Origin of the sequence: Plantactinospora veratri, assembly GCF_036421995.1 — a bacterium.
In the GTDB taxonomy this organism is placed as follows: Bacteria; Actinomycetota; Actinomycetes; order Mycobacteriales; family Micromonosporaceae; genus Plantactinospora; species Plantactinospora veratri.
Genome location: NZ_JAZGQL010000007.1, coordinates 230,686 through 334,692, shown reverse-complemented (window position 1 = coordinate 334,692; position 104,007 = coordinate 230,686). Strand labels below are relative to the sequence as shown.

Genomic DNA, 104,007 nt, shown 5'->3' with positions numbered 1-104,007 from the left:
GGGGGGGGGCGGGCGCGCCGGGGCCCCCCCCCCGCCCCGATCGTTTTCCACCGGACCTTCCGCCGGGGTCGCGGTGCCGGGCGACTCCGGCGGGCGCCGATCAGGTCACGGCGGAGCCGAGCGGCATCGGTGCCCGAACCCGGCCGGTCAGAGCCGGCCCGCGCCCGCACCCGCCGTGACGGATGCCTTGACCGTGCCGACGTTGTCGGCGGTGTAGCCGTACGGGACCGCGGCCACCGAGCCGTTGACCTCGCACGGGCCGGAGTTGGTCAGCGAGTTGTTCCGGGCCACCAGCCGTCCGGGATCGGAGTCGGCGTACCCGCTCGCCGACCAGCACGCCTGCTGCACGTTCTCGAAGACGTTCGCCTCGACGAGTACGCCGGCGTTCATGGTGGACGCGATCGCGTAGGAGTCGGCGTTGTTGTTGACGTTGGAGTAGTAGTTGTTGAAGACGTGCACCGTCTCGCCGAAGCGCACCCGGGGGCTGCGCTCGAAGGTCCGGTCGAACCAGTTGTGGTGGTACGTGACCCGCAGGTGACCCACGTCCTCGCCGGAGTTGCCGTCGGAGTGGCCGACCAGCGAGGTCTTCCAGTGGTTGCGGACGACGTTCCAGGACACCGTGATGTAGTCACCGGCGTGGGTGATGTCGAGCATGCCGTCGTAGAAGTCGGGATCGTCCTCGATCGTGCTGGACATCGTGTTGTGGTCGATCCAGATGTGGGTGGCGTTCTCGATCTGGATCGCGTCCCCGCCGGTCACCCCACGGATGTTCATGTTCTGGATGATCACGTTGGCCGGTTGCATGTCCTCGATGTTGAGGGTCGTACCGGAGATGCCGGAGTTCGCGCCGACGCCCCGGATCGTCTTGTTGGCCGTGATCTCCACGGTCCCCGAGCCGCTGAGCATGCCGTTGACCAGGATGGTCCTGGCTCCCGAGGACTGCGCCTGGGTCCGGAAGTCGGCGAAGCTGCTCACCGTCACCGTGGAACCGCCGGCACCGCCGGTGGTGCCACCGGCCTGGGCGGCCCAACCGACCAGACCGGTCTGCGGCGGGCCGCTGGTCGGCGGCGGCGTCGTGGCTGCCGGCGTGGTCGGCGCGGGCGTGGTGGGCGCGGGCGTCGTCGGGTTGGTCGTCGGACCGCCGGGCAGCCCGACCCGGCCCACGCCGGCCTGGGCGGAGACCACGGCCTTCATGTCGCAGGCGGTCTGCACCGTGTACGGGTACGGCGGGTTGCTGACGCTGCCGCCGGTCTGGCCGGAACCTGAGTTGATCAGACAGTTGTTCCGGGCCACCAGCCGGCCGTCCCCGGAGTCTCCCTCGCCGAGGTGGTACGGGTCGTCGACGTTCTCGAAGTAGTTGCCCTCGACGATCACGCCGGCGTTCTCCGTCGACGCGACACCGTAGTTCCCGGTGTTCAGGTAGTAGTTGTTGTAGACGTGCACCTGGTCGCCGAAGCGGACCCGGGGGTTGCGCTGGTTGGTGTTGTCGAAGAAGTTGTGGTGGTAGCTGACCTTCAGATAGCCGACGTCCTGGGCGGCGTTGCCGTCGTCGTGCCCGAGCAGCATGTTCTTGTCGGTGCCGTCCGCGTGGTTGTACGAGATCGTCACGTACGACGAGCCGCGCTTGACGTCGACGCCGCCGTCGGCCCCGGTGGTCCAGGTGTTGTGGTCGATCCAGATGTGGTGCGAGAACATCTGCACGTTGACCGCGTCGTCGTCCCAGTTGCGGAAGTTGAGGTTCCGCAGGATGACGTTGTGCACCGCGTTCGACGGCGGCGAGGTGATGTCGTCGTCGATCGGCAGCCCGATGTTGAGGCCGCCGCCGGTGAAGCCGGAGTTGGCGCCGAGGCCGACGATCGTCTTGTCCGAGCTGACCTCGTGCATCGGACCGGGCAGGTCGATCATGCCGCTGACCTGGATGATCTTCGGTCCGGCCGAGGCCGCCTCGGTGACGAACTGCGCCGCCGAGTTGACGGTGACGGTCGGGCCGCCCGCCCCTCCGGTGGTGCCGTTCTGGCCGAGCGCGCTGACTCCGGCCCAGCCGTCGGCCACGTTCGGGCCGGGGTTGCCGGTCGGCGGCGGGGTGGTGGTCGGGCCACCGGTCGGCGGGGTGGTCGGGGTACTCACGCTGTCGCTGACCAGTACGTCGTCGAAGTTGGCGGTGGCGTTGAAGGTCGCCACCCCGATCCGGCCGGTGCCGTAGGAGCTGTCGGTGCCCTCGGTGAGCAGGGTGCCGTTGACGTACCCGCGCAGCGAGCTGCCCGACACGTCGAGCCGCAGCGTGTGCCAGTTGTTCAGGCCGACGGTCACGCTCGCGGTGTCCAGGGTGGTCGCGGAGCCGCCGGAGAGCCGCTTCAGCTCGACCGTGTTGTTGCTGCGTAGCGCCAGGTAGTAGTAGCTGGTGTTGCTCTGCACCCGGGCCAGCAGCGCGACGAACCGGTTGGAGCCGTTGAACGCGGTCGGCTTGACCCGGGTCTGCACGGTGTAGTTGGCCCAGCTCTCGGTGCCGGCCAGGGCCCGGGCGTCGCTGCTGGTGCCGGACTGCTGGTACACCCGGCTGCCGTCGGTGGCGACCGACCAGGAGCCGCCGGACGTGGTCCAGCCGGTGGAATTGCCGTCCTCGAAGTCGTCGGAGAAGAGTGTCGCGGCCTGGGCGGTGGCGCCCATCCCGATCGCGAGGGCGACCGCGACGAACGCGGAGCCGGTCGCGACCAGGAGACCGCGACGACGATGTCTCCGCCGGGTTTCGGTGGTACTCACGGAACCTCCTCGGTTATGTGTCTGCCCTTTCGGGCACCGGCCTCGATCCAGAGAGCCGTCCATTGACAGTTATCGATCTTTGACGGTCACGTCGGCCCGGGGCGAAGCGCGGCGGACCGGGTGGGAGATGCGGCGGGCCGCGCGGCGGTGCGGAGATACGGCCGACACCGCCGCGCGCGAAGTCCCGCTAGAAGGGCAGCTTTCCGGTACCGCTGCCCGCCATCACCGTCGCCCGGATGCCGTTCGGGTCGGCGACGGTGTAGGAGTAGTAGCTGCTCGGCTCGGTCACCGAACCGCCGGAGTCACCCGGCTCGCTCGTACCGGCCAGCACGTTGTTCCGGGCGACCAGCCGGCCCCGGGAGCCGGAGTAGCTGATCGACCAGGGCACCTCGACGTCCTCGAAGTAGTTCCCCTCGACCACGCAACCGGAGTTGAGCTGGCAGGCCACCCCGACGTCGGTGTTGTAGACGAAGTAGTTGTTGAAGACGTGCACCGGGTCCCCGAACCGGACCCGGGGGTTGCGCTGCGGCGTCCGGTCGTACCAGTTGTGGTGGTAGGTGACCTTCAGGTACCCGGTGTCCTGCGCCGCATTGCTGTCGTCGTGCCCGAGCAGCATGTTCTTGGTGTGGTGATGGGTGTGGTTCCACGACACCGTCACGTAGCTGGCGCCGCGCTTGATGTCGATCAGTCCGTCGTAGCCGGCCGACAGGTCGTTGTGGTCGATCCAGATGTGGTGCGAGAACATCTGCACGTTGATCGCGTCGTCGACGGTGTTCCGGAAGTTCAGGTTCCGGATGATCACGTTGTGGATGGCGTTTGCCGGCGGGCTGGTCGCGTCGCTGACCGGCAGCCCGATGTTCAATCCGCCACCGGTGATCCCGGAGCTGGCGCCCACCCCGACGATGGTCTTGTCGGACATCACGTCGTGCATCGGGCCGGGCAGTGCGATCATGCCGTTGACCCGGATGTTCAGCGGGCCGGGCTGGCTGATCGCGGTGAGCAGGTCAGTGGCGTTCGAGACCGTCACCGTCGGGCCGCCGGCCCCGCCGGTCGTGCCGTTCTGGCCGAGCGCGTTGACCGAGGCGAAGCCGATCGGCGGGGCGCCCGGGTCGAGCGGCGGACCGGTCGGCGGCAGCGTCGGCCCGCCGGTCGGGCCACCGGTCGGGGGTGTGCCGGTCACGGTCGCCACCTCGACGTCGTCGAAGGAGGCGCTGGCGTACGAGGCGGCCAGGCCGACCCGCCCGGTCGAGAGTACGGAGTCGGTGGCCTGCACCGACAGGCTGCCGTTGACGTACCCGCGCAGCGTGCCGCCGGTCGCCTCCAGCCGGAGCGTGGCCCAGCTGTTCAGCGGTACGGCGCCGGAACCGCTGGCCAGCGCGACCGGCGCCGAACCGTCCCGCTTGACGAGCTGCACCCCACCGCCGCTGGTCACCACGAGCGCGTAGTAGCGGCTGGAACTCTGCGCCCGGGCGATCACCCCGACGTGCCGGTCGGCGCCGTTGAACCCGGTCGGCTTGACCCGGGCCTGCACCGAGTAGTCGCGCCAGGAGGTGGTGCCGGTGAGGGTACGCGCGTCGCTGCTGGTGCCGGACTGCCGGTAGACCCGGCTGCCGTCGGTCGCCACCGACCAGCTTCCGCCCGAGGTCGACCAGCCGGAGGAGTTGCCGTCCTCGAAATTGTCGGTGAGCAGGGTGTCGGCGAAGGCGGCCGGCGTCGCCACGGTCATCGCGGCGGCGGTGAGCAACCCGGCGGCGCCCGCGGCGGCGGCCAGCCGCCACCTCGGTCGTTCCCGGCGCTGGTTTTTGTGCACGGTGAACCTCCCGGTGGTGGTGTGGGGTGTGGGCCGCCGCCGGCGCGGCGACGGCGGCAGTGTGGGGGTACTGCGTTCTCGGCGGCGCCGCGCCGCCGCGGACCGGACCCGGCGGGACGACCGGGCCCGGGGGGCTACACCGGCAGCCGGCCGGCTCCGGCCAGGGCCTGCACCACCAGCGGTACGAGTGGAGCGGGCAGTACGGGTCCGGCCCGCAGCGTCGGCGTCCATCCGGCGTCGCCGCCCAGGTCGGGGTCGTGCTCGGCGTTGTACGCGGCCAGCAGGCTCACCGGCCGGGCCGGCTTCCGGCCCTCGCGTACCCAGTTGCCACGCTCGGTGAGCGCCGTGCCGTCCCAGTCGTAGAGCAGGTCCGCGGCGGTGATGCCGGTGCCGAGGGTGAAGTGGTTGTTCTCGGCGTGGACGGCCGACTGCACGCCGATCCCGATCGCGTAGCTGAAGCCGTCCCCGGCGAGCCGGTAGGCGTTGTTGTAGATGTCGACCCGGCCGAACCGCACCCGGGGCAGCCGCTGCCTGGTGCCGTCGAAGAGGTTGTGGTGCAGTGTGACGTCGAGCCGGCCGACGTCCGGGCCGACGGTGTTCGAGGAACCGATCAGCATCACCTTGTCCCGGGCCACGAACCGGTTGTACGAGGCGGTCACCCGGCTGGCGGTGTGCGTGATGTCGAGCGATCCGTCGTGCACCATGTACGGCCGTCCGAAATAGACCGGCAGCCCGCCGTCCGGGTTGTCGCCGTCGGTGAAGGTGTTGTGGTCGACCCAGACGTTCTCGCTGCGGCGTACCGACATCAGGTCGAACTGGGAGTTCCAGTTGCCGGCGTCGCCGTCGGTCGGCGACCAGGCCGGGAAGCAGTCCCGGGCGTCGGCGAGGGTCAGGTTGCGCACGATCACGTTGTTGGCGGTGTCCACCATCAGGGTCAGCCCGGCGAGGGTCGCGCCGCGCAGCCCCACGATGGTGGTGTTCGGGCCGACGTTTATCTGGGTCTGCCGGGTCTGGTTCGCCACCGACCGGATCCGGGCCTGCTCCAGCGGCCCGGACGGCGCCACCCGCCCCCAGGTCGCCGGGTCGTACGCGGCCAGGTACGCGTCGAGCGAGTACTCGGGGTCGGCCAGGTCCGCGCAGTCGAGCAGCCGCCCGTCGTCGGACTCGAACCCGTCGATCGCCCCCTTGACATAAATGATCTTCGGAGTGGCGTTGCTCCTGTTGGTGGCGTTGTCGCCGCCGAGCGCCCGGACCAGCTCGCTCCGGGTCCGGACCACGTGCACCTGGTCCGCGGCGGCCGCCGACCCGCCGGTGGTGCCCGGTCCGGCCGCGGCCCAGCCGTCACCGGCCGGCAACGCCTGTCGGCCCAGCAGACGGGCGCCCCAGGACAGTGCATCTCTGCCGTGTGCGTCGGCCGTCGCGGGCGCCGCCACCAGGGCGCCGGAGACCACGAGAAGACCACCGACCAGCGCCGCGGTCAACCTGCTCGATCGCATCGCACTCTCCGCGTCTGTCTACCGTTCGCCGGATCTCGTAATGCTTACGAAATCTCTTCTTATTGAAACGGTAGGTAGAGACGCTTAAAGGTGTCAATGCGTTCTGTTTGCAGATATGTTGCATCGAACGGGGACAATAACGAGGTGCCTCGGCGGCCCAGTGCCGAGTAGAGGCTATTCGGTCCGATTTCTATCGGACGATTGTCCCCGAGATTTGCAGTCCGTCGTCCGTTCTCACGCAGCCGGCCCGGCCGTCACGCATCGCCCGTCTCCCTCTGCACCGCCGTCCGGTGCGGCTTCACCGCCCACGGCACACCCAGTTCCGACAGGAGCGCGCCCTCCGCCGCCGCCCGGCGCAGCGCCGCGTTGACCCCCCGGATCGTCAGTACCCGCTCCGGTCCGACCCCGGTCGCCACCACCCACCCGGCGTCGACCGACGCCGGTTCCGGAGCAGCCGAGATGGCCTGCACCAGGGCGGTGAAGGCCGCCGTACGGGAAAGCGGCGCGATCAGCGGCACGCCCGCCGGATCCGCCCGGTGCGCCAGCAGGTTCTCCAGCAGGTTCACCCGGCCCGGCACCTCGCGCGGCCCCGGGTCACCGGGCAGCGTCAACCGGTCCGTGGGGTATTCCAGCACCGCCCGACCGGCCGAGCCGTGCACGATCACCTCACCGGCGATGAAGTCCTCACCGGCGAGCGTGACCGCCGCCAGCACCGGCAGGCCGCAGCCGAGGGTCGCCCGCAGCGCGGCGGTGTCGTCCACCTCGATCGGTCGGGTCCGGTAGCGCTCCAGCTCGACCTGCGCCGGCCAGTCCGGCGCGGCGCCGTCGACCGCGCCCGACGGCGAGACCGCGCCGGCCGACACCGCCGCCCCGGCCACCGCCAGGCACTGCATCACCGCGTGGGCCAGCGGATTGACGAGTACGCCGTCCAGCGCCGGCCGCCCGTTCAGGCTGCGCCGGCCCGCCCACGGTGCGCGGGCGTAGTAGCCGTCGGTACGTTGCCAGGACGCCACCGTGGAGATCCCGGTGACCCGGCCCAGCCGGCCGTCGGCCACCGCCGAGGTCAGCTCGCGCAGCGCCACCGAGCCGAGCGCCTGGAAACCGATCTGGGCCACCCGGCCGTGCTCGGCCAGCGCGGCGGCCAGGGTGCGGTGCTCGGCCAGCGAGAGCACCGGCGGCTTCTCCAGCAGCAGGTCCGCGCCGGCCCGGATCGCGTCCAACGCGATCGGCAGGTGGGTGTGCGGCGGGGTGCAGATCACCACCACCTCCGGCCGGGTCGCCGCGAGCATCTCGCGATGATCGGTGAAGACGCCCGTACCGGGCGGTACCGGCGCGTCCGGCGCCGCCTCCACCGGGCGTACGTCGACCAGGGCGACCAGTTCCAGCCTCCCGGCGTCGTGCAGCGGGGCGATGATCCGGCGATGCCACATGCCGTGCCCGCTCGCCCCGACCAGTGCCACCCTCGGCGGTACCCCGACTCCGGTCATGCCGCACCTGCCAACGTCTTCTCCACCCCGTGCCGGTCCAGTGCGGTGAGCCACTCGACCACGAGGTCGCGTACCTCGTCGTCGGCGGCCAGTTCCGCCGGGAAGACCTCGGTCAACCCGAAGAGCGCCTGCACCGCCCCGGCCGGCGACTGCTTCCCGGCGGCCAGGGCCGCCCGGATCTGGTCGGCGAGCGGATCGTCCAGCGGCAGCGGCGTACCGTCGTCGGCCCGGCCCTGGGCGAAGCGTATCCAGGCCGCCACCACCAGGGCCGCCCACCGGGGCCGGGCCCCGGCCGCCCGCAGGTCCTCGACGGTGTGCAGCACCCGCTGCGGCAGCTTCTGCGAGCCGTCCATGGCGATCTGGATGGTGCGGTGCCGGAGCACCGGGTTGGCGAAGCGCTCCAGCACCTCCTCGCCGTAGTCGACCACCGAGACGCCGTCCGGCGGGGTGAAGCTCCTCGCCACGTCCTCGGCGATCAGCCGGCGCAGCACCCCGGCCAGGTGCGGGATCTCCAGCGCCTCCGCGATGGTCTCCCGACCGGCCAGCGCACCGAGGTACGCCGTGGCCGAGTGCACCCCGTTCAGCGCCCGGAGCTTGAGGCGTTCCCACGGGCCGGCGTCGTCGGTGAGTACCGCCCCGGCCTGCTCCCAGGCCGGTCGCCCACCCGGGAACCGGTCCTCGATCACCCACTGCCGGTACGGCTCGGCGGCCAACGCCGCCAGGTCGCTGACCCCGAGCGCCGCCTCCGCGTCGGCCAGGGTCTGCGGGGTGCTCGCCGGCACGATCCGGTCGACCATGGAGCAGGGGAAGCTGACGTTCTCCCGCAACCACTCGGCGATCCGCTCGGAGCGGCCGCCGGCGGCGTCGTCGACCACTCCGAGCGCCTGGCCGACCAGGCTGTGCAGCCGGTCCCCGTTCGACGGCAGGTTGTCGCAGGTCAGCAGGGTGATCGGCCCGGCATCGGCGACCGCGCGGGCCAGCAGGCCCCGGACCAGCAGGCCGGGCACCGTCTGCGGGGGCCGGTCGGTGGTCAGGTCGGCCAGCACCGCCTCGTCCGGCCGGAGCCGCCCGGTCGCCGGGTCGAGCTGGTACGCCTTCTCGGTCACCGTCAGCGTCACCACCCGGATCGCCGGGTCGGCCAGCAGCGCGACGATCGCCGCCGGGTCACTGGCCGCGTGCCGGACCTCGGCGAGCGCCCCGACCACCCGGGTCTGGTTGCCCGCCCCGGAGCTGCTGGTGACGCTGAACAGGCAGTCCTGGGCGGCGAGCTTGGTCACCATATCGGTGCTGCGCGGCGCCACCCCGACGATTCCCCAGTCACCACCGGCCGCCGCGAGCGCCTCCTCGGTGTAGACCGCCTGGTGGGCCCGGTGGAACGCGCCCAGCCCGAGGTGCACGATCCCGGCCGGTACCGCACCGGGCCGGACCAGCGGGCGGCTCGACTCCGGCAACTTGCGCAGTGCGCCGAGGCCCAGCCGCGACGCGCCGACGGTCACGCCCATACCGGGCCGTCCGGGAAGGAGTACTCGGCGATCGAGTCCGGCTTCATCGTGGAGCTGTAACCGGGCTGTTCCGGCAGCAGGTAGCGGCCGCCCCGGGTGCGTACCGGGTCGACGAAGTGCTCGTGCAGGTGGTCGACGTACTCGACCATCCGGCCGTCCAGTGAGGTGCCGACCCGCAGGTAGTCGAAGATCGCCAGGTGCTGGACGTACTCGCAGAGGCCGACGCCGCCGGCGTGCGGGCAGATCGGCACGCCGAACTTCGCCGCCATCAGCATCACCGAGAGCACCTCGTTGACCCCGCCGATCCGGCAGGCGTCGATCTGGCAGACCCCGATCGCCTCGGCCTGCATGAGCTGCTTGAAGATGACCCGGTTCGCCGCCACCTCGCCGGTGGCGACCCGGCAGCGCCCACCGGAGAGCCCGGTCACCGCCTCGGCGATCCGGGCGTGCCCGAGTACGTCGTCGGCGTGCGTCGGCTCCTCGATCCAGTACGGGTCGAACTCGACCAGCCTGGACATGTTCTCGATCGCCTCGTCGACGTCCCAGACCTGGTTCGCGTCCATCATCAGCAGCGCGTCCGGGCCGATCTCCTCGCGGATGATCCGCGCCCGGCGTACGTCGTCGTCGACCGGTCCGCCGACCTTCATCTTCATCGCCCGCCACCCTTGGGCGTACGCCTCGCGGGTCAGCGCCCGGACCTTCTCGTCCGGATACCCGAGCCACCCCACCGACGTCGTGTACGACGGAAAACCGTCCCGTTCCAGCTCGGCCAGCCGGTCGGCGAGGCCGACCTGTCCCTTGTCCAGGATGGCGACGGCCTCGGCCGGGTTGATCGCGTCGATGATGTGGTGGAAATCGACGTTGCGGACGAGTTCCTCGCTCGGCATCTCGGCGAGCAGCCGCCACAGCGGCTTCCCCTCCAGCTTGGCCCGCAGGTCCCATACCGCGTTGACCAGGGCGCCGGTCGCCATGTGGATGACGCCCTTCTCCGGCCCCAGCCAGCGCAGCTGCACGTCGGCGCTGAGCGACCGCCAGAACTCCACCGGCTCGGCGACGATCTCCGCCATGGTCTTCCCGACCACGTGGTGGGCCAGCGCCCGGATGGCGGCGCAGGTCAGCTCGTTACCCCGGCCGTTGGTGAAGGTGAACCCGGCCCCGAAGGTCCCGTCCGGCGCGTCCGTGCGCAACTCGACGTAGCTGGCCGAGTAGTCGCCCCGGTTGATCGCGTCCGAGCCGTCCCCGGCCGCCGCCGTCGGAAACCGTACGTCGTGCACGTCGACGCCGGTGATGGTAACCGTCACTGTGTTTGCCTTTCGTTCCCGACTGCGGGACTCACTCGCTGCGCTCGCTCATTCCTCGCGCTCACCGGGTCGGATCCCCGAGCTTGAAAACCTTCTTGGGCAGGTGGTAGGCGAGGTCGACGATGGTCTCGGCCGCCTCGTCAGCCGGCAGCCGGTGCTCGGCGACGAGCCGGGCCAGGAAGCCGGCGTCGATCCGCCGGGCCACGTCGTGGCGTACCGGGATGGAGCAGAACGCCCGGGTGTCGTCGACGAACCCGGCGGTGTTGTAGAAGCCTGCGGTCTCGGTGACCGCCTCGCGGAACCGGCGCAGCACCTCCGGCGAGTCCAGGAACCACCAGGGCGCGCCGAGGTAGAGCGCCGCGTAGCCGCCGGCCAGCGGGGCCAGCTCCCGGGTGAAGGTGTACTCGTCCAGCGTGTAGACGACCAGCCGCAGCCGGGGATCGTTGCCGTACGCGTCCAGCAGCGGGGTGAGCGCGTGCAGGTACTCGGTGGCCTGCGGGATGTCGCCGCCGACGTCCCGGCCGTGCTTGGCGTAGAGCCAGCGGTTGTGGTTGCGTACCGATCCGGGGTGCAGCTGCATCACCAGGCCGTCCTCGATGGACATCCGGGCGAACTCGACCAGCATGTGCGCCCGGAACGCCTCGGCGTCGGAGGCGGTGGCCTCGCCGCGCAGTCCGCGCTCGTAGAGGGCGCCCGCCTCCGCCTCGGTCAGCCGCAGGGTCAGCGCGGTCGGGTGGCCGTGGTCGGTGGAGGTCGCCCCGGCGGCGATGAACGCCTCGCGGCGGCTGCGCAGCGCGGCGAGGTAGCCGGGGTACCGGCCGGTGTCCTCCCCGGTGATCTCGCCGAGCCGGGCGACGTTGCCGGCCCAGCCGTCGAACTCCATGTCGACGACGTTGTCCGGCCGGAAGGTAGTGATCACCCGACCGCCGGGCCCGCCCCAGCCGTCGGCGGCGAGCTTGGCGTGCCGGCCCAGCTCGTCCAGTGGCGACTCGGTGGTGGCCAGTACCTCGATGTTGAAGCGTTCGAAGAGTGCCCGGGGCCGGAACTCCGGCTGGCCGAGCTGCGCCGCGATAGCGTCGTAGATCTCGTCGGCGGTCTCCGGGGAGAGTCGGGTCTCGATTCCGAAAACGTTCCGGAAGGTCTCCTCCAGCCAGAGCCGGCTCGGGGTGCCCCGGAACAGGTGCCAGTGCGCGGCGAAGCGCCGCCAGATGGTCCGCCCGTCCGTCTCCACCGGCTCGCCGTCCACCGCCGGTACGCCCAGCTCGGCCGGGGTGACGCCCTGGCTGAGCAGCATCCGGGTCAGGTAGTGGTCCGGCACGATGATCAGCCGTGCCGGGTCCGGGAAGGCGACGTCGTCGGCGAGGATGCCGGGGTCCACGTGCCCGTGCGGCGAGATCAGCGGCCGGTCCCGGACCAGCGCGTACAGCTCGCGGGCGATGGCCCGCTGGCTGGGCTCGGACGGGAAGAGCAGGTCGGGCCGGTCGGACGGTGCGGACACGGGCAAACTCCTCGCGGGTCAGAACTGTAAGGAAGGGCCCCTTCTTATCGTTTTCCGTTGTAGAAGGGCCCCTTCCTTGCAGCCGGGTCAGGGGATGGTTAGCAGTTCGGCGACGCGGACCGGCTGCCCGGTTTCGAAGGATCGGTTCGCGGCCAGGCCGGTGAGCAGGGCGAGTGCGCCGTCCTGGGCGGTGGCGGCCCGGTCCATCGGGTCGGTGTGGCCGCCGAAGAGGACCGCGGTCATCCGGGCGTCCGCGCCGCCGTGTCCGGTACGGGTGTAGCCGGAGACCGGTACCTCCCGGGGCTGCTCCCAGAACGGCCGCAGCGTGATCTTCGCCCAGCCCTCCTCCACGGCGGCCTGTACGCCGTGCAGCGCGGCGCCCTTCAGCTCGCCGGCCGCCTGCGGGCTGACGAAGTCGCTCTCCACCACCTCGAGTTCGAGCCGCCCCTTGCTGCCGTTGAACATCACCCGGTAGCCCTCCCAGGGTGCGTACGCGGTCAGGTGGTAGGTCATGGTGGCACCGCTGTCGTACTGCGCCAGCACCGACATGTCGTCCTCGATGGTCACCCCGGGCGCGAAGACGTTCTGGTCGCGGTGGTAGCCGTCCTCGGCCTCCGCCTCCAGGTAGAGCGCCCGCAGCCGGGGGTGGTCGGCCAGGTGCAGCGCGAACGGGTCGTCGGCGGCGGCCCGCGAGCCGTGCGCCCGGTCGTACGGGCGGGCGTAGCCGTGCCGCTTGCCGGCCACGTCGCCGTAGAAGAAGAGCCGGCCGGCGGCGTAGACCTGCACCGGCCTGGCGTCCAGCCACCAGTTGACCAGGTCGAAGTGGTGACTGGCCTTGTGCACCATCAGCCCGCCGGAGTTGGCCTTGTCCCGGTGCCAGCGCCGGAAGTAGTCGGCACCGTGGCGTACGTCGAGCAGCCACTCGAAGTGCACGGAGCCGATCTCGCCGATGGCGCCCTCGGCGAGCACCTCCCGGACCTTCTCGTGCAATGGGTTGTAGCGATAGTTGAAGGCGACCGAAACTTTCCGGCCGGTTTCCGCAACGGCGCGCAGGATCCGCTCGCACCGGGGCACGTCGGTGGTCATCGGCTTCTCGGTGATCACGTCGCAGCCGGCCCGCAGCGCGGCGACGATGTACTCGTCGTGCGTCCGGTCCACGGTGGTCACCAGCACCACGTCGACCCGTTCCTTCTCCAGCATGCTGGAGAATTCGCTGGCCAGGTAGGTCGGCACCGGCTCGAAGTCGAGTTCCGCGAGCCAGCCGTTGTGCGCGTTCATCCGGGCCGGGTTGACGTCGGCGAAGGCGACGAGTTCGGCCGTGTTCGGGTGGTCCAGCACCAGGGCGCGGACGAACATCTCCGCGCGCGCGCCCGTGCCGACCAGGGCGAAACGCTGCCTTCCCGGGGTTACCGTCATCCCAGCTCGCCTCCGTTGGCTGCAAAGGTTTGCAGGAGAAGTAACCACGCAACCCGGGCACCCGTCAACGGCAGGTAGTAAAGCTGCGGCCTATATCCGGATTTGTAACTATGGGAGTGCTCCCATAGCTGCGCACCGCAACAAAGCCGTAACCGAGCCCCGTTGACACCTGAGCAACCGTTTGCATTAATTGGCCAACCAAGTGACGGCAGACACACCGGCAGCCACAGAGAGGACTCGCGTGCCAGCCACCATTCGAGACGTCGCGCGGGCCTCCGGGGTGCACATCTCCACCGTCTCGCGGACGTTCTCGGCCCCACACCTGGTCAACCCGGAGACCCGGAACCGGGTGCTGGCCTGCGCCGAACACCTCGGCTACCGGCCGAACCGGGCCGCCCGGGCACTGATCACCGGGCGCACCCACAACATCGGCCTGATCATCGCCGACATCGCCAACCCGTTCTTCCCGCCGCTGATCAAGGCGGCGGAGAGCCAGGCCCGGCAGCGCGACTACCACATCTTCATCGCCGACACCAACGAGGACCCGGCGGCCGAGGAGGATCTGGTGCACGCCCTGGCCAAGCAGGTCGACGGCGTGCTGCTGTGCAGCCCCCGGATGAGCAACAGCCTGATCGAGCAGCTCAGTCGCGAGGTGCCGCTGGTCGTGATCAACCGCCAGGTCACCGGCCTGCCGGCGGTGGTGATGGACGTCGGCCAGGGCGCCCGGCTCGCCGTCGAACACCTGACCGGGCTCGGACACCGCGACCTCGCCCTGCTCGGCGGGCCACGCGGCTCGTGGACCAACCGGGAGATCCGCCGGGCGGCCACCGCCGCCGCCCGGGCCGCGGACGCCTCGCTGACCGTGCTCGGCCCCAACCCGCCCACCGAGGGCGGCGGCATCGCCATGGCCGAACAGGTACGCCGCAGCGGCGCCACCGCCGTACTCGCCTACAACGACCTGATGGCCATCGGCCTGATGGAAGGGCTGGACTCACTCGGGCTACGGGTGCCCCGGGACATCAGCGTGGTCGGCATCGACGACATCGCGCTGAGCCGGCTCACCCGACCCAAATTGACGACGGTGGCCACGCCAACCGCGGCCGCCGGCCGGACGGCCGTCGACATGCTCCTGCAACACGACGGTTCCGCCTCCGCCCGCGCCGGTCGCGGCGGTGGACGGACCAGCACCACCGACGACCGTCGCACCACCGCACAGGTAAGCCTGCAGACCGAATTGGTCATCCGCGACTCGACGGGTGTCGGTCCGGCGGCTTCGGCCGACCGGCCCGGAACGGCGGCAGCAGCCGACCGTCCGGGCGCGGCATCTCCTGCTCGCCCGGGCCCGCACGGCCATCCGGTCCCGGGCGACGTGACCGCGGCCACCCCCGAAAGTGTCGCCTCCTAACGCCAAGGAGTGAGCGAAATGCACCCCGCCACACCCCCGAGGGCAAACGTGCCTGCCGCGCGTAGCCGCCGTACCCTGCACCGTCGAGGCCTGCTCCGGCTCACCGCCGCGATGGTCGCCCTTCCCCTCGTGCTCGGCGCCACCGCCTGCGGCGGCGGCGAGGAGGCGAGTACCGACCCGAACGCCAAGGTCGAACTCTCGATCTTCTGGTGGGGCGGGGAGGCGCGCGCCAAGCTCACCGAGGAGGCCCTGGCGCTCTACACCGCCAAGCACCCCAACGTGACGTTCAAGAAGACCTGGCAGGCCAACCAGGGGTACTTCGACAAGCTCGCCACGTTGACCGCCGGCGGCGACGCCCCGGACATCTTCCAGATCGACGACAACTACCTGACCGAGTACGCGTCCCGGAACACCACGCTGGACCTGAACAAGTACAAGGACGAGGGGAAGCTCGACGTCTCCAAGTTCCCGAAGAGCCTCTACGAGTACGGCGTGGTGGACGGCAAGTTCGCCGGGGTCGCGTTCGGGGAGAACACCCAGGGCCTGGTCTACAACAAGTCGCTGCTCCAGAAGCACGGCCTGCCGGAGCCGACCATCGGGATGACCTGGGAGGCGTTCATCGCCTGGGCGGCGAACGCCAGCAAGGTCACCAAGGTCCCCGGCACGATGGACCCGAGCGCCGACTACAAGGCGTTCTGGGTCTGGCTGCGCCAGCAGGGCAAGGACCTCTACAAGGGCAAGGAGCTCGGCTTCACCGCCGACGACGTGACCAAGTGGTTCGAGCTGTGGAAGGGCGCCCGCGACCAGGGGGCAACCCCGACCCCGGACGTGATCCACGAGGGCAACGCCACCGACATCACCAAGCAGCTCGTGGTGACCGGCAAGGCGGGTACCTCGTTCGTCTGGGCCAACCAGATGCCGGAGCTGAAGAAGAACACCAAGGACGAGCTGGGCGTCGTCTCCTACCCGGGTGACCCGAGCGCGCAGTGGGCCCGGGCCTCGATGTACTTCTCGGTCTTCGGCAAGACCAAGCACCCGGACGTCGCGGTTGACGTGATCAACTTCCTGGCCAACGACCCGGAGGCCGGCAAGATCCTCGGCACCGACCGTGGCCTGCCGTCCAACCTGGACGTCCGCAAGGCCGTCAGCGACTCGGTGACCGACCCCGCGATGAAGCAGTCGATCCAGGTCGAGAACGAACTCGGCACAAAGTTCGGCCCGTCCCCGCAGGTGCCGCTGAAGGGGCACAGCAAGGTCCGGTCCGAGCTGATCAAGTTCGCCGAGGAGGTCCAGTACGCGCGGCAGACCCCGGCCCAGGCCGCCGCCGCCTACTACGAGGCCGCCAAGGCAGCGATCGCGTAGCGCGGTCACACGTTCGGAGAGGAGTTGGCTCGTGGCGTTGACCACGGCGCCCAACCCGACTCCGCCGGCCAGGGAAACCGTCCGGGCCTCCGCCAAGTCGCGGAGGCCCGGTCGGACCCGGCACGGCGAGGGTCTGGCCGGCTACGTCTTCCTGTCGCCCTGGCTGATCGGCCTGATGGCCGTCACGGCGATTCCCATGCTGCTGTCGCTCTATCTCAGCTTCACCAACTACGACATCCTGACCGACCTGTCGGACGTCGAGTGGGTGGGGCTGGCGAACTACGAGCGGATGTTCACCGCCGACCCGTCGTACTGGCACGCGGTGCAGGTGACGCTCTCGTTCGGGCTGATCGCCGTACCGCTGAAGCTGGCCGCGGCGCTCGGGGTGGCGCTGCTGCTCAACCGCGCCTGGCGCGGAGTCGGGCTGTTCCGGGGTCTCTTCTACCTGCCGTCGCTGCTCGGCGGCAGCGTGGCGCTGGCGATCGTCTGGGTCAGCATGTTCAACCGGGACGGCGCGTTCAACTCGTTCCTCAGCCTCTTCGGCATCGAGGGCAAGCCCTGGGTCAACGACCCGGACTGGTCCCTGGAGACCCTGATGGTGCTCGCCATCTGGCAGTTCGGCGCACCGATGGTGATCTTCCTGGCCGGGCTGAAGCAGGTGCCGACCGAGCTGTACGAGGCGGCGGCGGTCGACGGCGCCAACAAGCTCCGGCAGTTCGTCAACATCACGCTGCCGATGCTCTCCCCGGTGATCTTCTTCAACCTGGTACTGGAGACGATCAACGGCTTCCAGGGCTTCACCGCGGCGTTCGTGCTCAGCAACGGCACCGGCGGACCGGTCGACTCCACCCTGATGTACACGCTGAACCTCTACATCACCGGCTTCACCGAGCTGGAGATGGGCTACGCCTCCGCGATGGCCTGGGTCTTCCTGGTCGCGATCGCCCTGATCACCGTGGTCTTCTTCAGCACCGGCCGGTTCTGGGTGCACTACTCGGACGGAGACGGAAACTGATGGTCGCCCAGACTCCGACCCTGCCCCGCCCCGGCGGCCGGGCGACCGCCCGCCGTCGCCCGGGCGGCGCCGGCCGGCAGGCCGTCCGGCTGCTGATCCTGATCGCGATCCTCGCGGTGGTGCTCTATCCGCTCTTCTGGATGATCGGCACCTCGTTCAAGTCGCAGGAGGAGATCGTCAGCAACATCGGGCTGCTCCCCCGCGAGTTCACCCCGGGCAACTTCACCGACGGCTGGACCAACTTCGACGTCAACTTCGGCCGGTTCTTCTTCAACAGCGCGGTGGTCAGCCTGCTCACCGTGGTCGGCAACGGCATCTCCTGCCTGCTCGCCGCCTACGCCTTCGCGCGGCTGCGGTTCCGGCTGCGCGGGCTCTGGTTCGCCGTCATGATCGGGACGCTGCTGCTCCCCGGGCACGTACTGATCGTGCCGCAGTACATCCTGTTCCAGAAGACCGGGATGGTCGGTGCCGCCTGGCCGTACCTGCCGCTGGTGCTGCCGCAGTTCCTCGCCACCGAGGCGTTCTTCGTCTTCCTGATGGTGCAGTTCATGCGGGGCATACCGCGCGAACTGGACGAGGCGGCCAAGATCGACGGCGCCAGCTCGTACGGTATCTTCCGGCACGTGATCCTGCCGCTGAGCCGACCCGCGCTGGTCACCACGGCGATCTTCTCGTTCATCTGGACCTGGAACGACTTCTTCCGGCAACTGGTCTACCTCTCCGACCTGGAGGACTACACCGTGCCGGTGGCGCTGACCCTCTTCATCGACTCGACCAGCCAGAGCGCGGTCGGCCCGATGTTCGCGATGTCGCTGCTCTCGCTGCTGCCGGTCTTCCTCTTCTTCATCGCCTTCCAGCGGATGCTGGTCGAGGGCATCAACACCAGCGGGCTGAAAGGATGAGCCGGAGGGTCACGGCGGGGTGGTGTCGTGGTTAGCGCAGAGAGGTGCGGGTGACGAGCATGGCTGAGGGCCCGCGTCGGGCACCGGAGAAGGGACCGGCCTGGCCGGAGGAGCCGCTGCCGGCGGCGACCCGACCGGACTGGCGGGAGACCCTGCGTACCGCGAGCGACCTGGCGCTGCTCGGCATCGTCGTCACCCTCGCCTCGCTGCCGGTGGTCACCGCGGGCGCCGCGGTCGCCACCGGCAGCGCCGCGCTGCACACCTCCATCGAGACCGGGAGCTGGCCGGGGGTACGCCCGGTGCTGCGCGACTTCCGCCGGGCCGTACTCCCCGGCATCCTGCCCAGCCTGCTCGCCGGGATCACCGCCGTCGTACTCGCGGTGAACCTGCTCGCGCTGACCCGGGGTGTCGTACCGGGCGGCGCGGTGCTGGTCGCGGTCACCGCCGCACTGGCGGCGGCGGCCGGCGGCTTCGCCGGGCTGACCGTGGTACGCCTCGGCCAGCGGGGCGGCCGGGGCTGGCGGGACGCGCTCCGGGAGGCGTCCCGGACCGTCCGGGACCACCCGGCGACCCTGCTCGGCACCGCCGGCACCGTCGCGCTGGCGACCCTGCTCTGCGTGCTCATCCTCCCCCCGCTGACCCCGATCCTGGTCGGCTACACCCTCTTCGGGCTGCACGCCACCACCCGCCGACTCGGCCGGGCACCGGCCACCGGTTGACCCGCGCCGCCCGGTTTGACCCGCGCGCCGCCCGGTGCCGACGGAGTCGACGCACGGGCGGCCGTCGAGCACCAGCGCCGGCGAGCACCAGCGCCGGCGGGCCCGGCGAGCGGTCAGGACTGCTCGGTGTCGAGCTGCTGGACGGGCGTGAAGCGTACCGGCAGCGACGCCGGACCACGGGTCCACGCCGAGTCGACCGGCGCCACCTCTTCGGCCGGAATCGCCAACCGGACCCCCGGCAGCCGGTGCAGGGCGGTCTCGACGGCGGTACGGACGATCAGCCGGGCCGGAAGCCGCGCCGGGCAGGAGTGCGGACCGACACCCCAGGCGAGATGCGCCCGGTTGCCGACCTCGCTGAACGTCTGACCCCCGGTGTGGATCCGGGGATCGGCGTTGGCGGCGGCCAGCCCGAGGATCAGCGCGTCGCCGCGCCGGATCGGCTGCCCAGCCAGTTCGGTGTCCTTCAGCGCATACCGGGCCGCCACGTTCGTGAAGGGCGGATCCCGCCACAGCACCTCGTCCAGCGCGTCGTCCACGCCGAGCCGGCCGCCCCGGAGGCGCCCGCCGAACCGCTCGTCGGTCAGCATCAGCCGCAGGGTCTGGCTGATCCAGTTGATGGCGTTCTCGTTCGCACCCACGATCAGCAGCAGGACCGTGTCGTAGATCTCCGCGTCACTGCGCAGGTTCGGATGGCCGGCGAGGAAACTGGTCAGGTCCTTCGTCGGCGCCACCCGGCGCGCCGCGACCGCCTCGGCGATCAGCCCCACCACCCGCTCCCGGGCGGCCGCCGCGTCGCCCTGCCAGGAGTACAACTCCAGCAACCCCCGGTAGAGGGCACGACCCTGGGCGGCGTCCATACCGAAGACGTCGGCCATGGCGAGCACCGGGATGACCGCGGCGTAGTCGGCGACCAGGTCCGCCTCGCCCCGGCCGGCGAAGTCGGCGATCACCTCGGTGCAGAGGGCCGCCACGGCACGCCGCATCTGCCGCTGGTCGATCCGGCCGAGCCCGCCGTCGATCGGGGCACGCAGCCGCCGGTGCCGCTCGCCGTCGGTGAAGAAGGCATTGTCGTACGGCGACATCATCGCCCGGACCTGCGAGTCCGGCGCGAGCCTGTTCTCCTGGTACACCGACCAGTTCGCCGGGTCGGCGGAGAAAGCCTGCTCCTGCCGGGCGACCGTCAGGATCTCCTGGTAGCCCAGGACCAGCCAGCCGTTGATCCCCGGTTCGAGTTCGACCGGCGCGACCGGGCCGTACTCCTCCCGCAGCTTCTGGAAGACATGTCGCGGCTCCGGACACATCGTCGTGGAGACCAGCGGCGTCAGTCCGGTCATCTCGTCGAGGGAGGTGGGAGCGCCCGGCTCCCGGCGGAAGATCGCGGCTGTCACGAGACCACCTTCTGGGGAGCCGGAGTGTTCTGGGCCGGAGCCGAGCCGCCGGCGAGATCGACGGCGTACTCGACAAGAGTCGTCAACGCGTTCAGCACCGAGGCCCGGTCGCGGGCGTCGCAGTCCACGATCGGCGTCTCCGGCAGCAGGTCCAACGCGGTACGCAGTTCCTCGACGCCGTGCCGGACCGTGTCCGGGAAGTGGTTCACCGCCACGACGAACGGCATCTGGGCGCCGATCTCCAACTGGTCGAAGACCTCGAAACTGGCCTCCAGCCGACCGGGTCTGGTGTCGACCAGCACCAACACACCGGCGGCACCGGTGGCCAGCCCGTCCCACAGGTCCCAGAACCGCCGCTGTCCGGGCGTACCGAACAGGTACAGCGCCAGCGTCGGGTTGAGGGTGATCCGCCCGAAGTCCATCGCCACCGTCGTGGTGCGCTTGCCTTCCAGGCCGGTGAGGTCGTCCACCCCCTCGCTGACCTGGGTCAGGGTCTCCTCGGTCCGGAGCGGGGTGATCTCGCTGACCGAGCCGATCAGGGTGGTCTTGCCGACTCCGAAGCTGCCGACCACGAGGATCTTCACCGACTTGGTCACGCTGCCGGGCAGGTACCCGTCAGAGGGCACGGAGTCCATTCAGCACCTCTTGCAGTAGTTCCCGGGAGGGTTGGGCGGTATCCGGGCTGCCGGCCCGTGCGGTCAGGTGGCCGGAGTCGACCAGGTCGCTCGCCAGCACGCGTACGACGCTCACCGGCAACTCCAGCCGGGCGGCGACCTCGACGAGCGAGAGCAGCCCACGGCACATCGCCAGCAGGGCGCGCTCCTGACGACCGGCCTGTAGCGGTAGCGACGGCGCCGGATCCGTCGCGATCAGCAGGGTGTCCACGCTGATCGTGTTGCGCGACGGCCGGGCCCGGCCCTTGGTGAGCACGTACGGCCGCAGCGCCGAGTCGCGGTATCCGCGGCTCCGGTCGTCAGGAGAGATCATCCAGGCTCCCCGGTCCGATCAGTCATGTTCCGGCCCCCGGTACCGCTCCGACGCCGTGCCGGGCCGTGGTGGCGAGGTTGCGCTCGCCGATCTTGTTGACCTGGGCCTGCATCTGGTGGGCGATGAGTGCCGGGTCGACAGCCGGTTCGGTCACCACCGCCAGGTGCGAGCCGTCCCCGGCCCGCCGGACGAAGAGGTAACCGCCGTCGAACTCGATCAGCAGCGAACGAAGGGACCGCCCGCCGGAGCCGAACTCCCGGCCCACGCTCCGACCCAGCGACTGCAACCCGGAGCAGGCGGCGGCGAGCCGGTCGGCGACGTCCTGCTCGGTGTGCTCGGACCGGACCATCGCCAGACCGTCGGCGGAGAGCACCACCGCGTGCCGGACGTACGGCACCGAGACCACCTCGGCCAGCATCCAGCTCTGGTCTTGCTGCGCGCTCATCGTTCGTCATCCTCCGTGGTTGTCGGCGGTCAGTGGGAGCCCTCCGGGCCAGGCCCGGCCCCGGTCTGGCCGCCGGAGAGAAAGGCGCCCATCCAGGAACCGGCCTGCTCCGGCGTCGGCTCCGGGGCCGACACCACCGGCTCCGCCGCTTCGGGGGCGGCCGACACCGCCTCGCCCCGACGCGACCGCCGACGCGGCAGCGTCGCACCGGAGGCCGGGTCGACCGGCTCCGCCTCGACCGGCCTCGGCCCCGGCTCCGACCCCGATGCCGGTTCCGGTGCCACGGCCGGCGCCGCCACCGCGACGGGCGGGCGCATCACGACCGCCTCCGGCGGGTCCACCGTCTCCACGACCTTCGACGGGATCAGCACCACGGCCCGCAGCCCACCGTACGGCGACTCGCTCAGATCCGCCCGGAAGCCGTGCCGGCGTACGTAGTGGCCGACGACGGCGAGCCCGGTCTGCGGAATCTCACCCAGCTCACCCAGGCCGACCGCACGTCGCCCGGAGACCGTCTCCCGGGCCTGCTCCAACCGGTGGTCGTCCATCCCGATGCCGCCGTCGTCGATCTCGATCACCGCACCGCGCTGCACCCGCCGCACCGTCACCGGCACGCTGGTGGCCGGCGGCGACGACTGGGTGGCGTTGGCCAGCAGCTCCGCCACCAGGTGGATGACCGGCTCCACCACCTCGGCGGCGACCGCCACGTCCTGGTCGCCGGAGACCTCGACCCGCTGGTACGCCAGGATCCGGGCCGAGGCGGCGCGCACCACGTCCACCATGGCCAGCGGTTCCTGCCACTGCTGCCCGGGCCACTCTCCACAGAGCACTGCGAGGCTCTGCGCGTGCCGGGCCTGCTGCGCGGCGGCGTGGTCCACCCGCATGCTGGACTCCACCACGTCCGGATCGTGCTGATGCCGCTCGGCCATCAGTGAAACCTGCTCCTGGATGGAGTGTGCCGCCGTCTGTACCCGTCGGGAGAGCGCCACCACCGCGAGCCGCAACGACTCCTCGCGCTCGTCCGACCGCTTCAACGCGCTGGTCGCCTCGGCGAGGATGCCGTCGACCAGGCCCGCCGTCCGGTCGCCCAGCAGCGGGTCGCGCGGGGTGGACGGCACCGGCGAACCGGCCAGCACCGCCGGGAGCCGGACCCGGAGCAGGTGTTCGAGGGCGCTCTCCACCGCCGCCGACCGGGCCTCGGCCCGGTCCCGCCACTGCGCCTCACGCTCCACCAACTGCTGCTGGTGGCTGCGCACCTGACGCTCGAACTCCCGCTCACGCGCGTCGAGCGCGGCCCAGGCGGCCCGCTGCCGGCGCCGGAGCACCGCCAGCAGCACCAGCGTCAGCCCGGCGGCCGTCGCCGCCAGCCCGGTGGCCGCCCACCGCTGCGGGTCGGTGTCGAGCACGGCGGCACCCACGGCCGCCGCGCCAGCCAGGACGGTGAGGAAAGAGGTGGCCAGCCACACCGAGCGGCCACCGGGCGAGGGACGACCCGACGATTCAAGAGGTGTCATGTTCACCTTCGAGCGGAAGATCCGGGCAGGACGGAGCCCCAAACCGCAGTTCAGGCACGTGGTGGATGAGGATGGTACCCGATCAGAACGGGGTGATCGCCCCCCTGAGTGGACAGATCTCGCTGCCCGGGAGCGCCGACGCCGCGGCGGCCGCCACCGCGCCGGACGGTGGGCGCCCGCCCGTGGTCAGTCCGCGCAGGTCGGGGCCGGGGACCCAGGGGTGGTCATCGCGGCCGGCAGCCGGGTCCGGTCGCTCAGCACCGCGCAACTGATCTGCTCGGCGGTGACCTCGGTGGCGATCATCGTGGCCCCGTGCATCAGCGCACGGTTGAGGTTCGCTCCGGTCAGCCGGGCGTCGGTCAGGTCGATGTCGACCAGGTTGGCACCGACCAGCCTGGTCCGGACCAGCTCCGCGCCGGGCGCGGTCACGGAGCCGAGGTACGCGTCGCTGAGGTTCGCCCCGGTCAGATCGGCGGCGGTCAGGTTGGTGGCGTCGAGCCGGGCGCCGCGCAGGTCCGCGCCGACCAGTACCGCACCGGTCAGCCCGGTCCCGTCCAGCGTCGCACCGACCAGCACGGCACCGGCCAGCGTCGCCCGGTCGAGCATCGCCATGTTGACCCGCGCCTCGGTCAGATCCGCGCCGTGCAGCCGGGCCTCCCGCAGGCTGACCCGGTCGAGTACGGCACCGCGCAGGTCGGCGTCGCCGAGGTCGACCCGGTCGAGTTGGGCGCCGGTCAGGTCGGCCCCGTCGAGCCGGGCGCCCGTCAGGAGCGCCCCGGTCAGCCGCGCCCGTACCAGGGACGCCCCGGTCAGCACCGCCCCGGTCAGGTCCACCCGGTCACCGGGGCGGTCCCAGCGGGCGTCCCGCCGGCCCAGCACGGTCAACGCCGCCTGTACGTCCACCCCGGGCCGCCGCCCCGCACCCGCCGGCCGCCCTGCGGAGCCCTCCACCGCACCGGCCGCGTCCACCTGCGACTGTCGACGCACGAAGGTGGCGAGCACCGAGGTGACGGTCGGCTGCTCGACCGGCGCCTTCCGGAGCAGGCTCTCCAGCGCGTGTACGCCACCGGCCCGTACCACCTCGGACGGGTCGGCGAGCAGCTCGACCGCGGCGGTGAACCGCAGGACCGGGTCGGGCCCCGGGTCGCGGCCGGCCGTACGCAGCGCCGCACCGGCCAGCAGCGTCGCCACCGCGCTGAGCACCAGCGCGGGTACCCCGAGCAGCAGGACCGACCGCCGGATCGGCTGGATGTCCATGGACGTAGTTTGCCGCCGACGACCGGCCCGGGCCAGCCGGCGACGACGGGAAGTTGGCGTGCGCTATCCGGCGGTGAAGCGGGCCACGACGAACTCGGAGCGGGCGCCGCAGACGATGACCGAGCTGTTCCAGGAACAGGAGGCGGCGACCACCTGCTTGAGCTGGCCGAGTTCGGTCAGCTTGCCGGATTCGGCGACCACTCCGGCGACGCTGGCGTCCTGACTGTACGGTGTCGGCGCCTCGGCGAAGACCAGCAGGTTGCCCCCGTCGACCCGGACGGCGAACCCGTCCCGGCTCAGCTTCTCGTCCCCCTCGGCGGAGAAGAGTTTCGCCGCCGGGTCGCTGGAACCGAGCCGGACCAGGGCCCGCTCGCCGACCGGCAGCAGGCCCTGCGCCTGCGGCACCTTCTTCCGCCAGGCGGCCTGCTGGCTGCCGCCCTGGTCGGTCCGGACCGCCAGCAGCTCGGTGCCCTCGGCACCCGACCCGGCGGTCTCCAGCAGACAGACCTGCTGTTCACCGCAGGGCTCCAGGGCGGTCGGCCGGCGGCTCTTGTCCACCGCGTTGTAGATGGTGGTCGGCGCCGCGAGGGACGCCAGGTCGTACCGGGCCAGCCCGTAGCCGGCGGTCGACGGGGCGACGAAGAGCTGCCCCTCGTACGCCAACACCTTGTCGTCGGTGTCGGCGGCGTCGGCCCGGGACTTCAACACCTTGCCGTTCGTCACGTCGACCACCCGGATCGAGTCGTCCGCGCCGATCTGCACCAGCCGTGGCTCGTCACCGGGAATGGGCGGGGTCGCCTCCACGGTCGGTGCGCCGGCACCACCCAGCTGCCGGGCCGTCCGCACCGGATAGACGGCGGAGTCGCTGTCGTACTCGCCCTTCGGGTTCGGCAGGTTCCATTCCCGGCCGCTGCGCGCGTTGACCCCGACCAGCGTGTCGGCGGCCTCGTCGAGCACCACGACGTACTCGTCGAAGAGGAAGACCCTGTCGTCGCCCCGGACCTGCCGGCTCCACAGCTTCGCGCCGTTCGCCGGGTCGAGGGCGATCATGACACCCGGGGTACTGCTGCCGATGACCTCCGCCTTGACCAGCAGTACGTCCGGCAGCGCCCTGATCCAGTCCCACCGCTCGGCACCGACGTCCGTGGTGATCCACCGCTCGACCTTCGCCGACCCGGCCGTCAGCACCGCGATGTCCAGCCGCCGGTCGGTCCGCTGGTAGCCGGCGTACGCCCGCTCGCCGGCGGTGGCGGTGAAGAGCGCGGACGGGTTCTCCTCGCGGGTGGCGATCCGGCCGACCTCCTGGAACGAGGCGAAGTCGAGGCCGGGATAGGGATCGCGGGTCAGGTAGAGCAGCGTCGCGGCGACCACACCGAGCAACGCGACCAGCGCGGCCGCGCCGATCCAGAGCGCCCGGCGGCGTACCAGGCCGGCCAGCCCAGCCGGTACGGCCCCGCCGGACGACTGCGCCGGTCCGCCGGCCCCGAACGGGGCCGGACTGCCCGGCGGAACCGGCTGACCGGGGTAGCTGGACTGACCCGGCTGACCGGGGTAGTCGGCGCCGGCCGGCGGATAGCCGCCGGCCGCGACCCGGACAGGGGGCACGGCGGCCTCCGCCGCCCCGGCCTCGTACGCCCGGACCTGTCTCGGCACCGCGCTGCCGGCGGCGGCCGGGCTGGTCGGCACCCCGGCGCTGCCGCGGGCCTGCGGTGCCGTCGTGGCCGGGAGTTCGGCGAGCGCACCCTCCGCGACCGGCAACTCCGGCTGCTCGAGCACGGTCGGCGCGATGCCGAGGTCGGCGTGCAGCATCCGGGCCACCAGCGGCACCCGGGAGGAGCCGCCGACCAGGAACAGCCCGGCGAGCTGGTCGTCGCCGAGCCGGCATCCGGCGATCACCGACGCGGCCTCGAAGACACCCCTGCGCAGCAGCGGGGTGACGACACTCTCCAACTCGTCCCGGGTCAGGTGCAGCGCCTGCTCGACGCCGGGTACCGGAACCGGCGCGGCCGCGGCCCGGGACAACATCTCCTTGGCCCCGCGTACGTCGTCCCAGAACTGCCGGCGAGCGCGCCACTGGCCGGCCGTGGCCGGCCGGCACAACTGCTCCCAGATCGGCCCGTGCGCGGCCCGGATCACCCCGCCCAGGTGCTCGACCAGCGCCGCGTCCAGGTCGAGTCCGCCGAGGTCGGCGACGCCGCCCGAGCCGACCACCACGAACCGGGCCCGGCCGTTCCCGTCGGTGCCCTCGTTGCGGACCACCGCGATGTCCAGGGTGCCGCCGCCGAAGTCGAAGACCGCCAGCGCGGACCGGACCGGCACCGGCCGGCGCAGTACGTCGGCGAAGTAGCGGGCGGCGGCGACCGGCTCGGGCACCAGGAGCGTGCCGCCGGACGGCCGGGGCGACCCGTCGGCGCCGGCCGCCACCGGCGGCCAGCCGGCCCGGGCGACGGCGGCGGCCAGGGTGTCCCGGCGGCGGGATCCCCAGGCGGCCGGATAGCTGAGTACGGCCGGCGGCAGGAACCCGACCGCCTCCACCGCAGCGCCGGCCACCGCACCGAGTACGCCGGCCAGCAGGTCGACCGTGGCGATCTCGCGGTCACCGAGGAGTACGGCCGGCTCGTCGATCCGTCGCTTCGGGTTCGGCTCGTAGCGGGCCGGGTCGGCCTGGGCCAGTCGCTGGGCGTCCCGCCCGACGTGTGGTCGTCCGGCGTCGTCGAGGAAGACCCCGGACGGCAGGATCGGCTGCCCGTCGAAGAGCAGCGGCCTGGTCCGGCCGTCGGGCCAGCGCAGTACCGCGACGGTGTGCGAGGTCCCGAGGTCGACCCCGAGCCCGTACCCGTACCCTCCGTCCTGACCCGCCATCACCCGACTCCTCCACCACCCGAGCCGCATGCCCGGCCCCGCATGCTACGTCCCGCCCCCCACCCCACCTCCGCCCGCCCAGGCCGCGATGCCCAGGCAGAAACGGGGGAGGGTCGGGGGAGGGAAGCGGTCAGGCGGCGAGGCGACGGCGGGAGACCTCGGCCAGGGCGACCGCCGCGGCGACGCTGGCGTTGAGCGACTCGACCTCGGAGACCATCGGGATGCTGACCCGCAGGTCACAGGTGGCGCCGACCAGCCGGGACAGGCCGCGCCCCTCGGAGCCGACCACCACCACCAGCGGGCCGACCGCCGCCTCCAGGTCGTAGAGGTCGGTTTCGCCGTCGGCGTCCAGCCCGACCACCAGGAACCCCTCCTGCTGGGCGAGTTTGAGCGCACGGGTCAGGTTGGTGACCTGGCTGACCGGTACCCGGGCGGCCGCGCCGGCACTGGTCCGCCAGGCGGTCGCGGTGATCCCGGCGGCCCGCCGCTCCGGTACGAAGACACCCTGGGCGCCGAACGCGGCCGCCGAGCGGATCACCGCGCCGAGATTGCGCGGGTCGGTGATGCCGTCGAGCGCGACCAGCAGCGGGGAGGGCTGCTCGAGCGCGAGCGCGAGCATGTCCTCGTAGGCCTGGTAGGCGAAGGGCGGCACCTGCACGCCGATCCCCTGGTGCAGCACCCCGCCGGTCATCCGGTCCAGCTCGGCCCGACTGACCTCCAGGATCGCGATGCCCCGGTCGGCGGCGGTCCGGACCGCCTCGTTCACCCGGTCGTCGATGTCGATGCCCTGCGCGACGTAGAGCGCGGTGGCCGGCACCTGCGACCGGAGCGCCTCCACCACCGGATTGCGGCCGACCAGCAGCTCGGCCGCCTCCCGGCCGGGAGCGGAGCGGCGGCCGGGCGCGACCCGGGGACCGGGACGGGGGCCCGGCTTGCCACCCGTACGCCCGGCGGTGGCCGCACCCCGACCGGCGCTGACCGACTTGCGGCCGCCCTTCTTCGTACCGGCGCCGCCGGCACCCCAGGTGGTGTCCTTGCTCCCCGGTAGGCCGACCTTCGGCGCCCGCCCCTCCTCGGCGGCGGCCCGGCGCTCCTTCGCCTGCTTCCAGGCGGTGCGCTGCGGCAACTGCTCGGTGCCGGAGTATGCCTTGTGCCATGGCCGCTCGTCGGCGGGCAGCGTCTTGCCCCGGCCCTTGAGGGCATCCCGGTTCTTGCCTCCGGAGCCCGTGGTGGCGCCCTTCTTGGCGCTGACCCGACGCCCTCTGCGTGGCGAATTTCCGGGCATCAGTCCTGTTCTCCGATCGTCCAACGCGGCCCGTGCGGGGTGTCCTCGACCACCACGCCCGCGTGCTTGAGCTGGTCCCGTACCGAATCGGCGGCGGCCCAGTCCCGGCGGCTGCGGGCCTGTGCCCGCTGCTCCAGGGCCAGCGCCACCAGCGCGTCGACCACGGACCGCAACTGCCCATCCTGCCCCCCGGTGCTCCAGGCCGCGTCGAGGGGGTCGAGACCGAGCACGTCGAGCATGGCACGGACCACGGCGAGCGTGCCCCTGGTCCCGGCGTCGTCCCCGCCGGCCAGGGCGATCTGCCCGTCCCGGACCGTGTCGTGCAGCACCGCGACCGCGGCCGAGGTGTTGAGGTCGTCGTCCAGCGCGGCGCCGAACCCGGCCGGCAGCTCGCCGAGCGCCCCCGCGCCGACCCGTTCCACGGCCCGCCGCACGAAGCCCTCCACCCGGCGGTACGCCACGGCGGACTCGCGCAGCGACTCGTCCGAGTAGTCGATCCGGGACCGGTAGTGCGGGGCGACCAGGTAGTAGCGCAGCTCCACCGGGCGGATCCCGATCGAGGCGACGTGGTCGAGGTCGACCACGTTCCCCAGCGACTTGCTCATCTTGGCCTCGCCGAGGTTGAGCAGGCCGTGGTGCACCCAGTACCGGACGAAGGGCAGGCCGGCGGCGCGGGACTGGGCCTGCTCGTTCTCGTGGTGCGGGAAGGTCAGGTCGAGCCCGCCGCCGTGGATGTCGAACTCGGCGCCGAGGTAGCGCCAGCACATCGCCGAGCACTCGATGTGCCAGCCGGGCCGGCCCGGCCCCCACGGCGACGGCCAGGCCGCGTCCGCCGGCTCCTCCGGCTTGGCGCCCTTCCAGAGCGCGAAGTCGTTGGCGTCCCGCTTGCCCCGTTCGACGACCTCCTCGGCGATCTGGGTCTGGGTGGCGTCGGGGCGCTGACCGGACAGGTCGCCGTATTCGGGGTACGACCGGACGTCGAAGTAGACGTCGCCGGAACCGTCGTCGGCGACGTAGGCGTGCCCGTCGGCGAGCAGCTTCTTGATCAGCTCGTGCATCTCCGGGATGTGCCCGGTCGCCCTCGGCTCGTACGTCGGCGGGAGCACGTTGAGGCTGCGGTAGGCGGCGCCGAGCAGCACCTCGTTGGCGTACGCGATCGACCAGAACGGGCGGCCCTGCTCGACCGCCTTGGTCAGGATCTTGTCGTCGACGTCGGTGACGTTGCGGATGAAGTCCACCTGGAAGCCGCTGCGCAGCAGCCAGCGCCGCAGCACGTCGTAGTTGACCCCACCCCGGAGGTGGCCGATGTGCGGCGGAGACTGGACGGTGAGGCCACACAGGTAGACCCCGACCTTGCCGGCGTGCTTGGGGACGAAGTCCCGCACCGATCGGGTGGCGGTGTCATAGAGGCGTAGCGTCACCGTACAAGGGTACCGACCGATGCCTGCCGGGGCTCACCCCGCGACCACCGCCCGGACCGCCACCGGTCGTGCCCGCTGCCGTACCGGCCGGTGCCGGCCGTACGCTGCCTGGTGTGGCGAGGGTGGCGGGCGGCGCGGCGGCCGGGCCGGCGGAGGAGCCCCCGGGCCGGACCGGCGAGACCGCGCAGACCCTGGACCGGGGACTGCGACTGCTGCACCTGGTCGCCGACGCGCCCGGTGGACTGACCGTGACCGAGGCGGCCGCCCGGCTCGGCGTCGGCCGGGCGGTGGTCTACCGGCTGCTCGGCGCGCTCACCGGGCACGGGTTGGTCCGCCGCGACGCGGGTGGCCGGCTGCGGCTCGGCGCGGGGCTGCTCCAGCTGGCCCGCCGGGCGCAGCCGCTGCTCGCCGACGGGGCGCTGCCGGCGCTGCGCCGGCTGGCCGAGCAGACCGGGGCGACCGCGCACCTGACCGTGGTCGACGGTGCCGAGGGGGTGGCGCTGGCGGTGGTCGAGCCGAGCTGGACGGCATTCCACGTCGCGTACCGGACCGGGGCCCGGCATCCGCTGGGCCGGGGCGCGGCCGGCCGGGCGATCCTGGCCGGGCGGCAGGGCCGGGCCGAGCCGGTGGCGACCAGCGGCGAACTCCAGCCCGGCGCGTACGGCGTGGCCGCACCCGTACTCGGGGTGCCGGGGCTGGAGGCCAGCGTCGGCGTGGTCGCCCTCGCCCCCCTGGACGTGCCGAAGACCGGCGCCCAGGTCCGCACCGCCGCCACCGAGATCGCCGCCGCGCTCGCCTGAGGAAGATCACGCGGGATCCGGGGAGAAGCGGTACCGGCCAGCTCGGGGCGCCACTCTTTCCGGGCAGTCGCCCCCTACCAGCGCTCGAGCACCGCGGGCAGCTCGGCGAGGGAGCGGATCTCCGCGTCGGGGCGCAGCCCGGGCGGGCGGGGGCGGGCGGCCCGGTTGAGCCAGACGGCGCGCAGGCCGGCCGCCTGGGCCGCCTCGACGTCCTTGCCCGGCGAGTCGCCGACGTGCACCACCGAGGACGGCGGCACCCCGGCCGCCGCCACTACCGCGGCGTAGAACTCCGGTGCGGGCTTCTTCGGTACGCCCGCGACGTGCGCGTAGATCTCGAAGGCGAACTCGGCGGCCAGCCCGCACCGGTCCGCCCGGCTGTTGCCGTTGGTGGCGAAGCCGAGCGTGTACGACCGGCGCAGCACGGCGAGCGCCGGCAGGCTGTCGGAGAAGGGGCGGGTCAGCGCGAACCGCCGGGCGAAATACAGCTCGGCGATCGGCTCCAGCTCGGCGGTGAGGCCGGCCCGGGCCAGTGACCGGGCCAGCGCGGCCCGGCGGATCCGGGTCACCGGCTCGGCGGCGTGCTCGGCGAAGACGGCGTCCCAGTCCCCCTCGATCTCCGCCAGGGTGACGGCCCGGGCCGCCGGGGTGAGCCGCCGCATCTCGGCCAGTACGGCCACCAGCGCGCCGGTCACCGCCGGCCGCAGGTCCAGCAGGGTCTCGTCCGCGTCGAAGACGACAGTGCGCACGCCCACGGGTACGAGGGTAGGCGGCGCCGGGCCGGGAACGTCAGGGGTGGGTCATCCGGAGTACGTCCAGCGACTCGTCGAGCTGCTCGGCGGTGAGCCGGCCCGCCTCGACGTGCCCCCGGGCGAGCACCACCTCGCGGATCGACAGCTCCTTGGCCAGCGCCTCCTTGGCGATCGAGGCCGCCTCGTCGTAACCGAGGTAGCGGTTGAGCGGGGTGACCACCGACGGCGACCCCTCGGCGTACGCGAGCGCCACGTCGACGTTCGCGACCAGGCCGACCACGCAGCGGTCGGCGAGCAGCCGGCTGACGTTGGCGAGCAGCCGGATCGACTCCAGTACGTTGCGGGCCAGCACCGGCAGCATCACGTTCAGCTCGAAGTCGCCCTGCGACCCGGCGAAGGCGACGGTGGCGTCGTTGCCGATCACCTGGGCGCAGACCTGCCGGACCGCCTCGCAGACCACCGGGTTGACCTTGCCGGGCATGATCGACGAACCGGGTTGCAGGTCGGGGATCTGCAACTCGCGCAGCCCGGCCCGGGGGCCGGAACCCATCCAGCGGATGTCGTTAGAGATCTTGTAGAGGCCGACCGCGACGGTACGGAGCTGACCGGAGGCCTCGACCAGGCCGTCCCGGGCGCCCTGCGCCTCGAAGTGGTTGCGCGCCTCGGTCAGCGGCAGCCCGGTCATCTCGCGCAGTTTCTCGATCACCTTCGGGGCGAAGCCGGCCGGGGTGTTGATCCCGGTGCCGACGGCGGTACCGCCGAGCGGCAGTTCGGCGAGCCGGGGCAGGCAGCTCTCCAGCCGCTCGATGCCGTACTGGAGCTGGGTGGCGTAGCCGGAGAACTCCTGGCCCAGCGTCACCGGGGTGGCGTCCATCAGGTGGGTCCGCCCCGCCTTCACCACCTCGGCGAACTCGTCCACCTTGGACTCCAGCGCGAACTGGAGGTGCCGCAGCGCCGGCAGCAGGTCGTGCACCACGGCGTGGGTGGCGGCCAGGTGGATGGAGGAGGGGAAGACGTCGTTGCTGGACTGGGCGGCGTTCACGTCGTCGTTCGGGTGCACCTCGCGGCCCAGTTCGCGGGCGGCCAGCGTGGCGATCACCTCGTTCGCGTTCATGTTCGACGAGGTGCCGGAGCCGGTCTGGAAAACGTCGATCGGGAACTCGTCGTCGTAGCCGCCGTCGGCGACGTGCGCGGCCGCGGTGACGATCGCCCCGGCGACGGCCTCGTCGATCACCCCCAGCTCGGCGTTGACCATCGCGGCGGCACCCTTGATCTGGGCCAGTGCCCGGATGTGGGCCGATTCGAGCCCCCGTCCGGAGATCGGGAAGTTCTGCACCGCGCGCTGCGTCTGGGCCCGCCACAGCGCGTCGACGGGCACCTCCACCTCGCCCATCGTGTCGCGTTCGATCCGGTAGCCGGCCGCCTCTGGTGTGGTCACGCGTTCCATCCTGCCTCGACCCGGGCCGGCTCGCAGATGATCGCCGTCACCGATCCGGGCACCGGAACCGCCCGGGGCCGGCGGGCCGGACGGCTCAGCCCAGCTCCCCCAGCCGCCGCCGTACGTCGTGCTGGTCCGGAGAGTCGATCTGGACCAGCAGGGCCAGCGCGCGGGTCCAGTACGACCGGGCGGCCGCCGCATCGCTTTCCCGCAGGCAGCAGGCGAGCCCGTCCAACGCCCGGGCCTGCTCGTACGGCAGTTGGATCTTCGTCGCGCCGAGCAGCGCCTGCCGGTGCAGGTCCAGGGCGGCGGCGGTGTCACCGAGATCGAGCAGGGCCCGGCCGAGCAGGTTCCGGGCCGCGCACTCGCCCGCCCGGTCCCCGGCGTCCCGCATCGCGGCCAGCGCCTCCCGGTGCCGCTGCACCGCCACCTCCGGCCGGCCGCACTGCCGCTCGATGCTGCCGATCTCGTTGAGCAGGTCCGCGACGGCGAACGGGTTCCCCCGGGCCTGCTGGACGCGCAGCGCCACGGACATGTGCCGCAGCGCCCGGTCGCGCTGGCCCAGCCGCCCGTAGACCCCGCCGATCGAGCCGAGGGTGTCCGCCACCATGGCGATCTTGCCGACCTGGCGGGCCATGAAGAGCCGGTTCCGCAGCACCCGCAGCGCGCAGGAGTAGCGGCCGACGGTCAGGTAGACGCTGGCCAGGTTGGTCAGCGCGTTCGGCATCGCGTGCCAGCCCGGTGTCTGCCGGGCCAGCTCCAGCCCGAGTTCGAGGTAGTGCACCGCCTCCCGGGTCCGGCCGAGCATCATCAACGGCAGGCCGAGGTTCACCGTCGCCACCGACCGCCCGGCGATGTCACCCAGCCGCTCCCAGATCGCGATGACCACCCGCAGCGACTCGACAGAGCGCTGGAACTCGCCGCGTCGGAAGTACGCCGAGGTGAGGTAGTTGTGCATGATGGCGATCCCCGCGTCGTCGCCGAGCGCCTCCGCCGCCCGCAGCCCGTCGGTGTGCGTCTGGATCAGCTCGTCCAGGTGGCCGCCGAGATAGAGCTGCCGCCAGTTGGCCCGGGCGAGCTGCCAGGCGTACCGGTGCAGCCCCTCCTGCACCGCCAACTGGACCAGCGCGACCAGGTTGCGCCGCTCCGCCTCCAGCCAGTCCCGCCCGTCCCGGGCCGCGGCGGCGACCAGGTCGGGGCGGGCGGGTTGTCCGGGTACGGCCATCCGCAGGTTTCCGGTCGGTTCGAGCACCTGGCTCACCGAGGCGGCGGTGTGCAGGTAGTAGTCGAGCAGCCCCTGCAACGCCTGCCGCCGCTCGGACTCGCCGCCGACCACGGTGACCAGTTCGGCGGCGTACTCCCGGATGAGGTCGTGCAGCCGGAACCGCCCGGCGTCCACCTCGTCCACCAGGTGTGCGTCGACCAGCTCGTCGAGGTGTTCCCGGGCCGCCCCGAGCGGCAGCTCGGTCAGCGCGGCACAGGCGTACTGGTCGAGTTGCACACCGGGGTGCGCACCGAGCAGCCGGAACGTCCGCTGCACCGGCTCCGGCAACTGGGCGTACGACAGCCCGAAGGCGTCCGCCAGGGTCCGGTGCTCGACGGCGAACTCGGCCAGTACCGGACGGTCCGGGTCGCCGAGCCGCTGGGCGAGGTCCGCCACCCTCCACCGTGCCCGGTGGGCGAGCCGGGCACCGGCCAGCCGGATGGCCAGCGGCAGGTACCCGCAGCGCCGGACCACCTCCTCGGCCGCCGCCGGTTCGGCCCGGACCCGTTCCGGGCCGACGATCCGGGCCAGCAGGTCGACCGCCTCGACCGGCTCCAGCACCGTCAGCGACTGCGCGCGTACCCCGTCCAGCCCCACCAGCCGGCGCCGGCTCGTCACCACCGTGAGGCAGCCGGGTGCGGCCGGCAGCAGCGGCCCGACCTGGGCGGTGCTGGCCGCGTTGTCCAGCACTAGCAGGGCCCGCCGGGTGGCCAGCTCGGTACGCCACAGCGCCAGCCGGTCGTCGAGGTCGGCCGGGATCCGCTCCCCGGGTACCCCGAGTTGCCGCAGCAGCGTGCCGACCGCCGTGCTCGTCGGCAGCGGGCTGTGCGGGCTGTGCCCGTGCAGGTCGACGAAGAGGTGCGCGTCCGGGTACGCGGCGCCGAGCGCCGTCGCCAGGTGTACGGCCAGCGCCGTCTTGCCGCTGCCCGGCATGCCGTCGATGACGTAGACGGCGGAGAAGTTCGGCCCCGCCTCCTCGATCTCCTTACGCAGCCGGGTGATGGTCTCGTGCCGGCCCGTGAAGTCCTCGATGGCCCGGGGCAGGGCGCGTACCGGCGACCGGGGTGGGGGCTCCTCCTCGGTCGGCCCGACCTCGCCGGCGAGTACCCGTCGGTGGATCTCCCGCAGCGCCGACCCGGGCTCGATGCCCAGCTCACCGGCGAGGATCTCCCGGCCGGCCCGGAACACCGCGAGCGCCTCGGCCCGGCGGCCGCTGTCGGCGAGCGCCAGCATCAGTTGGCCCCGGAGCCGTTCCCGCAGCGGGTGGCGTTCCACCAGGTCGGTCAGTTCGGCGACCAGGTCGCCGCTGCGGCCGCCGAGCCGCAGCTCGATCTCGAAGCTGTCCTCCATCGCCAGCATGCGCTGCTCGTCGAGGGAGGCGGCGCCCCGGCGGACGGCCGTACCGGTGATCCCGGCGAGCGCCGGACCGCGCCAGAGCGCGAGGGCGGACCGGTAGCCCTCCCGCGCCTCCGGCCAGTGCTGCTCGGCGGCGGCGCTGCGGGCTGCGGCGACCAGCCGCTCGAAGAGGTGCGCGTCCAGGTCGTCCGGCCCGAGCACGATGCGGTAGCCGGCGGGTCCGGTGACGATCGTCTCGCCGGGCACTCCGGCGGCGACGAAGAGCCGGCGCAGCCGGGAGACGCAGGTCTGCAACTGTCCCCGCGCGGTGACCGGCGGGTCCGCGTCCCACACCGCGTCGACCAGTTCGTCGACCGGTACCACCTGCGGGGCATGCAGGAGTAGCACCGCCAGGACCACCCTGTCCCGGCCGGCGGTCACCGTCGACTCACCGCCGCTCACCTGAAGCGGCCCAAGGATCCCGAACCGCATGCGCCAGCTCCTGACCGAGGTCACGTCCGGCAGCAGAGTAACCCGACAATCACGCGCAGCAGAATCGACTTGATAGCGGCCTGGCAGTGGAACGAGAGCGCCACCACCCACACTGTGCGGTGGGACGCACGACACCAGGTGAGACACATCGACGGGGGCGGTGCGCCCGCCGGCCCGTGGGGGCGACGGACGCACCGTGTCGGAGCAGCGGTTTCGCCGCCATCCACACCTGAGGAGACGCCAGGAAATGGACGCCTCTGCAAGAGCCGAGCGGCCCCGGCCGGTGCCGGCCGCCGGGGACGTGTTGCAATTCGCCGAATCCGACTACTGCTACGGAACCGGCCCGCTCGTCCTCCGGGTCACCCGGGTCGGCGCGGATCTCGGCCGGTATCCACGGCTCGAGTGGCTGTCCCTGCGCGGCGTGGAGCTGCGCGGGGACGGCAGCGCCGGTCCCGAGCGGCAGGTGCTGGTCCGCACCAGCGCCCTGTCGCACACCGGCTGAACAGCGCACCAGCGTCGCCCGTCGGTCAGCGTCGCCCGACGGCCAACGCCGATTTGGTCACCTCGGCGAGGTTCGCGCTACTTCCCTGCAGGAGTGCCGGCCAGGCTCGGCCCAGCCACTCTTTCCGTGAGGGTCGCGTGATCCTCGACAGCGGGCGCGGGGCGCGGCACCGGTCAGCGGCGGCCTACGGTGAGTACTGGCTTGGTCACCTCGGCGAAGAAGTCGTTGCCCTTGTCGTCGACGACGATGAAGGCCGGGAAGTCCACCACCTCGATCTTCCAGACCGCCTCCATGCCGAGTTCCGGATATTCCAGTACCTCGACGTGCTTGATGCAGTCCTGTGCCAGCCGGGCCGCCGGGCCGCCGATGGAGCCGAGGTAGAACCCGCCGTGCTCGTGGCAGGAGCGGGTCACCTGGCCGGACCGGTTGCCCTTGGCCAGCATCACCTGCGAGCCGCCGGCTGCCTGGAACTTCTGCACGTACGCGTCCATCCGGCCGGCGGTGGTCGGGCCGAACGAGCCGGAGGCGTACCCCTCGGGGGTCTTCGCCGGCCCGGCGTAGTAGACGGCGTGGTCGCGCAGGTACTGCGGCATCGGCTCGCCCGCGTCCAGCCGCTCGGCGATCTTGGCGTGTGCGATGTCCCGGGCGACCACCAGCGGGCCGGTCAGGGAGAGCCGGGTCTTCACCGGATATTTCGACAGCTCGGCCCGGATCTCGTCCATCGGCCGGTTGAGGTCGACCCGGACCACCTCGGCGCCCTGGTCGAGCTGGGCGTCGGTGACGTCCGGCAGGAACCGGGCGGGGTCGGTCTCCAGCCGTTCCAGCCAGACCCCGGACGGGGTGATCTTGCCCATCGCCTGCCGGTCGGCGGAGCAGGAGACCGCGATCGCGACCGGGCAGGAGGCGCCGTGCCGGGGCAGCCGGACCACGCGTACGTCGTGACAGAAGTAGCGCCCGCCGAACTGCGCGCCGATCCCGAACTGCCGGGTCAGCTCCAGCACCTCGGCCTCCAGCTCCAGGTCGCGGAAGCCGTGCGCCAGCATCGAGCCCTGGGTGGGCAGGTTGTCCAGGTATTTGGCGGAGGCCAGCTTCGCGGTCTTCAGGGCGTACTCCGCGGAGGTGCCGCCGATCACCACGGCCAGGTGGTAGGGCGGGCAGGCCGAGGTGCCGATCAGCCGCAGCTTCTCCTCCAGGAACTGCATCATCCGCGTCGGGTTGAGCAGTGCCTTGGTCTCCTGGTAGAGGTAGGACTTGTTCGCCGAGCCGCCGCCCTTGGCCATGAAGAGAAACTTGTACGCGTCCGGGTGCCCGTCCGGGTCCTCGGCGTAGATCTCCACCTGGGCCGGCAGGTTGCTCCCGGTGTTCTTCTCCTCCCAGGTGGTGAGCGGGGCGAGTTGCGAGTACCGCAGGTTGAGCCGGGTGTACGCCTGATAGACCCCCCGGGACACCGCCTCGTCGTCGGACCCGTCCGTCAACACGTGCCGGCCCCGCTTGCCCATCACGATCGCCGTGCCGGTGTCCTGACACATCGGCAGTACGCCCCCGGCGGCGATGTTGGCGTTGCGCAGCAGGTCCAGCGCGACGAAGCGGTCGTTCGGCGACGCGGCCGGGTCGTCGATGATGGCCCGCAACTGGGCGAGGTGCGCCGGCCGCAGGTAGTGCGCGATGTCGTGCATCGCCTCGGCGGTCAGCGCGGTCAGCGCCGAGGGCTCCACGGTCAGGAAACGGCGGCCGCCCGGCCCGTGGACCACGTCGACGCCCTCGTCGGTGACCAGTCGGTATTCGGTCTGGTCGGCGCCGACGGGCAACAGGGGGGAGTACGAGAACGGCGCGCCACTGCTCATAGCCGGCAAGCCTAGGCCAGCCGACCGGGGCCGGCCCACCCGCCGGGTCGACCTGCGACGCCGCTCTCATCCGGGTGCCGGTGCGACAGCGGCGTCAGCCGTCCTTGCCGTTCTCCGGTGGACACTCCGGCTGCTTCGGGCCGCCGCACTCGATGCCGGGTTCGGGTTCCTGGCCGCCCGGGCCGGCGGTGGGTGCCGGGCCGCCGGTCGAGACCCCGGTGAACTGGAGGTAGCCGATGTCCCGGCCGTCGCCGATCACCATTCCGGCCGGGCCCACCGCGAGTACCTCGGCCGAGGAGCGGACGTTGACCAGCTCGCGCCCGCTGCGCGGGTCGAGCGCGATGATCCGGTTCGGTCGCCGGTCGATCAGCAGGGCGGCGTTCCGGGCGAGCGCGGCACCGCCCTCCGAGTTGACCGGCCGGGTCCACCGGGCCCGGTCGATGGCGAGTTCGCTGCCGATCACCGAGCGCTGGTCGGCGGAGCGGGAGAGCGCGTACCGGTCGTCGACGGCGAGCAGCTTCTCACCTTTGGGGCCGGTCCAGAGCACCCGGCCGTCGTACGCGTCGACGACCGTTTCCCGGGCGTCCGGCCCGACGCCGACGAAGACGTTCTCCCCGCCCTGCGGATCCTCCCGCTGCGCGCAGCCGGCGCCGTCGGCGGTACGCAGGTTGAGCCCGTCCCGGCGCCACACCTCCTGCCCGGTCGCCGGATCCCGGGCCACCACCGTGAAGTAGCAGGTCCCGTCGGCGGCGCGGGCCTCGATCCGCAGCATCCGGCCGCCGACCACCACGATCCGGTCCTGCTGGCCCGGCTTCACGTCCTGCATCACCCGGCCGGTGGCGGTGTCCACGATGTGTACCCGGCCGTCGACGGAGAGGCCGAGCAGCGGCGGCATCTCCGCCGGGCCACCGGCCCCCTCGTGCACCTGCCGGGTGGTCAGCCGCCGGGTGCCGAGGGTTTCCGGGTTGCCGGCCAGCGGACCGGTCTCCACCCCGGGCAGGAAGGTCGTCCAGATCGGATTGCTGCCCCGGGGATCCCAGGCGGTCAGTGTGCAGTCCCGGGGCTCCCGGCAGCGTACGTCGACCACGGCGTTGCGGTACGTCCAGACACCGACCGCGGCGCTGTCCTTGCGGCGTACCGCGCCGGTCTCGGGGTCGAGCAGTTCGTAGCCCTTGCTCAGCAGCTTGCCGACGGCGACGACGGGGTCACGGTCGCCACCCGCGACGGCGGCCCAGTCGGCCTTGCGTTCCCACAGTCGCAGCCCGGTGGCGAGGCTGCGGGACTCGACCCGGGTGCGGTAGCGGATCACCACGGTGTTGCCGGCGATGGTGACGCTCTGCGGCGTACCGCCGATCCGCTGCTGCCAGACGACGTCCGGTTCGGAGATCGGCTCGTCGCGGTTGACCCAGTCCCAGACCCCGGGGAAGGGATTCCAGACGTTGGTCGCGGCGAGCACGATCACCGCGATCAGCGCGATGGCCAGGGCGGACATCACGCCCGCGCTCCGGGCGCTCCCCTTCGCCATCCGGTTACCGTAGACGAGACCGTCGGGCAAGTGCCGCTAGGGCGTTATGTCCGTGTCGGAAAATCCGGTCGCAGGGTCCTCGCGTTCCGGGATCCCGCAGCCGGCGACGGGGCTCTCAGACCGGATAACCCAGGGTCGAGAAGTTGTCGCAGACGACCCTGTGCTCGGTCTCCTTGACCCAGAACGAGCAGAGCACCACCGTGAACGCGCCGGGCCGACCGACCACGGTCCCTCGGATCCGCACCGACCACAGGTCCGGAAACCCGGGCAGGTGGTCCTGGCGAAGCACCGCAGCCTCGACCGATGATCAGGACTCGTGGCAGTGGGCGGAGGTCCCGGCGTCGGCGGTCCGCTCGGCGGGCTCCGGGCGCAGCCAGCGCCACAGCAGCAGGGTCGCGGCCATCGAGGCGACTCCGGCGAGTGCCATCACCCGGCCCGGCGCGAGCCACTCGGCGAGCAGCCCGGCGAACCCGGCCGTCAGCCCCTGCGTGGTCATCAGGCCGGTACTCAGCAGCCCGAACGCCTGCCCCCGGCGCTGTTGCGGCACCGCCGCCAGGAACCGCCGGGCCAGCCCGAGCTGGAACGCGAAGCCGAAGGTGGCCAGCCCGAACAGCGCGGCGGCGGCGGTCAGCCCCGGCCCGGCGGCGAAGCCCAGCATCGGCGCGCCGAGCAGCAGCGCCAGCCACGGGGCCAGCCGCTCCCGCCGGGCCGGCGCGACCCACCGCCCGACCACCAGGTCGCCGAGGAGCATGCCGGACGCGGACGCCGCGAAGAGCACCCCGGCGCTCGCCCCCGGACCGAGGTCGTCGGCGTACGGCACGATCACGCCCTCGGCGCCGACCAGCAGCGAGCCGGGCAGCCAGTGCACCAGCAGCAGTCCCCGGACCCGCCGGTCGCGCAGCAGCAGCCGGTTGACCTGCCAGGTCTGCCGGACCACGCCGTGCGCCGCCGCCCGGCGCGGCCGCTCGGCCACGCCGTACCGGACCAGCAGGGCGGAGACCGCGCAGGTGAGGACGGTCAGCCAGAGCGCGCCGTACGGGCCGACCAGGCCGAGCAGCAGGCCGCCGAGGGCGAACCCGAGCACCTGGGTGGCGCCGGCCGCGACGGTGAAGAGCGAGCGGCCGAGCACGTAACCGTCCCCGGCCAGCAGTTCCGGCAGCAGCGCGTTGCGGGCGGCGGTACTCACCGGGGCGAGCAGCCCGACCGCGAAGACCAGCCCGAGCATGCCGGCCGGCGGCAGCAGGCCGAGCGCGAGTACCGCGACGGCGCCGAGCCGCAGCAGGTCGTAGCCGACCATCAGGGCCCGGGGCCGCCACCGGTCGGCGAGGGCGAGCAGCAGTACGCCACCGATCGCGTGCGGCAGGAAGCCGACCACGTACGCCAGCGCGGCGAGCAGCGCCGACCCGGTCCGGTCGTAGACGAGTACGGCGAGGGCGAGCATCTTCACCGTCTCGCCGACCATGAAGACGCCGAAGCTCGCGTAGAGCGCCCGGAACTCGGGTACCGCCAGCACGCTGCCGAAGGTCGCCGCCCGGCCGTCCGGACCCGGCGTACCGGTCCGCGCCGGTCCGTCGTCCGGTCCCGTCCTGCCCGCCCGGCCCTCGGCCGGTCCCGTCGCGGTACTCATCGGGCCAGCGTGCGCGGCACCGCCTCCCGGCACTAGGGTTTCGGACAGGAGCGAAAGGTGCCGGCACCCGCCGGTTCGGCGGCGATCGGGCGCACCCGCGAGGCGGCGGCGGAAGGAGTCCTCCCTGACCATCCGGATCGAGGTGACCTCGGCCGACGTGGCGGCCAGCCGGTTCGCCATCTCCCCGCTCGGCGAGGCGATGTCGGCGTTGCGGCTCTGCGCCGGCCAGTACCGGTCGGCGGCGCTGGACCCCTGGGTGGCCCGGGCCCGGGACCGCTACCTGCGGTTGCGGCGGGACTCGCCGGCCGTCGGTGCGCTGTTGACGCTGCTGCGCCGGGACGGCTACAACGCCGACTTCGTGCAGCCGCCGCCGTCCGGGGTCGGGCTGAGCTTCGCCGACGAGCTGGCCGTCATCCGGGCCACCCCGCTGGGGCAGGCCCGTGAGGAGTTGGCCCGCAACCTGGCCGGGCACCGGAGCCCACCGGAGTACGCGCGGCGGATCTTCGAGGCACCGGACGTGGTGGACCGGATCGCCGGCGCGATCGAGGCGGCCTGGACCACGCTGGTGGCGCCGGACTGGCCACGGCTGCGGGCGGTGCTGGAACGGGACCTGCTGCGCCGGGCCGGTCAGCTCGGCACGTACGGCTGGGCCGCCGCGCTCGCCGACCTCGACCCCCGGCTGCGCTGGATCTCGGACGGGGCGAACGGGGTGATCGAGGTCGACTGCACCGGCCGGGGCAGCCGGGAACTCGCCGGCCGGGGACTGCTCTTCGTACCCACCGCCTTCGGTCCGCTGATCAGCTATACCGAGCCGCCCTGGCCGTACGCGATCGTCTATCCCGCCCGGGGCGTCGCCGACCTGCTCGGCCCGCCCCCGCCCGGCCGTACCCCGGACGCGGTGGACCGGCTGGTCGGCGCCTCCCGGGCGGCGGTGCTGCGGGCCCTGGCCGTCCCTGCCACGACGAGTCAGCTCGTCGCCCAGCTCGACAGCGGGCTGGGCAGCGTCGGCGGGCACCTGGCGGTGCTCCGGGACGCCGGACTGGTCACCCGGACCCGGCTCGGCCGGTCGGTCCGCTACGAGCGCACCGCGCTCGGCGACGCGCTCGCCGCCGAGGCCCCGCCCTCCGGCCCGGCGTCCACGGCCGAGCGGAGCAGCGGCAGTACCCGGTAGGGGATCTTCTCCGCCAGCGCGATGATGCTGGAGGCCCGGGCGATCTGCTCGTGCGAGACGATCTGGTCCAGCACCCGTTGCAGGTCGGTGTTGGACCGGGCGACGATCCGGCAGAGCACGTCGCCGGAGCCGGTGATGGTGTGCGCCTCCAGTACCTCGGGGATGCCGCGCAGGTGTGCGGTCACCGGGTCGTGGCCGGGCCGCTGGTTGATCTCCAGCGTGACGAAGGAGGTCACCGCGAAGCCGAGCGCCGCCGGATCGAGCTGCGGCCCGAGACCTGCGATCACGCCCCGGGCCAGCAGCTTGTCCAGCCGGGCCTGCACGGTGCCCCGGGCCACCTGGAGCCGGCGGGAGCACTCCAGGACGCCGATCCGGGGTTCGGCCGCGAGCAGGTCGATCAGTCTGACGTCGAGCGGGTCGAGCTGGACAGCTTGCACAGTAGTCACGGTCGTTGACCATACTAAATGCACAACCTGCCCAGCATTTTGCGGATCGGTTGCCCAGCCGGCGCCGGAGCGGGATGCTCCGGGAAAGACGGGCCGGACCGCCGGCCGGTCGCGGCACCCGCAGGGAGGCAGGACGATGACCAGCGCACTCCACCAGCCGTCCACCGCCGGATCGGCTTCCGACCTCGACCTCGACGTCGACCGGCTCGTCGGGGCCGTCGCGCACGACGACGCCACCGACCCCTTCCCGGTGCAGGGCATCGACCACATCCGGTTCATGGTCGGCAACGCGAAGCAGACCGCGCACTACTACTCGACGGCGTTCGGGATGACCCGGGTGGCCTACCGGGGGCCGGAGCAGGGGCACCGGGAGCACGCCGAGTACGTGCTGACCAGCGGCTCGGCCCGGTTCGTCTTCACCGGCGCGGTCCGCCCGGACGCCCCGGACGCCGACCACGTGGCCCGGCACGGCGACGGCGTACTCGACATCGCACTGGCGGTGCCGGACGTGGACGCGGCGTACGCGCACGCCATGGCGCAGGGCGCCACCGGCCTGACCGCCCCGTACGACGTGACCGACGAACACGGGACGGTCCGGGTCGCCACCATCGCCACCTACGGCGACACCCGGCACTCGCTGGTCGACCGGTCGCGCTACCACGGCCCGTTCCTGCCCGGCTTCGTCGCGCAGGGGCCGATCGTGGACCGGCAGCCGATGATCGACGCAGGTGTGCAGCCGAAGCGGTTCTTCCAGGCCGTCGACCACGTGGTCGGCAACGTGGAGCTGGGCCGGATGGACGAGTGGGTGGACTTCTACCGCCGGGTCATGGGCTTCACCAACATGGCCGAGTTCATCGGCGACGACATCGCCACCGACTACTCGGCGCTGATGTCGAAGGTGGTGGCGAACGGCACCCGCAAGGTCAAGTTCCCGCTGAACGAGCCGGCGGTGGCCCGCCGCAAGTCGCAGATCGACGAGTACCTGGAGTTCTACGGCGGGCCGGGCGCCCAGCACATCGCGCTGGCCACCAACGACATCCTGGCCAGCGTCGACGCGATGCGGGCGGCCGGAGTCGAGTTCCTGGACACCCCGGACTCGTACTACGACGACCCGGAGCTGCGGGCCCGGATCGGCCAGGTACGCGCCCCGATCGAGGAGCTGAAGGCCCGGAAGATCCTGGTCGACCGGGACGAGGACGGCTACCTGTTGCAGATCTTCACCAAGCCGGTGCAGGACCGGCCGACGGTCTTCTTCGAGCTGATCGAGCGGCACGGGTCCCTCGGTTTCGGCAAGGGCAACTTCAAGGCGCTCTTCGAGGCCATCGAGCGGGAACAAGAGGCGCGCGGAAACCTGTAACACTGTCCGGCGTGACTTCGCAGCCTCCGTCCATGCCGCCGCCCGGCGGTTTCGCGCCGCACCCCCGGCAGCCCGGCCACGGGCCGCAGCCGGGCAGTCCGGGGCCGCCCCCGCAGGGGTACGCTCCGCCGCCCGGCTACGGCCCGCCCGGCTACCCTCCGGGCCGGCCCGGCTACCCTCCGATGCCCGGTTACCAGGTGGCACCGCCGCCGGTCAGCCCCTCCGGCCAGCCGCTCGCCTCGTTCGGCGACCGGCTGCTGGCGTACCTGATCGACGGGGCGATCCTCGGCGGCACGGTGATGGTGATCGCGATCCCCGTCTTCGTCGTCTTCTTCGCCACGGTGGGTGCGGACTTCTTCACCGTCCCCGACCCGGACGCCAGCACGATCGAGATGAACCCGTTCGACCTGCTGCTGCCGCTGCTGCTGGTGGAGGCCGGCCTGCTCGTGGTCGCGCTCGCCCTCCAGTACGTCTACCACGTGGAACTGCCGAAACGGACCGGGCAGACCATCGGCAAGCGGGTGATGAAACTGAAGATCATCCCGTTGGATCCGACCGCCTCGATCGGCCGGACGCCGCTGGCCCGGCGCTTCCTGGTGCAGGCCGGCAGTGGGCTGGTTCCCGGGCTGGCCTACGTCGACGGGCTCTGGCAGCTCTGGGACAAGCCGTACCAGCAGTGCCTCCACGACAAGTTCGCCCGGACCGTGGTGGTTAAGGTTCCAGCGTGAACGTCAGGACTCAACCAAGGTCGTTCCGGTGACGGTGCAGCCGGGCTGGTACGCCGACCCCGCCGAGCCGACCACCCAGCGGTACTGGGACGGCGAGGGCTGGGTGGGCGCGCCGCTGCCCGTCGACGCCACTCCGCCGCCCGGCCCGCCGCCGGCCGAGGAGCCCGAGCCGGCCCCCGCGCCGTCCAGCGGTGCCGGCGCCCCGGGTTCACCCGCCGCGCCCAGCTCACCGGCGACGCCGCCCCCGGCCGGGGCGCCCGGCGGCCCGGCCGCACCGTGGGGAGGACCGCCCTGGGCCGGGCCACCGGTCAGCGGTCCGCCGCAGGGTGGGGCGCCCCCGGTCAGCGGCGCGCCACCGAGCGGACCACCGGCCTCCGGACCACCCGCCCCGCCGGGCTGGCCCGGTGCGGGTCCGGCGGGGCAGCCGTACGGGCCGCCGCCGGGGATGCCGCCGTACGGGCAGCCGCCGCCGGGCTGGCCGCATCCGTACTGGGCCGCGCCGCCGCCCCGGCCGCACGGGCTGGAGCTGGCCCCGCTCGGCGCCCGGGTGCTCGCCCGGCTGATCGACATCAGCCTGGTGCTGCTGCTCAACGTGGTGGTCAACGGCTGGTTCGTCTGGCGTTTCGTGCAGGAGGTCGAGCCGGTCACCCGGGAGATCTGGCGGCGTGCCCTGGCCGGCGAGTCGACCACCGAGGGGCTGCCCCAGGTGAGCCCACAGGCCGACGGCCTACAGGTGGTCATCCTGCTGATCGCGGTCGCGCTCTGGTTCGCCTACGAGGTGCCGTCGGTGGCAAACACCGGGCAGACCATCGGCAAGCGGGTGATGGGGATCAAGGTCGTACCGCTGGCCGAGACGGAGCAGTTGGGCTTCGGCCGCTCCTTCCGGCGGTGGAACATGCTCGGCCTGCCGGTCTTCCTCTGGAGCTGCTGCGGCATCGGCTTCCTGATCCAGCTCGTCGACTGCGCGCTCGCGTTCTTCGACCGGCCGCTGCGGCAGTCCCTGCACGACAAGCGGGGTCAGACCGTGGTGGTGCGGTCGACCTCCTCGGCCCGTTCCCCGGCCGAGCCCACCGGCACCCCGCACGATCACACGGGAGGTCCCGCGTCATGACCGGTCCGACCAGTTCCACCCCCGGCCCCGACCGGCGGCCCGGGACTCCCCGACTGACCCGCGCCGATCTCGACGCGCTGCCGAACTACGTGCCCGGGCGCAGCCCGGCCGACCTGGCCCGCGAGCTGGGGCTGCCGGAAGCGATCAAGCTGGCCAGCAACGAGGTGCCGTACGGGCCGCTGCCCGGGGTGGTCGAGGCGGTCGCCGAGGCGGTCGCCGGCGCGCACCGGTACCCCGACATGGGCGTACTGGCGCTGCGGGCCGCGCTCGCCGAACGCCACGGCGTGGACCCGGACCGGATCGCCACCGGCTGCGGGTCGGTGGCGCTGGCCGAGCACCTGGTCCGGGCGACCTGCCTGCCCGGGGACGAGGTCGTCTACTCGTGGCGCTCCTTCGAGGCGTACCCGATCATTGTGGCGACCAGCGGCGCGACCAGCGTGCGGGTGCCCAACGACGCCGGCCACGGGCACGACCTGGCCGCGATGGCGGCGGCGGTGACCGACCGGACCCGGCTGATCCTGGTCTGCAACCCGAACAATCCGACCGGGACGAGTCTGCGGCGCGCGGAGCTGGACCGGTTCCTCGCCGCGGTGCCGGACGACGTGCTGGTGGTGCTCGACGAGGCGTACCGGGAGTTCGTCACCGACCCGGAGGTGCCGGACGGCCTGGCGACCTACGGCGACCGGCCGAACGTGGTGGTGTTGCGGACCTTCTCCAAGGCGTGGGGGCTGGCCGGGCTGCGGATCGGTTTCCTGGTCGGGCATCCGGAGGTGGCGGCGGCGGTACGCAAGGTGGTCACCCCGTTCTCCACCAGCCTGGCCGCCCAGGCGGGGGCGCTCGCCGCGCTCGCCCAGGCCGACGAGGTGCGGCGGCGCTGCGCGCTGGTGGTGGCCGAGCGGGACCGGGTCACCGAGGCGCTGCGCAAGCGGCTGCCGGGCGGGCCGGCCGGGGCGACGGTGCCGGAGAGCCAGTCGAACTTCGTCTGGTTGCCGCTCGGGGACCGGTCGGTGCCGTTCGCGCAGGCGTGTGAGGCGCGCGGGATCATCGTCCGGCCCTTCGCCGGCGAAGGCGTACGCGTCACCATCGGTACCCCGGCGGAGAACGACGCCTTCCTGGCGGTCGCGGACCAGCTCGCCAACCAGCGATAACATGAAGGTAATGGTAATTACAGCCTTTTAACGCACAAATAGGGCGATACGCTCTATCTTCTCGAATGGGTGGCAGGGCTGCTCCGGCTCCCGAGATCACCGGCCACATTCGAGAAACGTGAGGTACCGCCCGTGCGACTTGCCAGAATGCTCATGATCGGGATGGCCGCCACGGCCGCGGTGGGACTCGCCGCCGCGCCCGCCGTGGCGGCGCCGTCCGATACCACCGTCGTCACCTTCGAGGTCGTCGCCGGCACCCTGGACATCGAGGCCCCGGCCGCAGCCGACCTGGGCTCCGGCGCACCGGGCACCGCGATCACCGGTTCGCTCGGCCCGGTCACCGTCACCGACGCCCGGGCCTCGGCGGACGCCTCCTGGGTAGCGACGGTGACGTCGACAGTCTTCACCACCGGCACCGGTTCGCCGAGCCAGACCATCCTCTTCTCCGAGGTGGACTACTGGTCCGGGCCTCTGATCAGCTCCACCGGCAACGGCACGTTCACGCCCGGCCAACCCACCTTCGCCGACCGGGAACCGCTGGACAGCACCACGCCGCTCGTGGCGTTCACCCACGTCGGCGGTACCGGCAACAACTCGGCGACCTGGAACCCGGGCCTGTCCATCAACGTTCCGCTCGATGCCGAGGCCGGCGTCTACACCGGGACGGTGACGCATTCGGTGGCCTAGCCACCGGGGGCGCCCGGCGGCCTGGACACCGCTGCTCCTGATCTGTCTCGTCGGCCCGGGCCTGCCTCCCACCCAGGCCGGCGCGGCGGCGCGGGATCCCGACGCGGAGAGCATCGGGATCCAGCTGCTGGAGGCGCCGGCGGACCGCCGTGGCGACCCACGCGCGCTGCGCTACATCGTGGACCACCTCCCGCCGGGCACCCTGATCCGGCGGCAGTTGCTGGTGGTGAACAAGACCGCCCGCGACCAGCGGATCGACCTGTACGCCGCGGCGGCCACCCTGGAGGAGGGCCGGTTCCGGTTCGGCGAGGGCCGGACCCAGAACGACCTGAGCTCCTGGATCTCCCTGGACAAGGACCGGGTGGACCTCCCACCCCGGGGGCAGACCCGGGTCCGGGCCACTCTGGACGTGCCACCGCCGGCCGCCAAGGGCGAGCGGTACGCCGTCATCTGGGCCTCGACGAAGTCCCCGCCGAAGAAGTCGGCCAACGTCAACCAGATCCACCGGGTGGGCGTACGGGTCTACCTCGACATCGGTGTCGGCGGCGAGCCACCGTCCAGTTTCACGATCGGCGAGGTGGTGCCGGCCCGGGACGCCCACGGCGTACCGTCGGTCAGCATCGCGGTGCAGAACACCGGTGGGCGGGCGCTGGACCTGGGTGGAACCGTGTCGCTCTCCGAGGGTCCCGCCGGGACGCGGGCCGGCCCGTTCGACGTGATCGAGGGTACGACGCTCGGACCCGGCACGGCGGGCACCGTCGGCGTACGGTTCCCCCGGGAACTGCCGAACGGCCCCTGGAAAATCGACATAGCGCTACAGAGCGGCACCGTGCGACAGACCGGCACCGGCAGGATCAGCTTCCCCGATCCGGGTGAGGTGGGCGAGCCGAGTACCCTCTTCGGGCCGCTGCGCACCCCGTGGGGCATTCTCGGAAGTTCGCTGGCAGCCGGCCTGGTCGTGACCGGCGGACTCTTCGTCGTCGCCCGCCGGGCACACCGCCGTCGCGGCGCCGGCGCGCAGACCGGGTCGTAGCCGGAACCGGCCGGGTCGGAGCCGAACTGGCCCGGTCGGAGCCGGAGCCGGCCCGGTCGGAGCCGGAGCCGGCCGGGTCAGGTGCCGGCCAGGATGACCGGCTGGGCGGCCAGGTAGTAGCGGTCGTCCCCGGCGGCCGGGTCGACCGGCTCGGCCAGCCGCTCCACGGCGACGAAGCCGCTGGCGGCGTAGGCGAATCCGGGCGACCAGCTGGTCGAGTCCCGCCCGTAGGTGAACGGGAAACGGGACCTTTCCGCCCCGGTCGCGGCGTCGAGGGTGACCAGGTCACCTCCGGCGGTACGCAGGTGCACCCGACCCGGTTGGGCGGCAACCAACCGGGCCTGCCCCGCCTCGGACCAGCGCCACACCTCGGCATTGCCGCGCACCGATCGGGCCACCAGCCCGGTACCGGCCGGCGCCACCGCGACCCCGTCGACCAGTACGGCCTCGGGCGGGTCCAGGGCCGGGGCCGGTACCGGCCGGGCGCCCTCGACCAGCCAGCCCCGGGTCACCCCGGCGCTGACCGTACGCAGGGCCCGGCAGCCGGACCGGCCGGCCGCGCAGCCGACCGGGCTGAGCTGCACCGGCTCACCGGAGTCGGCGGGGCGCCAGCGACCGGCGAGGCTGCCGGTGGCCACGTCGTGGAACTCGATCTCCCGGGAACCGGCGCAGGTGTCGAGGACGGCGAAGAACCCGTCGGTGGTGGTCAGCCCCTGCCCCGCGCCGGCGGCGGCCTCGTCGTCCGGACCGCCGTCGGAGCAGGCCGGATCGGCGGCGAGGCGCCACAGTTCCCGGCCGGAGTCGAGGTCGATCCCGCGCCGGTCGGCGGTCCCGCCGACCACCAGTACGGGCCGGCCGGCCGAGCTACGGGCGGTGTTCAGGCCGGTCGGGGCGTAGACGGTGGCGGCTCCGGTGCGCCGGCCGAGGTAGCCGTGCCCGGGGCTCGGTCCGGTGGCCCGCCAGCGCACGGTGCCGGTACGCGCGTCCAGCGCCACCAGCTCGCCGTCCGACCAGCGGGTCACCACCGTGCCGCCGTCGGCCACCAGCCCCGCCACCTGGGCCGGCCAGCGCCGGTACGACCAGTACGGCGTACGCCGGGTAGGTGCGTCGACCGGCCGGTCGGCCCGGATCTGTCGGGTGGTGGCGTAGACCCGGATCCGGTCGTCGACGATCAACGGTGCCGCGTTCAGGGTGCCGACCACGCCGGGCCGGACGGCCACCGGAGCCGGATAGTCGGCCCGGGCCGGGGTGACCACCTCGGCCGGCCCCAGCACCCGGTGCACGATCACGGCGGATCCGACCACGAGCAGCACCGCCACCGCGATGGCGACCGCCGTCCGCAACCAGTTTCGCGCGCCGTTCGGCGTTGCCATGCCCGGACACCTCCGCCCGAACCCTATCGACCGCCGGGTGTCCGCCGCCTGGCAGGTGCACGATCCGGTGCCCGGCCGGGCGCGCACCTGGGCAGGCCGGAGTCGCCGGAACGGTGATCGACTCGGCTGGGGTCGCGGCTCGGGCTTGCCGCGGCGACGGTTCGCGGCGCGGAGGATCAGGGACGCGACAGCTCGCGGCGCCGGGGATCAGGGACGCGACGGCTGGCGGCGCGGAGGATCAGGCGGCGACGGCGGGGCCGCGACGGTCCGGCTCGGTGACGGTGGCGAGGTCGGCCAGGTCACGGCGGAGCGCACCCTCGCCGGCCCGGGCGGCGAGCCCACCGAAGATCACCGCCAGCAGCCGGCCGTACCGGGCCGTCGGCACGCCCTGGTGGCTGACCGTCACCACCGTCCGATCCGGGCCGGGCCGCCGCGCCGACACCGGAACGAAGGTGTACGTCGTCAGGTAGTCCACCCCGTTGCCGGTCGAGCTGACCACGAGTCGCCGGGGCGGTGTCGCCTCCTGGACGGCGAACTCCTCGGCCATCACGGTGCCGTCCGGACCGGTCCGGCTCTCCCGCCAGACGGCGCCGACCCCGAATCCGCCACCGGTCGGGAGCCCGGCCGGGTGCAGCACCTCGACCTCGTCGACCTGGCAGAGCCATCGGGGGCGGGCGGGCAGGTCGGTGAAGACCCGCCACAGTTCGTCGGCGGGCGCCTCGATCAGTCGGCTGAACGCCACCGTCGACATGGGCACCTCCCCGACCTCCACGGTACGGGGCGGGAGGGGCAGAGCACAGCGCGGACCGCCGCAGAGTGATCAGAACGTGACAGCCCGGCGCGGGCGGAACCGGAGCCGGTCTGCGTGCCTCGCCCCGCCTGGCACCGGGGCGGGGCGAGGGTTCCCCCGTGACCGCGCGGTCCCGGCAGTGTCGGAACCGCGCGGTGTCGATCAGCTTCCGAACGCGCCTGTCCTGGTCGCGGTCACGAACGCCGCCCAACTGGCCGGCTCGAACGCCAGCACCGGGTCCGGGTCCTTCGAGTCGCGCACGCCGACCACGCCGGGCAGGTTGTCGGCCACTTCGATGCAGAGTCCCTGGTCGTTGGAACGGCTGCTCTTGCGCCAGCGGGCAACTTCCGCGTTGAACATCTTTGTACCCTTTCAAGGTGAATCACCATTGATGACGGGTTTGTCCCCATCCGGGTAACTCAACGCGCGATGAGCAATCCTGTTACTCGTCCCGGCCGGTCAATCGCACACTTCGTCCGACCAACCGGCAGAGAGCCGGCTGAACGCCGACCGGGGACCGGCGGTGCGTGCGCTGGGCTGAAGGGCGTCAGTCCGAGCGGGCCGGGGCGATCGTCCCGACGACCTCGCCGAGGCCGACCGTGGTGCCGTCCGGCCCGGGCGCGGTGGCGCCGATGCCGACCGTGTCGCCGTCGGACAGGAAGGTCCGGGTCGAGCCGTCGGAGAGCGTCACCGGCTCCTTGCCGCCCCAGGTCAGTTCGAGGAACGAGCCGACCTGCTCCCGGAGCGGCCCGGAGACGGTGCCCGAGGCGTAGAGATCGCCCGTACGCAGCGCCGCCCCGTTCACCGTCAGGTGCGCGAGCTGCTGGGCCGGCGTCCAGTACATCCCGGCGAAGGGCGGCTCGCTGACCCGGGTGCCGTTCCAGTCCACCGTCAGCCGCAGGTCCAGCCCCAGGTGCGGTACGTCCCGCAGGTAGTCGAGGACCGCCGGCTCCTGCTCCGGGGCCGGCACCCAGGCGTCGGCCAGCGCCTCCAGCGGCACCACCCAGGGCGAGACGGAGGTGCAGAACGACTTGCCGAGGAAGGGTCCGAGCGGCTGGTATTCCCACGCCTGGATGTCCCGGGCCGACCAGTCGTTGAGCAGTACCACCCCGAAGACGTGCGCGGCGAAGTCGTCCACCCCGACCCGCTCGCCGAGCGGCGACGGTACGCCGACCACGAAACCGACCTCGGCCTCGATGTCCAGCCGGGTCGACGGCCCGTACACCGGACCGTCGGGGGTGGTGCGCTGGCCCATCGGGCGGACCACCGGGGTACCGGAGACCACCACCGTGCCGGCCCGGCCGTGGTAGCCGACCGGCAGGTGTCGCCAGTTCGGCAGCAGCGCCTGCCCGTCCGGCCGGAAGATCTTCCCGACGTTGCTCGCGTGGTGCTCTGAGGAGTAGAAGTCGACGTAGTCGGCGACCTCGAAGGGCAGCACCAGCTCGACCCGGTCGAGCGGGATCAGCAGCGGGGTCACCGCCGCCCGGTGCTCCTCCTCGGTCAGCAGCTCCACGATCCGGGTCCGGACGGTGCTCCACTGCGCCCGGCCGAGCGTCAGGAACGCGTTCAGGGTCGGCTGCCGCAGCGCGCCGCCGGCGAGTACCAGCCCGGCCGCCTCCGCGCCGTCGAGGTCCAGGACCAGATCCGCGATCCGTACGCCGATCCGGGGCGCCCGCCCCGCCGACCGGAAGACCCCGTACGGCAGGTTGTGCACCCCGTACGCCGATCCGGCCGCCTCCGCCACCCAGGTCACGCGTCTCCCCCAACTGTCACGACTCGAAGCCTCCGTTCACCAGTCCCAGCCGGACCAGGTCGATCAGCGGATCCATCACGCTGCACGAGCCGAAGCCGATCCAGAGTGGACGGTGCTCGTCGCGCCGGGACCGGGCCGCCTCGACCAGCGGCAGCGGGTCGGTCGCGGCCAGCGTCTCGGCCACCACGGCCACCTCGGCGCCGGAACAGGCCACGGCGGTGGCGGCGAGGATGTTGACGAAGCCGTGGTGGGTGAAGCCCGTCTCCGGGTCGATGTGCCGGATCGCGTGGTGCAGTCCGGCGGTGAGCTTGAACGGCAGTTCCCGGTCCCGGCAGGCGCCGATCACCGCGGCCAGCTCGACCGGGGTGGGGAAGAGTTCGGCGGCCAGCCCGCCGGTGCGGAACTTGGCCGCGATCCGCTTGCCGGCGGCCCGTTCGTCGGCCAGCCGGTCGAGCGCGCCGAGCAGCCCCCAGGTGAGCGGGACCTCGGCGTAGACGTCGGCGTCGGCCAGCCGGGTGGGAAGGGCGGCGAGCGCGGCGAGCCCGGGCAGCGGGTCCTCGCCCCGTTTGGCCACCGCCATCTCGACCTGCCGGATCCGGATCCGGGGGTCGGTGCGGTCGCACAGCGGGTACAGCTCCTCGACGGGTACGTCGCCGATCACGCCGACGTCGAGCCGTTCGTCGCCGTCGAGCAGGGCCGGCAGGCCGGGCAGGGCGGAGGCGGGCAGCAGCAGGGGGCCGACCAGCGGGGCGTACCAGGCATTGCGGTGCCGGCGGTGCGCGGCGACCGCGTCGGGCAGCGTGGCGTTGCCGGGCGGGAAGACGGCGGCGTCGTCGACCAGCCCGGCGAAGAGCCGGGGCACCTGCGTTGACACGAACAGAGAACTTACGGGACGCTACGACTAGCGGACAACACCGTCCGATTATCGGACGTTCTCGGCCGGTGACTGGGACAAAAGGGAGGCGATCATGCCGTACTACCGCAGCGTCGGCGAGGTTCCCCGGAAGCGCCACACCCAGTTCCGGCAGCCCGACGGCAGCCTCTACGCCGAGGAACTGCTGGGCCAGGAGGGCTTCTCCTCCGACTCGTCGCTGCTCTACCACCGCTATCTGCCGACCGCGATCGTCGCCGCCGAGGAGTTCACCCCGCCGGCCTGGCAGCGGGTGCCGAACCTGCCGCTCAAGCCCCGCCACCTGCGCACCCACAAGCTCGACGGCGGTGCCGGCGCCGACGCGATCCTCGGCCGGCAGCACCTGCTGGCCAACGACGACGTCCGGATCTCGTACGTCGTCGCCGACCAGCCCTCCCCGCTCTACCGCAACGCGATCGGCGACGAGTGCCTCTACGTCGAGTCCGGCGCCGCCCGGGTCGAGTCCAGCTTCGGCGTCCTCGGGGTGACCGCCGGGGACTACGTGATCATCCCGACCTCGGTGGTGTACCGGATCGTCCCGGTCGCCCCGCAGCCGCTGCGGATGCTCGCCATCGAAGCCTCCGGGCACATCGGCCCGCCCAAGCGCTACCTCTCGGTGCGCGGCCAGTTCCTCGAACACTCCCCCTACTGCGAGCGGGACGTGCGCGGCCCGGAGGCGCCGCTGCTGGTCGAGGAGACCGACGTCGAGGTCTACGTGCAGCACCGCCGGGGCTGGACCCGGCACGTCTACGCCAACCACCCCTTCGACGTGGTCGGCTGGGACGGCCACCTCTACCCGTGGGCGTTCTCCATCCACGACTTCGAGCCGATCACCGGCCGGATCCACCAGCCGCCGCCGGTGCACCAGACCTTCCAGGGGCCGAACTTCGTGATCTGCTCCTTCGTACCCCGCAAGGTCGACTACCACCCGCTGGCCGTGCCGGTGCCGTACAACCACCACAACGTCGACTCCGACGAGATGCTCTTCTACACCGGCGGCAACTACGAGGCGCGGCGCGGCTCCGGGATCGAGCAGGGGTCGATCTCGCTGCACCCGGGCGGCTTCACCCACGGCCCGCAGCCCGGCGCCCCGGAACGGGCGATCGGGGCGGAGAGCTTCGACGAGCTGGCCGTCATGGTCGACACCTTCCGCCCGCTCGACCTCTGCGGACCGGCACTCTCCTGCGAGGACACCGGGTACGCCTGGACCTGGTCCGGCCGGACCACCGGCTGAGCCCTACCGCGCCGACGACCTCGTCACCGGCGTGCCTCGACCAGCGGCCGCAGTCTTCGCTGGAACGTCGCCTCGTCGATCCCCCGGGCCAGTTTCCGGTTGTAGCTCATCCGATAGGGGCAGTTCTGCTCGCCGCGCTGCCGGCCCGGAACGGTGAACTCGCTGACCACCTTGCCGCTCCGGGCCTCCCGCACCGTGACGTGGTAGACGCTCTCGAACAGGTTGAAGGTGAACGGACTGCCACCGGCCAGCAGGGCCCGTTCACTCGCATAGCTACAGGTGACGTCCTGGCGCGAGTCCCGGGTCGCCGTCACCCGTACGCAGACGAGGAGCTGTACCTCGTCGAGGTTCCTGCGGGAGGTGCCCGGCGCGTACCGGGGCTCCCAGGCACGGGGCAGGGAGAACTCGGTGTACTCCATCTCCCGCTCGTCGGAGTATCGGACCATCGCCATCAGGTGCGGGCCGCGGCCGGCGAAGGGCCGGGAGGTGCGGTTGTAGACGTAGAGCTTCGGTGACCTGCACGGGGCGGGGTCGGCATCGCTGCCGGTCCCCATCGGCCCGGACGGCGGCGGGAGGGGTGGGAGCCGTCCGGAGGACGGCGGGCCGCCGGGCCGATCCGGCGGCCAGGTGCACGGCCCGGTCAACGAGACGGTGAACTGTCCACTGTCCAGAGCCATCTCCATGAGCAACTCGGTGCCGTCGTCGTGCTCGCCGGTGATCTCCCGGACGTCGGCGGGGCTGCCGGCCCGCACCCGCTTGGTGCGTTCACCGAAGCCCTCGCCGATCATCCAGGTGTCCAGGTCGTCGAGGTACTTCTCGGCCTTCTCGCCGGCGGACACCGTCAGCTCCGCCCGCGGCCGGACACCCCAGGCCGGTCCGCCCTCGCGCAGGTCGCCGCAGCCCACCGTGCGGGAGTGGGTCGGCCCGCTCGCCTGGGCCTCGGGTTCAAGTGCCCCGTTGACCGCCCGGGACAGGTATTCGGTGAGTCGCTGCTCGAACTCCTGCGTGGTCACCACGGGGGCCGGCGGTTCCGGCCCGGTGTCGTCGGTGCAACCGGCGAGCACCAACACCCCGCACAACGCCGTGCCGAACCGGCGACTCCACTGGTGTGTCCACTGCCGAGTCATCGCAGCCCCGATCGTTCCGTCGACACGGGCGAGCCGAGAGGAAACGGTATGTTCTGCCCCGGACTCTACCCGTTCATCCACGCCGTCCGATACGGGTCCGTGCCGTCAGTCGCGGTCCGGCGACCAGCCGAAGAGCACGGCCAGCTCGGTGGCGGCGGTGGCGGTGATCGCCAGCACCAGCGGCCACGGCGTGCCGAGGATCGCGTAGAGCAGGATCAGGCAGGGGCCGGCGACCACGGCGTAGACGCCGAGCGCCAGCAGCCGGTCGGCGCGGATCAGGTCGGGCAACCGCCCCCGGCCCAGGTTCGGCACCCGCCTGGCGAACCGCCAGACCAGGATGCCGCCGGTCACCGCCGCCAGAGCGGCCCAGAGCCGGGACGACACCGGGTTCGCCGCCGCCAGGCAGGCCACCAGCACCGACACCACGATGGTGTAGCCGGCGCCGTACATCAGGAGTTGCCGCAGCCCGCCGCCGATGGCCCGGGTGCCGTCCCGGCTGGTCGGGTCGAGTGCCGCCGCGTCGGCGAGATGTTCCAGCGCCTCCGAGTAGCGCCGCTGTTCCAGCCGGATCACCCCGATGTTGTGCTGGGCCGCCGCCAGCTCCGGGTCCAGCCGCAGCGCCTCCCGGTAGGCCCGCTCGGCCAGGTCGAACATCTCCATTCTGGCCGCCACGAGACCCAGCACCAGATGCGCCTGCGGCTCCTCCGGGGCCAGTTCCACCCCCCGCCACGCGGCGTTCAGCGCCTGCTGTCCGTTGCGCGACTCGCCGAGGATCGCCGCCGCGCTGCGCTGGGCGTACGCGTCGTCGGGGCCGAGCGCGAGGATCTCGTCGGCCGTCGCCGCCGCCTCCCTGAACCGGCGCAGGTCGGCCAGGGCGTGTCCCCGGATCACCAGTGGATGGATCAGCTCCGGAGCGGCGGCCACGGCCGAGTCGGCGGCGGTCAGCGCCTCCTCCGGCTTGTCCCCCGCGAGCCTGACCATCGCGAGCATGACCAGCGCCTGCACGTTCGACGGGTCGAGCGCGATCGCGAACCCGACTTCGGCGGCAGCCTCGTCGTACCGGCCGAGTTCGGCGAGCAGTTCGGCGCGCTGGACGTACCCTTCGGCGGAGGATGACTGGTCGGAATCGGCGTCGCTGGACACGGGCCGAGCCTATCCGGCGCCGTCCCGCCGGATCGGAACGCCCGACCTGCCGAACACCCACTCTCCGGGCAGTTGCCGGGCCGCACCGGCCAGTTGTCCGACGACCCGCCGAATGCCCACTCCCCATGCCGGCCGATGCGCGGTACCGTAGACGGGACCAAGCCTGGCGCTCCCCCCGTGGCGTCAGGCTTGGTCCCTTACTGCCCCCGGTCACCTGGTCGGACGACTTCCCGCCGCCGAGCCCGGCCCGCCTCCCCCGTGATCGCGGCCCCGACGCAATCCCGTCAAGGGGACTGTCGTCCCGGCCCCGACACGGCGACGCCCCCGCGCCCGTGCTGCCACACGGACGCGGGGGCGCTCGGCTGCTCGACTAGCGGTGTGCGGCGAGGTCCCGGACGAAGCCGCGCCAGGCCGCCGGCCCGAACGCCAACACCGGCCCCGACGGATCCTTACTGTCCCGTACCAGCACCTGGTGCGGGAGGTTCTCCGCGACCTCCACGCAGTTGCCCTGGTTGCCGCTGCTACGACTGCTCTTGCGCCAGTTCGGCTGCTCAGTCATGCTCCTCAACCGCCTTCACGATCAGGTCCCGCGACTGGTCGACCGGGAGGGCGAGACCGCTGACGATGTCCCAGGCCAACTCTAGACCGTGCAGGTCATCGACATCGGTCACCACCCGGCCGCGCAGTTGGTCGTCGAGATAGCCGGCCCGCACCCCGCCGGGGAGCGTCGCCAGCACGAACGCGCCGGACAACCCGCCGTGCAGGCCGGCACTACGGGGCACTACCCGGATCTGCACCCGGGGGCGGTGCCCGACGTCGACCAGGTGGTCGAGTTGCTCCTTCAGCACGTCGGGCGGACCACAGTGCAGGGCGGCCTCGCCCACGACAGCGGTCAGCATCGGCGGGTCGGCCCGGTCGACCGTTGCCGCCTGCCGATCCTTGCGCACCTGGGTGGTCCGTTCGACCACCTCGTCAGGCAACCGGGTGCCGCGCAGCACCGCGCGCGAATACGCCTCGGTCTGGAGGAGCCCGGGAATCAGGTTCGGCTCGAACGTACGCAGCAGGACCGCGCGCCTCTCGTTGTCGGTCCACGGGCGCAGCCAGGGAGCCTGGGCGTCTTCCCGGGCCACTTCGGCGGTGCGCTGGATCTCGTCGCCGGTCCCGAAGAACGCGTCGAGCCGTTCGGCCGTGTCGGGCTGCGGAACCAGTCGACCGCATTCGAACGCGGCAATCAATGATCCACTGACGTTGATCGCGGCACCAGCCTGATCCTGGGTCATCCTTTTCGCCGCGCGCTGCTTTCTCAGGATCTCTCGAAGATCGCTCACCCAATGCTCCCGTATGTGGATTGGTATCCGTTATCCGCCTCCAGTGCCTTAGGTCCATCTTCTGTGGATCGCGGCGCTCGGTCCAGGGTGGAATCACCTCCGTTCGCTCGGAACACAGCGAGAAAGGGTGATCGATGTCCAGGCGACACCGCAAACCTGTCCGGCATTACCGCGCCTGGTATTTCCTCTGGATCTTCTGCTCGTGTGGTCGCCGCTGGCGCTGCCCGCGCACCATCGCGGCGCCCCGCCGCCCCGGGCCACCACCGACGGGCAGGCCGGCGCTGGTCCGGGTACCCCCGGATCCGCCGCCGCCCCCGGCCCGGAGCCGGCACGCCAACACCCGCCCGGCGTGGGCCGCGCCCACCCGCCCGCACCGGGCCAACAGCCGGGCCGGCGGGCCGACGCCGGACCGGGCCGGACGCGCTCGGCTGGTCGAGTTCCAGTGACCGCGCGACCCTGATGTACGGCCCGCACGCCCGGTTCCGGCCGCACACGCCGGCCCGCCCCTCGTTCCGGTGCCGGACCTGTGGCGCACCCTGGCCCTGCCAGCCGGCCCGCCTCAACCTGCTACACGCCTATCGGGACAACCGGATCGGCTTGCTGATCTACCTCGCGGGCCAATTGCAACACGCCCTACAGGACCTGCCCACCGCCGATCCCCGCGACCTGGCCGCCCGGATCGTCTACTGGCCTCCCCGGCAACCGCCGCCGAGCCCGCCGCGCCAGGATTCTCGCTGAATCCTGGTTGGCCGCCGACCACAACTTATCAAGATCTCGAAAATTGAGGGCTCATCCCAGATGGTCGCGGTCCGGCGGAACTGCCAGGTCGATACTGCGGGCGACACCGACGGCGATGGATACGCTGGGTCGGTGGCAGCCGGATCCGTCGTTCCGGCTGATCGGGGGTGTGATGTTCGAGGTTTCGCTGCTGGGACCGTTGGAGATCATTTCCGACGGTGTGCCGTTGGTGCTCGGCCCGCCGAAGCAGCAGGTGGTGTTGGCCATGCTGGCGTTGCGACCGGGTCGGTTGGTCGGCATGGACGAGCTGGTCGACGAGTTGTGGCCGGCGAAGCCACCCGCCTCCGCCGTGGCGAATGCCCGCGGTTATGCGGGAAACCTGCGGCGGATGTTCGACCGGATGCCGGGGGGTCGAGGTCTTCTCGTCCGACGTGGATCCGGATACGAGCTTCGACTGCCGTCCGAGGCGGTGGACCTGATCGCATTCGTGGCGGAGTGCCAGCGGCTGACCGTGGCGCTCGCCGCCGGAGACATCGCCACGGCCGGCGAACTGCTCAGCCGGGCCGAGAGGCGGTGGCGGGGACCGGTCCTGGCCGGCCTGCCGCTCGGGCCGGTCCTGTCGGCTCGGGCCGAAGCAGTCTCCGAGATGCTGCTCGACCTGGTCGAGCAGCGGGCCGAGTTCTGCCTCGCGACCGGACAACCCGGGCTGGCCGTGACGTACCTGCGGGATCATCTGCTGGCCCATCCGCTCCGGGAGCGTGGTCATGCGCTGCTGATGCGGGCACTCTCCCAGGAGGGGGACGTACCGGGAGCGTTGGCCGCGTACGGTGCCGCCCGTACCGTCCTGGTGGAGCAGCTCGGTATCGAACCCGGTACGGAGCTGCGTCAACTCCATCAGGCGATCCTGAACCGCGACCCTGCCCTGGAGCGTCCGTCGCCAGTCAGTTCGCCCCGGGCGTCCGGGCGGTCGACATCCACGGCTACGACCGCAGTTCCCCCAGGCGACGAGGTCGGCCCGGCCGGGATGCAGGTCAACTGGCTCCCCCGGCAACCCGTCGACTTCACCGGCCGGGCCGAGGCCGTACGCGGGCTGGTTGCCGCCGTGCGGGCGGCGAGCCCCGGTGCCACCGTACTGAAGGTGATCGACGGGATGGCTGGCATCGGGAAGACGGCACTGGCGGTACAGGTGGCCGCCCAACTCACCGACGACTATCCCGACGCACAACTCTTCGTCGACCTCCAGGGACACGGCGCGGGCGATCAGCTCGACCCGGCGACGGCGCTGGTGACCCTGCTCCGGCAGCTCGGTGTGCCCGCCGGCCGGATCCCGCCCGACCCCGACGACCGGATCGCGCTGTGGCGCGCGGAACTCGCCGCCCGGCGGGCGGTGCTCGTGCTCGACAACGCGGGCAGCAGCGCGCAGTTGGCCCCGCTTCTCCCGTCGGCACCCGGCACCCTCGTCCTGGTGACCAGCCGGCGGCGGCTGCTCGCCAGCGGCAGCGCCCCACCGATGTCGCTACCGGTCCTCGCCCCGGACGAGGCGATCGAACTGCTGGCCAGGGTAGCCGGCCGGGATCGGATCGACGCCGAGCCGGAAGCCGCCGCCGTGGTGGTTGGCCGCTGCGGTTACCTCCCGCTGGCGATCCGGCTCGTCGGCGCGCGCCTCGCCCATCGGCCCGGTTGGCGGGTAGCGGACCTGGCCCAACGGCTGGACCGGGCCACCCCGTTGCTCGGCGAACTCTCCGCGGAGGACCACACCGTCGCCGGCGCCTTCAGGCTCTCCTACGAGCCGCTCCAGGAACCGGTACGCCGGATGTTCCGGCTACTGGGCCTGCACCCCGGCGAGCACTTCGGCGTCGACACCGCAGCCGCGCTCGCGGACGTGCCGCTGCCGGACGCGGAAACCGCTGTGGCGGATCTGGTCAACCACCACCTGCTGGAAGAGCCGGTCGCCGGTCGGTTCCGGTTCCACGACCTGGTCCGCGACTACGCCCGAGGACTCGCGACGTCCACCGGCGAGCCGGCGGAGCACTCGGCGGCGATCGACCGGCTACTCGACTACTTCATGCACGCCTGCCTCGCCTCCACCGCGGCGATGGAGACGGCGATACCCCTGGTGCAGACCCTCGGTCTCAAGCAGCCGCTCCGGCCGGACCTGCTCGCCGCGGTCCGGCCCACCCTGGAATGGCTGGAGGTGGAACGGGACAGCCTGCGCGCCCTCGTCCGCCTGGCGGCCGAAGGCGACCATCCACACCAGGCATGGCGGCTGGCTCGGGCGGCGTGGCGCTTCTACTACGTCCGCCAGTACCACGACGACATCCTCGACACCCACCGCTACGGGCTCGTGGCGGCTCGTCGGTTGGACGACGAGGCGGCGATCGGAACGATGTACAACTACCGGGCGTACTCCCATCTCCGCAGCGGTGACTGCACGCAGGCGGTGCGCGACCTGGAAGCGGCGATCGAGGTGCGGGAGCGGAGCGGGGACCGGTTCGGCGCGAACGTGAGCCGGTCGAATCTCGGGATCGTCTACTGGCACATGGGCCGACTGGCCGACTCGGTCAGCCTCCACCAACGCGCGCTGCGCGACCGTCGATCGGCGGGCCAGGACGTGCTGACCGCCGTCTCCAACATCGGACTACCACTGATGTTCCTCGGCCGGTACGAGGAAGCCCTCCGGCTACACCGGCAACACCTGTTCATGGCAAACCTGGCCGGGAGCCAGTTCAACGTCGCGCTGGCCCTCGCCAACATCGGTGCGGTCAGGTCGCGCCTCGGTCAACACCACTTTGCGATTCGCTGCCTGCGGGCCTCGTTGCGACTCTGGGACCGGACGGGGAGTCGATCCGGCGTCTCGTACGCGCTCAACGAACTCGGAGCGGCGTTCCGGGGTTTACGCCGGCTGGACGACGCCCGCAAGCACCACGAGCTGGCGCTGATCGCCGCGGATCGGCACGGCGAGCGGTACAGCGAGGCCGCCGCCCTCAACGGCATCGGTCTGACCCTGGCCGCCCAGGGACACTCCGGGCAGGCCCTGGAGTTCCACCGCAACGCGTTGACCCTGGCGACCCGGATCAGCCACCCGTACGAGCAGGGACGGGCACTGGTCGGGATCGCCCGCCAGTTGGAACCGCACGATCCGGCCGAGGCACAGCGGTACCGGGAGCGGGCGCTGGCCATCTTCCGCCGGATGGAGGTACCCGAGCACCTGGAGGTCGGGCAGCAGCTCAGCTCTCCGCCTGTCCCGCGCCAGGCCGAGACTCGGACCGCCGGTGCACCAGGGCGACGGCGACACCAGCCAGCCCCTCGCCCCGGCCGGTGAGCCCGAGCCCGTCGGTGGTGGTACCGGAGACGGTGACCGGGGCGCCGACCGCCGCCGTCAACGCCCGCTGTGCCTCGTCGCGGCGGGGACCGATCTTCGGGCGTACCCCGATCACCTGGATCGAGACGTTGCCGATCTCGAAGCCGGCGGCCCGGACCCGGCGGGCGGTCTCGGCCAGCAGCGTCACCCCGGCGGCGCCGGCCCACTCCGGCTCGGCCACCCCGAAGTTGCTGCCCAGGTCGCCGAGGCCGGCGGCGGAGAGCAGCGCGTCGCAGGCGGCGTGCGCGGCGACGTCGCCGTCGGAGTGCCCGGCCAGCCCGTCCACGCCGGGCCAGTGCAGGCCGGCCACCCAGCAGGCCCGGCCCGCCTCGAACCCGTGCACGTCGGTGCCGACACCGACCAGGGGAAGGATCACGTGCGAAAGCGTAGGCGATCAGTGGTGCCCGGCGAGCGGTACGGCGCCGAGCAGGTGCTCGGCCAGGGCCAGGTCGAACGGGCGGGTGATCTTCAGCGCGTATTCCGACCCGGGAACGCAGGTGACGCGTACGCCCTGCTTCTCGACCAGGCCCGCGTCGTCGGTGAGCGGATCGACGGCGGCGGCGTGCGCGGCGGCGAGCACCGCCCGCCGGAAGCCCTGCGGCGTCTGCACGGCCCGCAGCGCGGACCGGTCCACGGTGCCGAGCACCACACCGGCGGCCGAGACCTCCTTGACGGTGTCGACCACCGGGAGCACCGGGATCACCGCGTCCGCACCGCCCCGGACCGCCTCGGCGACCGACTCGACCAGTGCGGTCGGGGTGAGCGCCCGGGCGGCGTCGTGCACCAGGACGATCTCCGGGCCGGCCGGTACCGCCGCCAGCGCGGCGGCGACCGACTCCTGCCGGGTGGCCCCGCCGGTCACCACGGCCAGCTCGGCCACCGGGGCGAGCAGTTCCCGGACCGCGTCCTCGTCGCCGGGTGGCGCCGCCACCACGACGGTGTGCACGGATGGCGCGGCGGCGATCCGCCGCACGGCGTGCACCAGCAGGGGTTCGCCACCGATCCGCCGGAGCGCCTTGGGTCCGCCCGGCCCGAGCCGGACGCCGGCACCCGCAGCAGGAACGAGGACCGCGACGTCACCGCGCGGATTGAGCTGCGCGGTCACGTCGCGGTCCTCGGACTTTCTTCGGGGTACGTCGCCGGCACCGGCGGAAAGTGCCAGCGTGAGTGCTATGCCTCGGTGAGCACCTTGTCGAGAAGAGTTTCCGCTTCGTCCTTGGTGCTCTTTTCGGCGAGCGCCACCTCACCGACGAGGATGTCGCGGGCCTTGGCGAGCATTCGCTTCTCACCCGCCGACAGGCCCCGCTCCCGCTCCCGGCGCCAGAGGTCGCGGACAACCTCGGCCACCTTGAGGGGATTACCGGAGGCCAGCTTCTCCAGATTTGCCTTGTAACGCCGCGACCAGTTGGTCGGCTCCTCGGTGTGCGGGGCACGGAGGACATCGAAGACCTTGCCCAGGCCCTCTTCGCCGACCACTTCGCGCACGCCCACGATCTCGGCATTCTCGGCGGGCACCCGGACCGTCAGATCACCCTGAGCGACCCTGAGGACGAGGTACTGCTTAGGCTCGCCCTTGATGACCCGAGTCTCGATCGCCTCGATGAGTGCGGCCCCGTGGTGGGGGTAAACAACGGTCTCGCCGACACTGAAAACCATAGGTTCGAAACCCCTTTCGCTGTGTCTAGGGTAACACGCTCAGGCACCGATGTCCCACCGCAGTCCTGACCGTTAGCGCAGCTCAGAGGCCCTGTGAGAGGTCTTTCTTCGGCTTGACAAGACAGCGATCCGTAGATTTAGACACGCTGTGTGACAAACGGATCACCGGCCGACAAGGCGGATCGGAAAAATCGGATGTAGGGCGTTGCGGTCCCTCCAGCATATCTCCCGGCACCCGGCACCGCCGCCCACTAGCGATACGCCCCCCGGTGGGGGAGGCTTGAACGGAGCCCGATTCACACCTCAGGTGAGCAGCCAGGGGGTGCGCGATGAGCACGTCGGCGGACGGCGACGGCCGGCCGGACAACGGCCCGTTCGACGGCGTGCCCGACCTGCCCGCCGACTGGGGCCGGATCGTCATCCCCGACGACCCCGCCGAACTCGCCGCCGAAGCCGCACAGATCCGCCGCGAACTGCGACTACGGGCCCGCCGCGACGGCTGGCGCAGGCGTCTCGGCCTCCGCACCACCACCGCCGGCCCCGCACCGCTGCGGCTCTGCCTGCTGATCCTCTCCGTCGCCCTGCTGGCGACCCTGACCAGCCTCTTCGCCATCACCTGGCCCAACCCGCAACGGCCGGTCGCCACCGGCCGGAGCACCCCCGGCAGCGGCCCGAGCGGCCCGACGAGCCCGGTCACCCGCGCCCTGCCCGCGCTGGACCTGCTGGGCGAGGACGGACGGGTCGTCCCGTTGCGCGGCCTGCTCCCCGCCGTGGTCATCCTGATCGACGGCTGTAGCTGCGACGAGCACCTCGACGCCGCCGTACGCGCCGCCCCACCCGGCGTCGCCGTGGTGGCCGTCAGCACCCGCCGGACCGTACCGGGCGCCCGGACCATGCCACCGCCCGGCGGCCGGCCGCCCCGCTTCCTGACGGACCCGACCTCCGAGCTGCGGACCGCACTGCACCTGCCCCCGGCGAACGCCAGACCCGCCGCCGTACTCGCCAGCCGCTCCGGGCAGATCCTCCGGATCGTGCCGGAACTGCACTCGCCGGGCGACTACCAGGCCGACCTGCCGCGCCTGCTGACCGCCGCCTGAGCCGGCCAGCCGATCCGGAGGCGACCGGAACGGCAACTCCCGCTCAGTGCAGCACCACCACCTGGAGGGCGATCTCCACGTGCCGGTGGTTGAGCCGCCGCGCACCGATCGACATCTCGTCCCCGGCCGCGACGAGCTGCACACTGCCGAACGGCCCCGGGCAGCTCACCGACCTCGACCAGCTCCGCGTCACCCCCCGGAGCGCCCGGACGTGCAACTCCCCCGGGCTGAGGCAGACGTACTGGAGCAGGTAGCGGCCACCCGGCCGGGTGTCGATCGACCAGGTGACGAACCGGCGCTGGTTCAGCGTCGCCGTCTCCCGCCAGACCGTGTCCGGGAAGCGCGGCAGGCTCTGCCCGGCCACACTCCCACTCCGCTCGCCGGCCAGGTCCGCCCCGCCGATCCCGGGCGCCACCGCCGCCCCGCCGACCCCGGTCTGGCCCGGCCGGGGCGGCTCCGGAGCAGACCGGACCGACCACCAGCCGCCGAACCCGACCAGCAGCACCGCCGCCATCGTCAACGCCACCCTGCGCACCGGTCGCCTCCTCCCGCCGGTCCGGCGGAGCTGTCCTAGGAGCCGCCACCCCGGCCGGTTTCGTGGACCGGCCGGATGCCGTCCGCCCGTGCCGCTCCGGGCTGCCGGTCGAGCAGTGCCGCGTAGAGGGTCAGCCCGGGTCCGAACGCGAGCATCACCACGGTACGGGGTGGAACGGCAGCTCGCCGGAGTCGTTCCAGGATGAGCAAAGACGTCGGCGACGAACAGTTGCCGTACTCGTCGAGAACCGCCCGGGACGCGGCCATCGCCTCCGGCGGCAGGCCGAGTTCCGTCTCCACCACGTTGAGGATCCGTGGCCCGCCCGGGTGCACCGCCCAGCCGTCCACCTCACCGATCCGCCGGCCGTGCCGGTCCAGCAACGCGGCGACCAGGTCACCGACGTGTGCCGCCAGCACCTGCGGCACCTTCGGCGACAGTCCCATCCGGAAGCCGGTGTCGGTCAGCTCCCACGTCATGTGGTCGGCCGTCGAGGTGTCGGTGACGGCGGTGACCTCGCGGACGGCGTACCCGGGGCGGCTGCCCGGGGCGACCACGACGGCGACGGCGGCGTCGGAGAAGAGCGCGTGCGAGATGATCTGCTGGGTGTCCATCCGGGCCGTAGACGGCTGGATGTGCAGGCTGGTCAGCTCGGCGCAGAGCAGCAGCGCCGGGCGGCCCCGGGCGGTGACGAAGTCGTTCGCGGCGGCCAGCCCGGGCAGTGCGGCGTAACAACCCATGTGGCCGACGAACATCCGCTGGGTGTCCGGGGCCATCCCCATGTCCCGGGCCAGCAGGATGTCCAGCCCCGGCGTGGCGTACCCGGTGCAGGAGCAGACGACGAAGAGGCCGACCTGGTCGGCCGAGAGGCCGGCGTCGGTCAGGGCCCGCCCGACCGCCTCCTTGCCCAGCGGCAGCGCCTCGATCTGGTACCGGCGCATCCGGCGCTCGGTCGGCCAGTCCGAGACGTCCTCCAGCAGCGGGTTCACCGCCGCCTGCCGCTGCCGTACCCCGGAGTTGGCGAAGATCCGCTCGGCGAGCGCCCGGGTCGCCCCGGAAAAGTGCCCCGCGAAGAAGCCCGCCCACAGCTCCTGCTGGCTCGCCGTGGGCGGCAGCGCCACACCCACGCCGGCGATCACCCCGCAACTTTCCGGCCCGCTTCCGCTTCCCATGCCGTCCTCCGATCGCGACACCGCGCACCCCTGCGCGCTCCACGCGCCCACCGAGCCCAACCGCCGAGCGTGACCTCGGGACTCGCGCCGACTCGACGCGCCTGATCGCGACCCGGCCCGACCGGTGGCGGTCGAGCGGCCGGCTCGCGCACTATCAGGTACCCAGACACCGGGCGCCTCACCACCGCGGCGTCGAAGCGTCCCGGTCCGGGTCGCCGCCGAGCGCGGCGACGCCGAGCCAGTCCGCGCAGACGTCCGAGGTCGCCGGATGCAGCGACCCGCACCGGGCGTCCCGGTAGAGGCGTTCCAGCGGATGCCCGCGCCGGGTCGCCGAGGTGCCGGCCGCCTCCACCATCGAGGCCGCCACCTCGGCCGCGGTCGTCCCGGCCAGCAGCTTCGCCCGCCACACCCAGCGGTTCGTCTCGGCGTCCCCCGGCGCCTCGTCGACCCGGCGGGCCGCCTCGGTCACCGCCAGCCCGGCGGCGGCGGTGGCGGCGTCGGCCCGGCCCACCCGGGCGCGTACCGCCGGCAGACCGTCCAACCCCCGTGCGGTCAGGTGCTCCACAGCGGCGTCGATCGCCGCCCTGGCCACCCCGACGTAGACGGCCGCATAGCTGGCCACCAGCCAGTGCGGCATGAGCTGCGCGACCACCAGGGCCAGCCCCTCCACCCCGCCGAGCAGCCGGTCGGACGGCACCGTCACGTCCAGGTGCAGGTCGTGCGAGGCGGTGGCCCGCATCCCGAGCGAATCCCAGGTCGGCTCGACGTGCAGCCCCTCCGGCCCGGCCGGCACCAGGAACTGCGAGACCACCGACTGGTCGGCGACGCTCCGGGCGGCCACCAGGTAGGCGTCGGCGTGCCCGGCCCCCGAGCAGAACGTCTTGGCCCCCTTGATGTGGTAGCCCCCGTCCACCGGCTCGTACGTGGTGGTCAGCTTCGACAGCCGGGAACCGGCACCGCGCTCGCTCATCGCCACCGCGTACCAGGCACCGGCCGCCGCCTCGGCGAGCAGCCGGTCCCGGGCCGCCAGCGCCTCCGACGGTACGCCGAGCGCCTCGGCCAGCTCCTCGGTCAACGCGCCCAGCGCACCGGTGACCGAGGCGTGCATGTTGAAGACCAGTGCCGTGGCGCCGTTGCCCCGGGCCAGTTCGGTGGCGACCGCCGCGTACCCGGCGAAGCTGGCGCCGAGGCCGCCCAGCCCCGGCGGGACCATGAGCCCGAGGAGGCCGGCCGACCGCAGGTCGGCGAAGTCCTCGACCGGAAACGTGCCGTCCCGGTCGTGTTCGGCCGCCCGGGCGGCGAATCTCGGCGCCACCCGGCGTGCCGCTGCGAGCGCGTCCACCGTCATCCGTAGTCCTTCCCGCACCGGCCGGTCGGCCGGCACTGCCGCCCCGGCTACCCCTGCCTGGTCCCCCACCCCTGGTAGAGCACCGCCGCCGACCAGGTCGGAACGATCCGTGGCGCGTCCGGAGGCCCGACCCGCCCGTTTTCCGCCGTGGCCGGGTCGACGCGCCGGACGGCCCGGCGCAGCAGCCAGCGTGCCGTTCCCCAGGCCGCCGGCCGGATGCCCCGGACCCGCAGCGCGATCCCGTGCCGGGCACACTCGGCGACCAGCTCCCGCGCGTCGACGAAGAGCCGGGGATCGTGGATCCCCCGGGGCACCCCGGGGAAGAGTTCGGCCACCCGTACCGCCAGCAGCCGGCTCAGCGCGGTGGCGTTGAGGGTGTCCAGCACCAGGGTCCCGCCGGGCCGGAGCAGCCGGGCCGCCTCGGCCACCACCCGCCGCCAGTCCGGTACGTGTTCGAGCACCTCACCGGCGGCCACCACGTCCGCGCAGCCGTCGGCCAGCGGCACCGCCCCGACGTCCCCGTTCACCGGGGTCACCCCGTGCGCGGCGGCCTGGGCGAGCGCGGAGCGGACCAGATCCACCCCGACGTGCCGGTAGCCCCTGCCGGCCACCCTGGGGGCGAGCAGGCCGGCACCGCAGCCGAGGTCGACCAGGCGCGCCCCGGGACGGGTGGCCGGCGGCACCAGGGCGGCCCGCGCCTCGGCCAGCCAGTGCAGCATCGCGAAGGCGCCGTCCGGCTGCCACCACTCGTCGGCGAGGTCGTCGTACTGCCGGGGGTCGTTGCGGGGCAGCCGCCCGGCCCGGCGCCCGGGCGCGGCGGCCCCGGCGTCCGGCCTGGTCCGCGCTGTCCGCATGCGATCGAGCCTGGCACGACCGAGCGGTAACAACCAGACTTCCCATATGTCGCATGTGGTGTTAGGGCTGGTCCGGGCGAGCCACCCCGAGCCGGCGGTCGCGGTGACCACTGTCTCGGCCCTGCTCGCCTGGGGCGTCGGCCACCCGCCCGCCGGCATCGCCGCGGTCACCCTCACCGTGCTGGCCAGCCAGCTCGCCGTCGGCTGGCTCAACGACCGGCTCGACGCCGACCGGGACGCCGCGGTCGGCCGCCGGGACAAGCCGCTGGCCAGCGGCATGATCAGCCGGCGGCTGGTCGGCACGGCCGGGGTGCTCGCCGCCGTGCTCACCCCGCTGCCGGCGCTCACCCTCAACCTGGCCGCCGCCGGGGCGGTCACCCTCGCCCTGGTCTCCGCGCTGCTCTACAACTGGCCGCTCAAGTCCACCCCGCTCTCGGTGCTGCCGTACGCGGTCTCGTTCGGGACGTTGCCGGCGGTCGTCGTACTCGGGCTGCCCGGCGCGCCGGCGCCGCCGGCCTGGCTCGTCGCGGCCGGTGCGCTGCTCGGCGCCGGGGCGCACTTCGCGAACGTGCTGCCGGACCTGACCGACGACGAGCGGACCGGGGTCCGGGGCCTGCCGCACCGGCTCGGCCCGACCGGCTCCCGGCTGGCCGCCGCCGGGCTGCTGCTCGCGGCCACCGCGACCCTGGTGGCCGGGCCGCCCGGCCCGCCCTCCTGGGTCGGGCTGGCGGCGGTCGCGGTCGCCGCCGTGGTCCCGGCGGTCGGCTGGTACGCCGGTCGGGCCGCCGCCGCCCGGGGCGACCGTCCGGTGGCCGTCTTCCGGGCCGTCATGCTCGTCGCGCTGATCGACGTGGTGCTGCTGGTGACCAGCGGGCGGGTCGGCTGAGTCGGCCACGCCACCGGCCGGTACCGCCCGAGCGGGCCGGACCGGGATACCGGGTCGGCGTACGAGAGCCGATCACCGCCCACTACCCTGGAGCCCGTCGGGCCGGGTACGGCCACCGTGCCCGTTCGCCCCGACCCGCCGATCGCGAGGGCGACCGGGATCGCACGAAGGAGGACCAGGTGACGCGCTCGATCAGGGGGGCTCGGCGAGCCGCTGCGGTGCTGGCCGGTACGGCGACCGCCGCCACCCTGCTGCTGTCCGGCTGCGGCGCGGGCCAGATCGCCGAGACCGCCGCCAAGGTCCCCACCAGCGTCGGCACCAACGCGCAGTCGGCGGACAACAACTTCAAGGTCCGCAACCTGTCGATCGACTACCTGAACACCCAGGGTTATCCGGCCGGCGCGGACGCGCCGATGAACGTCGGCCTCTTCAATGACTCCGGCGAGGCCGTGACGGTGCGGGTCAGCTCGGCCGGTGCCCGTGCGGTGGTGCTGGCCGGCGCAGCGGGCGGTACCGCCTCGGCGAGCCCGTCCGCGACCACCGGCAGCCCGTCGCCGGAGGCGACCTCGGGCAGCCCGTCGCCGGGCGGCTCTCCGTCGGCGACCCCGACCGAGGGTGCCGTCGCCCCGTCTCCCACGGCGTCCCCGACGCGGCCGGCCGAGATCCAGATCCCGGCGCGCGGGTTCGTCATCCTGGACGAGACCACCGGTAGCTGGCTCCAGCTCTCCGGGCTGACCGAACCGCTGCCGCCGGGCGGCAACATCGAGCTGACCTTCGACTTCGGTGGGACCCAGGTGCCGGTACAGGCCCCGGTCGCGGTGCCGCTGACGCCGGCCCCGGTCGCCACCCCGGTCGTCGGCGAGGACGAGGGGCACGAGTAGTCGGCTGCCGTGGCGGCTCGGCGTGCGGCCGGGTCTCTCCGGTTCCGTCGTACGGATTGGTTAGCGTGCTGGGGTGACGACCAGCCGAGCCACGCCCCGCCCAGCGACCGGGCGCGGCCGTGCCGCGAGCCGCGACCCCCGGCCCGCCTACGAGTGCGACGCCTGCGGCCACCAGCCGCCGAAGTGGGTCGGCCGGTGCCCGGAGTGCGGCGAGTGGGGCTCGGTCGTCGAGTCGACCCTCACCGGCCCCACCGTCTCCGGCCGGGTGGTCAGTTCCCGGGCGCCGGCCGAGCCGGCCCGGCCGATCGCCACCATCAGCGCCGCCCCGGCCCGGGCACGTCCGACCGGCGTGCCGGAGCTGGACCGGGTGCTCGGCGGCGGCCTGGTGCCCGGCGCGGTGGTGCTGCTCGCCGGTGAGCCCGGGGTCGGCAAGTCGACGCTGCTGCTCGACGTGGCCCAGCAGTGGGCGGCCGGCGCCGGCAGCCCGTCGCTGGTGGTCAGCGGCGAGGAGTCGGTGAGCCAGGTCCGGCTGCGGGCCGAGCGGATGGGCACCCTGCACGACCGGCTCTACCTGGCCGCCGAGAACGACCTCTCCGCCGTCCTCGGCCACCTCGACGCGGTCAAGCCGGGCCTGCTGGTGCTGGACTCGGTGCAGACCGTCTCCACCCCCGGCACCGAGGGGGTGCCGGGCGGGGTCAGCCAGGTCCGGGCGGTCACCGCCGCCCTGGTCGCGGTCGCCAAGGAGCGGGGGATCGCCACCGTACTCGTCGGGCACGTCACCAAGGACGGGCAGGTCGCCGGCCCCCGCGTGCTGGAGCACCTGGTCGACGTGGTGCTGCACTTCGAGGGCGACAAGCACTCGTCGCTGCGGATGGTGCGCGGCGTGAAGAACCGCTTCGGCACCGCCGACGAGGTCGGCTGCTTCGAGATGCACGAGGGCGGGATCAGCAGCCTGGCCGACCCGTCCGGGCTGTTCCTGACCCGCTCCGCCGACCCGGTCCCCGGCACCTGTGTGACGGTGGCGATGGAGGGCCGGCGGGCGCTGGTCACCGAGGTGCAGGCGCTGATCGGCGCCACGGTGGCCGGGTCGCCACGGCGGACCGTCTCCGGGCTGGACAGCGCCCGGCTGGCGATGGTGCTGGCGGTGCTGCAACGCCGGACCGAGCGGCTGACCCTGCACGACCGGGAGGTCTTCGCCGCCACCGTCGGCGGGATCCGGGTGGTCGAGCCGGCCGCCGACCTCGCCGTCGCCCTGGCGGTCGCCTCCGGCGGGCTCAACCTCGCCATCGCGCCGAATCTGGTGGCGATCGGGGAGGTGGGGCTGACCGGCGAGGTGCGTCGGGTCGCCGCCGTGCCCCGGCGGCTGGCCGAGGCGGCCCGGCTCGGCTTCAAGTACGCCCTGGTGCCTACCGGCTGCGGGCCGAACGCCAGCGGGGTGGCTCCGGAGAACATGCGGGTGACGGAAGTCACCGACGTACGATCGGCGCTGCAATGCGTGGCCCGGGTGTCGGCTGAGTAACCATACGGTCACGCCGCGCTGCGGTTGGCCGGGGCGTGGCATGCTTACGGCCGTTGCCACCTGCGGCCGGACGGGACGGCCACGCCCGGCAAGGCTTGCCAATCAGCTACAAACTGGACACTACGCGGCGGGTCCCAGACGGTACCGACGGCGCGCCGATGGGAGGAAGCAGGCACAGTGGCACGTCACAGTAACCGCGACAGCACCGAACGCAGGGCGGTCCGTAGAATGTCCGAGTGCCGATCGACCGCGACGCGAACCGTACCGCCAGCGCGGCTTCTCCTGTCCGCACCAGCGCCGGCACCTCGACCCGCCCCGTCGGAGTCGGCATGACCATGAACGGGACGGGCCCGACCGGCGACCCGTTGCGGGCCAACCTGGCGCTGATGGCGCCGGGCACGGCGCTGCGGGACGGGCTGGAGCGCATCCTGCGTGGCCGTACCGGTGCCCTGATCGTGCTCGGCTACGACCGGGTCGTCGAGACGCTCTGCACCGGCGGCTTCCCGCTCGACGTCGAGTTCTCCGCCACCCGGGTCCGCGAACTGTGCAAGATGGACGGCGCCGTCGTGCTCTCCAGCGACGGCACCCGGATCGTCCGGGCCGCCGTGCACCTGATGCCCGACCCGTCGATCCCGACCGAGGAGTCCGGCACCCGGCACCGCACCGCCGAGCGGGTCGCCCGGCAGACCGGCTTCCCGGTGATCTCGGTGAGCCAGTCGATGCGGATCATCAGCCTCTACGTCAACGGCCAGCGGCACGTGCTGGACGACTCCGCCGCGATCCTGTCCCGGGCCAACCAGGCACTGGCCACTCTCGAGCGCTACAAGCTCCGCCTCGACGAGGTCTCCGGCACCCTCTCCGCGCTGGAGATCGAGGATCTGGTCACCGTACGGGACGCGGTCGCCGTGGTGCAGCGGCTGGAGATGGTCCGCCGGATCGCCGACGAGATCGCCGGTTACGTCGTCGAACTGGGCACCGACGGTCGGCTGCTCGCCCTCCAGCTCGACGAGCTGATGGCCGGGGTGGACGCCGACCGGACCCTGGTGATCCGCGACTACCTGCCGACCGGGCGCAAGGCGCGGACCCTCGACGAGGCCCTGGTCGAGCTGGACCTGCTCACCGCCACCGAGCTGATCGACCTGGTCGCGGTCGCCAAGGCGATCGGCTACCCGGGTGCCTCCGACGCGCTGGACGCGGCAGTCAGCCCGCGCGGGTTCCGGCTGCTCGCCAAGGTGCCCCGGCTGCCCGGGCTGGTGGTCGACCGGCTCGTCGGACACTTCGGCAGCCTGCAACGGCTGCTCGGCGCCACCGTCGAGGACCTACAGGCCGTCGACGGGGTCGGTGACGCCCGCGCCCGGGGCGTACGGGAAGGACTCTCCCGGCTCGCCGAGGCGTCCATTCTGGAGCGTTACGTCTGACGGCTGGACGGGGCCGGTGGCCTGTCGGGACGGCCGAGTCGCCGCCGGTCAGCCGGTGATGGTTATCCGGACCGGCTTGCTGAGCTTGTTGCCGAGCCGGCCGAAGAGTTCGTAGCTGCCGGCGGCCGGATAGGGCCCGGCGGCGAGCTGGTTGGCGCACTTGGAACTCTCGCGCCCGTTCCAGGAGATCGTGTACGCGTTCTCGTGGCTGGGCGGGAACGGCCGGATGTCGTTGGCCCGGACCTCGCTGCACCCGTCCGACGACCAGACCTTGCGGGCCCCGGACTTGATGTACAGCTCCTGGAGGTCGGCACCGACGTCCCGGTTGCAGGTCCGGTCGGAGACGTTCTTGATTTTGAGCCGTAGCTCGATCGTCTGGCCCCGCTGCGCGGAGGTCTGCGACGGCACCGGTGTCACCGAGATCTCCTGGTCGGTGCACTCGTTGGGCACCGGCGGCGGCGCCGGCGGCACCTGGCCGCCCGCCGGCTCGACGGAGGTGTCCTCCTCACCCGCCGGAGGGAGGTCGGTCGGCTCGCCGCCCGGTCCACCCGGCTCCGGAGCACCGGACTCGGGGGCGCCCGACGCGGGCGGGCCGGACGCCGACGGGTCGACGTGCGGAGTGAGCGTCGCGGACGGCCCAGGGTTGGCGGTCTTGTCCTTTCCGGGGTCGCCCGCTGTGTTGACGCAGGAGTAGAGGATCACGACCAGGAAGAGCAGCAGGGCGCCGAGCACGACGGCTCGACGCCGCCAATACACGGCGGGCGGAAGGGGGCCAACCGTCAGACGCATAATGGTTTCACCGTATCGGCACGGGTCGCCCGGATCCCCGCGACGCGCCGGAGCCTTGGCACGCCGTCTCGGCGCCGCCGGTCACAGATAGACCTTCCGCTGGTAGACGGCGTGCGCGCCGGCCACCCGGTCCAGAAAGAGCCGGCCCGCGCAGTGGTCGATCTCATGCTGTAACGCCCGGGCCTCGAAGCCGTCGGTGACCAGCCGGACCGCCGCTCCGGTGCCGGGCAGTACTGCCCGCACCACCACCCGGCTGGCCCGCTTCACGTCGCCGGTGAGGTCGGGGACCGACATGCAGCCCTCCCGCCCCGGCCGCCAGCGGCTCGCCTCGACGACCTCGGCGTTGCAGAGCACGAAGGTGCCGTGCGCGGTGACCGTCTTCGGGTGCCCGGTCACGTCCACCGCGAAGACCCGGGCCCCGACCCCGATCTGCGGTGCGGCCAGGCCGACGCAGCCAGGCGAGACCCGCATGGTGGCCACCAGGTCGGCGGCGAGCCGCACCACGTCGTCGTCGCAGGGGTCGACGGTGGCACCCTCCCGGCTCAGCACCCCGGCCGGGGCGGTCACCACCGGGCGTACGGCACCCCGGTCGCCGAGCAACTCGGGTGTCCAGTCACCCAGGCCGCACTCCTCGGCCATCCCGGTGTCGTCCTTCCCGGTCACAACAGGTCCGAGTCGGCACGCCGCAGGGTGACCTCCACGTCCAGCCCGGCGGCCACCTCGGCCAGCCGGGCGGCGATCCCTTCGGCCGCGTCCGGCCGCAGCTCCACCTCGGCGAGGAGGACGTAGAGCGGGCCGGTCAGCCGGGTGGTCAGGTCGGTCACGTTACCGCCGGCCTCGGCGAGTACCCGGGTCAGCGCGGCGACGATGCCGAGCCGGTCGGCGCCGTGCACCGCCATCAGGTACGGCTCGCCGAACGGCGTACTCGACGCCTCGGCGCCGACCTGGCGGACCGTCGCCACCAGCGGACCGTCGGCGACGACCGGGGTCAGCGCCGCCTCCGCCTCGGCACCGGACGGGCCGACGCAGATCAGCGTCATCGCGAAGTGCCCGCGCAGCCGGGTCATGGTCGAGTCGGTCAGGTTGGCCCCGACCTGGGCGAGCGCCTCCGTCACGTCGGCCACGATGCCGGGCCGGTCCGGACCGATGACGGTGATCGCGAGCTCGTTCATCCGGGCAGTCTGCCCGATCATCCACCTGTCCGGGGCCCGACCCGACCGCCGGCCCACGCTCCGGGACGACGGAGATTCCGGCGCCCGCCCCGGCCGCCGACCGGTCCGGCATGACAGGATCGACGGCGCCATGTCGACGACAACTTCGGAACTCGCCGCCGACGCCATCCGGTGGTACGACGAGAACGCCCGCGACCTGCCGTGGCGGGAACCCGGCATCGGGGCGTGGCCGATCCTGGTCAGCGAGGTCATGCTGCAACAGACCCCGGTGGTACGGGTACTCCCCGCCTGGCGGGCCTGGCTCACCCGGTGGCCCCGGCCGGCGGACCTGGCCGCGGACACCCCGGCCGAGGCGATCCGGATGTGGGGGCGGCTCGGCTATCCCCGCCGGGCACTGCGGCTGCACGAGTGCGCGGTCGCCGTGCTGGCGCGGCACGGCGGCGAGGTGCCGACCGGACTGGCGGAGTTGCTGGCGCTGCCCGGCGTCGGCGACTACACGGCCCGGGCGGTGGCAGCGTTCGCGTACGGGCAGCGGCACCCGGTGGTGGACACCAACGTTCGGAGACTGGTGGCCCGGGCCGTCGCCGGAGAGCCGGACGCGGGGCCGGCGACCCGTCCCGCCGACCTGGTCGCCACCGAGGCGCTGCTGCCGATGGCGCCGGAACGGGCCGCCCGGGCCAGCGCCGCGTTCATGGAGCTGGGTGCGCTGGTCTGCACCGCCCGGGCGCCCCGGTGCGTCGACTGTCCGCTGGCCGCCCGATGCGCCTGGCGGGCGTCGGGGCGTACCGCGCCGGCCGGCCCGACCCGCCGGCCGCAGCGGTACGCCGGCACCGACCGCCAGGTCCGGGGCAAGCTGCTGGCCGTACTCCGGGAGGCGACCGGTCCGGTGCCGCGGGCCCGGCTGGACCTCGTCTGGTCCGACGACCTGCAACGGTCCCGGGCACTCGCCGGGCTCATCGAGGACGGCCTGGTCGAGATGCTCGACGACACCTGCGTGCTGGCCGGTGAGGGCGGCATCGACGGATAGCCGCGCCGCGAAGACGAATTCGGCCCGGTGGCGACTGCCACCGGGCCGAACCGTTCATGCGCTGTCTGAGCTGCCGTTCGCCTACTCGTCCGCGCCGGCCGCGGCGGTGTTGCCGAGGTCGGCCGGCACCGCGTCGGGCACCGGGACCGGCTTGTCCGCGCCGCGGAAGACCAGCTTGGACTTGTCGATGTTGTCCGGGTCGCCCTCGCAGTCCACGACGACGATCTGGCCCGGGGTCAGCTCGTTGAACAGGATCCGCTCCGACAGGTTGTCCTCGATGTCGCGCTGGATCGTCCGCCGCAGCGGCCGGGCGCCCAGCACCGGGTCGAAGCCCTTCTTCGCCAGGTACTTCTTGGCGTTGTCGGTCAGCTCGAGGCCCATGTCCTTGTTGCGGAGCTGGGTCTCGATCCGCTGGATCATGATGTCCACGATCGAGAGGATCTCGGTCTGGTTGAGCTGGTGGAACACGATCGTGTCGTCGATCCGGTTGAGGAACTCCGGCCGGAAGTGCTGCTTCAGCTCGTCGTTGACCTTCTGCTTCATCCGCTCGTAGTTCGAGTCGGAGTCCTCGGAGGCCTGGAAGCCCATCGAGACCGCCTTGGCCACGTCCCTGGTACCCAGGTTGGTGGTCAGGATGATGACCGTGTTCTTGAAGTCCACGATCCGGCCCTGGCCGTCGGTCAACCGCCCGTCCTCCAGGATCTGGAGCAGGGTGTTGAAGACGTCCGGGTGGGCCTTCTCGATCTCGTCGAACAGGACCACCGAGAACGGCCGGCGCCGCACCTTCTCGGTGAGCTGGCCACCCTCGTCGTAGCCGACGTAGCCGGGGGGCGCCCCGACCAGCCGCGACACGGTGTACCGGTCGTGGAACTCGGACATGTCGAGCTGGATCAGCGCGTCCTCGCTGCCGAAGAGGAACTCCGCCAGCGCCTTGGACAGCTCGGTCTTACCCACGCCGGACGGGCCGGCGAAGATGAACGAGCCGGACGGCCGCTTCGGGTCCTTCAGGCCGGCCCGGGTACGCCGGATCGCCTTCGAGACCGCACGGACCGCGTCCTCCTGGCCGACGACCCGCTTGTGCAGCTCGTCCTCCATGCGGAGCAGCCGGGAGGTCTCCTCCTCGGTGAGCTTGTAGACCGGGATGCCGGTCCAGTTCGCCAGCACCTCGGCGATCTGCTCGTCGTCGACCTCGCTGACGACGTCGAGGTCGCCGGCCTTCCACTCCTTCTCCCGCTGCGCCTTCTGGCCCAGCAGCTGCTTCTCCTTGTCCCGCAGCTGCGCGGCCCGCTCGAAGTCCTGCGCGTCGATCGCGGACTCCTTGTCGCGGCGCACCTGGGCGATGCGCTCGTCGAAGTCACGCAGGTCCGGCGGCGCGGTCATCCGACGGATCCGCATCCGGGCACCGGCCTCGTCGATCAGGTCGATCGCCTTGTCCGGCAGGAACCGGTCCGAGATGTACCGGTCGGCCAGCGTCGCCGCCGCGACCAGCGCCGCGTCGGTGATGCTCACCCGGTGGTGCGCCTCGTAACGGTCCCGCAGACCCTTGAGGATCTCGATGGTGTGGGTCAGCGACGGCTCACCCACCTGGATCGGCTGGAACCGCCGCTCCAGGGCGGCGTCCTTCTCCAGGTGCTTGCGGTATTCGTCCAGCGTCGTCGCGCCGATGGTCTGCAGCTCGCCACGGGCCAGCATCGGCTTGAGGATGCTCGCCGCGTCGATCGCGCCCTCGGCGGCACCCGCACCCACCAGGGTGTGGATCTCGTCGATGAACAGGATGATGTCGCCGCGGGTGCGGATCTCCTTGAGCACCTTCTTCAGGCGCTCCTCGAAGTCACCGCGGTATCGCGAGCCGGCGACCAGGGCACCCAGGTCAAGCGTGTAGAGCTGCTTGTCCTTGAGCGTCTCCGGCACCTCGCCCTTGATGATCCGCTGGGACAGCCCCTCGACGACCGCGGTCTTGCCGACCCCGGGCTCGCCGATCAGGACCGGGTTGTTCTTGGTACGGCGGGAGAGCACCTGCATCACCCGCTCGATCTCCTTCTCCCGGCCGATGACCGGGTCGAGCTTGCCCTCCCGGGCAGCCTGGGTCAGGTTGCGACCGAACTGGTCCAGCACCAGGCTGGTCGACGGCGCGGCCTCACCCGGCGCGGTACCGGCAGCCGCCGGCTCCTTGCCCTGGTAGCCGGAGAGGAGCTGGATCACCTGCTGCCGGACCCGGTTGAGGTCGGCGCCGAGCTTCACCAGCACCTGGGCGGCAACGCCCTCGCCCTCGCGGATCAGGCCGAGCAGGATGTGCTCCGTACCGATGTAGTTGTGGCCGAGCTGCAACGCCTCGCGCAGCGACAGCTCCAGCACCTTCTTGGCCCGCGGCGTGAACGGGATGTGCCCGCTCGGCGCCTGCTGACCCTGGCCGATGATCTCCTCGACCTGCTGGCGGACGCCCTCCAGCGAAATCCCCAGGCTCTCCAGGGCCTTCGCCGCGACGCCCTCACCCTCGTGGATGAGGCCTAGCAGGATGTGTTCCGTACCGATGTAGTTGTGGTTGAGCATCCGGGCTTCTTCTTGAGCCAGGACGACAACCCGCCGCGCTCGGTCGGTGAACCGCTCGAACATGCCCTCGTGCTCCTCACGTGCCGTGCGCACTCGATCTTGATGGCCAAGCATCGTGGCGGGGCCACCACCCGGACGCCCGAGGCGGACATCCGTGCTCCCTTACTCTATCGCCGCGAGCCGACTCTCCTGAGGTCGTGTGTTCCCGGAATGAGCCACGTACGCGACGTTTTTCCCAACCGTCCACGCTCAGCGATGCTTCCCGGACCGTCCGCTGTACGCGCAGAGCGAAATTTCGAGTCCCCGCCCGGGCGACGCGGCCCCGCGTCATCCACAGGCTGTGGACAACTTCGTCCACTGGATGTGGACAACGCCTGGACCGCCAGGATGTTCCCGGGTCACCGACAGTAACGAAGCGGACACTCCCGCTAATCGTCTCATACCGCCCGACACGGCGAAAAATGAGCGGGGTGGGGGGGCCCCCCCCCCCCCCCCCCCCCCCGCTCGCGGGTCGGGGAAGCACCGACGCCTAGCGGCCCGCCTTGGCGTGGTACTCGTCCACGATCTCCTGCGGGATGCGCCCGCGGTCGGAGATGTCCTTGCCTTCCTTCTTGGCCCAGGCCCGGATCGCCTTGTTCTGCTCGCGGTCGGCGGTGGCGCCACCCCGCCCCCGTGCGGCACGACCGCCGACCACCACGCCGCCCCGGCCCACCTTCGAGCCGGCCGCGACGTACGGGGCGAATAGGTCCCGCAATTTGCCGGCGTTCTTGTTCGACAGGTCGATCTCGTACTGCACGCCGTCGAGCGAGAACTTGACCGTCTCGTCCGCGTCTCCGCCGTCCAGGTCATCGACCAGCTTGTGAATGATCTGCTTGGCCACGTGTCGCTATCCTTTCGAGCAGGTTCGCCGCAAACAAGAGCACAATAGCCCGTTAGATGCTTGCTCCGTCAATAGGATGGCGAAACTACGCGACAGGCCGCGCGGCGGCAACTACTCCGGGCGGACCATCGGGAAGAGGATCGTTTCCCGAATTCCGAGGCCGGTGAGGGCCATCAGCAGCCGGTCGATTCCCATTCCCATGCCCCCGAGCGGCGGCATTCCGTACTCCATGGCCCGCAGGAAGTCCTCGTCGAGCCGCATGGCCTCGTCGTCCCCGGAGGCGGAACGCTGCGCCTGGGCCACCAGCCGCTCCCGCTGCACCACCGGGTCGACCAGCTCCGTGTAGCCGGTGGCCAGCTCGAAACCGAGCACGTAGAGGTCCCATTTGGCGGTGAGTCCCGGCTGGTCGGGATGCGCCCGCACCAGCGGGCTGGTCTCTTCCGGGTAGTCCCGGACGAAGGTGGGTTGCCGCAGGGTGGGTACGACCAGTTCCTCGAAAAGCTCCTCGGCGAGCTTGCCCGGCCCCCACTTGGCGTCGACCGCGAGGCCGACCTTTTCCGCGTACCCCAGCAGGTCGGCCATGCCGGTGCGGACGGTCACCTCCTCGCCGAGCGCCTCGGAAAGGGTGCCGTAGAGGGTCACGGAACGCCACTGCCCGCCGAGGTCGAACTCGGTGCCGTCGGCGTGGGTCACCACCTGCGAGCCGGTCGCGGCGAGCGCCGCCGCCTGCACCAGGTCCCGGGTGAGGGTCGCCATAGTGTCATAGTCACCGTACGCTTCGTATGCCTCGAGCATGGCGAACTCCGGCGAGTGCGAAGAGTCGACCCCCTCATTACGGAAGTTACGGTTGATCTCGAAGACCCGGTCGATGCCGCCGACCGCCGCCCGCTTGAGAAAAAGCTCGGGGGCGATTCTCAGATACAGATCCGTGTCTAGCGCATTGCTGTGCGTCACGAATGGCCTGGCTGTGGCCCCGCCGGGCAGCGGTTGCAGCATGGGGGTTTCAACTTCGATGAAACTCCGGGCGTGCAGCGAATCGCGCAGACTACGCAGCGTCGCCGCCCTCGTGCGTACCATCTCGCGGGCCCGGGGGCGCACGATCAGATCGACATAACGCTGCCGGACCCGGGCCTCCTCGCTAAGCGGCTTGTGCGCCACCGGCAGCGGCCGCAGTGCCTTCGCGGTCAGCTCCCACGAATCGGCGAGCACGGAAAGCTCACCACGCCGGCTGGTAATCACCTCACCGGTCACCCCGACATGGTCGCCGAGATCGACCAGCCGCTTCCAGGCGTCGAGCCGCTCCTGCCCGACCCGGTCGAGCGAGAACATCGCCTGGAGTTCCGTACCGTCGCCGTCGCGCAGGGTGGCGAAACAGAGCTTCCCGGTGTTCCGGACGAAGATCACCCGGCCGGTGACGGCGGCCACGTCCCCACTCGCGGTGTCGGTCGGAAGATCGGCGTAACGGGCCCGGATCTCGGCGAGAGTCGCGGTGCGCGGATATCCCACCGGGTACGGCGCAACGCCCTCGGCGAGCATGCGGTCCCGCTTCTCCCGGCGGACCCGCATCTGCTCGGGAAGGTCGTCCACGGGATCGGCGGGGTTCGGGATCTGCTGGCTCACGGCATGTTTCCTCGGGAAATCGTGTCGGCGGAGTTCGGCCCCGAGCGTACTCAAGTGCGTCGGCGCCGGGGCACTGGATAACCTCCAGGCATGGTCGACCAGTCCCACGCCCTCTCCTTCGGTGCCGCGGCCGGGAACTACGACCGGTACCGGCCGAGCTACCCGGAACCTGCGGTCGGCTGGGCGGTCGGCCGTCCCGCCCCGGCCGAGGTGCTGGACCTCGGCGCCGGCACCGGCATCCTCACCCGGGTACTGCTGCGGCTCGGCCACCGGGTGACGCCGGTCGAGCCGGACCCCGGGATGCGGGCCAGGCTCGACACCGCCACCCCGGGGACGGTCGCCCGGGCCGGCTCGGCCGAGCGGGTGCCGCTGCCGGACGGATCCGTCGACGCGATCGTCGCCGGGCAGGCGTACCACTGGTTCGACCATCCGGTGGCGCACGCCGAGGGGGCCCGGCTGCTGCGCCCCGGCGGGACGTACGCGGCGATCTTCAACCACCGGGACGAGTCGGTGCCCTGGGTGGCCGCGCTGACCGCGATCACCGTCGACATCCTCGGCGGGCGCGGCGCCCGGGACGACGGACCCGGCATCGACGGCTACGGCCCGGACTTCGCCCCGGTCGAACGGAACGAGTTCCGGCACGGCGTGACCCTCACCCCGGACGCCCTGGTCGGGATGATCAGCACCCGGTCGCACTACCTCACCGCCAGCCCGCGGCAGCAGCGGGAGGTCGCGGCCGCGATCCGGGAGCTGACCGCCAGCCACCCGGACCTGGCCGGACGGGAGAGCTTCGAGCTGCCGTACCGGACCCTGGTCTTCCGGGCCCGCCGACGCTGAGCCGGCCGACCCCGCTGACCGGGGCGGGCCGGCGGGCGGTCAGCGGTTGCGGTCGTAGACCATCCGCAGCCCGATCAGCGTGATCATCGGCTCGTGGTGGGTGATCGTCCGGCACTCGCCGATCACCAGCGACGCCAGCCCGCCGGTGGCGATCACCGCCCGCACCTCGCCCAGCTCACCGACCATCCGCTCGACGATCCGGTCCACCTGGCCGGCGAAGCCGAAGTACATGCCGGCCTGGAGGCACTCCACGGTGTTCTTGCCGATCACCGAACGGGGCACCGCCGGCTCGACCTTGCGCAACTGGGCCGCCCGGGCGGCCAGCGCGTCGAAGGAGATCTCGATCCCCGGCGCGAACGCCCCGCCGAGGAACTCCCCCCGCCCGCTGATCACGTCGAAGTTGGTGGTGGTGCCGAAGTCGACCACGATCGACGGCCCGCCGTAGAGGGTGTACGCCGCCAGCGTGTTCACCACCCGGTCGGCGCCGACCTCCTTCGGGTTGTCGATCGCCAGCTGCACCCCGGTCTTCACCCCCGGCTCGACGATCAGGCTGGGGAGGTCGGCGTAGTAGCGGGCCAGCATCGTACGCAGCGAGCGCAGCGCCGCCGGCACCGTCGAGCAGGCGACCACCCCGGTGACCTCCACCGCGTCACCGGCCAGCAGGCCGCGCAGCTTGAGGCCCAGCTCGTCGGCGGTGGACCGGGCATCGGTCTTGATCCGCCAGGAGTGCACCAGCTTCTCGCCCTCGAAGGTCGCCAGCACGGTGTTGGTGTTGCCGATGTCGATACAGAGCAGCATGTCGTCAGTCCCGAACCCCGAGTCGTGGCGCGTCCCGCCGCTACGCGGCGCGCGAGCGGAGGTCCAGTGCGATGTCCAAGATAGGCGAGGAGTGGGTCAGCGCCCCAACCGAGAGGTAGTCGACGCCGGTCGCCGCGTACTCGGCGGCGGTGGCCAGGGTCAGCCCACCGGTCGCCTCCAGCTCGGCCCGGTCGCCGACCGCCGTCACCACCTCGGCGAGCAGCGCCGGGGACATGTTGTCGCAGAGCAGGAAGTCGGCACCCGCCTCCACCGCCTCCAGCGCCTCGGCCACCGTGGTCACCTCGACCTGGATCGGCACCGCCGGGAACGCCTCCCGGACCCGCCGGTACGCCGGTGCGATGCCGCCGGCCGCCAGCTTGTGGTTGTCCTTGATCATCGCCACGTCGTAGAGCCCGAGGCGCTTGTTGGCGCCGCCGCCGGCCCGTACCGCGTACTTCTCCAGCGCGCGCAGCCCCGGAGTCGTCTTCCGGGTATCCAGCACGGTCGCCTTGCTGCCGCCCAGCGCCTCCACCCAGGCCCTGGTGTGCGTCGCCACCCCGGACATCCGGCAGAGCAGGTTCAGCGCGGTCCGCTCGGCGGTGAGCAGCCCCCGGGTCGGCCCGGTCACCCTGGCCAGCACGTCGCCCTCGGCGACCTCGGCACCGTCGGTGACCACCGGCAGCACCCGCACCTCCGGGCCGCCGGCCAGCTCGAAGACGGCCGCCGCCACGGCCAGCCCGGCCACCACCCCACCGGCCCGGGCCACCACCTCGGCGGTGCCGACCTGCCCGGCCGGGATGGTCGCCACACTGGTCACGTCCAGCCGCTCCGGCCCCAGGTCCTCGTCCAGCGCCGCCTGCACGACGCGTTCCACCTCCGCCGGGTCGAGCCCGGCGTCCCGCAGCGCCCGCGTGGTCGGGTCCGTCAGCACAGTGCCTCCCAGTCCTGTCGCAGCTCGCCCGCCGGACCGATCGACCCGACCAGGTGTCCGAGCCAATCATCGCGTGCCTGCGAGTAGTCCTCACGCCAATGGCAGCCCCGGGTCTCCTGCCGGGCGTACGCCGCGCCGACCAGTGCGGCGGCCACCGTGAGCAGGTTGGTCGCCTCCCAGCTCGCGGTGCGCGGCGCACCCCGGGTCGCGCCGAGGGTGACCAGCTCGGCGGCGGTGGCCCGGAGCGAGTCGGCGGAGCGGAGCACCCCGGCACCCCGGGTCATCGCCCGGGCCAGGCTCTCCCGCACCGCCGGGTCGACCGTCGCGCCCTCGCCGCCCCGCCACGCCCCGGTCGGTGCCGGCTCGGCCTGCGCCGGCAGGTCCCGGGCGATGTCCTGGGTGATCCGGCGGGCGAAGACCAGCCCCTCCAGCAGCGAGTTGCTGGCCAGCCGGTTCGCGCCGTGCACACCGGTGCAGGCGACCTCGCCGCAGGCGTACAGGCCCGGGATGGAGGTGCGGCCGTGCAGGTCGGTGCGTACCCCGCCGGAGGCGTAGTGCGCGGCCGGTGCGACCGGGATCGGCTGCTCGGCCGGGTCGATCCCGGCGGCCAGGCAGGAGGCGACGATGGTGGGGAAGCGCCGGGCCAGGAACTCCGCGCCGAGGTGCCGGGCGTCCAGGAAGACGTGGTCGGCGCCGGTGGCCAGCAGCACCCGGTGGATCCCCTTGGCCACCACGTCCCGGGGGGCCAGCTCGGCCAGCTCGTGCTGGCCGACCATGAACCGCTTGCCGTCCGCGTCGACCAGGTGCGCGCCCTCGCCGCGCAGCGCCTCGGAGACCAGCGGCTGCTGGGCGGAGCGGGCCGGGGCGCCGCCGTCGACCCCGGGGGCGGCCGGCGCCAGCAGCGCGGTCGGATGGAACTGGACGAACTCCAGGTCGGTCACGGCGGCACCGGCCCGCATCGCCAGGGCGACGCCGTCGCCGGTGGAGACCACCGGGTTCGTGGTGGCGGCGAAGACCTGCCCCATCCCGCCGGTGGCCAGCACCACGGCCCGGGCCAGGATCGCGCCGACGCCGTCCTCGCTGCCCTCGCCGAGCACGTGCAGGGTGATCCCGCAGGCCCGCCCGGGCCCGGCCCAGCCGCCGTCCGGAGCCCGGAGCAGGTCGAGGACGAGGGCGTGCTCGACCAGCCGGATCCAGGGATCGCGGCCGACCGCGGCGTGCAGCGCCCGCTGCACCTCGGCCCCGGTCGCGTCGCCACCGGCGTGCACGATCCGGTCGGCCCGGTGCCCGCCCTCCCGGGTCAGCATCAGCGAGCCGTCCGGGTTGCGGTCGAACTCGGCCCCGGCCCGGATCAGCTCCCGCAGCCGGGTCGGCCCCTCCTCCACCAGCACCCGGACCGCCGCCGGGTCACAGAGCCCGACCCCGGCCAGCTCGGTGTCCGAGGCGTGCGCGGCCGGGGTGTCCAACGGATCGAGTACGGCCGCTATGCCGCCCTGCGCCCACCGGGTGGAGCCGTCGTCGATGTTGACCTTGGTCACCACGGTCACGTGCAGTCCCGCCTCGCGCAGGTGCAGTGCGGCGGTGAGCCCGGCGATGCCCGACCCGATCACGACCACGTCGGTCGTCTCCACCCAGCCGGGTGCCGGCGCGGCCAGCAGCCGGGGTACCACCGGCAGGTCGACGGTCGGAAACTGCATCGCTCCAGTCAACCGCGTACGGGTGGGCCGGGGTGCCCCGGGGGCCGGAGTAGTGGCCTACGACGCTTCCCGAACCGGACGACGAGGCGCTCCGGACCGGATCGAACGGGATCAACCGGTCCGGATCGGCAGCCCGCTCGCGCCGGCACCCTTCAGCGAGCGGGTGAACTTACCGTCGGAGACCCAGAGATAGCACCGAACCCCACGGTTGCCCGACGTCCAGTCGTCCCGCCCACCGGGCAGCGCCACCACGCCGGTACGGAACCGCACCGTGCTCTGCGACACCCCGGCGAACCGGGCCGCGATGGTGTAGCAGCCGTCGTAGAAGGGCTGCCAGTCCCGCTCCGCCGTCGGGTACCTCAACGTCGCCGGTGCCCGCCACACCCCGGCGAACTCGGTGTTGTGCCGGGCCGAGCACTCCACCGGGGGCATCCGGTCGATCGTCTCGGTCCGGGTCAGGGTGGTGGCGTAGCAGCCCAACCGGAGCGGTCCGGCCTCGCGCAGCGCGCCCTTCAGGCTCGCCGTCCGGGTCACCGCGTCGCCGTCCTCCTCGACGTTGGACAGTTCGGTCAGGTCACAGCGGAACCACCGGGCCCCGGCCGCCCAGCCCTTGGGAGAGGGCACCGCCACACCGAGCCAGAGCCGGCCGGTACGCCAGTCCGCGCCGAGGAATCCGCGCGCCCGGCTGTCGCACTCGGCGTACGCGGTGGTGAACCCGGCCGAGCCCGGTGCCGGCGGCTTCTCCGCCTCGCCCGCCGCCCCGGCGAAGGTGCCGACGTGCACGGTCTCCAGCCGGTGGTTGGTGGTGCAGTCCACCGGCAGGTACGACGACAGGTAGACCGTCTCGGAGAAGTCCGCCGAGTGGCAGGTCTCGGCCGCCGGGGTGAAGACCGCCGGCTCGCCGACCGGCGCCCAGTCGTTGGTGAGGTCGCCGTCGGTGCCGCCCGGAGGCGCACAGCCGGCGACGCCGAGCAGCACCGCCCCGGCCAGCGCCAGGGCGCTCGTCCAACGGCGCATCGCGTCCTCCCCAGGGCGGCCAACGGTCCGGATGGCTGCACCCTACGTTAACCGGCAGGGTCACCCGGACGGGAAGATCATCTCTCCGGCGGGTCGCCCCGGGAGAGGCCGACGGAGGTGGATCGGCCACCGGAGCCGGCCGCTGCCCGGGGATCAGCCGGAACAGGCCGCTTCCCGGGGGTCAGGCGGTGGCGACGAGGTCGCCGCGGACCGGGTCGCCGACCATTCCCGGTACGGCATCCGCCGGGTCCGCGCCCAGTTCGATGATCCGGTTCGCCGCGTCGACGTGCACGATCCGGGGCTGGTACGTCCGCGCCTCGGCGTCGTCCATCTGGCCGTACGAGATCAGGATGACCAGGTCACCGGGGTGCACCAGGTGCGCGGCGGCGCCGTTGATGCCGATCACGCCACTGCCGCGCTCACCGGGGATCACGTACGTCTCCAGCCGTGCCCCGTTCGTCACGTCCACGATCGCGACCTGCTCGCCGGGGAGCAGGTCGGCGGCGTCCAGCAGATCGGCGTCGATGGTCACCGAACCGACGTAGTGCAGGTCCGCCTGGGTCACCGTGGCCCGGTGGATCTTCGACTTGAGCATCGTGCGGAACATCGGGTACGTCCCTCCGTGGTCCAGGGGTGTGTCTCGGGCGGGCGTCGGGTGGGGTCGGGCCTCAGTTGGCCGGTGCGGGAGCCGGAGCCAGGTCGACCGGCATGTTGTCGATCAGCCGGGTGGAGCCGACCCAGGCGGCCACCAGCATCCGGGCCGGTCCGGTGGCCGGTGCCGGGCCCAGGTCCGGTGCGGTCAGCACCAGGTAGTCCAGCTTGGCGCCGGTCGCACCCTCGCCGAAGGCGCGGTAGGCGGCGGCGAGCGTACCGTCGGCACCCCGCCCGGCTCCGGCGGCGGCGCTGCCGGCCCGCAGCGCCGCCGACAGCCGCAGCGCGGAGGTCCGTTCCTCCGCCGAGAGGTAGCGGTTGCGACTGGAGAGCGCCAGCCCGTCCGACTCGCGCACGGTCGGCACGCCGACGATCTCGACGTCCAACTCCAGGTCGCGGACCATCCGGCGGACCAGGGTGAGCTGCTGGTAGTCCTTCTCACCGAAGAGCGCGACGTCCGGCCGGAGCAGGTTGAGCAGCTTCGCCACCACGGTCAGCACCCCGGTGAAGAAGCCGGGGCGGCTGGCGCCCTCCAGCTCCTCGCCGAGGCTGCCCGGGTCGACCCTGACCATCGGCTCGCCGTCCGGATACAGCTCCTCCCGGGACGGCGCGAAGACGTACCGCACCCCGGCCGCCCGGCAGACCGCCAGGTCTGCCTCGAAGGTCCGGGGGTACCGGTCGAAGTCCTCGTTCGGGCCGAACTGGAGCGGGTTCACGAAGATCGTCGCCAGTACGGTGTCGGCCCGCTCCCGGGCCGCCCGCAGCAGCGCCTCGTGCCCGGAGTGCAGCGCGCCCATGGTCATCACCACCGCCAGCTTTCCGGGCAGCGGGGCCAGGGTGGCCGCCAGCTCCGCCCGGGTACGCAACACCGTGGTCATCTCGGCTCCCCACTCCCGGTCGCGTGCCGCTCTTCCCGCCGCCCGGTCGTCACGCGGCGGTGACCTTCCGGTCCCGGTCAGCCAGCACCCCGAGCAGGGCCTCGGCGTCGGCCGGGCGGAGCCGGCCGGCGGCGATCGCCCGGTCGGCGGTACGGCGGGCCAGCGCCAGGTAGCCGGGTACCGACTCCGGGGCGGTGGCGGTCAGCCGGTCCAGGTGCCGGGCGATCGTACCGGCGTCGCCCCGGGACACCGGCCCGGTCAGCGCCGCGTCGCCGAGCCGCAGCGAGTTGTCCAGGGCGGCCCGCAGCAGCGGCCCGAGCACCTTCGCCGGCTGGGCCACCCCGGCGGCGCGGAGCAGGTCCACCGCCTCGTTGACCAGCGTGACAAGGTGGTTCGCGCCGTGCGCGAGCGCGGCATGGTAGAGCGGGCGGTCCGGTTCGGCGACCCACTCGGGTACCCCGCCGAGGTCGGCGACGAGCCGGACGGCGAAGGGCCGCAGCGGCTCCGGGACGGTCACCCCGTACGAGATGCCGGGCAGCCGGCGCAGGTCCTCGGCGGTACCGGTGAAGGTCATCGCCGGGTGCAGCGCCAGCGGGTGCGCCCCGACCGCCACGGCCGGGGCGAGGACGTCGAGCCCGTGCGCGCCGGAGGTGTGCGCCAGCACCTGCCCGGGCCGGAGCGCGCCGGTCCCGGCCAGCCCGGCGACGACCGGGGCCAGCGAGTCGTCGGGTACGGCGAGCAGCAGCAGGTCGGTGGCGACCCGGGCCACCTCGTCGGCGGGACGTACCACGGTCCCGGGCAGCAGCCGGGCGATCCGGTCCCGGGCAGCGGTCGAGACCCCGGCGGCGGCGACCACCCGGTGCCCGGCCCGGCCCAGCGCGGCGCCGAGCACGGCACCGACCCGGCCGGCGCCGATCACGCCGACGGTGAGCTGGCGGGGGATCATGGGGTGCGACTGACCCTGGCCGGCCGGATCACGGCTCGGGGCGGCGGCCGATGGCCGGGCCGACCCGCCGGAGGTGGCGGTCTGCGGGCGCGCGGAAGCGCTCATAGCGTGATCCAGTCCTCGATAAGTGGTACCGGTCGATCGCAAGTATGCGCCGTCCGGCCAGCTCGGGACCAAGAGGTTGTGAAAACCTTCACCGCCGTCGCCGGCCGTCCGACGGCGGGTGGGGGCCCGGGGTGACCGGCGCCGCATAACCTGGGCCGGTGCCGATCGGATGGCGAGCCGCGATGACCACCGCGCTCTACGGTGACCGGGGATTCTTCGTCGGCGGTGCCGGACCGGCGGCGCACTTCCGGACCAGTGCGCACGCCGTACCGGTGCTCGGCAGTGCCCTGCTGCGGCTGCTCGACCGGCTCGACGCCGCGCTGGGCCGACCCGACCCGTTGCAGGTGGTCGACGTGGGTGCCGGCCGGGGTGAACTCCTCGGCACCCTCGCCCGGCTCGCCCCACCGGAACTCGCCGCCCGGCTCCGGCTCACCGGGGTCGAACTGGCCCCGCGCCCGGGCTCGGTTCCGGAGACGGTCGACTGGCGCCCGGACCTGCCCGAGCGGGTCGTCGGTCTGCTGCTCGGCACCGAGTGGCTGGACAACGTACCGCTGGACGTGGCGGAGGCCGGCCCGGCCGGCTGGCGGCGGATACTCGTCGACCCGGCCACCGGCGCCGAGTCGATCGGCGGCCCGCTCGACCCGGCCGAGACGGAGTGGCTGGCCCGCTGGTGGCCGCCCCCGCCGGAGCGGCCGTCGCCGGGCCGGGCCGGGTCCGACCCACGACCGCCGGAGCGGGTCGAGATCGGCCTGCCCCGGGACACCGCCTGGGCCGGGGCGGTCGGCAGCCTGCACCGGGGATTGGCCCTCGCCGTCGACTACGGACACCTGCGGGACACCCGCCCGGTGCGCGGCACGCTGACCGGGTTCCGCTCCGGCCGGCAGGTCGACCCGGTACCGGACGGGAGCTGCGACCTGACCGCGCACGTCGCTATCGACTCGGTGGCGGCCGCCGGTACGGCGCGGGCCGGCCTGCCGTACACCCTGGTCGAACAGCACCGTGCGCTGCGCGCGCTCGGAGCCGACGGGCGACGACCCCCACTGGCGCTCGCCTCGACCGACCCGGCCGGCTACGTCCGGGCGCTCGCCCGGGCCTCCACGGCAGCCGAGCTGACCGACCCGGCCGGCCTCGGCGGCCACTGGTGGCTGCTGCAACCGGTCGGCGTCGACCCCGGGCCGGCCGGATGGCTCGGCGACCCCGGGTCGGCCGGGTGGCTCGGCGCCGGACCGGACGTCACGCTGGCCGGCGATGCGGCCGGGCGGATCGTGGCACGATGACGGGCATGACTGCCGACACCGGGGCGCTGCGGGAGCTGACCGTCGGCACCGGGGCGGGCCTGGAAACCGCCGACATGGTGCTGAACATCGGGCCGCAGCATCCGTCCACCCACGGCGTACTCCGGCTCAAACTGGTGCTCGACGGCGAGCGGGTGATCTCCTCCGAACCGGTCGTCGGCTACATGCACCGGGGGGCCGAAAAACTCTTCGAGGTACGCGACTACCGGCAGATCATCGTGCTCGCCAACCGGCACGACTGGCTGTCGGCCTTCTCCAACGAGTTGGGTGTGGTGCTGGCGGTCGAGCGGATGATGGGGATGGAGGTGCCGGAGCGGGCCGTCTGGCTGCGTACCGCCCTGGCCGAGCTGAACCGGGTGCTCAACCACCTGATGTTCCTCGGCTCCTACCCGCTGGAGATCGGCGCCATCACCCCGATGTTCTACGCCTTCCGGGAACGCGAGACCCTCCAGACCGTCATGGAGGAGGTCTCCGGCGGCCGGATCCACTACATGTTCAACCGGGTCGGCGGGCTCAAGGAGGAAATACCGGCCGGCTGGACCCGGCGGGCCCGGGCCGCGATCGGCGAGGTACGCCGCCGCCTGCCGGACCTGGACAACCTGATCCGGCGCAACGAGATCTTCCTGGCCCGTACCGTCGGGGTCGGGGTGCTCTCCGCCGCCGACGCGGCCGCGTACGGCGCCTCCGGCCCGGTCGCCCGGGCCTCCGGGCTCGACCTCGACCTGCGCCGCGACGAGCCCTACCTGGCGTACGGGTCGCTGGAGGTGCCGGTGGTCACCCGCAGTGCCGGGGACTGCCACTCCCGGTTCGAGGTCCTGCTCGACCAGGTGTACGTCTCGCTCGACCTCGCGGAACGCTGTCTGGACCAGGTCGACCGGATCAGTGGCCCGGTGAACGTGCGGCTGCCGAAGGTGGTGAAGGCGCCGGAGGGGCACACCTACGCCTGGACCGAGAACCCGCTCGGGATCAACGGCTACTACCTGGTGTCCCGGGGCGACAAGACACCGTGGCGGATGAAGCTGCGCACCGCGTCCTACGCCAACGTGCAGGCCCTGTCCACACTGCTCCCCGGCTGCCTGGTGCCGGACCTGATCGCGATCCTCGGCTCGATGTTCTTCGTCGTCGGCGACATCGACAAGTGACCGCCCGGCTGCCCGAAGGGCCGAGCACTCGCCCCGGCCGGCGGCGCGCCGGTCAGCGCCAGTCGCTCTCGGCGGAGTAGCCGTACTCCGACCGCCGGGTGCCGCCGGCCCGGGGCGCCTCGTCCAGCGGCGGGTAGCCGTACTCCTCGTCGTCCCGATGCCGCCGTCCCCGCCGGGCCGGCTCCGGCTCGGGCTCCTGTCGCGGCGGACCCCAGACGGAGGCCGGGTCCACACCTCCGGCGGGCAGCGCCGGCGCAGCGCCGGACCGCTCCCAGCCCGGGCCGTCGCCGGAGTCGCCGGTACCGCCGCGCGGGACGGCGTCGTCGGAGGACCAGCCGCCGGAACCGCCCGAGCCGCGCTGACCGCGCTGACCGCCGGAGCGCCGGTCGTCGTCCCGGGACTCCGACCACTGCCGACCCGCCCGCCGCTCCTCGCCCGGCCCCGGCTCCTCCCGGCGCATCTCCGCCCAGCGGTCCTCGACCCGCAGCTCGGTACCGGACTCGTCCGATCGCATCGACGCCCGCCGCTCGCCCATCCGGACCTCCCGGCCCCGGTCGTCACTGCGTACCGAGGTCCAGCGGTCGCCGGCCCGCAGCTCGGCCCAGTACGAGTCGTCGGCCGGGTCGCCGATCCCCGGATCCGGCTCCGGCTCGGCGGAACGGCCACGCCAGCCGCCGTCTCCGCCGGGCCGGCGTCCGTCCCGCCCCTCGTCGGCGGGCTCGGCGGCCTGCCGCCCCTGCGCCGGCCGCCAATCGTCCGGGTCCCCGTCGCGCCCGTCCCGCTCGGGGCCACCGCCGTAGGTGCCGCCCCCGTAGCCGCTGCCGCCCCGACGCCCGTCACCGCCTCGACCCGGGCCACCGGCCGGCTCCTCGCCGCCGCCATAGGTGTCGGCGCCGTAGGTCCCACCGCCGTAGGTCCCACCGCCGTCGTAGGTGCCACCGGCCTGGGCGCCACCGTAGCCACCGGCCTGGGCGCCGCCGTAGCCACCGGGCTGCCCCGCGTCGCCGTAGCCACCGGGCTGGCCGTCGTAGCCGCCGGGCTGCCCCGCGCCGCCGTAGCCGCCGTTGCCGTAGCCGCCCGACCGGGCGCCGCCACCGTAGACGCCGCCGCCGTAGGTCCCGCCGCCGTAGCCGGCATGGTCGTCGTCCTCGTGCCCGCCGACGATGGTCTGCCTGGTGGTCACCTGCACGGTCTCGGTGTGCCGGACCACGCCCCGACCGAGCGGGGGCCCGGAAACGCCACCGGGGTTGCCGGACATCCCGCCCGGGCCGCCCCGATGCGGCCGGGCGCCCTGCGCCCACGAGTGGCCGTACTGTCCCGGCTCCGCCGCCGCACCGTCGTCCCGGCCGTACCGCCCCCGGCCCGCCCCGGCCCGGTCGCCGTCGGGCTGGCCGCTCCCCTGGTAGCTGCCGCCCCGGTAGCCGGCGCCGCCCCGGTAACCACCGCCCGGCCCACCGTGGAACTCGCCGGTGTCGCCCTGGTCCACCGAGTGCGACGGGCCCGCAGCGTGGGAGGGCCCGGCAGCGTGGGAGGGCCCCGCCGAGTGCGCCGGAGCCACGGCATGTGACGGAGCCGGACCGCTCCCTGCCCGGCGTGGCCCCTCGGGGCGGCCACCCGGACCCTCCCGGCCCGGTCCGCCCGGCGCCCAGCGCGCCGAGGCGGGCTCGTCCGGTACCCGACCGGTCCGACCCGGATCGGCGCCGGCCCAGCCGCTCTGGCCCGGCTCGGCCGCCGCACGCCCGGCGGGCACGCTGGCGGTACCGGCCACGCCACCGGCCACGGCGGCAGCGGCCGGACCGGTCGCGGCGGCCGGAGCGGAGGTACCCGGCACGACGGCGGCGGCCCGGACAGCCTCGATCTGGCCACGCAGCGCCTCGACGTTGCCCTGTACGACCTCGAGCTTCTCGCCGAACGCCTTGTGCGTGGCCCGGGCTGCCGTGGCGATGTCGTTGCGCAGTTCGCCCCGCAGGTCGTCGAGTTCCTCGATGAGGGTTTCCTCCAGGTCCAGCCGGACACCCTCCGAGTCGCCACGCAACGTGATCGACAGTCCGATGAGTACGACCGCCAGCACGGCGAGCACCGCCGCGATCCGCAGCGGCCCGTTGCCCTGCCCGACCAGCAGTAACAGGGCGGCCAGCGGTGCCAGGCCCACCCCGACCCAGAAGAGTACGGTCAGCAGCGGCCGACGGCGGGTTTCCTCGGGAGCCTCGCGGGCTGACATGGCAGTCGAGCCTACCCACAGTTGCCGGGGACGGAAATGGCGGCGCCAACGGACGGGGCCGGTTCCGCCGCTCGCGTCCGGGAACTGGGTCCCCGGACGCCGGTCGTCAGCTCGTGGCGAGCGCACCGTCGGAGGAGAGGACCAGCCCGACGCTGATCGTGCCGCTGGTCAGCGCCGACTTGGTCTGCGGGCCACCGGCGTCGAGCGAGTCGAACCGGCCGGCGTTGAAGTTGTAGACCTGGACCAGTCCGGCCTGGCACTTCGGCCGCTGCGGGCACTCCGGCGGACCGCCGAGCACCGTCGCCGAGCCGGAGCACTTCGCTGCCAGCTCGCTGAGGGTGCGGACGCCGTACTTGTCGGCGAACTCCTTGGTGACCGCGAACGCGTTCTGGTCCTGCGCCGCCGACGGCTTGCCGAAGGTGATGCCGACCTTCTCACCGGCCGCCTTGAGCCCGCTCACCGTCTGGTTGAGATCCGGTGAGGAGATCGGCGGCGGGGTCGCCCCGCCCTTGGCGTTCACCTTGTTGTTCAGGAAGTCCGCCATCGTCGCGGCGTACTCCGGAACGACCTGGATGTCGCCCTTCTCCAGCGCCGGCTCGTAGAGTTCGCGGTTGCCGATCTGCTGGACCTTGACCTGGTAGCCGGCGGCGGTGAGGGCGATCCGGTACAGCTCGCCCAGGGTCTGGTTCTCGCTGAAGTTGGCCGCGCCGACGGTGATCGAGCCGGTGCCGCCGGTCGGGATGCCGGCGGTGAGGTTGTTGGCCGAGGCGAACTCCTCGGCGGCCACCTTCGGGGTCTTGCGGTCGACGTCGACCGCCTTGTTCAGCCCGATCAGCTTGCTGGTGTCGAGGCTGTCCGAAACCTTGTCCAGGGCCGCGACCAGCTGCGGCTGGGCCGCCTTGCTGTTGATCGCCGGAATGATGTTGTCGCTGTTCTGGAGCTTCTTGTCGTCGTCGAGCACGACCAGGCCCGACCCGGCCACCGGTGCGCAACCGGCGCCCTGCGCCCCGGTTGCCGGGGCCTGGGTGCCGGACGAGCCGGCTCCACCGCAGCCGGCGAGAAAACCGGCCGCGACGACGGCGCCGGCGGCGCCGACTGCCAGACGTGTACGTGTGCGCATGAAAACGCCCGCCTCCTGTGTCCCGGCGCGGCCCGGGTGGGCCGGCCGCGTGTCCGACGGGCGACAGGACAGGACGGCCGCCCGCGAGTACTCACGAAACATCCTCCCGTCTGGTACGACAATCCGATGCCGGCTTCGTCATCGGATCGTCACGCAAACAGGCACACGGTGCGCACAGGCGACTACTCTTCGCGATAATCCCGCGTGCCGGAGGCCCTCCCCAGTGACGCCGAGGGTCGCCGAACGTGACCAGGCCCACACCGGCGCGGCTGCCGATCGGCTGCCCACGGGTCAGGAGCCGGTGATCGCCGCCGCCGCCCGCTGGTCGGCCCGCCGGATCGTCCGGCGCCGGTTCCGGCGCAACGGCCGCGGGGTGACGACCCGTTCCACCAGCGCGAAGACCAGTTCGACCAGCAGCGCCAGCAGGGCGACGAGCAGCCCGCCGGCCAGGATCTGACCGCCGCCGACCGCTATGCCCAGTCCGAACCCGGCGCTGATGATCTGCCCCAACCCGCCTCCGTTGACGAACGAGGCGAGCGCGGCGGTCGCCACCACCTGCACCGCGGCGGTACGGAACCCGGCCGCGAGGTACGGCACCGCGAGCGGCAACTCCACCCGGCGCAGCAACTGCCCGCCGGAGAGCCCCATCCCGCGCGCCGCGTCCCGCACCTCGGGATCGACCTGCCGGATGCCGGTGTAGGCGTTCGCCAGCAGCGGCGGCACCGCGAAGACCGCCAACGCGATGATCACCGGCGGCTTGCCGAAGCCGAGCGCGGTCAGCGGCAGGATGGTGAGCAGCGCGATGGTCGGGATGGCCAGCGTGACGTTGGAGACCAGCACCACGGCACCGCCGCCCCGACCGGTGTGCCCGAGCCAGAGCCCGAGCGGCCAGGCGACCAGGCAGCCGAGCGCCACGGCGGCGGCCGAGATGCCGAGGTGCTCGACCAGCCGGTCGAGGACACCTCCGGGATTGGTCCAGTTCAGCGGGTCGTTGAGCCAGACGACGGCCTGCTCGATCGGGTTCATCGCTGCCCTCCACCGGCTCGCGACTGCGGGGCTCGCAACACCGGCTCACTCCTCGCGCTCACCCCTGCCCACCTCCGGCTCGCGACTGCGGGGCTCGCAACACCGGCTCACTCCTCGCGCTCACCCGGCGGCTCCGCGACGTCGCGCCCACGGCGTGAGCAGCCGGCCGAGGCCGGCGAGGAGCAGGTCCAGGATCAGGGCCAGGAGTACGCAGAGCAGCGTCCCGGTCATGATCTCGGCCCTGAAGAAGTTGTTCCGGAAGCCGCCGAGGATGAGCTGCCCGAGCCCGCCGTGCCCGACCAGTACTCCCACGGTGACCAGGGCCACCGTGGAGACGGTCGCCAGACGCAGGCCGGTGAAGATGCCCGGCAGTGCCAGCGGCAGGTCGATCCGGAGCAGCCGGGCGAACCGGCCGTACCCCATGCCCTGGGCCGCGTCCCGGACCTCCTCCGGCACCTGGTTGAGCCCGGCCAGCACGTTCCGGACGATCAGCAGCAGGGCGTAGAGGACCAGCCCGAGCAGCACCGTCGTGGTCCCGGTGCCGAGGTACGGTGCGACGAAAGCGAAGAGTGCCAGCGAGGGGATCGTGTACAGCACTCCGGAGAGTGCGAGAATCGGCCCGGTGAGTGGCCGGAACCAGTACGCCAGCACGGCGAGCGGGATCGCGACCAGGGCGGCGATCAGCACGGCCTGGGCGGTGAGGGCGGCATGCTCCCGCAGGGCGGCGAGGATGGTCTCCGAATTGCCCTGCACATAGTCCCAGGAGAACCACGGATTACCCGGGTGCGCCCGGTCGATCACCCGGAAGGACATACGTGGACGTTACCCCGGAGGCCCGGTCCGCCGGGTCCGCCGGCACCACGGGTGCCGCCGCGATAACCCTCGACCAGGTACGCAAGCAGTATCCCGACGGCACGGTGGCGGTCGGCGAGCTGAGCCTGGAGGTCAAGGCCGGCGAGCTGGTGGTGCTGATCGGGCCGTCCGGCTGCGGCAAGTCCACCGTGCTCCGCATGATCAATCGGCTGATCGAGCCGACCTCCGGGCGGATCCTGCTCGGCGACGAGGACGTCACCCGGGCCGACCCGGTCCAGCTCCGGCGGCGGATCGGCTACGTGATCCAGAACGTCGGGCTCTTCCCGCACCAGACGATCGCCACGAACGTCGGCACCGTACCCCGGCTGTCGGGCTGGCCCCGGGCCCGGATCGCGGCCCGCACCGCCGAGCTGCTGGAGCTGGTCGGGCTCGACCCGGCCACCTTCGGGCCGCGCTATCCGCACGAACTCTCCGGTGGCCAGCGGCAGCGGGTCGGGGTGGCCCGGGCGCTGGCCGCCGATCCGGTGGTGCTGCTGATGGACGAGCCGTTCTCGGCCGTCGACCCGATCGCGCGGGCCCGGCTCCAGGAGGAGTTCCTGCGGCTCCAGGCGGAGGTACGCAAGACGATCGTGCTGGTCACCCACGACCTGGACGAGGCGGTCCGGCTGGGTGACCGGATCGTGGTGCTCTCCCAGGGCGGTCGGCTGGAGCAGTACGCCGGCCCGGCGACCCTGCTCGGCGAGCCCGCCTCGGCCTTCGTCCGGGAGTTCGTCGGCACCGACCGGGCGATCCGGCGGCTCGCGGTCACCCCGGTCACCCGGGACCTGCTGCGTCCGCTGCCGCCCGACGCCGCCGCCACCGCCGGGCTGCCGACCGTACCGCTCGGTTCGTCGCTCTACGACGCGCTGGCGTTGCTGCTGAGGACCAACTCGGACGACGCCCGGGTGACCGACGAGGGTGGCGAGCCGGTCGGCACGGTGAGCCGGCACCAGATCCTCAGCATCGACTATCCGGCCGACCCGGTCGGGGGATGACCGCGCTGCCGCGCCTCCGCCCCGCCCGCTCGCGGGACGCCCACCGCCAGGCCCGCCGGGTTGGCGGACCCGCGACCCGACCCGGACGGCACGGCGCCCGGAATGCCGATCGTGGGAGGGAGGCGATCGGGCACTCCGGGCGCCGTCGAGCGGGCGGTTACGCCCGCGGGTCGGAGGGTTGCCGACCGGCCGGACCAGCCCGGCCGGCGCGGTTCAGCGTCGGCCCCGCCAGCCGCCCAAAGTGGCCAGGCCGATGATCCAGCCGACGAAGAAGCCGTACGCGGCACCGCTGCCGGCGGCCTGGAAGGCGCCCAGCAGTGACGGGTTGCTGCCGATCAGCGTGGCGAAGAGCGCGGCGAAGGCACCGGCGAAGACGTACGCCGACCAGCCGGCGAGGAACTGGCTGAGGGTGCCCCGGGCCCGGGCGAGCTGCGAGCCGGGCAGCATGTAGAGGAAGACCCAGGTGAGCACCACCACCAGGATGGCCTTGAGGTCGGCGGCGATGACGTTCTGGATCGTGTCGTCCGAGTCGAACCGCCACGCGGGCCAGGCGAGCAGCCGGAGGAACCAGCCACCCGCCGTGTTCGGGTTGGTTTCGTCCCCGGCCCAGTCGGCATACCAGGGGCTGCCGAAGACCAGGACCAGTACGAATGCGGCTAGCGTGCCCGCACCCGTGGCCGTCTTGTATCTGTTGGTGAGAGCCATGCACAGCTAATTCCCAGCGGAATCTGATCGCGAAACCCGGTGCCGGATTCCCGGAATGTGCTTGGCTTCAACCGATCCGCGCCATTGGCGGGCCGATGAGGCGATTCGACCGGTCGGTGCTTCGGTAGCCGGTCAGTGCTTCTGTAGATAGTCGATGAACGCGGCCCGGAGCAGCGGAGCGGTCTCCTCGTAGCCGTGGCCGGTGAACTCCCGCCAGAGCGCGACCGCCTCGTCCACGGTCGGGCCGGCCGAGTTGGGCGAGCCGTCCAGCGCCGCCGCCTCGTCCGCGTTCGGCAGGTGCCGGATCACCGACCAGAAGAAGCCGATGTCCCGCCGTTCCCGGGCCAGCGCGAAGGCCCGCTCGCGCAACTCCTCCGTGGACAGCGCGTCCAGCTCGGCGAAGGTCGGCGTGGTGCGGGACTCGGGACCGGATTCCGTCATGACGCCGAGCCTATCGGCCCGAACCGCCGCAAGCCGCACCGACCGTCCCGCCCGCCGCGCCCCGCCGGGTCAACGGTCCGGGCCGTCCCAGCGGTCGCCGCCCCAGCGGTCGGTCGGCTGGCCGGGCAGCGAGGAGGTCCACGGCTCCGGCGGCTGGGCCTGGGCGGTGTCCCAGCTCGCCGTCGTCGCCGGCTCCTCCACCCAGTCCCGCTCGGCGTACGACCGGGGGCGGCCGTTCGCCTCGACCAGCCGGGTCACCAGCAGGCCGAGTGCCAGCAGTACGGCGGCGAGGGCGGTCGGCGCGATGTCCAGGTTGCGCTCGTCGGCGTACCGGATGAACAGGGCGAGCGCCACGGTCGCGAGCAGCCCGCCGGCGATCCCGCCCCGCCGGCCGAAGGCGCTGGCGCCGCCGAACAGCGCGGCACCGAAGGCCAGACCCGTCCACTCGATCCCGGTGGTCGGCGCCACCGGGCCGGTGCCACCGGCCGCGAGCAGCATCCCGGCGGCGACCGCGAAGACCGTCGACAGCACCAGGCCGAGCGTGACGATGACCGCCGCGGCACCGCCCCGGCGCAGCGCCGGGTCGCCCACCGGACGGAACCGGCCGACCGCCCGGCGTACCGTCTTGACGGTGCCGAAGAGGCCGGCCAGCACGGCGACGGCGGCGAAGCCGGCGAAGAGGTAGAGCGCGTGCTGGTTCGGGTCGTAGTCGCCCTGCACGTCGACCGGGGCGGTGCGCTGCTCGACGAAGACCACCACGGCGAGTCCGGCGGCGAGGCTGGCCGCCCAGCCCGGCACGTGGAAGCCCACCACCAGTACCGCGATCACCAGGCCGACGGCCACCCCGGCGACCAGCGCCGGCAGCATCGCCGGGACGACGCCCCGGTCGGAGTTCTCCGCGAAGTGCAGCGCGGCGGCGACGGCGACCGGACCCAGCGCGAGGTTCGGTGCGGCGATGCGCAGGGTCAGCCCGGCGCCGAGGGTGAGCAGCCCGAGTGCGGTGCCGAAGACCAGCAGGCTCTCCCGCTGCTCGCCACGGAGCAGGTCGGGATAGTCCCGGTTGCACAGGAAGAGCAGCACCGCCACCACGACCAGCAGGACGAGTTCCCAGAGCAGGTGCACGCCGATCCGGTCCCGCCCGGGCTCGCCGTGTGCGGGATCGTCGAAGACGTTCTGCAGCGCGGCCGGCGGGACGTTGCGCCGCCGGGTCGGCTCGGCCGGCTCCGAATCGGTCGCCACGGCGGGTTCGCCACCCATGAACCGTCCGGTGACCTGGCTGGACGACGTACGGGGGTCGGCGTCGTACCCGGGGTCCGCGCCGTACCGGGGATCCTCCCGGGCACCGGTACCCGCCGGATCCACTCCGGGGTCCCTTCGCCGATAGATCGAATCGTCGTACGCCATCGCGCGCGCCTCCTGTTTCGTCCCGCCGGACAGGCCCCGACCCGGGGCGGCGTCCGGGGGCGGAGCGGTCGGACGTGGGCCGATCCAGCGAAGTGGGCGGATCTGGCCCGGTCGGAGGCACCGTACCCGCGTGCACGCCCGGCCGTCACCCCCGGTGTGCGTCGATTCGCCGCCCGGCCTGTTCAGCGCTCGTCGCGCCGACCCAGGTCGTCACTCTCCGAATCACGGTCATCACGATCGGGCACCCGGCAGGAGCGTTCCAACCAGAGTGCCGCACCCACCAGGGCGAGCGACGCGCCGAGTCCCGCACTCGCCGCCGGTACGTCGTTCGCGGCGGCCCGGGTCCGCTCGATGAGCAGCCAGACGTCCAGCCCGGCGTAGAAGCCGGCGAAGATCGCCCCGGCCAGTGCCGACGCCTTGGCCAGTACGACGAACCGGGCCACCGCCAGCGGGTCGACCGGATCCCGGCCGGGCCTGCGCTCGATCCGGGCCCGGGTGTTCGCGGCGGCGTACCCCTCCAGGGCGGCGAGCCCGAGCAGGGTGACGATGGGCAGCCAGGGCAGCGGCGGGATGTGGCTGTAGAAGCTGCTTACCAGCAACCAGGCCAGGGCCGCCGAGGCGAGTCCGGCCACCACCAGGGAGGCGGGTCTGGTCGGACCCATCCGCCCGCGCTCGGGGGCCGGGCCGCGCGTCGGGGGTCTGCGCTCGGTCACAACTCTTCCTCACTCCGCTCGTCGGACCGCTTACCCACGCGGCCCGGACCGGACGGTGCCGCTGGCCCGTCCGGTCCGCGCCGCGGTCACCGTCAATCCGACTCTATCCGCAGATCCGCACGGGGGCGCACGTCCAGCACGTCGGTGGCGACCGGCTCGGTCGACATCAGGTCGGTCAGCCAGCCGTGACCGGGCAGCCGCCCGTACGGCTCGACGTCGATCCACGGCCGGAGCACGAACGCCCGCAGGTGGGCCCGGGGGTGCGGCAGGGTCAACTCGGGGTCGGCGCTGCGCACCGGCTCGCCGTCGGCCGACCAGACCGCGATCACGTCCACGTCGAGGGTGCGCGGGCCGAAGCGGCGCCGCGGGTCGCGTACCCGACCGGCCGCCGCCTCGGCGGCCCGGGCCCGGTCGAGCCAGTCGCGCGGCCCGGCCGCGTCGTCGGCGACCAGCAGGACGGCGTTCAGGTACGCCGGCTGGTCCTCGTCGCCCCACGGCGGCGTCTCGTAGACCCCGGAGGCCACCAGGAGTACGTCCCGCAGCCCGTCGACCGCCGCGCGCAGGTGTCCGAGCCGGTCACCGAGGTTGCTGCCGAGCGAGAGTACGGCCCGGGTCATGTCACCTCCGCCGGGTCACGGTGACCGCCACGTCGGCGAAGTCGTGCGGGATCGGCGCCTGCGGCTTGTGCACGGTGACCGAGGTGACCAGTACCCGTGGATCGGCGAGACAGGCGGCGGCGAGCCGCTCGGCGAGCGTCTCGATCAGGTTGACCGGCTCGCCGGTCACGATCGCGACCAGCCGGCCGGCGAGTTCGCCGTAGTGCACGGTGTCGGCGACGTCGTCGGATCGGCCCGCCATGGTCAGGTCGAGTTCCAGCACGACGTCGACGACGAAGTCCTGCCCCTGGGCCCGCTCGAAGTCGTAGACGCCGTGCCGCCCGCGCGCCCGCAGCCCGGTCAGCACGATCCGGTCGGTGCCCGGCCCGGGTAGCCCGGTGGACCCGTCACCCGGTCGGCCCCGGTTGCCCGCCGGCCCGGTCATCGGGGCACCTCGCCGGTCGCCAGCCGGGGACGTCCGCTGGCGGTCCACACCGCGAGCGCGTCCACGGTCTCCCGTACGTCGTGCACCCGTACCCCCCAGGCGCCGGCCGCGACCGCGAGCACGCTGGTGGCGACCGTGGCGGCGGTACGCCCGTCGGTCGGCCGTGGCGTGCCGTCCGGGGCGGCCAGCAGCGCGCCGAGGTAGGACTTGCGGCTGGCTCCGAAGAGCAGCGGGTAGCCGAGCGTCAGCAGCTCCGGCAGCCGGGCGGTGAGCTGCCAGTTGTCGGCCGGTCGCTTGGCGAAGCCGAGCCCGGGGTCGAGCACGATGCGGTCGGCGGCGACCCCGGCGGCGAGGGCGTCGGAGACGCGCTGCGCCAGCTCGGTCCGTACGTCGGTCACCACGTCGGTGTAGCGGGCTAGTTCCTGCATCCGCTTGGCGTGTGCCCGCCAGTGCATCAGGATCCACGGGCAGCCCGCCTCGGCGACCACCTTGGCCATGTCCGGGTCGGCGAGTCCGCCGGAGACGTCGTTGACCACGGTCGCCCCGGCGGCCAGCGCGGCGGCGGCGACACCGGCCCGGTAGGTGTCGACGCTCATCGGCACTCCCCGGGCGGCGAGTTCCCGGATGACCGGCAGCACCCGGGCGGCCTCGGTCTCCGCGTCGACCCGGTCGGCGCCGGGCCGGGTGGACTCGCCACCCACGTCGACGAGCTGGGCGCCGTCGGAGTGCATCTGGACCCCGTGCCGTACGGCGGCGTCGAGGTCGGCGTACCGCCCGCCGTCGGAGAAGGAGTCGGGTGTGACGTTGAGGACGCCGATCACCACCGGCCTGGGCGAGCGGAGCAGGTCCGCGTCGGCCCGCCACCCACCGTCGGTCGCGGCGGATCCCTGGACTGACTCGGTCACGGCTCGACGCTACCCACCTGCCGCACTCCGGCCCCGGTCG

Annotated in this window: 92 protein-coding genes and 1 pseudogene; 28 read left to right on the top strand and 65 right to left on the bottom strand. The window is 72.7% G+C overall.

Going from position 1 to position 104,007, the window contains the following annotated elements:
* Positions 1–147: 147 nt before the first annotated feature.
* The 8 genes from V1634_RS12175 to V1634_RS12140 all read right to left on the bottom strand — a co-directional run bounded on the left by V1634_RS12175 (position 148) and on the right by V1634_RS12140 (position 13,270).
* On the bottom strand, positions 148–2,760 hold the full coding sequence (locus tag V1634_RS12175; RefSeq protein ID WP_331207864.1) for a pectate lyase family protein: 2,613 nt from the start codon (positions 2,758–2,760) through the stop codon (positions 148–150).
* Between the two features lie 187 nt (positions 2,761–2,947).
* Positions 2,948–4,570, bottom strand: a complete 1,623-nt coding sequence (locus tag V1634_RS12170) for a pectate lyase family protein (protein WP_331207863.1) — start codon at positions 4,568–4,570, stop codon at positions 2,948–2,950.
* A 134-nt stretch (positions 4,571–4,704) separates the two neighbouring features.
* Entirely contained in the window at positions 4,705–6,066 is a 1,362-nt protein-coding gene (locus tag V1634_RS12165; protein ID WP_331207862.1) for a pectate lyase family protein, read from the bottom strand.
* A 254-nt stretch (positions 6,067–6,320) separates the two neighbouring features.
* Positions 6,321–7,553 carry a Gfo/Idh/MocA family protein gene (locus tag V1634_RS12160; RefSeq protein WP_331207861.1) on the bottom strand — a complete coding sequence of 411 codons (1,233 nt, stop codon included), beginning with the start codon at positions 7,551–7,553 and terminating at the stop codon, positions 6,321–6,323.
* A complete protein-coding gene (locus V1634_RS12155) occupies positions 7,550–9,055 on the bottom strand; it encodes a mannitol dehydrogenase family protein (protein ID WP_331207860.1) in 1,506 nt (501 codons plus the stop codon). The genes V1634_RS12160 and V1634_RS12155 overlap by 4 nt, the downstream gene beginning before the upstream one ends.
* A complete protein-coding gene (locus tag V1634_RS12150) occupies positions 9,046–10,356 on the bottom strand; it encodes an enolase C-terminal domain-like protein (RefSeq protein WP_331207859.1) in 1,311 nt (436 codons plus the stop codon). Before V1634_RS12150 ends, V1634_RS12155 begins: the two co-directional genes overlap by 10 nt.
* Positions 10,357–10,417: 61 nt before the next feature.
* Complete coding sequence (uxaC, locus tag V1634_RS12145) at positions 10,418–11,854, bottom strand: glucuronate isomerase (protein ID WP_331207858.1); 1,437 nt, start codon at positions 11,852–11,854, stop codon at positions 10,418–10,420.
* Positions 11,855–11,941: 87 nt separating this feature from the next.
* Positions 11,942–13,270 (bottom strand): Gfo/Idh/MocA family protein, encoded by a 1,329-nt coding sequence (locus tag V1634_RS12140; RefSeq protein ID WP_331207857.1) that lies wholly within the window; start codon positions 13,268–13,270, stop codon positions 11,942–11,944.
* A gap of 241 nt (positions 13,271–13,511) precedes the next feature.
* Between V1634_RS12140 and V1634_RS12135 the strand changes: the two genes are divergently transcribed.
* The 5 genes from V1634_RS12135 to V1634_RS12115 are packed head-to-tail and all read left to right on the top strand — an operon-like array spanning position 13,512 to position 18,673.
* A complete protein-coding gene (locus tag V1634_RS12135; protein ID WP_331207856.1) occupies positions 13,512–14,675 on the top strand; it encodes a LacI family DNA-binding transcriptional regulator in 1,164 nt (387 codons plus the stop codon).
* An 18-nt stretch (positions 14,676–14,693) separates the two neighbouring features.
* Positions 14,694–16,037: an ABC transporter substrate-binding protein gene (locus tag V1634_RS12130; protein WP_331207855.1), complete on the top strand. Its 1,344-nt coding sequence runs from the start codon at positions 14,694–14,696 to the stop codon at positions 16,035–16,037.
* A gap of 31 nt (positions 16,038–16,068) precedes the next feature.
* Complete coding sequence (locus V1634_RS12125; RefSeq protein ID WP_331207854.1) at positions 16,069–17,052, top strand: carbohydrate ABC transporter permease; 984 nt, start codon at positions 16,069–16,071, stop codon at positions 17,050–17,052.
* Positions 17,052–17,954, top strand: coding sequence for a carbohydrate ABC transporter permease (locus V1634_RS12120; protein ID WP_107257454.1), 903 nt, complete (start codon positions 17,052–17,054; stop codon positions 17,952–17,954). The genes V1634_RS12125 and V1634_RS12120 overlap by 1 nt, the downstream gene beginning before the upstream one ends.
* 59 nt (positions 17,955–18,013) lie before the next feature.
* Positions 18,014–18,673 (top strand): hypothetical protein, encoded by a 660-nt coding sequence (locus tag V1634_RS12115; protein ID WP_331207853.1) that lies wholly within the window; start codon positions 18,014–18,016, stop codon positions 18,671–18,673.
* A gap of 113 nt (positions 18,674–18,786) precedes the next feature.
* Here the strand turns inward: V1634_RS12115 and V1634_RS12110 are convergent, their stop codons facing one another.
* The 9 genes from V1634_RS12110 to cysS form a co-directional block, all read right to left on the bottom strand.
* Positions 18,787–20,061 carry a cytochrome P450 family protein gene (locus tag V1634_RS12110; protein WP_331207852.1) on the bottom strand — a complete coding sequence of 425 codons (1,275 nt, stop codon included), beginning with the start codon at positions 20,059–20,061 and terminating at the stop codon, positions 18,787–18,789.
* Positions 20,058–20,696: a GTP-binding protein gene (locus V1634_RS12105; protein WP_331207851.1), complete on the bottom strand. Its 639-nt coding sequence runs from the start codon at positions 20,694–20,696 to the stop codon at positions 20,058–20,060. The genes V1634_RS12110 and V1634_RS12105 overlap by 4 nt, the downstream gene beginning before the upstream one ends.
* Complete coding sequence (locus tag V1634_RS12100) at positions 20,677–21,048, bottom strand: DUF742 domain-containing protein (protein WP_331207850.1); 372 nt, start codon at positions 21,046–21,048, stop codon at positions 20,677–20,679. Before V1634_RS12100 ends, V1634_RS12105 begins: the two co-directional genes overlap by 20 nt.
* Positions 21,049–21,070: 22 nt before the next feature.
* Positions 21,071–21,493 carry a roadblock/LC7 domain-containing protein gene (locus V1634_RS12095; protein ID WP_107257450.1) on the bottom strand — a complete coding sequence of 141 codons (423 nt, stop codon included), beginning with the start codon at positions 21,491–21,493 and terminating at the stop codon, positions 21,071–21,073.
* Between the two features lie 29 nt (positions 21,494–21,522).
* Entirely contained in the window at positions 21,523–23,007 is a 1,485-nt protein-coding gene (locus V1634_RS12090; RefSeq protein WP_331207849.1) for an ATP-binding protein, read from the bottom strand.
* A 186-nt stretch (positions 23,008–23,193) separates the two neighbouring features.
* Entirely contained in the window at positions 23,194–24,264 is a 1,071-nt protein-coding gene (locus V1634_RS12085) for a pentapeptide repeat-containing protein (protein ID WP_331207847.1), read from the bottom strand.
* A 63-nt stretch (positions 24,265–24,327) separates the two neighbouring features.
* Positions 24,328–27,126: an Hsp70 family protein gene (locus V1634_RS12080; RefSeq protein ID WP_331207846.1), complete on the bottom strand. Its 2,799-nt coding sequence runs from the start codon at positions 27,124–27,126 to the stop codon at positions 24,328–24,330.
* A gap of 130 nt (positions 27,127–27,256) precedes the next feature.
* Positions 27,257–28,411, bottom strand: coding sequence for a 23S rRNA (guanosine(2251)-2'-O)-methyltransferase RlmB (gene rlmB / locus V1634_RS12075; protein ID WP_331207845.1), 1,155 nt, complete (start codon positions 28,409–28,411; stop codon positions 27,257–27,259).
* Complete coding sequence (gene cysS, locus V1634_RS12070; protein WP_331207844.1) at positions 28,411–29,832, bottom strand: cysteine--tRNA ligase; 1,422 nt, start codon at positions 29,830–29,832, stop codon at positions 28,411–28,413. The genes rlmB and cysS overlap by 1 nt, the downstream gene beginning before the upstream one ends.
* A 122-nt stretch (positions 29,833–29,954) precedes the next feature.
* On the opposite strand from cysS, the gene V1634_RS12065 reads away from it, so the two are divergent.
* Positions 29,955–30,632, top strand: a complete 678-nt coding sequence (locus V1634_RS12065) for an IclR family transcriptional regulator (protein WP_331207889.1) — start codon at positions 29,955–29,957, stop codon at positions 30,630–30,632.
* A 74-nt stretch (positions 30,633–30,706) separates the two neighbouring features.
* On the opposite strand, the gene V1634_RS12060 is transcribed toward V1634_RS12065, so the two are convergent.
* The 3 genes from V1634_RS12060 to V1634_RS12050 all read right to left on the bottom strand — a co-directional run bounded on the left by V1634_RS12060 (position 30,707) and on the right by V1634_RS12050 (position 35,910).
* Positions 30,707–31,384: an HAD family hydrolase gene (locus V1634_RS12060; RefSeq protein ID WP_331207843.1), complete on the bottom strand. Its 678-nt coding sequence runs from the start codon at positions 31,382–31,384 to the stop codon at positions 30,707–30,709.
* 34 nt (positions 31,385–31,418) lie between these two features.
* Complete coding sequence (locus V1634_RS12055; protein ID WP_407951763.1) at positions 31,419–32,819, bottom strand: class II fumarate hydratase; 1,401 nt, start codon at positions 32,817–32,819, stop codon at positions 31,419–31,421.
* Positions 32,820–32,913: 94 nt separating this feature from the next.
* On the bottom strand, positions 32,914–35,910 hold the full coding sequence (locus tag V1634_RS12050) for an AfsR/SARP family transcriptional regulator (protein WP_331207841.1): 2,997 nt from the start codon (positions 35,908–35,910) through the stop codon (positions 32,914–32,916).
* Between the two features lie 247 nt (positions 35,911–36,157).
* On the opposite strand from V1634_RS12050, the gene V1634_RS12045 reads away from it, so the two are divergent.
* Positions 36,158–36,412 (top strand): hypothetical protein, encoded by a 255-nt coding sequence (locus tag V1634_RS12045; protein WP_331207840.1) that lies wholly within the window; start codon positions 36,158–36,160, stop codon positions 36,410–36,412.
* A gap of 173 nt (positions 36,413–36,585) precedes the next feature.
* Here the strand turns inward: V1634_RS12045 and V1634_RS12040 are convergent, their stop codons facing one another.
* The 4 genes from V1634_RS12040 to V1634_RS12025 form a co-directional block, all read right to left on the bottom strand.
* Positions 36,586–38,256 carry a fumarate hydratase gene (locus V1634_RS12040; protein ID WP_331207839.1) on the bottom strand — a complete coding sequence of 557 codons (1,671 nt, stop codon included), beginning with the start codon at positions 38,254–38,256 and terminating at the stop codon, positions 36,586–36,588.
* 94 nt (positions 38,257–38,350) lie between these two features.
* Positions 38,351–39,781, bottom strand: coding sequence for an outer membrane protein assembly factor BamB family protein (locus V1634_RS12035; protein WP_331207838.1), 1,431 nt, complete (start codon positions 39,779–39,781; stop codon positions 38,351–38,353).
* Between the two features lie 115 nt (positions 39,782–39,896).
* Positions 39,897–40,070 (bottom strand): hypothetical protein, encoded by a 174-nt coding sequence (locus V1634_RS12030; RefSeq protein ID WP_331207837.1) that lies wholly within the window; start codon positions 40,068–40,070, stop codon positions 39,897–39,899.
* An 18-nt stretch (positions 40,071–40,088) separates the two neighbouring features.
* On the bottom strand, positions 40,089–41,408 hold the full coding sequence (locus V1634_RS12025; protein WP_331207836.1) for an MFS transporter: 1,320 nt from the start codon (positions 41,406–41,408) through the stop codon (positions 40,089–40,091).
* 130 nt (positions 41,409–41,538) lie between these two features.
* Between V1634_RS12025 and V1634_RS12020 the strand changes: the two genes are divergently transcribed.
* Positions 41,539–42,579 (top strand): ArsR/SmtB family transcription factor, encoded by a 1,041-nt coding sequence (locus tag V1634_RS12020; protein ID WP_331207888.1) that lies wholly within the window; start codon positions 41,539–41,541, stop codon positions 42,577–42,579.
* Here V1634_RS12020 and V1634_RS12015 read toward each other — a convergent pair.
* The gene (locus V1634_RS12015) at positions 42,483–43,025 is read right to left on the bottom strand and encodes an Lrp/AsnC family transcriptional regulator (RefSeq protein WP_331207835.1); all 543 of its coding nucleotides are present in this window, start codon (positions 43,023–43,025) and stop codon (positions 42,483–42,485) included. The genes V1634_RS12020 and V1634_RS12015 overlap by 97 nt on opposite strands.
* A gap of 136 nt (positions 43,026–43,161) precedes the next feature.
* On the opposite strand from V1634_RS12015, the gene hppD reads away from it, so the two are divergent.
* The 6 genes and pseudogenes from hppD (at position 43,162) to V1634_RS11985 (ending at position 49,089) form a co-directional block, all read left to right on the top strand.
* Entirely contained in the window at positions 43,162–44,382 is a 1,221-nt protein-coding gene (hppD, locus tag V1634_RS12010) for a 4-hydroxyphenylpyruvate dioxygenase (protein WP_331207834.1), read from the top strand.
* 182 nt (positions 44,383–44,564) lie between these two features.
* Positions 44,565–45,110 (top strand): RDD family protein, encoded by a 546-nt coding sequence (locus V1634_RS12005; RefSeq protein WP_331207833.1) that lies wholly within the window; start codon positions 44,565–44,567, stop codon positions 45,108–45,110.
* Positions 45,111–45,138: 28 nt separating this feature from the next.
* Positions 45,139–46,195, top strand: a pseudogene (locus V1634_RS12000) (RDD family protein); the annotation flags it as partial.
* A 22-nt stretch (positions 46,196–46,217) separates the two neighbouring features.
* Positions 46,218–47,369: a histidinol-phosphate transaminase gene (gene hisC / locus V1634_RS11995; RefSeq protein ID WP_331207831.1), complete on the top strand. Its 1,152-nt coding sequence runs from the start codon at positions 46,218–46,220 to the stop codon at positions 47,367–47,369.
* Between the two features lie 132 nt (positions 47,370–47,501).
* The gene (locus V1634_RS11990; RefSeq protein ID WP_331207830.1) at positions 47,502–48,056 is read left to right on the top strand and encodes a hypothetical protein; all 555 of its coding nucleotides are present in this window, start codon (positions 47,502–47,504) and stop codon (positions 48,054–48,056) included.
* Positions 48,057–48,234: 178 nt separating this feature from the next.
* Positions 48,235–49,089 (top strand): hypothetical protein, encoded by an 855-nt coding sequence (locus V1634_RS11985; RefSeq protein WP_331207829.1) that lies wholly within the window; start codon positions 48,235–48,237, stop codon positions 49,087–49,089.
* A 77-nt stretch (positions 49,090–49,166) separates the two neighbouring features.
* Here V1634_RS11985 and V1634_RS11980 read toward each other — a convergent pair whose 3' ends face one another.
* The 5 genes from V1634_RS11980 to V1634_RS11960 form a co-directional block, all read right to left on the bottom strand.
* On the bottom strand, positions 49,167–50,462 hold the full coding sequence (locus tag V1634_RS11980; protein ID WP_331207828.1) for an outer membrane protein assembly factor BamB family protein: 1,296 nt from the start codon (positions 50,460–50,462) through the stop codon (positions 49,167–49,169).
* 238 nt (positions 50,463–50,700) lie between these two features.
* Entirely contained in the window at positions 50,701–51,213 is a 513-nt protein-coding gene (locus tag V1634_RS11975; protein ID WP_331207827.1) for an SRPBCC family protein, read from the bottom strand.
* A 201-nt stretch (positions 51,214–51,414) separates the two neighbouring features.
* On the bottom strand, positions 51,415–51,612 hold the full coding sequence (locus tag V1634_RS11970; protein ID WP_331207826.1) for a DUF397 domain-containing protein: 198 nt from the start codon (positions 51,610–51,612) through the stop codon (positions 51,415–51,417).
* Positions 51,613–51,799: 187 nt separating this feature from the next.
* A complete protein-coding gene (gene fahA, locus V1634_RS11965) occupies positions 51,800–53,005 on the bottom strand; it encodes a fumarylacetoacetase (protein ID WP_331207825.1) in 1,206 nt (401 codons plus the stop codon).
* 16 nt (positions 53,006–53,021) lie between these two features.
* Positions 53,022–53,879: a hypothetical protein gene (locus V1634_RS11960; protein WP_331207823.1), complete on the bottom strand. Its 858-nt coding sequence runs from the start codon at positions 53,877–53,879 to the stop codon at positions 53,022–53,024.
* 94 nt (positions 53,880–53,973) lie between these two features.
* On the opposite strand from V1634_RS11960, the gene V1634_RS11955 reads away from it, so the two are divergent.
* Positions 53,974–55,149 (top strand): homogentisate 1,2-dioxygenase, encoded by a 1,176-nt coding sequence (locus tag V1634_RS11955; protein ID WP_331207822.1) that lies wholly within the window; start codon positions 53,974–53,976, stop codon positions 55,147–55,149.
* A gap of 23 nt (positions 55,150–55,172) precedes the next feature.
* On the opposite strand, the gene V1634_RS11950 is transcribed toward V1634_RS11955, so the two are convergent.
* From V1634_RS11950 to V1634_RS11935, 4 genes are all read right to left on the bottom strand, one after another.
* Positions 55,173–56,276 (bottom strand): hypothetical protein, encoded by a 1,104-nt coding sequence (locus V1634_RS11950; protein ID WP_331207821.1) that lies wholly within the window; start codon positions 56,274–56,276, stop codon positions 55,173–55,175.
* 105 nt (positions 56,277–56,381) lie between these two features.
* Positions 56,382–57,419 (bottom strand): tetratricopeptide repeat protein, encoded by a 1,038-nt coding sequence (locus V1634_RS11945; RefSeq protein ID WP_331207820.1) that lies wholly within the window; start codon positions 57,417–57,419, stop codon positions 56,382–56,384.
* A 370-nt stretch (positions 57,420–57,789) separates the two neighbouring features.
* Positions 57,790–57,978, bottom strand: a complete 189-nt coding sequence (locus tag V1634_RS11940; RefSeq protein ID WP_331207819.1) for a DUF397 domain-containing protein — start codon at positions 57,976–57,978, stop codon at positions 57,790–57,792.
* On the bottom strand, positions 57,971–58,747 hold the full coding sequence (locus V1634_RS11935; protein WP_331207818.1) for a helix-turn-helix domain-containing protein: 777 nt from the start codon (positions 58,745–58,747) through the stop codon (positions 57,971–57,973). Before V1634_RS11935 ends, V1634_RS11940 begins: the two co-directional genes overlap by 8 nt.
* A 134-nt stretch (positions 58,748–58,881) precedes the next feature.
* Between V1634_RS11935 and V1634_RS11930 the strand changes: the two genes are divergently transcribed.
* The 3 genes from V1634_RS11930 (at position 58,882) to V1634_RS11920 (ending at position 62,807) form a co-directional block, all read left to right on the top strand.
* Positions 58,882–59,193 (top strand): hypothetical protein, encoded by a 312-nt coding sequence (locus V1634_RS11930; protein WP_331207817.1) that lies wholly within the window; start codon positions 58,882–58,884, stop codon positions 59,191–59,193.
* Positions 59,194–59,206: 13 nt separating this feature from the next.
* Positions 59,207–59,485: a flavin reductase gene (locus V1634_RS11925; RefSeq protein WP_331207816.1), complete on the top strand. Its 279-nt coding sequence runs from the start codon at positions 59,207–59,209 to the stop codon at positions 59,483–59,485.
* Between the two features lie 115 nt (positions 59,486–59,600).
* Positions 59,601–62,807 carry an AfsR/SARP family transcriptional regulator gene (locus V1634_RS11920; protein WP_331207815.1) on the top strand — a complete coding sequence of 1,069 codons (3,207 nt, stop codon included), beginning with the start codon at positions 59,601–59,603 and terminating at the stop codon, positions 62,805–62,807.
* Here the strand turns inward: V1634_RS11920 and ispF are convergent.
* The 3 genes from ispF to V1634_RS11905 form a co-directional block, all read right to left on the bottom strand.
* The gene (ispF, locus tag V1634_RS11915) at positions 62,713–63,222 is read right to left on the bottom strand and encodes a 2-C-methyl-D-erythritol 2,4-cyclodiphosphate synthase (protein WP_331207814.1); all 510 of its coding nucleotides are present in this window, start codon (positions 63,220–63,222) and stop codon (positions 62,713–62,715) included. The genes V1634_RS11920 and ispF overlap by 95 nt on opposite strands.
* 18 nt (positions 63,223–63,240) lie before the next feature.
* Positions 63,241–63,951, bottom strand: coding sequence for a 2-C-methyl-D-erythritol 4-phosphate cytidylyltransferase (gene ispD, locus V1634_RS11910; RefSeq protein ID WP_331207812.1), 711 nt, complete (start codon positions 63,949–63,951; stop codon positions 63,241–63,243).
* A gap of 65 nt (positions 63,952–64,016) precedes the next feature.
* Positions 64,017–64,502: a CarD family transcriptional regulator gene (locus V1634_RS11905; protein ID WP_007073334.1), complete on the bottom strand. Its 486-nt coding sequence runs from the start codon at positions 64,500–64,502 to the stop codon at positions 64,017–64,019.
* Positions 64,503–64,831: 329 nt separating this feature from the next.
* On the opposite strand from V1634_RS11905, the gene V1634_RS11900 reads away from it, so the two are divergent.
* The gene (locus V1634_RS11900; RefSeq protein ID WP_331207808.1) at positions 64,832–65,599 is read left to right on the top strand and encodes a hypothetical protein; all 768 of its coding nucleotides are present in this window, start codon (positions 64,832–64,834) and stop codon (positions 65,597–65,599) included.
* Positions 65,600–65,642: 43 nt separating this feature from the next.
* On the opposite strand, the gene V1634_RS11895 is transcribed toward V1634_RS11900, so the two are convergent.
* The 4 genes from V1634_RS11895 to V1634_RS11880 form a co-directional block, all read right to left on the bottom strand.
* Positions 65,643–66,134 (bottom strand): hypothetical protein, encoded by a 492-nt coding sequence (locus tag V1634_RS11895; protein WP_331207807.1) that lies wholly within the window; start codon positions 66,132–66,134, stop codon positions 65,643–65,645.
* A gap of 35 nt (positions 66,135–66,169) precedes the next feature.
* Positions 66,170–67,303 (bottom strand): type III polyketide synthase, encoded by a 1,134-nt coding sequence (locus V1634_RS11890; RefSeq protein WP_331207806.1) that lies wholly within the window; start codon positions 67,301–67,303, stop codon positions 66,170–66,172.
* Between the two features lie 178 nt (positions 67,304–67,481).
* Complete coding sequence (locus V1634_RS11885; RefSeq protein WP_331207805.1) at positions 67,482–68,651, bottom strand: acyl-CoA dehydrogenase family protein; 1,170 nt, start codon at positions 68,649–68,651, stop codon at positions 67,482–67,484.
* A gap of 47 nt (positions 68,652–68,698) precedes the next feature.
* Positions 68,699–69,505, bottom strand: a complete 807-nt coding sequence (locus tag V1634_RS11880) for a methyltransferase domain-containing protein (RefSeq protein WP_331207804.1) — start codon at positions 69,503–69,505, stop codon at positions 68,699–68,701.
* Here V1634_RS11880 and V1634_RS11875 point away from each other — a divergent pair.
* From V1634_RS11875 to disA, 4 genes are all read left to right on the top strand, one after another.
* Positions 69,504–70,391: a UbiA family prenyltransferase gene (locus V1634_RS11875; RefSeq protein WP_407951762.1), complete on the top strand. Its 888-nt coding sequence runs from the start codon at positions 69,504–69,506 to the stop codon at positions 70,389–70,391. The two genes, V1634_RS11880 and V1634_RS11875, sit on opposite strands and share 2 nt — an antisense overlap.
* Positions 70,392–70,570: 179 nt before the next feature.
* Entirely contained in the window at positions 70,571–71,272 is a 702-nt protein-coding gene (locus tag V1634_RS11870; protein ID WP_331207802.1) for a hypothetical protein, read from the top strand.
* A 73-nt stretch (positions 71,273–71,345) separates the two neighbouring features.
* Positions 71,346–72,791 carry a DNA repair protein RadA gene (gene radA / locus V1634_RS11865; protein WP_331207801.1) on the top strand — a complete coding sequence of 482 codons (1,446 nt, stop codon included), beginning with the start codon at positions 71,346–71,348 and terminating at the stop codon, positions 72,789–72,791.
* Positions 72,792–73,027: 236 nt separating this feature from the next.
* Complete coding sequence (gene disA, locus V1634_RS11860; RefSeq protein ID WP_331207800.1) at positions 73,028–74,209, top strand: DNA integrity scanning diadenylate cyclase DisA; 1,182 nt, start codon at positions 73,028–73,030, stop codon at positions 74,207–74,209.
* Positions 74,210–74,257: 48 nt separating this feature from the next.
* On the opposite strand, the gene V1634_RS11855 is transcribed toward disA, so the two are convergent.
* The 3 genes from V1634_RS11855 to V1634_RS11845 all read right to left on the bottom strand — a co-directional run bounded on the left by V1634_RS11855 (position 74,258) and on the right by V1634_RS11845 (position 76,170).
* Positions 74,258–74,998 carry a hypothetical protein gene (locus V1634_RS11855; protein WP_331207799.1) on the bottom strand — a complete coding sequence of 247 codons (741 nt, stop codon included), beginning with the start codon at positions 74,996–74,998 and terminating at the stop codon, positions 74,258–74,260.
* A gap of 81 nt (positions 74,999–75,079) precedes the next feature.
* On the bottom strand, positions 75,080–75,637 hold the full coding sequence (locus tag V1634_RS11850; protein WP_331207887.1) for a peptide deformylase: 558 nt from the start codon (positions 75,635–75,637) through the stop codon (positions 75,080–75,082).
* A gap of 20 nt (positions 75,638–75,657) precedes the next feature.
* Positions 75,658–76,170: a glycine cleavage system protein R gene (locus tag V1634_RS11845; RefSeq protein ID WP_331207798.1), complete on the bottom strand. Its 513-nt coding sequence runs from the start codon at positions 76,168–76,170 to the stop codon at positions 75,658–75,660.
* A gap of 130 nt (positions 76,171–76,300) precedes the next feature.
* Between V1634_RS11845 and V1634_RS11840 the strand changes: the two genes are divergently transcribed.
* Positions 76,301–77,197: an HhH-GPD family protein gene (locus V1634_RS11840; RefSeq protein ID WP_331207797.1), complete on the top strand. Its 897-nt coding sequence runs from the start codon at positions 76,301–76,303 to the stop codon at positions 77,195–77,197.
* Positions 77,198–77,278: 81 nt separating this feature from the next.
* On the opposite strand, the gene V1634_RS11835 is transcribed toward V1634_RS11840, so the two are convergent.
* From V1634_RS11835 to lysS, 3 genes are all read right to left on the bottom strand, one after another.
* Complete coding sequence (locus V1634_RS11835; protein ID WP_331207886.1) at positions 77,279–79,810, bottom strand: ATP-dependent Clp protease ATP-binding subunit; 2,532 nt, start codon at positions 79,808–79,810, stop codon at positions 77,279–77,281.
* Between the two features lie 466 nt (positions 79,811–80,276).
* Positions 80,277–80,627: a histone-like nucleoid-structuring protein Lsr2 gene (locus V1634_RS11830; RefSeq protein ID WP_101369180.1), complete on the bottom strand. Its 351-nt coding sequence runs from the start codon at positions 80,625–80,627 to the stop codon at positions 80,277–80,279.
* A gap of 111 nt (positions 80,628–80,738) precedes the next feature.
* On the bottom strand, positions 80,739–82,193 hold the full coding sequence (gene lysS / locus V1634_RS11825; protein ID WP_407951772.1) for a lysine--tRNA ligase: 1,455 nt from the start codon (positions 82,191–82,193) through the stop codon (positions 80,739–80,741).
* A gap of 144 nt (positions 82,194–82,337) precedes the next feature.
* On the opposite strand from lysS, the gene V1634_RS11820 reads away from it, so the two are divergent.
* Positions 82,338–83,084 (top strand): class I SAM-dependent methyltransferase, encoded by a 747-nt coding sequence (locus V1634_RS11820; protein WP_331207795.1) that lies wholly within the window; start codon positions 82,338–82,340, stop codon positions 83,082–83,084.
* Between the two features lie 39 nt (positions 83,085–83,123).
* Here V1634_RS11820 and V1634_RS11815 read toward each other — a convergent pair whose 3' ends face one another.
* From V1634_RS11815 to V1634_RS11785, 7 genes are all read right to left on the bottom strand, one after another.
* Positions 83,124–83,882 (bottom strand): type III pantothenate kinase, encoded by a 759-nt coding sequence (locus V1634_RS11815; protein WP_331207794.1) that lies wholly within the window; start codon positions 83,880–83,882, stop codon positions 83,124–83,126.
* A gap of 40 nt (positions 83,883–83,922) precedes the next feature.
* Positions 83,923–84,810: a carboxylating nicotinate-nucleotide diphosphorylase gene (gene nadC / locus V1634_RS11810; protein WP_331207885.1), complete on the bottom strand. Its 888-nt coding sequence runs from the start codon at positions 84,808–84,810 to the stop codon at positions 83,923–83,925.
* Complete coding sequence (locus V1634_RS11805) at positions 84,807–86,510, bottom strand: L-aspartate oxidase (RefSeq protein WP_331207793.1); 1,704 nt, start codon at positions 86,508–86,510, stop codon at positions 84,807–84,809. The genes nadC and V1634_RS11805 overlap by 4 nt, the downstream gene beginning before the upstream one ends.
* Positions 86,511–86,621: 111 nt before the next feature.
* Positions 86,622–87,527 carry a septum formation family protein gene (locus tag V1634_RS11800; RefSeq protein WP_331207792.1) on the bottom strand — a complete coding sequence of 302 codons (906 nt, stop codon included), beginning with the start codon at positions 87,525–87,527 and terminating at the stop codon, positions 86,622–86,624.
* 181 nt (positions 87,528–87,708) lie between these two features.
* Positions 87,709–88,134, bottom strand: coding sequence for an aspartate 1-decarboxylase (gene panD / locus V1634_RS11795; RefSeq protein WP_107257402.1), 426 nt, complete (start codon positions 88,132–88,134; stop codon positions 87,709–87,711).
* Between the two features lie 61 nt (positions 88,135–88,195).
* Complete coding sequence (panC, locus tag V1634_RS11790; RefSeq protein WP_331207791.1) at positions 88,196–89,056, bottom strand: pantoate--beta-alanine ligase; 861 nt, start codon at positions 89,054–89,056, stop codon at positions 88,196–88,198.
* A gap of 49 nt (positions 89,057–89,105) precedes the next feature.
* A complete protein-coding gene (locus V1634_RS11785; RefSeq protein ID WP_407951761.1) occupies positions 89,106–90,107 on the bottom strand; it encodes a Rossmann-like and DUF2520 domain-containing protein in 1,002 nt (333 codons plus the stop codon).
* 158 nt (positions 90,108–90,265) lie between these two features.
* Here V1634_RS11785 and V1634_RS11780 point away from each other — a divergent pair, with 158 nt between their 5' ends.
* Positions 90,266–91,384 (top strand): SAM-dependent methyltransferase, encoded by a 1,119-nt coding sequence (locus tag V1634_RS11780; protein WP_331207790.1) that lies wholly within the window; start codon positions 90,266–90,268, stop codon positions 91,382–91,384.
* Complete coding sequence (locus V1634_RS11775) at positions 91,381–92,544, top strand: NADH-quinone oxidoreductase subunit D (RefSeq protein ID WP_331207789.1); 1,164 nt, start codon at positions 91,381–91,383, stop codon at positions 92,542–92,544. Before V1634_RS11780 ends, V1634_RS11775 begins: the two co-directional genes overlap by 4 nt.
* A 52-nt stretch (positions 92,545–92,596) precedes the next feature.
* Here V1634_RS11775 and V1634_RS11770 read toward each other — a convergent pair whose 3' ends face one another.
* The 4 genes from V1634_RS11770 to V1634_RS11755 form a co-directional block, all read right to left on the bottom strand.
* Positions 92,597–94,765 (bottom strand): hypothetical protein, encoded by a 2,169-nt coding sequence (locus V1634_RS11770; protein ID WP_331207788.1) that lies wholly within the window; start codon positions 94,763–94,765, stop codon positions 92,597–92,599.
* 106 nt (positions 94,766–94,871) lie between these two features.
* Positions 94,872–95,885, bottom strand: a complete 1,014-nt coding sequence (locus tag V1634_RS11765) for a glycine betaine ABC transporter substrate-binding protein (protein ID WP_331207787.1) — start codon at positions 95,883–95,885, stop codon at positions 94,872–94,874.
* A 291-nt stretch (positions 95,886–96,176) separates the two neighbouring features.
* Entirely contained in the window at positions 96,177–96,911 is a 735-nt protein-coding gene (locus V1634_RS11760; RefSeq protein ID WP_331207786.1) for an ABC transporter permease, read from the bottom strand.
* Positions 96,912–97,031: 120 nt separating this feature from the next.
* Positions 97,032–97,724 carry an ABC transporter permease gene (locus tag V1634_RS11755; RefSeq protein WP_331207785.1) on the bottom strand — a complete coding sequence of 231 codons (693 nt, stop codon included), beginning with the start codon at positions 97,722–97,724 and terminating at the stop codon, positions 97,032–97,034.
* Between the two features lie 2 nt (positions 97,725–97,726).
* On the opposite strand from V1634_RS11755, the gene V1634_RS11750 reads away from it, so the two are divergent.
* The gene (locus V1634_RS11750; RefSeq protein WP_331207784.1) at positions 97,727–98,758 is read left to right on the top strand and encodes an ABC transporter ATP-binding protein; all 1,032 of its coding nucleotides are present in this window, start codon (positions 97,727–97,729) and stop codon (positions 98,756–98,758) included.
* A 213-nt stretch (positions 98,759–98,971) separates the two neighbouring features.
* Here V1634_RS11750 and V1634_RS11745 read toward each other — a convergent pair whose 3' ends face one another.
* From V1634_RS11745 to folP, 7 genes are all read right to left on the bottom strand, one after another.
* Positions 98,972–99,463 (bottom strand): hypothetical protein, encoded by a 492-nt coding sequence (locus tag V1634_RS11745; RefSeq protein ID WP_331207782.1) that lies wholly within the window; start codon positions 99,461–99,463, stop codon positions 98,972–98,974.
* A gap of 132 nt (positions 99,464–99,595) precedes the next feature.
* Positions 99,596–99,904 (bottom strand): hypothetical protein, encoded by a 309-nt coding sequence (locus V1634_RS11740; protein WP_331207781.1) that lies wholly within the window; start codon positions 99,902–99,904, stop codon positions 99,596–99,598.
* A 69-nt stretch (positions 99,905–99,973) separates the two neighbouring features.
* The gene (locus V1634_RS11735) at positions 99,974–101,308 is read right to left on the bottom strand and encodes an ABC transporter permease (RefSeq protein ID WP_331207780.1); all 1,335 of its coding nucleotides are present in this window, start codon (positions 101,306–101,308) and stop codon (positions 99,974–99,976) included.
* Positions 101,309–101,490: 182 nt separating this feature from the next.
* Positions 101,491–101,970, bottom strand: coding sequence for a DUF3180 domain-containing protein (locus tag V1634_RS11730; RefSeq protein WP_331207779.1), 480 nt, complete (start codon positions 101,968–101,970; stop codon positions 101,491–101,493).
* A 143-nt stretch (positions 101,971–102,113) separates the two neighbouring features.
* Positions 102,114–102,638 carry a 2-amino-4-hydroxy-6-hydroxymethyldihydropteridine diphosphokinase gene (gene folK, locus V1634_RS11725; protein WP_331207778.1) on the bottom strand — a complete coding sequence of 175 codons (525 nt, stop codon included), beginning with the start codon at positions 102,636–102,638 and terminating at the stop codon, positions 102,114–102,116.
* A gap of 1 nt (position 102,639) precedes the next feature.
* Positions 102,640–103,062, bottom strand: a complete 423-nt coding sequence (gene folB / locus V1634_RS11720) for a dihydroneopterin aldolase (protein WP_331207777.1) — start codon at positions 103,060–103,062, stop codon at positions 102,640–102,642.
* Complete coding sequence (folP, locus tag V1634_RS11715; protein ID WP_407951771.1) at positions 103,059–103,907, bottom strand: dihydropteroate synthase; 849 nt, start codon at positions 103,905–103,907, stop codon at positions 103,059–103,061. Before folP ends, folB begins: the two co-directional genes overlap by 4 nt.
* Positions 103,908–104,007 lie beyond the last annotated feature (100 nt).

Excerpts from the sequence above, each read along its gene's own strand:
- V1634_RS11740 (WP_331207781.1), bottom strand. The coding sequence starts at position 99,904 with ATGACGGAATCCGGTCCCGAGTCCCGCACCACGCCGACCTTCGCCGAG.
- V1634_RS12140 (WP_331207857.1), bottom strand. The coding sequence starts at position 13,270 with ATGACGGTAACCCCGGGAAGGCAGCGTTTCGCCCTGGTCGGCACGGGC.
- V1634_RS11880 (WP_331207804.1), bottom strand. The coding sequence starts at position 69,505 with ATGCGGACAGCGCGGACCAGGCCGGACGCCGGGGCCGCCGCGCCCGGG.
- folB (WP_331207777.1), bottom strand. The coding sequence starts at position 103,062 with ATGACCGGGCCGGCGGGCAACCGGGGCCGACCGGGTGACGGGTCCACC.
- V1634_RS12080 (WP_331207846.1), bottom strand. The coding sequence starts at position 27,126 with ATGGCGGGTCAGGACGGAGGGTACGGGTACGGGCTCGGGGTCGACCTC.
- V1634_RS12025 (WP_331207836.1), bottom strand. The coding sequence starts at position 41,408 with ATGAGTACCGCGACGGGACCGGCCGAGGGCCGGGCGGGCAGGACGGGA.
- V1634_RS11875 (WP_407951762.1), top strand. The coding sequence starts at position 69,504 with ATGCGATCGAGCCTGGCACGACCGAGCGGTAACAACCAGACTTCCCAT.
- V1634_RS11930 (WP_331207817.1), top strand. The coding sequence starts at position 58,882 with ATGTCCAGGCGACACCGCAAACCTGTCCGGCATTACCGCGCCTGGTAT.
- V1634_RS11815 (WP_331207794.1), bottom strand. The coding sequence starts at position 83,882 with ATGCTGCTCTGTATCGACATCGGCAACACCAACACCGTGCTGGCGACC.
- V1634_RS11820 (WP_331207795.1), top strand. The coding sequence starts at position 82,338 with ATGGTCGACCAGTCCCACGCCCTCTCCTTCGGTGCCGCGGCCGGGAAC.
- hppD (WP_331207834.1), top strand. The coding sequence starts at position 43,162 with ATGACCAGCGCACTCCACCAGCCGTCCACCGCCGGATCGGCTTCCGAC.
- V1634_RS11900 (WP_331207808.1), top strand. The coding sequence starts at position 64,832 with ATGAGCACGTCGGCGGACGGCGACGGCCGGCCGGACAACGGCCCGTTC.
- V1634_RS11770 (WP_331207788.1), bottom strand. The coding sequence starts at position 94,765 with ATGTCAGCCCGCGAGGCTCCCGAGGAAACCCGCCGTCGGCCGCTGCTG.
- V1634_RS12035 (WP_331207838.1), bottom strand. The coding sequence starts at position 39,781 with ATGGCGAAGGGGAGCGCCCGGAGCGCGGGCGTGATGTCCGCCCTGGCC.
- V1634_RS12005 (WP_331207833.1), top strand. The coding sequence starts at position 44,565 with ATGCCCGGTTACCAGGTGGCACCGCCGCCGGTCAGCCCCTCCGGCCAG.
- V1634_RS11955 (WP_331207822.1), top strand. The coding sequence starts at position 53,974 with ATGCCGTACTACCGCAGCGTCGGCGAGGTTCCCCGGAAGCGCCACACC.
- V1634_RS11855 (WP_331207799.1), bottom strand. The coding sequence starts at position 74,998 with ATGCGTCTGACGGTTGGCCCCCTTCCGCCCGCCGTGTATTGGCGGCGT.
- V1634_RS11765 (WP_331207787.1), bottom strand. The coding sequence starts at position 95,885 with ATGCGCACACGTACACGTCTGGCAGTCGGCGCCGCCGGCGCCGTCGTC.
- V1634_RS11730 (WP_331207779.1), bottom strand. The coding sequence starts at position 101,970 with ATGGGTCCGACCAGACCCGCCTCCCTGGTGGTGGCCGGACTCGCCTCG.
- V1634_RS11805 (WP_331207793.1), bottom strand. The coding sequence starts at position 86,510 with ATGCAGTTTCCGACCGTCGACCTGCCGGTGGTACCCCGGCTGCTGGCC.
- V1634_RS12155 (WP_331207860.1), bottom strand. The coding sequence starts at position 9,055 with ATGGGCGTGACCGTCGGCGCGTCGCGGCTGGGCCTCGGCGCACTGCGC.
- panD (WP_107257402.1), bottom strand. The coding sequence starts at position 88,134 with ATGTTCCGCACGATGCTCAAGTCGAAGATCCACCGGGCCACGGTGACC.
- V1634_RS11970 (WP_331207826.1), bottom strand. The coding sequence starts at position 51,612 with ATGTTCAACGCGGAAGTTGCCCGCTGGCGCAAGAGCAGCCGTTCCAAC.
- V1634_RS11885 (WP_331207805.1), bottom strand. The coding sequence starts at position 68,651 with ATGACGGTGGACGCGCTCGCAGCGGCACGCCGGGTGGCGCCGAGATTC.
- rlmB (WP_331207845.1), bottom strand. The coding sequence starts at position 28,411 with ATGCCCGGAAATTCGCCACGCAGAGGGCGTCGGGTCAGCGCCAAGAAG.
- hisC (WP_331207831.1), top strand. The coding sequence starts at position 46,218 with ATGACCGGTCCGACCAGTTCCACCCCCGGCCCCGACCGGCGGCCCGGG.
- V1634_RS12085 (WP_331207847.1), bottom strand. The coding sequence starts at position 24,264 with ATGGACATCCAGCCGATCCGGCGGTCGGTCCTGCTGCTCGGGGTACCC.
- V1634_RS11735 (WP_331207780.1), bottom strand. The coding sequence starts at position 101,308 with ATGGCGTACGACGATTCGATCTATCGGCGAAGGGACCCCGGAGTGGAT.
- V1634_RS11800 (WP_331207792.1), bottom strand. The coding sequence starts at position 87,527 with ATGCGCCGTTGGACGAGCGCCCTGGCGCTGGCCGGGGCGGTGCTGCTC.
- V1634_RS11850 (WP_331207887.1), bottom strand. The coding sequence starts at position 75,637 with ATGGCCGAGGAGTGCGGCCTGGGTGACTGGACACCCGAGTTGCTCGGC.
- V1634_RS11950 (WP_331207821.1), bottom strand. The coding sequence starts at position 56,276 with ATGACTCGGCAGTGGACACACCAGTGGAGTCGCCGGTTCGGCACGGCG.
- V1634_RS12095 (WP_107257450.1), bottom strand. The coding sequence starts at position 21,493 with ATGAGCGCGCAGCAAGACCAGAGCTGGATGCTGGCCGAGGTGGTCTCG.
- V1634_RS12115 (WP_331207853.1), top strand. The coding sequence starts at position 18,014 with ATGGCTGAGGGCCCGCGTCGGGCACCGGAGAAGGGACCGGCCTGGCCG.
- V1634_RS12045 (WP_331207840.1), top strand. The coding sequence starts at position 36,158 with ATGGACGCCTCTGCAAGAGCCGAGCGGCCCCGGCCGGTGCCGGCCGCC.
- V1634_RS11835 (WP_331207886.1), bottom strand. The coding sequence starts at position 79,810 with ATGTTCGAGCGGTTCACCGACCGAGCGCGGCGGGTTGTCGTCCTGGCT.
- V1634_RS11980 (WP_331207828.1), bottom strand. The coding sequence starts at position 50,462 with ATGGCAACGCCGAACGGCGCGCGAAACTGGTTGCGGACGGCGGTCGCC.
- V1634_RS11845 (WP_331207798.1), bottom strand. The coding sequence starts at position 76,170 with ATGAACGAGCTCGCGATCACCGTCATCGGTCCGGACCGGCCCGGCATC.
- V1634_RS11785 (WP_407951761.1), bottom strand. The coding sequence starts at position 90,107 with ATGAGCGCTTCCGCGCGCCCGCAGACCGCCACCTCCGGCGGGTCGGCC.
- V1634_RS12090 (WP_331207849.1), bottom strand. The coding sequence starts at position 23,007 with ATGACACCTCTTGAATCGTCGGGTCGTCCCTCGCCCGGTGGCCGCTCG.
- V1634_RS11840 (WP_331207797.1), top strand. The coding sequence starts at position 76,301 with ATGTCGACGACAACTTCGGAACTCGCCGCCGACGCCATCCGGTGGTAC.
- V1634_RS12120 (WP_107257454.1), top strand. The coding sequence starts at position 17,052 with ATGGTCGCCCAGACTCCGACCCTGCCCCGCCCCGGCGGCCGGGCGACC.
- V1634_RS12130 (WP_331207855.1), top strand. The coding sequence starts at position 14,694 with ATGCACCCCGCCACACCCCCGAGGGCAAACGTGCCTGCCGCGCGTAGC.
- V1634_RS11975 (WP_331207827.1), bottom strand. The coding sequence starts at position 51,213 with ATGTCGACGGTGGCGTTCAGCCGACTGATCGAGGCGCCCGCCGACGAA.
- V1634_RS12165 (WP_331207862.1), bottom strand. The coding sequence starts at position 6,066 with ATGCGATCGAGCAGGTTGACCGCGGCGCTGGTCGGTGGTCTTCTCGTG.
- V1634_RS11760 (WP_331207786.1), bottom strand. The coding sequence starts at position 96,911 with ATGAACCCGATCGAGCAGGCCGTCGTCTGGCTCAACGACCCGCTGAAC.
- V1634_RS11940 (WP_331207819.1), bottom strand. The coding sequence starts at position 57,978 with ATGACTGAGCAGCCGAACTGGCGCAAGAGCAGTCGTAGCAGCGGCAAC.
- V1634_RS11775 (WP_331207789.1), top strand. The coding sequence starts at position 91,381 with ATGACGGGCATGACTGCCGACACCGGGGCGCTGCGGGAGCTGACCGTC.
- V1634_RS11890 (WP_331207806.1), bottom strand. The coding sequence starts at position 67,303 with ATGGGAAGCGGAAGCGGGCCGGAAAGTTGCGGGGTGATCGCCGGCGTG.
- V1634_RS11755 (WP_331207785.1), bottom strand. The coding sequence starts at position 97,724 with ATGTCCTTCCGGGTGATCGACCGGGCGCACCCGGGTAATCCGTGGTTC.
- V1634_RS12050 (WP_331207841.1), bottom strand. The coding sequence starts at position 35,910 with ATGCGGTTCGGGATCCTTGGGCCGCTTCAGGTGAGCGGCGGTGAGTCG.
- V1634_RS12105 (WP_331207851.1), bottom strand. The coding sequence starts at position 20,696 with ATGGACTCCGTGCCCTCTGACGGGTACCTGCCCGGCAGCGTGACCAAG.
- folK (WP_331207778.1), bottom strand. The coding sequence starts at position 102,638 with ATGACCCGGGCCGTACTCTCGCTCGGCAGCAACCTCGGTGACCGGCTC.
- panC (WP_331207791.1), bottom strand. The coding sequence starts at position 89,056 with ATGACCACGGTGTTGCGTACCCGGGCGGAGCTGGCGGCCACCCTGGCC.
- V1634_RS12100 (WP_331207850.1), bottom strand. The coding sequence starts at position 21,048 with ATGATCTCTCCTGACGACCGGAGCCGCGGATACCGCGACTCGGCGCTG.
- V1634_RS11920 (WP_331207815.1), top strand. The coding sequence starts at position 59,601 with ATGGATACGCTGGGTCGGTGGCAGCCGGATCCGTCGTTCCGGCTGATC.
- V1634_RS11905 (WP_007073334.1), bottom strand. The coding sequence starts at position 64,502 with ATGGTTTTCAGTGTCGGCGAGACCGTTGTTTACCCCCACCACGGGGCC.
- V1634_RS12040 (WP_331207839.1), bottom strand. The coding sequence starts at position 38,256 with ATGAGCAGTGGCGCGCCGTTCTCGTACTCCCCCCTGTTGCCCGTCGGC.
- lysS (WP_407951772.1), bottom strand. The coding sequence starts at position 82,193 with ATGCGGGTCCGCCGGGAGAAGCGGGACCGCATGCTCGCCGAGGGCGTT.
- V1634_RS12160 (WP_331207861.1), bottom strand. The coding sequence starts at position 7,553 with ATGACCGGAGTCGGGGTACCGCCGAGGGTGGCACTGGTCGGGGCGAGC.
- V1634_RS11925 (WP_331207816.1), top strand. The coding sequence starts at position 59,207 with ATGTACGGCCCGCACGCCCGGTTCCGGCCGCACACGCCGGCCCGCCCC.
- V1634_RS11745 (WP_331207782.1), bottom strand. The coding sequence starts at position 99,463 with ATGGCTCTCACCAACAGATACAAGACGGCCACGGGTGCGGGCACGCTA.